At 43.8% G+C, this 115,343-nt stretch carries 116 protein-coding genes, 2 tRNA genes and 1 pseudogene (2 of these 119 cut by a window edge); 49 read left to right on the forward strand and 70 right to left on the reverse strand.

Going from position 1 to position 115,343, the window contains the following annotated elements; all coding sequences use genetic code 11:
- The 6 genes from LI82_RS11440 to LI82_RS11465 form a co-directional block, all read left to right on the forward strand.
- Window positions 1-566, forward strand: the 3' end of a protein-coding gene (locus LI82_RS11440) for an ATP-binding protein (RefSeq protein ID WP_048195862.1). Its footprint begins 718 nt before the window's first position; only the last 566 of its 1,284 coding nucleotides appear in the window; the start codon falls outside the window, past its left edge; its stop codon occupies window positions 564-566.
- A 5-nt stretch (window positions 567-571) separates the two neighbouring features.
- Window positions 572-1,513, forward strand: coding sequence for an aminopeptidase (locus tag LI82_RS11445; protein WP_048195864.1), 942 nt, complete (start codon window positions 572-574; stop codon window positions 1,511-1,513).
- Window positions 1,514-1,645: 132 nt separating this feature from the next.
- On the forward strand, window positions 1,646-2,128 hold the full coding sequence (locus tag LI82_RS11450) for a 3-isopropylmalate dehydratase small subunit (protein WP_048195866.1): 483 nt from the start codon (window positions 1,646-1,648) through the stop codon (window positions 2,126-2,128).
- Window positions 2,129-2,230: 102 nt separating this feature from the next.
- Complete coding sequence (locus LI82_RS11455) at window positions 2,231-3,358, forward strand: isocitrate/isopropylmalate dehydrogenase family protein (RefSeq protein WP_048195868.1); 1,128 nt, start codon at window positions 2,231-2,233, stop codon at window positions 3,356-3,358.
- Window positions 3,359-3,660: 302 nt separating this feature from the next.
- Complete coding sequence (locus LI82_RS11460; RefSeq protein WP_048195870.1) at window positions 3,661-5,016, forward strand: AAA family ATPase; 1,356 nt, start codon at window positions 3,661-3,663, stop codon at window positions 5,014-5,016.
- Window positions 4,949-5,842, forward strand: a complete 894-nt coding sequence (locus LI82_RS11465) for a DUF4435 domain-containing protein (RefSeq protein WP_160174981.1) — start codon at window positions 4,949-4,951, stop codon at window positions 5,840-5,842. The genes LI82_RS11460 and LI82_RS11465 overlap by 68 nt, the downstream gene beginning before the upstream one ends.
- 60 nt (window positions 5,843-5,902) lie before the next feature.
- On the opposite strand, the gene LI82_RS11470 is transcribed toward LI82_RS11465, so the two are convergent.
- The 10 genes from LI82_RS11470 to LI82_RS11515 form a co-directional block, all read right to left on the reverse strand.
- Window positions 5,903-6,877, reverse strand: coding sequence for a DUF128 domain-containing protein (locus tag LI82_RS11470; RefSeq protein ID WP_048195875.1), 975 nt, complete (start codon window positions 6,875-6,877; stop codon window positions 5,903-5,905).
- A 112-nt stretch (window positions 6,878-6,989) separates the two neighbouring features.
- Complete coding sequence (locus LI82_RS11475; RefSeq protein WP_048195877.1) at window positions 6,990-8,669, reverse strand: ABC1 kinase family protein; 1,680 nt, start codon at window positions 8,667-8,669, stop codon at window positions 6,990-6,992.
- Window positions 8,670-8,767: 98 nt separating this feature from the next.
- A complete protein-coding gene (locus LI82_RS11480) occupies window positions 8,768-9,079 on the reverse strand; it encodes a phasin family protein (RefSeq protein WP_048195879.1) in 312 nt (103 codons plus the stop codon).
- A 108-nt stretch (window positions 9,080-9,187) separates the two neighbouring features.
- On the reverse strand, window positions 9,188-10,915 hold the full coding sequence (locus tag LI82_RS11485; RefSeq protein ID WP_048195882.1) for an ATP-binding cassette domain-containing protein: 1,728 nt from the start codon (window positions 10,913-10,915) through the stop codon (window positions 9,188-9,190).
- A 27-nt stretch (window positions 10,916-10,942) separates the two neighbouring features.
- Window positions 10,943-11,686, reverse strand: coding sequence for a geranylgeranylglyceryl/heptaprenylglyceryl phosphate synthase (locus tag LI82_RS11490; protein WP_048195884.1), 744 nt, complete (start codon window positions 11,684-11,686; stop codon window positions 10,943-10,945).
- Window positions 11,687-11,693: 7 nt separating this feature from the next.
- Window positions 11,694-11,843 (reverse strand): 50S ribosomal protein L40e, encoded by a 150-nt coding sequence (locus LI82_RS11495; RefSeq protein ID WP_048195887.1) that lies wholly within the window; start codon window positions 11,841-11,843, stop codon window positions 11,694-11,696.
- Window positions 11,844-12,405: 562 nt separating this feature from the next.
- Window positions 12,406-13,827, reverse strand: coding sequence for an Asp-tRNA(Asn)/Glu-tRNA(Gln) amidotransferase subunit GatB (gene gatB / locus LI82_RS11500; protein WP_048195892.1), 1,422 nt, complete (start codon window positions 13,825-13,827; stop codon window positions 12,406-12,408).
- Window positions 13,828-15,255: an Asp-tRNA(Asn)/Glu-tRNA(Gln) amidotransferase subunit GatA gene (gatA, locus tag LI82_RS11505; protein ID WP_048195894.1), complete on the reverse strand. Its 1,428-nt coding sequence runs from the start codon at window positions 15,253-15,255 to the stop codon at window positions 13,828-13,830.
- Window positions 15,256-15,265: 10 nt separating this feature from the next.
- On the reverse strand, window positions 15,266-15,547 hold the full coding sequence (gene gatC / locus LI82_RS11510) for an Asp-tRNA(Asn)/Glu-tRNA(Gln) amidotransferase subunit GatC (protein ID WP_048195898.1): 282 nt from the start codon (window positions 15,545-15,547) through the stop codon (window positions 15,266-15,268).
- A gap of 227 nt (window positions 15,548-15,774) precedes the next feature.
- Window positions 15,775-16,179, reverse strand: a complete 405-nt coding sequence (locus tag LI82_RS11515) for a pyridoxamine 5'-phosphate oxidase family protein (protein ID WP_048195902.1) — start codon at window positions 16,177-16,179, stop codon at window positions 15,775-15,777.
- Between the two features lie 129 nt (window positions 16,180-16,308).
- Between LI82_RS11515 and LI82_RS11520 the strand changes: the two genes are divergently transcribed.
- Window positions 16,309-17,070 carry a winged helix-turn-helix domain-containing protein gene (locus LI82_RS11520; protein WP_048195903.1) on the forward strand — a complete coding sequence of 254 codons (762 nt, stop codon included), beginning with the start codon at window positions 16,309-16,311 and terminating at the stop codon, window positions 17,068-17,070.
- A gap of 671 nt (window positions 17,071-17,741) precedes the next feature.
- Here the strand turns inward: LI82_RS11520 and LI82_RS13165 are convergent.
- The 4 genes from LI82_RS13165 to LI82_RS11530 all read right to left on the reverse strand — a co-directional run bounded on the left by LI82_RS13165 (window position 17,742) and on the right by LI82_RS11530 (window position 19,206).
- Window positions 17,742-17,885, reverse strand: a complete 144-nt coding sequence (locus LI82_RS13165) for a hypothetical protein (RefSeq protein WP_160174982.1) — start codon at window positions 17,883-17,885, stop codon at window positions 17,742-17,744.
- Between the two features lie 54 nt (window positions 17,886-17,939).
- Window positions 17,940-18,134, reverse strand: a complete 195-nt coding sequence (locus tag LI82_RS11525; protein ID WP_048195905.1) for a hypothetical protein — start codon at window positions 18,132-18,134, stop codon at window positions 17,940-17,942.
- Between the two features lie 226 nt (window positions 18,135-18,360).
- On the reverse strand, window positions 18,361-18,489 hold the full coding sequence (locus LI82_RS13485) for an EamA family transporter (RefSeq protein WP_236622741.1): 129 nt from the start codon (window positions 18,487-18,489) through the stop codon (window positions 18,361-18,363).
- 24 nt (window positions 18,490-18,513) lie between these two features.
- A complete protein-coding gene (locus LI82_RS11530) occupies window positions 18,514-19,206 on the reverse strand; it encodes an EamA/RhaT family transporter (RefSeq protein ID WP_236622742.1) in 693 nt (230 codons plus the stop codon).
- Window positions 19,207-19,425: 219 nt separating this feature from the next.
- Between LI82_RS11530 and hcp the strand changes: the two genes are divergently transcribed.
- The 5 genes from hcp to LI82_RS11555 all read left to right on the forward strand — a co-directional run bounded on the left by hcp (window position 19,426) and on the right by LI82_RS11555 (window position 23,356).
- A complete protein-coding gene (gene hcp, locus LI82_RS11535) occupies window positions 19,426-21,114 on the forward strand; it encodes a hydroxylamine reductase (RefSeq protein WP_048195906.1) in 1,689 nt (562 codons plus the stop codon).
- A 162-nt stretch (window positions 21,115-21,276) separates the two neighbouring features.
- Window positions 21,277-21,627: a hypothetical protein gene (locus LI82_RS11540; RefSeq protein ID WP_048195908.1), complete on the forward strand. Its 351-nt coding sequence runs from the start codon at window positions 21,277-21,279 to the stop codon at window positions 21,625-21,627.
- Between the two features lie 122 nt (window positions 21,628-21,749).
- A complete protein-coding gene (locus tag LI82_RS11545) occupies window positions 21,750-22,739 on the forward strand; it encodes a radical SAM protein (protein ID WP_201770319.1) in 990 nt (329 codons plus the stop codon).
- Window positions 22,740-22,764: 25 nt separating this feature from the next.
- Complete coding sequence (locus LI82_RS11550) at window positions 22,765-23,094, forward strand: hypothetical protein (RefSeq protein ID WP_048196321.1); 330 nt, start codon at window positions 22,765-22,767, stop codon at window positions 23,092-23,094.
- Between the two features lie 52 nt (window positions 23,095-23,146).
- The gene (locus LI82_RS11555) at window positions 23,147-23,356 is read left to right on the forward strand and encodes a hypothetical protein (RefSeq protein WP_048195916.1); all 210 of its coding nucleotides are present in this window, start codon (window positions 23,147-23,149) and stop codon (window positions 23,354-23,356) included.
- A 36-nt stretch (window positions 23,357-23,392) separates the two neighbouring features.
- Here LI82_RS11555 and LI82_RS11560 read toward each other — a convergent pair whose 3' ends face one another.
- Window positions 23,393-24,412 (reverse strand): restriction endonuclease, encoded by a 1,020-nt coding sequence (locus tag LI82_RS11560; protein WP_048195918.1) that lies wholly within the window; start codon window positions 24,410-24,412, stop codon window positions 23,393-23,395.
- Complete coding sequence (locus LI82_RS13170; protein ID WP_160174983.1) at window positions 24,409-24,573, reverse strand: hypothetical protein; 165 nt, start codon at window positions 24,571-24,573, stop codon at window positions 24,409-24,411. The genes LI82_RS11560 and LI82_RS13170 overlap by 4 nt, the downstream gene beginning before the upstream one ends.
- Window positions 24,574-24,795: 222 nt before the next feature.
- Here LI82_RS13170 and trxA point away from each other — a divergent pair, with 222 nt between their 5' ends.
- Both trxA and LI82_RS11570 read left to right on the forward strand, forming a co-directional pair.
- Window positions 24,796-25,188 carry a thioredoxin gene (gene trxA, locus LI82_RS11565; protein ID WP_048195919.1) on the forward strand — a complete coding sequence of 131 codons (393 nt, stop codon included), beginning with the start codon at window positions 24,796-24,798 and terminating at the stop codon, window positions 25,186-25,188.
- A 21-nt stretch (window positions 25,189-25,209) separates the two neighbouring features.
- A complete protein-coding gene (locus LI82_RS11570) occupies window positions 25,210-26,646 on the forward strand; it encodes a methanogenesis marker 14 protein (protein ID WP_048195921.1) in 1,437 nt (478 codons plus the stop codon).
- A gap of 106 nt (window positions 26,647-26,752) precedes the next feature.
- On the opposite strand, the gene LI82_RS11575 is transcribed toward LI82_RS11570, so the two are convergent.
- Window positions 26,753-27,430 carry a DUF166 domain-containing protein gene (locus tag LI82_RS11575; RefSeq protein WP_048195925.1) on the reverse strand — a complete coding sequence of 226 codons (678 nt, stop codon included), beginning with the start codon at window positions 27,428-27,430 and terminating at the stop codon, window positions 26,753-26,755.
- A gap of 97 nt (window positions 27,431-27,527) precedes the next feature.
- Between LI82_RS11575 and LI82_RS13605 the strand changes: the two genes are divergently transcribed.
- Window positions 27,528-27,656 carry a hypothetical protein gene (locus tag LI82_RS13605; protein ID WP_269078530.1) on the forward strand — a complete coding sequence of 43 codons (129 nt, stop codon included), beginning with the start codon at window positions 27,528-27,530 and terminating at the stop codon, window positions 27,654-27,656.
- 91 nt (window positions 27,657-27,747) lie between these two features.
- Window positions 27,748-28,353 carry a dTMP kinase gene (gene tmk, locus LI82_RS11580; RefSeq protein WP_048196323.1) on the forward strand — a complete coding sequence of 202 codons (606 nt, stop codon included), beginning with the start codon at window positions 27,748-27,750 and terminating at the stop codon, window positions 28,351-28,353.
- On the opposite strand, the gene LI82_RS11585 is transcribed toward tmk, so the two are convergent.
- Window positions 28,350-28,598, reverse strand: a complete 249-nt coding sequence (locus tag LI82_RS11585; RefSeq protein ID WP_048195927.1) for a hypothetical protein — start codon at window positions 28,596-28,598, stop codon at window positions 28,350-28,352. The genes tmk and LI82_RS11585 overlap by 4 nt on opposite strands.
- Window positions 28,599-28,666: 68 nt before the next feature.
- Complete coding sequence (locus LI82_RS11590; protein WP_048195928.1) at window positions 28,667-29,374, reverse strand: HisA/HisF-related TIM barrel protein; 708 nt, start codon at window positions 29,372-29,374, stop codon at window positions 28,667-28,669.
- Between the two features lie 45 nt (window positions 29,375-29,419).
- Between LI82_RS11590 and LI82_RS11595 the strand changes: the two genes are divergently transcribed.
- From LI82_RS11595 to LI82_RS11605, 3 genes are all read left to right on the forward strand, one after another.
- A complete protein-coding gene (locus tag LI82_RS11595; RefSeq protein WP_048195929.1) occupies window positions 29,420-30,112 on the forward strand; it encodes a (5-formylfuran-3-yl)methyl phosphate synthase in 693 nt (230 codons plus the stop codon).
- Window positions 30,113-30,259: 147 nt separating this feature from the next.
- Window positions 30,260-32,458 carry a CDC48 family AAA ATPase gene (locus LI82_RS11600; protein WP_048195931.1) on the forward strand — a complete coding sequence of 733 codons (2,199 nt, stop codon included), beginning with the start codon at window positions 30,260-30,262 and terminating at the stop codon, window positions 32,456-32,458.
- Window positions 32,459-32,575: 117 nt separating this feature from the next.
- Window positions 32,576-33,211: an RNA ligase partner protein gene (locus tag LI82_RS11605; protein WP_048195932.1), complete on the forward strand. Its 636-nt coding sequence runs from the start codon at window positions 32,576-32,578 to the stop codon at window positions 33,209-33,211.
- A 3-nt stretch (window positions 33,212-33,214) separates the two neighbouring features.
- Here LI82_RS11605 and LI82_RS11610 read toward each other — a convergent pair whose 3' ends face one another.
- The 3 genes from LI82_RS11610 to LI82_RS11620 form a co-directional block, all read right to left on the reverse strand.
- Window positions 33,215-34,060, reverse strand: coding sequence for a geranylgeranylglycerol-phosphate geranylgeranyltransferase (locus LI82_RS11610; RefSeq protein WP_048195933.1), 846 nt, complete (start codon window positions 34,058-34,060; stop codon window positions 33,215-33,217).
- A gap of 23 nt (window positions 34,061-34,083) precedes the next feature.
- Window positions 34,084-35,025 carry a quinolinate synthase NadA gene (gene nadA, locus LI82_RS11615; RefSeq protein WP_269078539.1) on the reverse strand — a complete coding sequence of 314 codons (942 nt, stop codon included), beginning with the start codon at window positions 35,023-35,025 and terminating at the stop codon, window positions 34,084-34,086.
- A gap of 86 nt (window positions 35,026-35,111) precedes the next feature.
- A complete protein-coding gene (locus LI82_RS11620) occupies window positions 35,112-35,927 on the reverse strand; it encodes an aspartate dehydrogenase (RefSeq protein ID WP_048195938.1) in 816 nt (271 codons plus the stop codon).
- Window positions 35,928-36,062: 135 nt separating this feature from the next.
- Here LI82_RS11620 and nadC point away from each other — a divergent pair, with 135 nt between their 5' ends.
- The 5 genes from nadC to LI82_RS11645 all read left to right on the forward strand — a co-directional run bounded on the left by nadC (window position 36,063) and on the right by LI82_RS11645 (window position 40,765).
- Window positions 36,063-36,899 (forward strand): carboxylating nicotinate-nucleotide diphosphorylase, encoded by an 837-nt coding sequence (gene nadC, locus LI82_RS11625; RefSeq protein WP_048195940.1) that lies wholly within the window; start codon window positions 36,063-36,065, stop codon window positions 36,897-36,899.
- 109 nt (window positions 36,900-37,008) lie between these two features.
- A complete protein-coding gene (locus tag LI82_RS11630; RefSeq protein ID WP_081955832.1) occupies window positions 37,009-38,259 on the forward strand; it encodes a COG1361 family protein in 1,251 nt (416 codons plus the stop codon).
- Between the two features lie 56 nt (window positions 38,260-38,315).
- Window positions 38,316-39,422, forward strand: a complete 1,107-nt coding sequence (locus tag LI82_RS11635) for an FtsZ/tubulin family protein (RefSeq protein ID WP_048195944.1) — start codon at window positions 38,316-38,318, stop codon at window positions 39,420-39,422.
- A 197-nt stretch (window positions 39,423-39,619) separates the two neighbouring features.
- Complete coding sequence (locus tag LI82_RS11640) at window positions 39,620-40,303, forward strand: ABC transporter ATP-binding protein (protein ID WP_048195946.1); 684 nt, start codon at window positions 39,620-39,622, stop codon at window positions 40,301-40,303.
- A gap of 15 nt (window positions 40,304-40,318) precedes the next feature.
- Window positions 40,319-40,765, forward strand: coding sequence for a PPC domain-containing DNA-binding protein (locus LI82_RS11645; RefSeq protein ID WP_048195948.1), 447 nt, complete (start codon window positions 40,319-40,321; stop codon window positions 40,763-40,765).
- 27 nt (window positions 40,766-40,792) lie between these two features.
- Here the strand turns inward: LI82_RS11645 and LI82_RS11650 are convergent, their stop codons facing one another.
- On the reverse strand, window positions 40,793-41,146 hold the full coding sequence (locus LI82_RS11650; protein ID WP_048195949.1) for a MarR family transcriptional regulator: 354 nt from the start codon (window positions 41,144-41,146) through the stop codon (window positions 40,793-40,795).
- A gap of 177 nt (window positions 41,147-41,323) precedes the next feature.
- Here LI82_RS11650 and eno point away from each other — a divergent pair, with 177 nt between their 5' ends.
- Complete coding sequence (gene eno, locus LI82_RS11655) at window positions 41,324-42,601, forward strand: phosphopyruvate hydratase (protein WP_048195951.1); 1,278 nt, start codon at window positions 41,324-41,326, stop codon at window positions 42,599-42,601.
- A 97-nt stretch (window positions 42,602-42,698) separates the two neighbouring features.
- Here the strand turns inward: eno and LI82_RS11660 are convergent, their stop codons facing one another.
- The 4 genes from LI82_RS11660 to LI82_RS11675 all read right to left on the reverse strand — a co-directional run bounded on the left by LI82_RS11660 (window position 42,699) and on the right by LI82_RS11675 (window position 47,553).
- Window positions 42,699-45,434, reverse strand: coding sequence for a DNA-directed DNA polymerase (locus tag LI82_RS11660; protein WP_048195953.1), 2,736 nt, complete (start codon window positions 45,432-45,434; stop codon window positions 42,699-42,701).
- Between the two features lie 105 nt (window positions 45,435-45,539).
- Window positions 45,540-45,648, reverse strand: a tRNA-Met gene (locus LI82_RS11665).
- Window positions 45,649-45,732: 84 nt separating this feature from the next.
- A complete protein-coding gene (locus LI82_RS11670) occupies window positions 45,733-46,272 on the reverse strand; it encodes a hypothetical protein (RefSeq protein WP_048195955.1) in 540 nt (179 codons plus the stop codon).
- A 126-nt stretch (window positions 46,273-46,398) separates the two neighbouring features.
- On the reverse strand, window positions 46,399-47,553 hold the full coding sequence (locus LI82_RS11675) for an S-layer protein domain-containing protein (RefSeq protein WP_048195957.1): 1,155 nt from the start codon (window positions 47,551-47,553) through the stop codon (window positions 46,399-46,401).
- Between the two features lie 530 nt (window positions 47,554-48,083).
- Between LI82_RS11675 and LI82_RS11680 the strand changes: the two genes are divergently transcribed.
- Complete coding sequence (locus LI82_RS11680) at window positions 48,084-48,869, forward strand: ATPase domain-containing protein (RefSeq protein ID WP_048195960.1); 786 nt, start codon at window positions 48,084-48,086, stop codon at window positions 48,867-48,869.
- A gap of 89 nt (window positions 48,870-48,958) precedes the next feature.
- Here LI82_RS11680 and LI82_RS13175 read toward each other — a convergent pair whose 3' ends face one another.
- Window positions 48,959-49,102 carry a hypothetical protein gene (locus LI82_RS13175; RefSeq protein WP_160174984.1) on the reverse strand — a complete coding sequence of 48 codons (144 nt, stop codon included), beginning with the start codon at window positions 49,100-49,102 and terminating at the stop codon, window positions 48,959-48,961.
- Between the two features lie 83 nt (window positions 49,103-49,185).
- On the reverse strand, window positions 49,186-51,864 hold the full coding sequence (locus LI82_RS11685; protein ID WP_048195962.1) for a cation-translocating P-type ATPase: 2,679 nt from the start codon (window positions 51,862-51,864) through the stop codon (window positions 49,186-49,188).
- A 183-nt stretch (window positions 51,865-52,047) separates the two neighbouring features.
- On the opposite strand from LI82_RS11685, the gene LI82_RS11690 reads away from it, so the two are divergent.
- On the forward strand, window positions 52,048-52,500 hold the full coding sequence (locus LI82_RS11690; RefSeq protein ID WP_048195963.1) for a pyridoxamine 5'-phosphate oxidase family protein: 453 nt from the start codon (window positions 52,048-52,050) through the stop codon (window positions 52,498-52,500).
- A gap of 85 nt (window positions 52,501-52,585) precedes the next feature.
- Here LI82_RS11690 and LI82_RS11695 read toward each other — a convergent pair whose 3' ends face one another.
- The 11 genes from LI82_RS11695 to mutS form a co-directional block, all read right to left on the reverse strand.
- Window positions 52,586-53,881: a PAS domain-containing protein gene (locus tag LI82_RS11695; RefSeq protein WP_081955833.1), complete on the reverse strand. Its 1,296-nt coding sequence runs from the start codon at window positions 53,879-53,881 to the stop codon at window positions 52,586-52,588.
- 52 nt (window positions 53,882-53,933) lie between these two features.
- On the reverse strand, window positions 53,934-55,106 hold the full coding sequence (locus LI82_RS11705; RefSeq protein ID WP_048195965.1) for a cation:proton antiporter: 1,173 nt from the start codon (window positions 55,104-55,106) through the stop codon (window positions 53,934-53,936).
- Window positions 55,106-55,594 carry a CBS domain-containing protein gene (locus tag LI82_RS11710; RefSeq protein WP_236622743.1) on the reverse strand — a complete coding sequence of 163 codons (489 nt, stop codon included), beginning with the start codon at window positions 55,592-55,594 and terminating at the stop codon, window positions 55,106-55,108. The genes LI82_RS11705 and LI82_RS11710 overlap by 1 nt, the downstream gene beginning before the upstream one ends.
- 174 nt (window positions 55,595-55,768) lie before the next feature.
- Window positions 55,769-57,094: an energy-coupling factor ABC transporter ATP-binding protein gene (locus tag LI82_RS11715; RefSeq protein WP_048195969.1), complete on the reverse strand. Its 1,326-nt coding sequence runs from the start codon at window positions 57,092-57,094 to the stop codon at window positions 55,769-55,771.
- Between the two features lie 17 nt (window positions 57,095-57,111).
- Window positions 57,112-57,894 (reverse strand): cobalt ECF transporter T component CbiQ, encoded by a 783-nt coding sequence (gene cbiQ, locus LI82_RS11720; protein ID WP_048195971.1) that lies wholly within the window; start codon window positions 57,892-57,894, stop codon window positions 57,112-57,114.
- Window positions 57,895-58,011: 117 nt separating this feature from the next.
- Window positions 58,012-58,314: an energy-coupling factor ABC transporter substrate-binding protein gene (locus tag LI82_RS11725; protein WP_048195973.1), complete on the reverse strand. Its 303-nt coding sequence runs from the start codon at window positions 58,312-58,314 to the stop codon at window positions 58,012-58,014.
- Entirely contained in the window at window positions 58,311-59,006 is a 696-nt protein-coding gene (locus LI82_RS11730) for an energy-coupling factor ABC transporter permease (protein WP_048195975.1), read from the reverse strand. The genes LI82_RS11725 and LI82_RS11730 overlap by 4 nt, the downstream gene beginning before the upstream one ends.
- A 218-nt stretch (window positions 59,007-59,224) precedes the next feature.
- Window positions 59,225-59,806: a cobalt-precorrin-7 (C(5))-methyltransferase gene (locus LI82_RS11735; RefSeq protein WP_048195977.1), complete on the reverse strand. Its 582-nt coding sequence runs from the start codon at window positions 59,804-59,806 to the stop codon at window positions 59,225-59,227.
- A complete protein-coding gene (locus LI82_RS11740) occupies window positions 59,803-60,819 on the reverse strand; it encodes a cobalt-precorrin-5B (C(1))-methyltransferase (RefSeq protein ID WP_048196328.1) in 1,017 nt (338 codons plus the stop codon). The genes LI82_RS11735 and LI82_RS11740 overlap by 4 nt, the downstream gene beginning before the upstream one ends.
- A 59-nt stretch (window positions 60,820-60,878) precedes the next feature.
- A complete protein-coding gene (gene mutL, locus LI82_RS11745; protein ID WP_048195979.1) occupies window positions 60,879-62,762 on the reverse strand; it encodes a DNA mismatch repair endonuclease MutL in 1,884 nt (627 codons plus the stop codon).
- Window positions 62,763-65,423 carry a DNA mismatch repair protein MutS gene (mutS, locus tag LI82_RS11750; RefSeq protein WP_048195980.1) on the reverse strand — a complete coding sequence of 887 codons (2,661 nt, stop codon included), beginning with the start codon at window positions 65,421-65,423 and terminating at the stop codon, window positions 62,763-62,765.
- A 658-nt stretch (window positions 65,424-66,081) separates the two neighbouring features.
- On the opposite strand from mutS, the gene LI82_RS11755 reads away from it, so the two are divergent.
- Window positions 66,082-66,648 (forward strand): matrixin family metalloprotease, encoded by a 567-nt coding sequence (locus LI82_RS11755; protein ID WP_048195981.1) that lies wholly within the window; start codon window positions 66,082-66,084, stop codon window positions 66,646-66,648.
- Between the two features lie 10 nt (window positions 66,649-66,658).
- Entirely contained in the window at window positions 66,659-67,270 is a 612-nt protein-coding gene (locus LI82_RS11760) for a hypothetical protein (protein WP_048196329.1), read from the forward strand.
- Window positions 67,271-67,437: 167 nt separating this feature from the next.
- Here LI82_RS11760 and LI82_RS12840 read toward each other — a convergent pair.
- The 4 genes and pseudogenes from LI82_RS12840 to LI82_RS11780 form a co-directional block, all read right to left on the reverse strand.
- Window positions 67,438-67,758: pseudogene (locus LI82_RS12840) on the reverse strand (IS5/IS1182 family transposase); the annotation flags it as partial.
- 393 nt (window positions 67,759-68,151) lie between these two features.
- On the reverse strand, window positions 68,152-68,376 hold the full coding sequence (locus LI82_RS11765) for a DUF5684 domain-containing protein (protein ID WP_048195983.1): 225 nt from the start codon (window positions 68,374-68,376) through the stop codon (window positions 68,152-68,154).
- A gap of 456 nt (window positions 68,377-68,832) precedes the next feature.
- On the reverse strand, window positions 68,833-73,044 hold the full coding sequence (locus LI82_RS11775; RefSeq protein ID WP_048195986.1) for an alpha-2-macroglobulin family protein: 4,212 nt from the start codon (window positions 73,042-73,044) through the stop codon (window positions 68,833-68,835).
- 268 nt (window positions 73,045-73,312) lie between these two features.
- A complete protein-coding gene (locus LI82_RS11780) occupies window positions 73,313-73,633 on the reverse strand; it encodes a hypothetical protein (protein WP_048195988.1) in 321 nt (106 codons plus the stop codon).
- Between the two features lie 120 nt (window positions 73,634-73,753).
- On the opposite strand from LI82_RS11780, the gene LI82_RS11785 reads away from it, so the two are divergent.
- Entirely contained in the window at window positions 73,754-74,590 is an 837-nt protein-coding gene (locus tag LI82_RS11785; RefSeq protein ID WP_048195989.1) for a hypothetical protein, read from the forward strand.
- A gap of 191 nt (window positions 74,591-74,781) precedes the next feature.
- Here LI82_RS11785 and LI82_RS11790 read toward each other — a convergent pair whose 3' ends face one another.
- Window positions 74,782-75,339, reverse strand: a complete 558-nt coding sequence (locus LI82_RS11790) for a flavodoxin family protein (protein ID WP_048195991.1) — start codon at window positions 75,337-75,339, stop codon at window positions 74,782-74,784.
- Between the two features lie 102 nt (window positions 75,340-75,441).
- On the opposite strand from LI82_RS11790, the gene LI82_RS11795 reads away from it, so the two are divergent.
- The gene (locus LI82_RS11795) at window positions 75,442-75,633 is read left to right on the forward strand and encodes a hypothetical protein (protein ID WP_048195993.1); all 192 of its coding nucleotides are present in this window, start codon (window positions 75,442-75,444) and stop codon (window positions 75,631-75,633) included.
- 38 nt (window positions 75,634-75,671) lie between these two features.
- Here LI82_RS11795 and LI82_RS11800 read toward each other — a convergent pair whose 3' ends face one another.
- From LI82_RS11800 to LI82_RS11840, 9 genes are all read right to left on the reverse strand, one after another.
- Complete coding sequence (locus LI82_RS11800; protein WP_048195996.1) at window positions 75,672-76,463, reverse strand: ABC transporter permease; 792 nt, start codon at window positions 76,461-76,463, stop codon at window positions 75,672-75,674.
- Between the two features lie 6 nt (window positions 76,464-76,469).
- Window positions 76,470-77,351, reverse strand: a complete 882-nt coding sequence (locus tag LI82_RS11805; RefSeq protein ID WP_236622744.1) for an ABC transporter ATP-binding protein — start codon at window positions 77,349-77,351, stop codon at window positions 76,470-76,472.
- 180 nt (window positions 77,352-77,531) lie between these two features.
- Window positions 77,532-77,729 (reverse strand): helix-turn-helix transcriptional regulator, encoded by a 198-nt coding sequence (locus LI82_RS11810; RefSeq protein ID WP_048196000.1) that lies wholly within the window; start codon window positions 77,727-77,729, stop codon window positions 77,532-77,534.
- Entirely contained in the window at window positions 77,726-78,118 is a 393-nt protein-coding gene (locus LI82_RS11815) for a DUF2178 domain-containing protein (RefSeq protein ID WP_048196002.1), read from the reverse strand. The genes LI82_RS11810 and LI82_RS11815 overlap by 4 nt, the downstream gene beginning before the upstream one ends.
- 11 nt (window positions 78,119-78,129) lie before the next feature.
- The gene (locus LI82_RS11820) at window positions 78,130-78,432 is read right to left on the reverse strand and encodes a DUF2178 domain-containing protein (protein ID WP_048196004.1); all 303 of its coding nucleotides are present in this window, start codon (window positions 78,430-78,432) and stop codon (window positions 78,130-78,132) included.
- A 184-nt stretch (window positions 78,433-78,616) separates the two neighbouring features.
- Window positions 78,617-79,168, reverse strand: a complete 552-nt coding sequence (locus LI82_RS11825) for a DUF2178 domain-containing protein (RefSeq protein ID WP_048196006.1) — start codon at window positions 79,166-79,168, stop codon at window positions 78,617-78,619.
- A gap of 404 nt (window positions 79,169-79,572) precedes the next feature.
- Window positions 79,573-79,647 (reverse strand) — tRNA-Pro (locus LI82_RS11830).
- An 80-nt stretch (window positions 79,648-79,727) separates the two neighbouring features.
- Entirely contained in the window at window positions 79,728-80,447 is a 720-nt protein-coding gene (gene ribB / locus LI82_RS11835; RefSeq protein WP_048196007.1) for a 3,4-dihydroxy-2-butanone-4-phosphate synthase, read from the reverse strand.
- A gap of 4 nt (window positions 80,448-80,451) precedes the next feature.
- Window positions 80,452-81,123 carry a winged helix-turn-helix domain-containing protein/riboflavin kinase gene (locus LI82_RS11840; protein ID WP_048196009.1) on the reverse strand — a complete coding sequence of 224 codons (672 nt, stop codon included), beginning with the start codon at window positions 81,121-81,123 and terminating at the stop codon, window positions 80,452-80,454.
- Between the two features lie 191 nt (window positions 81,124-81,314).
- On the opposite strand from LI82_RS11840, the gene LI82_RS11845 reads away from it, so the two are divergent.
- Both LI82_RS11845 and LI82_RS11850 read left to right on the forward strand, forming a co-directional pair.
- Window positions 81,315-82,193 (forward strand): ion transporter, encoded by an 879-nt coding sequence (locus tag LI82_RS11845; RefSeq protein WP_048196011.1) that lies wholly within the window; start codon window positions 81,315-81,317, stop codon window positions 82,191-82,193.
- Window positions 82,156-83,817: a hypothetical protein gene (locus LI82_RS11850; RefSeq protein ID WP_048196013.1), complete on the forward strand. Its 1,662-nt coding sequence runs from the start codon at window positions 82,156-82,158 to the stop codon at window positions 83,815-83,817. The genes LI82_RS11845 and LI82_RS11850 overlap by 38 nt, the downstream gene beginning before the upstream one ends.
- A gap of 75 nt (window positions 83,818-83,892) precedes the next feature.
- Here the strand turns inward: LI82_RS11850 and LI82_RS11855 are convergent, their stop codons facing one another.
- Complete coding sequence (locus LI82_RS11855; RefSeq protein WP_135607255.1) at window positions 83,893-84,489, reverse strand: hypothetical protein; 597 nt, start codon at window positions 84,487-84,489, stop codon at window positions 83,893-83,895.
- Between the two features lie 241 nt (window positions 84,490-84,730).
- On the opposite strand from LI82_RS11855, the gene LI82_RS11860 reads away from it, so the two are divergent.
- From LI82_RS11860 to LI82_RS11870, 3 genes are all read left to right on the forward strand, one after another.
- Window positions 84,731-85,132, forward strand: a complete 402-nt coding sequence (locus tag LI82_RS11860) for a DUF3795 domain-containing protein (protein ID WP_048196017.1) — start codon at window positions 84,731-84,733, stop codon at window positions 85,130-85,132.
- 125 nt (window positions 85,133-85,257) lie between these two features.
- A complete protein-coding gene (fhcD, locus tag LI82_RS11865) occupies window positions 85,258-86,151 on the forward strand; it encodes a formylmethanofuran--tetrahydromethanopterin N-formyltransferase (protein WP_048196020.1) in 894 nt (297 codons plus the stop codon).
- Between the two features lie 102 nt (window positions 86,152-86,253).
- A complete protein-coding gene (locus tag LI82_RS11870; RefSeq protein ID WP_048196021.1) occupies window positions 86,254-86,853 on the forward strand; it encodes a transglutaminase-like domain-containing protein in 600 nt (199 codons plus the stop codon).
- 13 nt (window positions 86,854-86,866) lie between these two features.
- On the opposite strand, the gene LI82_RS11875 is transcribed toward LI82_RS11870, so the two are convergent.
- From LI82_RS11875 to LI82_RS13180, 4 genes are all read right to left on the reverse strand, one after another.
- Entirely contained in the window at window positions 86,867-88,252 is a 1,386-nt protein-coding gene (locus LI82_RS11875) for a TraB/GumN family protein (RefSeq protein WP_394297414.1), read from the reverse strand.
- Between the two features lie 17 nt (window positions 88,253-88,269).
- Window positions 88,270-89,373 carry a CBS domain-containing protein gene (locus LI82_RS11880; RefSeq protein WP_048196024.1) on the reverse strand — a complete coding sequence of 368 codons (1,104 nt, stop codon included), beginning with the start codon at window positions 89,371-89,373 and terminating at the stop codon, window positions 88,270-88,272.
- Window positions 89,374-89,691: 318 nt separating this feature from the next.
- Window positions 89,692-90,828, reverse strand: a complete 1,137-nt coding sequence (mfnA, locus tag LI82_RS11885) for a tyrosine decarboxylase MfnA (RefSeq protein ID WP_048196026.1) — start codon at window positions 90,826-90,828, stop codon at window positions 89,692-89,694.
- 537 nt (window positions 90,829-91,365) lie between these two features.
- Complete coding sequence (locus tag LI82_RS13180) at window positions 91,366-91,575, reverse strand: hypothetical protein (RefSeq protein WP_160174985.1); 210 nt, start codon at window positions 91,573-91,575, stop codon at window positions 91,366-91,368.
- 186 nt (window positions 91,576-91,761) lie between these two features.
- On the opposite strand from LI82_RS13180, the gene LI82_RS11890 reads away from it, so the two are divergent.
- Window positions 91,762-92,997 (forward strand): ORC1-type DNA replication protein, encoded by a 1,236-nt coding sequence (locus LI82_RS11890; RefSeq protein ID WP_048196029.1) that lies wholly within the window; start codon window positions 91,762-91,764, stop codon window positions 92,995-92,997.
- A gap of 92 nt (window positions 92,998-93,089) precedes the next feature.
- Here LI82_RS11890 and LI82_RS11895 read toward each other — a convergent pair whose 3' ends face one another.
- Entirely contained in the window at window positions 93,090-93,644 is a 555-nt protein-coding gene (locus LI82_RS11895) for a signal peptidase I (RefSeq protein ID WP_048196030.1), read from the reverse strand.
- A 265-nt stretch (window positions 93,645-93,909) separates the two neighbouring features.
- Here LI82_RS11895 and LI82_RS11900 point away from each other — a divergent pair, with 265 nt between their 5' ends.
- From LI82_RS11900 to LI82_RS11920, 5 genes are all read left to right on the forward strand, one after another.
- Window positions 93,910-95,628 (forward strand): DNA-directed DNA polymerase II small subunit, encoded by a 1,719-nt coding sequence (locus tag LI82_RS11900; RefSeq protein ID WP_048196031.1) that lies wholly within the window; start codon window positions 93,910-93,912, stop codon window positions 95,626-95,628.
- 127 nt (window positions 95,629-95,755) lie between these two features.
- Window positions 95,756-96,706: a 4-demethylwyosine synthase TYW1 gene (twy1, locus tag LI82_RS11905; RefSeq protein WP_048196331.1), complete on the forward strand. Its 951-nt coding sequence runs from the start codon at window positions 95,756-95,758 to the stop codon at window positions 96,704-96,706.
- A gap of 179 nt (window positions 96,707-96,885) precedes the next feature.
- A complete protein-coding gene (gene prf1, locus LI82_RS11910) occupies window positions 96,886-98,130 on the forward strand; it encodes a peptide chain release factor aRF-1 (protein WP_048196033.1) in 1,245 nt (414 codons plus the stop codon).
- Between the two features lie 22 nt (window positions 98,131-98,152).
- On the forward strand, window positions 98,153-99,856 hold the full coding sequence (gene argS, locus LI82_RS11915; RefSeq protein WP_048196036.1) for an arginine--tRNA ligase: 1,704 nt from the start codon (window positions 98,153-98,155) through the stop codon (window positions 99,854-99,856).
- A 45-nt stretch (window positions 99,857-99,901) separates the two neighbouring features.
- The gene (locus LI82_RS11920; RefSeq protein WP_048196038.1) at window positions 99,902-100,183 is read left to right on the forward strand and encodes a DUF1294 domain-containing protein; all 282 of its coding nucleotides are present in this window, start codon (window positions 99,902-99,904) and stop codon (window positions 100,181-100,183) included.
- A 138-nt stretch (window positions 100,184-100,321) separates the two neighbouring features.
- Here the strand turns inward: LI82_RS11920 and LI82_RS11925 are convergent, their stop codons facing one another.
- Window positions 100,322-101,674 carry a serpin family protein gene (locus LI82_RS11925; protein ID WP_052402930.1) on the reverse strand — a complete coding sequence of 451 codons (1,353 nt, stop codon included), beginning with the start codon at window positions 101,672-101,674 and terminating at the stop codon, window positions 100,322-100,324.
- Between the two features lie 373 nt (window positions 101,675-102,047).
- Here LI82_RS11925 and LI82_RS11930 point away from each other — a divergent pair, with 373 nt between their 5' ends.
- From LI82_RS11930 to LI82_RS11945, 4 genes are all read left to right on the forward strand, one after another.
- Window positions 102,048-102,665 carry a hypothetical protein gene (locus LI82_RS11930; protein WP_048196040.1) on the forward strand — a complete coding sequence of 206 codons (618 nt, stop codon included), beginning with the start codon at window positions 102,048-102,050 and terminating at the stop codon, window positions 102,663-102,665.
- 391 nt (window positions 102,666-103,056) lie between these two features.
- A complete protein-coding gene (locus tag LI82_RS11935) occupies window positions 103,057-103,623 on the forward strand; it encodes a PepSY domain-containing protein (RefSeq protein ID WP_160174986.1) in 567 nt (188 codons plus the stop codon).
- The gene (locus tag LI82_RS11940) at window positions 103,624-104,118 is read left to right on the forward strand and encodes a hypothetical protein (RefSeq protein ID WP_048196044.1); all 495 of its coding nucleotides are present in this window, start codon (window positions 103,624-103,626) and stop codon (window positions 104,116-104,118) included.
- Between the two features lie 151 nt (window positions 104,119-104,269).
- Window positions 104,270-104,677, forward strand: a complete 408-nt coding sequence (locus tag LI82_RS11945; RefSeq protein ID WP_048196046.1) for an inorganic diphosphatase — start codon at window positions 104,270-104,272, stop codon at window positions 104,675-104,677.
- A 130-nt stretch (window positions 104,678-104,807) separates the two neighbouring features.
- Here the strand turns inward: LI82_RS11945 and LI82_RS11950 are convergent, their stop codons facing one another.
- Entirely contained in the window at window positions 104,808-105,833 is a 1,026-nt protein-coding gene (locus LI82_RS11950; RefSeq protein ID WP_236622753.1) for a CobW family GTP-binding protein, read from the reverse strand.
- A gap of 224 nt (window positions 105,834-106,057) precedes the next feature.
- Here LI82_RS11950 and LI82_RS11955 point away from each other — a divergent pair, with 224 nt between their 5' ends.
- Complete coding sequence (locus LI82_RS11955; RefSeq protein WP_048196050.1) at window positions 106,058-107,086, forward strand: methionine synthase; 1,029 nt, start codon at window positions 106,058-106,060, stop codon at window positions 107,084-107,086.
- Window positions 107,087-107,121: 35 nt separating this feature from the next.
- Here LI82_RS11955 and LI82_RS11960 read toward each other — a convergent pair whose 3' ends face one another.
- Window positions 107,122-108,192 (reverse strand): stage II sporulation protein M, encoded by a 1,071-nt coding sequence (locus LI82_RS11960; protein ID WP_081955835.1) that lies wholly within the window; start codon window positions 108,190-108,192, stop codon window positions 107,122-107,124.
- A gap of 174 nt (window positions 108,193-108,366) precedes the next feature.
- Here LI82_RS11960 and LI82_RS11965 point away from each other — a divergent pair, with 174 nt between their 5' ends.
- Together LI82_RS11965 and LI82_RS11970 are read left to right on the forward strand one after the other, a co-directional pair.
- A complete protein-coding gene (locus LI82_RS11965) occupies window positions 108,367-109,110 on the forward strand; it encodes an RAD55 family ATPase (protein ID WP_048196054.1) in 744 nt (247 codons plus the stop codon).
- Between the two features lie 13 nt (window positions 109,111-109,123).
- The gene (locus LI82_RS11970; RefSeq protein ID WP_048196056.1) at window positions 109,124-109,615 is read left to right on the forward strand and encodes a hypothetical protein; all 492 of its coding nucleotides are present in this window, start codon (window positions 109,124-109,126) and stop codon (window positions 109,613-109,615) included.
- A 24-nt stretch (window positions 109,616-109,639) separates the two neighbouring features.
- On the opposite strand, the gene LI82_RS11975 is transcribed toward LI82_RS11970, so the two are convergent.
- From LI82_RS11975 to LI82_RS12000, 7 genes are all read right to left on the reverse strand, one after another.
- Window positions 109,640-110,677 carry an EF-Tu/IF-2/RF-3 family GTPase gene (locus LI82_RS11975; RefSeq protein ID WP_048196058.1) on the reverse strand — a complete coding sequence of 346 codons (1,038 nt, stop codon included), beginning with the start codon at window positions 110,675-110,677 and terminating at the stop codon, window positions 109,640-109,642.
- Between the two features lie 57 nt (window positions 110,678-110,734).
- Window positions 110,735-111,694 (reverse strand): RNA ligase, encoded by a 960-nt coding sequence (locus LI82_RS11980; RefSeq protein ID WP_330217388.1) that lies wholly within the window; start codon window positions 111,692-111,694, stop codon window positions 110,735-110,737.
- A gap of 21 nt (window positions 111,695-111,715) precedes the next feature.
- Window positions 111,716-111,904: a hypothetical protein gene (locus LI82_RS13650; protein WP_330217385.1), complete on the reverse strand. Its 189-nt coding sequence runs from the start codon at window positions 111,902-111,904 to the stop codon at window positions 111,716-111,718.
- Between the two features lie 5 nt (window positions 111,905-111,909).
- A complete protein-coding gene (locus LI82_RS11985) occupies window positions 111,910-112,686 on the reverse strand; it encodes a CBS domain-containing protein (protein WP_048196060.1) in 777 nt (258 codons plus the stop codon).
- Window positions 112,687-112,742: 56 nt separating this feature from the next.
- A complete protein-coding gene (locus LI82_RS11990) occupies window positions 112,743-113,582 on the reverse strand; it encodes a CBS domain-containing protein (protein WP_048196062.1) in 840 nt (279 codons plus the stop codon).
- 43 nt (window positions 113,583-113,625) lie between these two features.
- Window positions 113,626-114,582 (reverse strand): CBS domain-containing protein, encoded by a 957-nt coding sequence (locus tag LI82_RS11995; protein ID WP_048196064.1) that lies wholly within the window; start codon window positions 114,580-114,582, stop codon window positions 113,626-113,628.
- A 149-nt stretch (window positions 114,583-114,731) separates the two neighbouring features.
- A protein-coding gene (locus tag LI82_RS12000; protein WP_048196066.1) for a CBS domain-containing protein crosses the window boundary here: on the reverse strand, window positions 114,732-115,343 show its 3' portion. 186 nt of this gene lie beyond the right edge of the window; 612 of the gene's 798 nt are visible here — the last part of the coding sequence; its start codon lies off the right edge, out of view; the stop codon is at window positions 114,732-114,734.

Genomic DNA, 115,343 nt, shown 5'->3' on the forward strand with positions numbered 1-115,343 from the left:
GCACATCAGTACTTGATGTGAGCGCTATCGAGAACAAGATAGTACGCTCTGCGGTTGTAGGCATAATTGCAAGAGACACCTATAACAGAAGGCTGCAGGAGAGGCGTTCTTATGAAAGAATGGTCATGGGCGATGAAGAGATCAAACAGAAGATGCCCATGGTCTGGATGTTCATCGACGAAGCTCACCTGTTCGTGCCTTCAAAAGGAGAGACACTGGCATCAGACGTCCTTATCAACGAGTGGGTGCGACAGGGAAGGCAACCGGGACTATCAATAATCTTTGCAACCCAGCGACCTGCGGCATTGCATCCGGACATTATATCCCAGTCCGACATTGTGATATGCCACAGGCTTACTGCAAGAGATGATATTGAGGCACTGGAAGCCATCCGTCCGACATACATGAAAGAGACCATAGGGGACGCTATCAGGAAGATGGGACTGGAAAGGGGCATAGCATTCGTTGTGGATGATACGTCAGAGAGCACACACCTTGTGAAGATCAGGCCAAGATACAGCTGGCACGGCGGGAACGAACCAAGTGCATTGAATGAAAGGAGATGAGAATAATGGATATTAAGAGAAGTGCAGACATGGTGATCAACACCTGCATGGGTGCAAAGAAAGGGGAAACTGTGCTTATCGTTACTGATACATGCACTGACGAGAAGATCACAAAGGCACTGTATGCCTCTGCGGTCGAAGCGGGATGCGAGGCCCTGATGTTGACAATGGAACCAAGGGAACAACACGGTGCGGAACCACCTGTAATTGTTGAAGAAGCAATGAAAAGCTCTGATGTACTGCTTGCTCCGGCATCAAAGTCACTTACACATACCCAGGCACGCAAGCATGCATCCGAAAACGGTACAAGAACCGCCACAATGCCGGGAATTACCATCGGCATGATGAAGGAAGGTGGCTTGAACGCTGATTATGAGAAGATCAACAACTTAGCCGGGGAATTGCTTGAAACTCTCAAGGGATCAAAGGAAGTCCGCATTACCACAGAACTGGGAACTGACCTTGTCATTGATGTGGATGGAGCAGAGTGGATGGCAGACACAGGCATGTGCCACGAGAAAGGTACGACTACAAACCTGCCTGCAGGAGAGATGTACATCGCTCCAAAAAATGTGAATGGCAAAGCTGTGATCGATGGGTCCATGGGAGGCATTGGATTGCTTGAAGAGCCACTGGTTATCAATATCAAAGACAGGAAGGCAGTAAGCTTTGAAGGCGAAGGTGCTGAAAAGCTTGAACGGATGGTGAACGATGTCGGGTCGGACGGGCGTAACATCGCAGAGCTGGGGATCGGCATCAATCCGGCTGCAATGCTTATCGGAGTCATCCTTGAGGATGAGAAGGTCGGTGGCACGATCCATATAGCACTGGGAGACAATTCCACTTTTGGAGGGGATGTTACCGTTGACCTCCATCTGGATGGCATTATCACGAAGCCGAAGGTGGTTGTTGACGGCATTGATCTGAATGTCGAACGTTTTGCATAAGATCCCCTAATATTGTGCTAAAGTTAGATGTTGACACGGAAATATTATTCCGGTAGAAAGTACTTAAATAACTGAAAGATATAATCAGAGCATAGATTTCACACTTACTTGAAAATATCACCGGTGATTATAATGAAAGGAAGAGTATGGAAATTCGGAGATGACGTTGACACTGATGCCGTCATCCCTGGAAGATACCTTATAATGAACACTCCTGAGGAACTGGCGCCGTATACTTTTATCGGAGTACGCCCGGATTTTGCTGAGAACGTTAAGGAAAACGACATTGTTGTTGCAGGCAACAATTTCGGATGTGGCTCATCAAGAGAACATGCACCAATCGCTCTTAAAGGCTCAAAGGTCGGATGCGTTATCGCAAAGTCATTTGCAAGGATCTTCTTCAGGAACGCTATCAACATTGGTGTTGCACTTCTGGAGTGCCCTGACACCGACAAGATCGATGATGGAGATGAGATCTCCGTAGACTTTGAATCCGGTACTATCGACAACCTCACAAAAGGTGAGAAGTACCAGGCTACACCTTTACCTGATTTTGTCCGCGGTATCGTAGATGCCGGCGGATTAAAGGAATACACAAGGAAGATCATTGATTGATCTTACCTTTCCTTTTTGTTCTTACGTTGATACATATCAACATTCATACTGACTGAATAAAATATGAAAATTTAACCTGGAATAACTATTGGAGGAAATTTTATGGCACAATATAAAGTACCAGTCCTGCCTGGTGACGGGATCGGCCCTGAGATCATAGCTGAGGGTAAGAAGGTCATCGATGCAGCTGGAGAAAAATTCGGATTCGATGTTGACTGGACAGAATACCCACACGGTGCAGACCACTATCTTGAAACAGGTGAGTTAATATCCGAAGATTCACTCAAAGAGCTTTCAGCCTACGAGGCAATCTACCTCGGTTCTATCGGAGATGACAGGATCGCACCTGGCGTACTTGAGAAAGGTATCCTGCTTGCCGCAAGGTTCTACTTTGACCAGTACATCAACCTGCGCCCTATCAAGCTTCTTGAAGGCGTATGGTGCCCCCTCAAGGACAAGACCCCTAAAGACATTGATTTCGTTGTTGTCAGGGAAAACACCGAGGACTTCTACATCGGTATCGGCGGACGTGCACAGACCGGCATGAGCAAGGACCTGCTTGAGGTCAACAGGACACTCTACAACGCAAAGTTCGGACTTGACATCGAGACCGACAGCGAGGAGATCGCATACCAGATAGGAATGATCTCAAAGGAAGGTACACAGAGGGTCATGAACTACTCCTTCGACCTTGCTGAGACCAGGAACAAGCACGTTTCATCAGTCGACAAGGCAAACGTCCTTTCAGACATCTACGGATTCTGGAGAGAGGAATTCAACACAATTGCAGCAAACCACCCTGATGTTAAGACCGACTTCAACTTCGTTGACGCTATCACCATGTGGTTCGTCAAGAACCCTGAGTGGTTCGATGTGGTCGTTACCCCTAACATGTTCGGTGACATCATCACTGACCTTGGAGCAATGGTACAGGGCGGTCTCGGACTCGCTCCTGGTGGAAACATCAACCCTAACGGTACAAGCATGTTCGAGCCTATCCACGGTTCAGCACCAAAGTACAAGGGCCAGAACAAGGTCAACCCTATCGCAACCATCTGGGCAGGCGCAATGCTCATCGAACAGCTCGGTGAGAAGGAAGCTGCAGACTCCATCGTCTCCGCTATCGAGAAGAACATCCTCGAAGCAAAGGTCCAGACCTACGACATGGGCGGCAGCAACACCACATCCGATGTTGGTGACGACATCGCAAGGATCCTGCTCGAGATGTAATTCAGGACCTAACTTTTTCTTTTTTACCTTCACGTCTGAAAAGGCGTGGAGGAACTTTGAATTTTGAGATTTCATATTATTGATTGTATCCGGTTAGCTGCAAGTTTAATCTCATCTACCAATTAGTACAACATCAATGTGCAACCATAATACGACCAATATAGCATCTGCCACCATCCTTATTTAAATCCCATATCCCAAAAAAGGAAACTATATATGAGCAGGAACAAGATATATTATAATGGGCACAATTCGTGTGCCATTAATACAAATTGACAAAAGGGACTATCGCGGGGAAGAACATGAAGATCAAGAGAATAGTAGTAAACAACCTTTTTGGGACGTTCGACCATGATATCCCGCTGAACATCGATGAACACATAACAATTCTTCATGGACCCAATGGTATCGGTAAGACCGTGCTGCTCCAGATGCTCAATTCCCTTTTCCGTTCTAACTACTTCGAACTTTATCGCATTCCTTTCAGCAAACTGACAGTTGAATTCAGCGACAGGAGCAAGCTTATTGTGAAGAAAAAGCTGCATCTTGAGGAAAATACCCCGCATAGCCCGGAAGATAGCACCTATCGGGAACTGGCATTTGAATTATTAAGACCAGGCAAGAAAAAACAGCGCTACACTGTCAAACCCATTGACATAGAGGAAGTGTTCTCATCTTTTAAGGTCGAGCACATGATACCTGAGCTTGAGAGGATCGATGACAACACGTGGGTCCATTTCACAACACAGGAAAAACTAACATCTGAAGAAGTGATGAACCTATTCAGCGACCGTTTGCCACAGAAAAGGAAAGACGAACCTGCATGGCTTAAGAATGCACTGGATTCGATCAATATCTGCTTCATTAAAACGCAGCGCCTTTTGAGCATCTCATACTCACAACCTGTAGAAACAGAGAGAAAGACATCAGTAACCCCTTCAGTGATCAGTTATTCCGAAGAGCTGGCAAACCTGATGCAGCATAAACTTGCAGAGTATGCAACACTTTCACAATCCCTTGACCGTACATTCCCAGGTCGAATGCTAAAGAATGGAGAACACCCTGAAACATCCATAGAAGACCTGAAAGAGGAATTAAAGAACCTGGAGCAGAAACGCAAATGCCTCATCGATGCAGGATTCATTGATACTGAAGAAGGAATTGACGTTGGTGAGGTCAAGGAAATAGATGAGAAGAACAAGAACTTCCTGCAGCTATACATTAAGGATGTTGAACAAAAGCTCAGTGTCTTTGATGAGCTTACCCGGAGGATAGACCTTCTTATCAAGATCATAAATTGCAGATTTTTATACAAGAAATTGTCCGTGAACAAAAAAGACGGTTTCATATTCACGACATCAGAGGATATGCGCCTTTCTCCCACCAAACTATCATCCGGAGAACAACAGGAACTTGTATTATTCTATGAGCTGTTGTTCCATGTTGATCCTGAATCCCTGATACTCATTGATGAACCTGAGATCTCACTGCATGTTCTCTGGCAGCAGCAATTCCTCAGGGACCTGCAAGCTATCACACAACTGGCAGGCTTCGATATTCTCATTGCTACACATTCGCCACAGATCATACATGACCGCTGGGACCTCACCGTCGAACTTCGAGGACGTGACGATGAAGAAATACCTGACAGCCGATGATATAGCCAACAGCGCCAGAATGATGCGTACCCAGTATCGCGGTAGCATCATGGTAATCGAAGGCAGCACTGACATGAGGCTTTACAAGCGTTTTGTAGATGACAGGAAATGCAGACTTATCCCTGCCAATGGGAAGGAAAACGCCATAAAGGTCGTCGAAATACTCGAAAGGTCTGATTTTGAAGGCATACTAACGATCGTTGATGCTGACTTCTGGCGCCTTGATGGCATCGATTTCGAAGAGAGAAATGTGCTCGTCACCGATACACATGATCTTGAAACAATGCTTATAGCATCAGAAGCTCTCGACAGGCTTCTGGAAGAGTTCGCAGCACCTTTCAAGCTGCAAAAAATGAGGACACCAGTACGTGAATTGCTTCTTGATGCTGCCATGCCCATAGGACTTTTCAGATGGCTTTCATCGTCCTCAAAGGACAAACTCTCACTCAGGTTCAAGGACATGCATTTCGATAATTTCATGCAAAAATTTCCATTATCAGTCAATATCAAACACCTGATAAGGGAAGTCAAGGATAACTCGAACGAACACTCCCTGAGTGAAAAGACCATAAAGAGAAAAATGATCACTCTCCTGAAAGAAGAGCATGATCCCTGGCAGACATGCTCAGGTCACGACATCGTAGAAATACTGGCATTTGGACTGCGTGAGGTTTTCGGGAATTCAGATTCCCGATATGTTACCGAAGGCATCATTGACAGAAGTTTAAGGCTTGCTTATGACATCACAATGTTCAGGGAAACCGACCTTTATACTTCGATACAGGAATGGGAAGACAGAAACCCAACCTTTGTAGTGCTCCAATAAAAATATAGAGATGAAATGTAAGCTGAAATACAGTATGAAATGAAAGCATAAATGGAAAGATCAAAGTTTCGACATTTCACTATAATCAAGCACCATCGAAACAGGAGATGTGTCAACCGGAATACCTGCTTCCTCGACTGCAGCTACAAGATTCACACCTACGGCCACCAGAATGCCGGCCATTCCTTCTTCTACAGGAGCGCCGACCATAGCATCTGAAGAGTCACCAATACTCAATACCCCGCCAATACCCGAATCTTCCAGATATTTCAGCACTTCTTTTGTCTTTTCAACTGCTGAAGAGGGTATGTTTCGCATGTTGGCAAGGATACGGCCATTGCCTGTGTCCAGGACGTCCAGGACCGATGTCTCATTGCGCATCATGAATATCTTGACAGGGTCTATCGAGGTTCCCGAATATGATATCATATCAAGGAACTGTACCGGATCATTGTGTTCCATCTCTATGATGCCGCCATAAGCAGGTTTGATAGGAATACCGCTTTTGAGAAGAAGACCATCGAATGTGATACTGCAAACAGTTGCTATATTAACACACCCAGGAGGCACATATATACGTGGATCCGAGTCCTCTTCGAATACCTTTATGTTAGGACTTATGCTGATGTCCCCTGATGATGCGTATTTCATAACATCTATGGCATTATCAAAATCATCCTTGTCCACAGTGGAAAGGTTCACAATGACATTGCCTTTCTTTGAGAACGGATCGTAGTCGGTCTTATAGATAAGTTCCTCGATCCTCGTAATAACAAAGTCAAGTCTGTCCCCTATCAGGGCATCGTCCAGTTCCTTCCTGCCGGAAGTGGTAATGGTACGACCGTTGTAGCCGTGTTTTTCAGTAAATCCCCTCTCATCAAGGATCCTGAGGTGATAACGAACAGCACGCTCCCCCAGATTGTAACCGCGATTCTGCAACTCATCTGCAATATTCCTCGCACCTATGGGCTTATCGCTTTCGCTGATAACACGCATTATTTCAATGAGCTTACGTTCTATCTGGGGATCGGTCATCTCTCAGCACCTGATATTATCAAAAAATTAATGGTTTAATTTGGAAATACTGCCTATTCGGAATAAGCAACGTATGTACACCGGATATAAATTTATAATTTGCTATTGCCGGTTATATCTTTCCTGTTTTTAGTATATAAAGCATAAGCCATATTCCCATGAATGCAGCTATGACGAATCCCGCAACTCCAAAAAGAGGAACATCGCCAATATAAGGCTGCATCCCAGTCTGGATGATAAGAGAAGAACCTAAAATGATAGAAGAGATAATTAAACTGAATGCTAACCGGTTGCTCGCCGCATTGATCTCAGCAACAATACGATCCATTCCATGATGTTCGAACTTTAAGTTCAGGTAACCTTTCTCTGCTACTCCCAGTATATGCGAGATCTGCAACGGTGCCTTATGCAACATCCGTGCCGTATACCACATGTCTGTGTAAAAAGTATCTGCAATATTGCGAGGCTTGAGGCGGTTATGCATGATACCTCTGGCATAAGGCTCAGCAACTACGGTCACATTGAAATCCGGCACCATCTGAAGGGCGAAACCACTTACGGTCATTACACCCTTAAAGAGCAATGCGATGTTTGGAGGTATCCTTATCTTGAACTTCCTTAGCAGTGTCATCATTTCTGCTATCATTAGCGGAGTATCAAGCTGCTTTAATGACCTGCCATAATATTTGTTCAAAATGTGTTCGTAATCGATCTTAAAAGCATGCACATCAATTTCTGCAGGCACCATTCCGAAGTCTTTCAATACTTCAAGGTACTGGTTCACGTCACCTCTGGTAATAGCGATCAGTGCATCGATCAACAGGTTCCTTATCTCTTTGGATATATGTCCGACCATACCGAAATCAAGGAGGGCGATCCTGCCATCTTCCAGGATCAGGACATTTCCGGAATGCATATCCGCATGGAAGAATCCATCCTCGAATATCTGCTTCATGAAGGCCTCTGTGCCGTATTCTGCGATCTTGTTCCGATTCAGTCCAAGCTCATCGATCTTTTTGAAATTATCACTCTTGATACCATCGATATAATCAAGGGTCAGGACCCTCCGACTGCTGTATTGCCAATAAACACCTGGAATGATGATATTCGGATCGTCCTTGAGATTGGTCTGGAAACGCTCGATATTGCGAGCCTCCTGAGTATAATCCATCTCCGCGTATATGGACCTTTGAAGTTCGTCCACTACCTCCACAGGACTGTAAAGCTTTGCTTCCTCCACGTGCTCTTCCGCAAACCCGGCTATACTATAAAGAATATCGAGATCGGAATCAATAACTTTCCTTATACCGGGCCTCTGGACCTTTACAACAACATCCGCCCCTCCGTGAAGCTTTGCCCGGTGTACCTGTCCAATAGATGCCGCAGCAATAGGTTCTTTGTCAAATGACAGGAACAGGCTCTCCACCTTAGCACCCAACTCTTCTTCAATGACCCTTTCAACTTCCGAGCACTCGAATGGCGGTACATCGTTCTGGAGTTTGACAAACTCTTCGGCATACTCTTTTGGGATAAGGTCCTGGCGCATGCTCATGAGCTGGCCGAACTTAACGTAGGTGGGACCAAGCTCTTCAAGTACCATACGTGCCCTTGCAGGACCAGTTCTGGGCTGGTTCCCTTTGCCTAAGCGATCCTTGAACCTGGACCTGAAGGACCCAAGGGACCTTATACCCATCTGGTCCACAAAATACCCGAAGCCATACTTGATGAGCGTATCAATGATTACCCCATAGCGTTTCACCATGGAATACCTGCGTACTATATTGGAAGCCATCCAAAATTCTGCCTGCCATTAAATTCTATATGGCAACCCATGCAACAAATAAAACAACTAAGGTATTACAAAAATAAATAGAAGGAAAGATCAAAAGATCATTCTTCTTTGTTCTTTTCCTTTAGCAGCTCTTCCAGATCTTCGATCTTTTTTTGAAGGGATTCTATTTCTTCCTTGGTAGCAAGATCAGACTTGCCAAAGACTTCCTGAACCTTTGAAGATATCTTATCGTCCAGATCTTCCTGCTGTTGCTTTCGCTTTTCGATCATGTCCTCTACAAACTTCTTGCCTTCTTCCTTGTTGAAATCACCATTCTCAACAAGTTCTTTTACATACTCATCGATCTTCTCTTCTGTAATAGCGTACATGCCCAGGCCAAAAAGTCCTAACTTCTTCATAGTGTCTATCATCAAAATTAAACCTCCCGTAATAGAAGTTAACTTTTTTAGGATATATACTTTATGAGAAATCATTTCAAAAAAGAATAGCGGAACGGTCTTCATGACCCCCGGTCGAGATCAGTTCACTGATTCTGCGATCTCTTCGAGAGTATGCTCAAGGTATCTTGCATCACTCATCTCAATGAATTTCTGACAGACATCACGTGCATCGCCATCCATGATAATGGATCCATTATCGAAAAGAACAGCCCTGTGTGCTACTTCCTTGACGAAGTCCATGTGATGGCTCACAAGCACGATCGTTGTGCCGAAAGTTGCATTGATCCTCTTCAGGGAATTTGTCACATCCCTTAATGTTACAGGATCAAGATCACCAAACGGCTCATCCAGCATGAGGATCTCAGGGGATGTTGAGAGTGCAAGTGCTATGTAAGCCCTGACATGTTCACCACCGCTTATCTGGTCGGGCTTCTTGTCAAGAATGTCCAATGGAAGGTCAAGTGCCTCAAAGATCGGTATTGCGTATTTGTCCACATCAGTGCTCAGCACAGATGGGAACAGCTGCGGAAAGATATCCATTGAAAGACGCATTTGGTTAAGTGCCCGTGACCTCTCATCCTCGCCCATATCAGGAAGCTTGTAAATGATATCCAGCATCTCGTAGGAGATATCCATTTCCTCTGCTTTCTTTCTTGCATGTTCAATTGCGCCATGCATCTTCATGCTTAACCTGAAACCTATCTGCTGACGTATGGTAGAGTGAGGGGAAAGGGAGAACTCCTGATGCATTATACTGATCTTTCTCCACAGTTCCAGACGCTGTTTGGTAAAATTGGACATGTCGACCCATTCACCTTCATGATGGAAGGTAACATAACCCTCTTTTGGAATAGTCAGGCCTTCCATTATTTTCAAAAATGTGGTCTTACCTGCACCTGATGAACCGATGAAACTTATGATCTCTCCTTTGTTGATCTCAAGGGATTGGTCTTTGATGTTAAGGACCTCACCTACACGCATCAGGACCAGCCTTTTTGAGATATTGGTTGCCCTTATACAAGGCACCTTTTCCTTTAGTTCGGTCAGGTCTACTCTTGGATTCAGGTCTTTGAGGAAGTTCTTCAGAACCACTCTGGGTTCACCATCTTCAACTACCTTGGCATCCTCGATATAGATGACACGGTCTGCAAGGTATGCATGGACCTCAGGAAGATGGGATACTACGATGATAGGTATGTTTAGCCGGTCCTTAAGCTTCAGGATGACATCCATGACCTCCTGCTTGGTATCAGGACCCGTCATGGTAACAGGCTCATCAAGAAGTAAAAGACGTGGCTGGGCTGCAAGCTGGCGGGCAACGATCAAACGCTGTTTTTCGCCACCGCTCAGAAGGTTAGATGAATGAAGCGCTTTTTTTTCAAGACCCACAAGACGCATATATGCCATGGACCTCTCGTAAAGTTCGTCATAATTAGGAGCATCCGGCTCAGGAAGAGCTTCATAACCGGTATAATGACTGTTCAGCCTGCGTATAATGTTCTCGATCGCCGGACCGTTCCACAGACCGAAATTACGCTGAAGATGAATAGCAGTGCCCCTGCCAAGAATTTTTGAGCCATCAATGCCGGAATCACTGGTGATCAGTGAACCGTCCAGCTCGATACTACCGCCATTGAAAGGTTCAACCCCCCTTAATATCTTGAGAAGGGTAGTTTTTCCACTACCACTTTTACCCGTGATACCGAGGATCTCACCATCGGCTACTTCAAAACTTACACCATCCAGAACACGTAAATTGCCTGAACCTGTCTCGTAATCTTTTACAATATCGGAAACCCTGAGCATAACTAAACCCCCAACAGTATCCACGTATTATTTCTTGATAGCTGATACAAGTTCTTCTATCTTATTCCTGACATCATCGGTCTCTTCGACGATCGTACCTGTCACGATCATATCAGCACCGGCATCTGCACAGATCTTTGCAGTCTTGCCATCGCGGATACCACCACCGACAATTAGCTTATTGTCTCCGAGAACGTGTTTTACCGCACCGATCGTAGCGGGAGTCACCGGCTGGTCTGCACCTGAACCGGCTTCAAGATAAGTGTAATGCATTCCCATATATTTTCCCGCAAGGGAATATGCCACTGCTAGCTCCGGTTTGTTGCGTGGGATAAGTTTTGCATCGCCTACCCATCCAACAGTACCTCCGGGCTCAGTTATGATATATGCCATGGAAATTGGTTCGATCCCGTACTTGTAAACAAGTGGAGCCCCCATTGCCTGATTCGTTGTGACATAATTGATGTCACGTGAATTCAGAAGGCTCATAAAAAGGACAGCGTCAGCATAAATGCTTAAACCGCCAGCATTTCCCGGGAAAAGAATAGTAGGAACATCGATATGCTCCTTTATCTTTAACAAGGTCTGATCTAATGCCAGACCTCCGGCTCCAGTGGAACCACCGATCATGATAGCATCTGTACCCCCATCCACTGCAGCTTTTGCAATATCTGCAGCAGCTTCGGGGGGCTGGGATGCCGGATCGATTAGGGTTAAGTGAACTGTACCTTCGCGTTCTGCGATCCCGTTGAGGTACTCTTCCACTTTCATATATAGATCAGCTATTCCTAGCTTCCTTGGATTTTACACGCAGGTTGCTGTAACCGCACTTTCTGCACCTTGTTGCTCTGATAGCATTTCGTGCACTGCATTTCATACAGATCTTTTTATTAAGGATCCTTTCCTCTGCTTCTGGGAATCTTGCCATGTTCTCACCTGATTGATTAATAGTATAATATAATGTGTTATTTGGAACTGATAGTCATCAGTAATACAGGCTGGCTACATGCATTTCAAAACATATAACTGTTTTGGGATAGGAAATCCACATTTAAAAACGGTTCTAAAAAAGTTAGAACCCCGCTAAAGCAAAAATAAAGCCGTTGCTTGTCTAAAGTAAATCAAAATGAATAATCGGACAAATAGTAGAACAGTAATTTAAAGGCAGTGATCAGGGATCGATCTGCCGACCTTATTGGACGACATCTCTTTGGGCGACCCTTACCCCCGATGTCCTCCCCATCTCAGGTCGACCTAAAGGATTTACGAATGCCAGACAAACCTTGAATGGTTATGGGTTTTTACACCCAATGGCGTTCTACCTTCTGATTCACTACCACACCGTACCATTTATGATACGGTAATAGAGAATATGTTTTAAAACTATTAGTGAATTTTGATATACAATCTGGTAACAAAAAAGAAGTTCGAAATTTAAAAAGAAAAGTAAGAAAGATAATAAAAAACGAAAAAGGACAAGATCGATGATCTTAGTCCTTAAGAGCAGCAATAAGCAGCTCACGGGCCTGACGTGCATCTGCACGGCCCTTTGTTTTCTTCATGACCTGGCCTACAAGGAAATTGAGAGATTTCTCAGTTCCTCCAAGGTAGTCCTGAACTGCTTCCTCGTTCTCCGCAATGGTCTCGGAGACTGCCTGTGTCACAATATCCCCTTCGACCTTCAGAAGACCTTTCTCCTTTACGATATCCATAGGACTTCCACCGACATCAAGGATAGTCCTGATAACATCCACTGCACTCTTTTCGGTGATCTTCTCTTCTACTACAAGACCGATGATCTCAATGATGTCCTCGGTGGCAAAGGAAGTGATAGACAGATCCCTGTAATTCAACTCACCCCTGAGCACATCGGAAACCCAGGTCCCTGCTGCATGAGGATCGACCTTGGAAGCAACGACCTCGAAGAAGTCCGCCACGCGGATATCCGAGGTGAGTGCCTTTGCGTGCATCTCCGTAATGCCGTATTGTGAAATAAAGCGCTCACGTTTCGTATCAGGCAGTTCCGGCAACGTTGCTGCAACAGCAGGCACTCGGTCTGCGACCCTCATTGGCATAAGATCAGGTTCCGGGAAATAACGATAGTCATTCTCAGTTTCCTTTGTACGCATAGAAAGAGTAACTCCCCTTGCCTCGTCAAAATGCCGGGTTTCCAGAGTGATCTCTCCACCACGGCGGATCAGATTTTTCTGCCTCATTATTTCATAGAGAAGAGCTCGCTCAGCTCCCTTAAAAGAGGAAATGTTCTTGACCTCAACGCGCTCACCCATAAAGACAGAAACATTAGCATCCACCCTCATAGCGCCCTCAAGATCACCATTAAAAACATCAAGGTAATCAAGAATACTCCTGAGCTTGTCCAGATATCTCCTTGCTTCCTTTGGACTTCTCATATCCGGTTCACTGACAATTTCGATAAGTGTCATGCCTGAACGGTTGTAATTGATAAGTGTACCCTTTGATTTCTCAATGGTTCCCATGTGCATCAGACGACCAGGGTCCTCTTCCATATGCGCACGAGTGATCCTTACCACATGCTCCCCATCCTCGCCCTCAATAACGACCTTTCCTTCACCAGCTATTGGAAAATCGTACTGTGTGGTCTGGAACCCCTTTGGAAGATCAGGATAATAGTAATTCTTCCTGTGGAACTGGGTCTGTTCAACAATGTCACAGCCAAGTGCAAGACCGATCTTCATTGCATACTCCACAGCCTTTTCATTGATAACGGGCAATGCGCCGGGCAACCCCAGACACACAGGACACACGTGAGTGTTCGGTTCAGAATCATGGTAATCCGTGGAACATCCACAGAAAAGCTTTGTGTTGAGCCTGTTCAACTGAACGTGGACCTCAAGTCCGATCCTTACACCATCAGGATTTTCATATACCATTTAAGCCACCTCCCCTGGACGTGCTTTATTATGATCGGTATTTTGTTCGAATGCATATGCTGAACGAATGATTGTAGCCTCATCGAAATGATTTCCTATTATCTGTAAGCCTACCGGCAGACCATCAGAAGAGCCACATGGAACCGAGATACACGGAACTCCTGCAAGATTCATTGGGACAGTGTTCACATCGGCCAGGTATTGGGACAATGGGTCCTCGATCTTCTCACCGATCTTAAATGCAGGCATTGGCATTGTCGGACCCATCAGGACATCCACATTGGATAATGCTTTCTCAAAGTCCTGCTTGACAAGGGTGCGCACTTTCAGTGCCTTGAGATAGTACTTGTCCTGGTATCCGGCAGAGAGAGCGTATGTTCCAAGGAGGATCCTGCGCTGAACTTCTTTTCCGAAATATTCAGCACGTGTCCTTGATGCCATCACATGCCAGTTCTCACCATCGTTCCTTGGACCATAGCGTGTACCATCAAACCTCGCAAGGTTGGATGATGCTTCGCTCATGGCAATAGTATAGTAAGCTGCAAGAGCGTATTTCGTATTGGGCATGGAAACCTTCTCCCATGTTGCACCCATCTCCTCGTATTTGCTGATAGCATCCCAGACGGATTTCTCAACTCCGCTGTCAACACCTTCCCCGAAGTACTCATCAGGAACACCGATCTTCAGACCCTTGACATCGTCAACAAGTGCATCGCGATAGCCGATCTCCCTGTTAATGGAAGTACTGTCACGAGGATCGTATCCGCCTATTACATCCATGACAGTAGCAATATCCTCAACAGATGTTGCCATTGGGCCGATCTGCTCAAGGGAATTTGCATAGGAAATAAGACCGTAACGTGAGACAGCGCCGTATGTTGGCTTGAGTCCCACAACACCGCAGAATGCGGCAGGGCAGCGAACTGAACCACCTGTGTCAGAACCAAGTGAGATAGGAGCCTCACCTGCTGCCACAACAGCAGCACTGCCGCCGGATGAACCTCCGGGCACCCTTTCAAGGTCCCATGGGTTCATTGTGATGCCATAGCAGCTTGACTCAGTTGACGTGCCCATTGCGAACTCATCCATGTTCGTCTTACCGAGTATGACAGCACCTTCTGCCTTCAACCGCTCGATGACATGTGCATCATAAGGTGGCACATAGCCTTCCAGTATCTTTGAGCTGCATGTCGTTGCAAGCCCCTTTGTAGAAATGTTATCCTTGATAGCAATAGGTACACCGGCAAGCAGTCCTTCGCCCTCACCCTTATCGGCCATCTTTGCCATCTCAAGTGCACCGTCATAGGTGCATGTGTAACCATTTATCCTGCTCTTTCCGATCGTTTCAAGATATGAAGCTGTAACCTCTTCTGCAGAACTCTCGGAGATCTTCCTTTTAACATCTGATATGCTCAACCATTCAGCCATTCATTCCACCTCAAATGATCCTCGGTGCCTTGATGTAACCATCTTTCTCGGCTGCAGTGTTCTTAAGCACATCCTTCTGGTCAAGGGACGGTGTGACAACATCTTCCCTGAAGACGTTCATGATATCTGCCACATGATAGGTAGGCTCGACACCTTCAGTGTCCACCTCATCCAGCTGACCGAAATAATCCAATACAGAGCTTAACTTCACAGCGTAGTCCTCGGCGTCCGCATCATCGATCTCGATGCGAGCAAGCCACCCTACGTGTTCTACCTCGTCTTTAGTGATCATTATAGGTTCCTCAGATAATTGGGATAATAACATAGTGTATTCTAATATGACTGATAGAAATCAAGTACTTAATATTAATATGTTGGGTTGTCCGGGCAGCTCAATATGTGCTGGTTGTGGAAAGACAAAGTTAAAGGTAAAAAAGAGAGGGAACTCCACAAGAGATAGGAACTGAAGTAGAGGGAATGATGGCACCCTTGTGGAGACAGAAAGGAGGAAAATTTGATTTAAAGCAGCTTTTCTCCTGCATTTGGACCCGGGGAGCAGTCATAGACATCTGTGATCTTCATAACAAGAAGACTTTTTGCCGGAGCCTGTGCCATTTTGGAATGAACGATCTCCTGCATCTTCTCAAACTCCGGTCCGCTTGTCTTTAATTCGACATCGCCTTTGATCTGGAAAGAGCCTTTTGTCTTTGGGCCCCAGATATATATAGAGACCTTTGGATTCTCCATGACATTTGAAAGTGATTTTTTCATGAAGTTGTCTGCGATCCAAATAGTACTGTCATCGACCAAGGAGACAAAACCGATCGGAACAACGTTTGGAACTCCCTCTTTTGAGGCAGTGGCAACAGGAAATACCTGTATTGTGCTGATTGCTTCTTTCATGTCTTCTGTAAGTGTTACCATGTTGATCACCACAGGTACTTAATACATGCACGTTAATATAGAAGACCGTTATAAAACTATACTAACATTCATCGAAGTACACATTTCTAACCAGCCACAGAACAGATCCATCCTGGAGAGCATGAAATAATGAGCGAGCAAAAATTGATAGCAGAAGAGATTACCCTGCTCCATGAAGAAATTGCAGGGCTTCGCAGTGAACTGAGCCGTTTCAGAGGCGAAGTTGCGGGAAGTCAGACCAATTCACTGTTCAATGAGTTCAGGAACCAATGCGCTGTGGAGATGATCAACGGTTCTTTGGAGAACGCCTACGAGCTCATCGGGAACGAAGAGAAGGAATGCCCCATGCAGACAAAATGCATTCCACATTTAGTTCATTTTTTTGAGGATCTGTCGGACTATACAAGAAACGGACAGTTGACTGATGACAATATCGAAAAGATGCGCAGTAACTTTGATAAAGTGAAGGAACTTGCACCATTCGATCACTGTTCCAACTGTATAGAGAAGGCTGAAGGATACTTCGACCAGCAGATAGGGATGCTCCAGACAATAGGGGTATACAAAAATGAGAGCGAAATGCAGTTGCAGGTGCGGGACCTCCATGAAGAACAAGTATCCAACCTGATCGGTGATCCGTTAAGCAGCGCAGTACGTGTCAGGATCTTAAAGTCATTATATAAAGAAGGAAGATCATTCACCGAGCTTTCAAAGCTCACCGAACTCCGCGGCGGAAATCTCCTTTTCCATCTGGAAAAACTGCAGAGTAAGGGGATGATCAGGCAACGCGGTGAACGGGGCGAATACCAGATCAGTGTACAGGGTTATGAGGCACTCAATGCAATGGCTGAACTTGTGGGAAAATTAGGTGTCAACTATAGCAAGATATAATCTGGCTGACCATCTATCAACAAGAGAATTTTTGTGTCAGGGCAAATTTCACAATTAAAAGGAGAAAAGGGAAAAGAATTGGACCATAATACGTTTTTACAGCAAATATCCTGTCAGTATCCAGATAACACCCTGCTTTTTAGCTACCTTTTTTGAGATTATCCGGACTTTCATATCCTGTAAAAATCGAGCCCATGAAATACAAATTATACTTGTGCAAATTAAATATAAAGATAAATATACATTATGAGCGAACGTATTTCTTTTTTATTGCGGGTCATATATAAATACAATAATGACCAATTTGTAATTGGGAATAAAAGAAGGTGGTACAAATGAGACGAAGTTCAAACTTCAGGTTGGAACTCTCAAGCTCACCATGGGGAACGATATCAATGGACTTTGTGGAGATTGATGATGATCCCGAAAAGCCCCCATAACGAATAGTTGTTTTGAAAAGGTCAGCCCGATCAGCAGGTTGGCTAAAGATTTACTCTTTTTCCGCCTCCTTCATTAGATTTTCACGCCATAGCATCTTAAATTGGTAAAGCTGAAGCTATTCAATATTTACTATAAAATTAAAGATCTAACAAAAAACAGCAAATATATCCATTCAGGGGAGTTCCTGAATGGATGGTTTCACAGGATGAATTTTAAAAAGTAATGGAGGTTCAGGAATCATCCTGTTTGTTCATACCTAGTGTTAAAAGTTTACTGCTGTCGATCTTGCCATCAGCACCAATGCTGATAGAAAATGCAATTGCAGAGGAATCCTCAGCATTTGGCTGTACATAGAGCAAAGTTGTATCTTCCATTTTTATACCTCATTTATTCCAAATTTTATCTTTTAAGCCATCTATCCTGAAATATCAGTTAGCTCGGTTATACCCGTGTCCGGAATATATCCGATAAAGACGCCTTCGTTTGATAGTTCCATCATCATTCACTATCGAAGAGAAAACGACAGCAGGGTCATTTCCCTTCTGTGGTTTGAATAAAACCACGTTGTTCAAAAGATATTGATACTTATACGCATCTACCAGATTTTCAGGTGTATCTGCCATATTCTTAGTCCCCAAATATTACACATTATATTCTTTAAGTCAGACCGATGCATGCCAGCAAATGGAAATCGTTAGTTGAGAAAAACCAACCGGATCCCACCTGCAACCCCCATACATTGCCCTTGCTACTATGTTGTTATTTTAAGTATAAATAATATTGCATATAGCTAATTTATGTAATCATTGTAGCTAACTATAGTTGTTCAGACATTGAAAGCATCAAAGCTCACAAAGAGATCAATATAATAGCAGTCAAAGCAAGTAGAACTCCTACCCACTGCATTGATGAGAGACGTTCTTTCAGGATGATCCATGCAAGTAGAACTGTGCTTCCAGGATACAAAGATGCGATCACTGTCGCAATATCAAGTCGGCCTACCTAAGAAGCCAGTGCAAAGAAAAGGTTCCCTGCAGCATCAAGAATTCCTGCAAGTATTATTAAAGGGAGGACTGCCTTCGAAGGCAAAGTTGCTGATTTTCTGAGCATGGCAAATCCCAGGATAACCACAACAGCAGAGATCTTTGCAACCGTAAGAGGCCAGAAAACTGCCGATTCACTGAAAAGGTCGACAGATATGAAGAAGATACCAAATCCAACACCTGCCAGCAACGGATAGAACAGGTCCTGTCTTTTGACCTCACCTTTCTCGCCGGTACTGCCGATAAGCCACATGGCTGCAATAGCCAACACAAAACCTGCGATCTGGTGCCCTGCAGGCAAACCTTCATTGATAGCACCATAGATCACGGGTAAAGCAACGGTCACCACGGCAGATACCGGGGCTGCGACTCCCATCTTACCCATGGAAAGTGCATGATAGAGTGCCAGAAGACCAAAACTGCCGGCAACACCTGCAACAAATCCCCAGAACATGCCATTCATTGGCGGGAACTCTTCTGAGAAAAATAATGCAAGAAATGGCAAAAGAACAAGACCTACTGCCTGTGTTATTATTACAACAGAATAGACACTGGCACGTTTTGTCGCAAAACCACCACCAAAATCCGCAGCACCCCAGGTTGCAGCTGCTGCAAGGCTGAAGAAGACGACAAGGATCTCAGGAGATATCATATTGTTTGCTCCGAAACAAAAATAGGATCATTTTCGGGTAGATTTGTTCATTTCTATAAATAGGTTCTCACGAGGATGAAAACATCACTTCATGAAAACTTTTTTGATAGCAAGTATCCAACAAGAAACCGGGGATATATATACAAGTATCTTTAATGTACTTAATATCCTAAAGATACCAACCATCCAATCATTACAACAAAAAGGAGAGATCAAAAAATGTATTGCTATCAATGTGAAGAAACCGTAGGCGTACAGGCATGCACCAAAGCAGGAGCATGTGGTAAGAAACCGGAAGTTGCAGACCTCCAGGACCAGCTAACCTACATCCTCAAAGGTATTGCATACTACAATGCAAAGGCACGTGACAACGGAATCACCGATGAGAAAGTAGATCAGTTCATTATGAACGGGCTTTTCTCAACCATCACTAACGTGAACTTCAGCTCAAAGGACTTCCAGAAATACATCAGGGAAGGACTTGAGATCAGGGATGGCGTCAAGCGCAACCTTGTTACAAGGAACATCGACCTTGGGGAAGCAAAGGATCTTTCATTCGGCGACAAGGTCAAAGCCACACTCGGCATGTCCGATCCGGAGACCAGATTTGAGATCCCAGGTGCTGCGATCGTCACCCCCGAAGTTCTCAGGACCACGAACACAGGCATTCTTGCAACCCAGAACGAAGATATCAGGTCACTCCGGGAACTGCTCACCTACGGACTTAAAGGTCTTGCAGCCTATGCACACCATGCTAACGTCCTTGGGTACAGCGATGACAAGATATTTGCATTCACAGAAAGAGCACTTGCTGCAACCCTTGACGATACACTTTCAGTTGATGACCTTGTAGGACTGGTCTTGGAATGTGGAGAATACGGTGTAAAGGTCATGGCATTGCTGGATGAGGCTAACACAACAACCTACGGCAACCCTGAACCAACTGAGGTTTATCTTGGCGTCAAGGACAATCCGGCAATCCTCATCAGTGGACATGACCTCAAGGATATGGAACAGCTCCTCAAGCAGACCAAGGGAACAGGCGTTGATGTCTACACCCATGGTGAGATGCTGCCTGCAAACTACTATCCGGCATTTAAGAAATATGATAACTTCGTCGGAAACTATGGCGGTTCATGGTGGGCACAGAAGAGCGAGTTCGAAAAGTTCAACGGTCCCATACTGATGACGACAAACTGTATCGTTCCTCCAAAAGAAAGCTACATTGACAGGATCTATACCACAAGCATTGTCGGTTTTGATGGTGTAAAACACATCGATGCAGATGAGAACGGTGCAAAGGACTTCTCTGCCCTGATCGAGCAGGCAAAGAAGTGCAAGTCTCCGGAACAACTGGAAGATGGTACCCTGATCGGAGGATTTGCCCACAGTGCAGCTCTATCTGTCGCAGACAAGATCGTAGAAGCTGTAAAGGGAGGAAAGATCACGCGTTTCGTAGTTATGGCAGGTTGTGACGGAAGGCACAAAGAAAGGGATTACTACACCAAATTCGCAGAAGCTCTTCCTGAAAGTGCGGTCATCCTGACAGCAGGTTGTGCAAAATACCGCTACAACAAGCTCGACCTTGGAGATATCGATGGAATTCCAAGAGTACTCGATGCAGGACAGTGTAATGACTCATACTCCCTTGTTGTCATCGCACAGAAGCTTGCCGAAGCTTTCGGACTTGAGGACATCAATGAACTGCCGGTCTCATACAACATCGCATGGTATGAACAAAAAGCAGTCCTGGTATTGCTCGCACTGCTGCACCTTGGTGTCAAGAACATAACACTTGGACCAACGCTTCCGGCATTCGTCTCTCCGAATGTCCTGAACGTCCTTGTTGAGAACTTCAACATAGCACCAAATACAACCGTCGACGAGGATCTTGAAAGGCTGCTCTAAAGCCTTTCCTTCCCCTCCCCTCATCCCCCTTTTTTCCCCACATTTCATCCCCATTCGTTTCATCCATGTGAAACCATTTTTTTTTCTTTTTCCGGTCTGGATTCTGACAATAGAACAAGTTGCTAAAAATTCTTTTATAGCATCATCGAACAACATATTATTGTGGAATATACAAGGAATGGGGCCAAAGGCGATCAGAACAAGGTTTGGAAGATACTGCTTCCAGTTGTAGCAACCATTTTTCTGACAATTGCCGTTTCAATGATAATCTTTTATCAGAATTACTACACCGGGATACTATATCTGATCACTTCGATATTGTACTTCAGCTCTGCATATCTTATTACCACTGGCAGGGTCAACATGATGAAAAGCTCATTAAATGAGAAGGGAACTCTGGCACTGGGTTTTATCCTGCTCGCAATAGCATTGGCCCTGAACGGACTTTTTTGGGGATTGGGATTCGTCCTGTTCCTGGCAGGCATACTCTCGATCCACAGGAATAGTAATTGATCGATCACTGCGAAAGTGGCAAAATATACCGGAAAGAAGCATATATAATAGGCAAATGGTAATTTGTCATCTATACATAATTTAAGATCCAAATTGATATCCGGAAAAAGATGGAGATACTGATGAGACCAGAAACAAAAGCCGAGCTTATAGCCGTGGGCAGCCTTGATATAGAACCATCCCTGCTGGGGAAGATCACAGTTCCGACTGCAGGACCAGGTGCAGGTAAAACAGCGTTCTTCTTCCGCTCCGGCAAACAGAGGGTCAGGCTTGCCCTGAACAAGGACTCACCTCTAAAAGCAATTGCAGATGGGGATGAGATCGTCATAATGAGAGATGGCAGGGAGATAGTAAGAGGACAGATCGAGGAAGAGCTTATCCATTGTCCTGAGCAGGCTTACATAAACATGACAGAGAAGTGTATCTTCGACTGCAAGTTCTGTCCTGTTCCAAAGCTCAACGGCAAGGTCAAGACCATTGAAGAGGTCCTGGAACTCATAGAAGAAGCAAATGCCACCGGCAAGATGAAGGCCATATCCATTACATCCGGCGTTGATGAATCAGTGGAAAAGGAATTTGAGAGGGCTATGGAGGTCATCAATGCTGTGAAGAAGTATGGTGTCCCCATCGGTGTTGCAGTTTACCCGACCGCTGACTCCAACAAGCGCATGAAAGAAGCAGGTGTTGACGAGATCAAGTACAACGTTGAAACAATGGACAGGGAGCTCTACGGGAAGGTCTGTGCCGGGCAGGATATGGAAGAGATATTGAAGGCTCTCAAAGAAGCTGTTGAGATCTTCGGCAAGAACAAAGTGTGTTCCAACTTCATCATCGGCCTTGGTGAAACGGACGAAGCTGTTGAAAAAGGTATCAGAGAACTGGTATCCCTGGGAGTGGTACCGATTCTCCGACCTGCAAGCAAGCATCCACTGCGTGAAGGGGAGGTTTTCATTGAAAGGCCTTCAAAAGAAAGGCTGCTTAAGCTTACAAGATTGCTTCGCAAGATCCTGGACGAAAACGGACTGCGTGCAGATGTCTTCAAGACAATGTGCCTCCCATGTACAGGGTGTGACATAAATCCCCACACTGACCTCTGTGAGGATGAAAAGTAAAAAGGCAAAAATATACGGGAAACAAATGTCTGGAACAGGAACTGAACCTGCATTCGAAGCTTCCATCGAGATGAACGAAGAGGACTTCGAATTTGCAACACCTCCAATGTCAAAAGAGTTCGTAATCCAGACTTTTGAGAAATACGACCTGAGACATATTGTTCTTTTTGGGGAAGATATGTTCTATGTCTCACAGCAGGATATGGAACCTTTCCACCCGCTATATGTTAAAAGCTCATATCCTGATGATATTGAGCTTATATTCGATTTCATGACCATCGAAAGGATACATAAGATCGAATATATCGAAGGCGTTCTAAAACGAAGTCCTATAGAAGAGCATCCGGACATATGACCATGGACAACAATAAAATAGGATATCATAGAATACGAAGTGGCGAAGAAATATGATTGAAAAACTTTACAGATCCCCAATTGCCTACGTTGTACTGGGAGGCATATTGATCAGTGCTTTCCTTTTCAACAGCATGTTGAAATTTGCAGATGAAGGAAATGCGGTTATGGTTATCCTGATAGGAATTTCCATTGGCATCGTTGCACTATTCATCACAAAAGCTATAGTCTACCAAAAACATAGCGGCCTTTTTCCAAAATGATACATTTTATAAGCAAAAATAATATTATATGCCCGATCAGGCTGAACGCACAGCCTCATCGATCTGATTTTTCCATCCTTTTGCGTCATTTACTTCAAATACATGTTTTGTGACAGCCTCACGAACTTCTGAAATAATGAGCTTCTGCCTGCTAAACATCCCGGATCCCGCTACTTCCGACCCAACAATATTCTTCAACTTAAGTTCCAGACTCTCTTCCCCCCCGAGTGCAATGGTGGCAAGCCTGCGGTTTGTCAGGATAACGAAATTATTTTTTGCCTGCTCCAGCCGGAGAAGTGACTCACCCCTCATGTAATCGGTCTTTAATTGCTCAAGCACATTCAACACCTTCAAGATATCCTTTGGCTGGATACGGATCACTTCGAACTTCTTTTTCCCCACTACAAGAAGGATCTCCTTTTTTAGATTTGAAAACCCAACAAGGTCCCTGACCTCTATGCGACGTGATATCTCCGGCTTTTTTGAGAACAGACCACCTGAATTCTGTTCAAAATAGATGTTCCTGTTAGTAATGACCAATGTGAGTCGTGTGCCCTCAACGGTCGCAGGCTCCCTTAGGTGAACAGATTCACCGGTTTTAAGGACAGCACCGCCTGATGCGATACTGTTCTTTTCAACTCCATCTGAAACGTTCTTAGCTGCATCCCCGCAATAATGATTGAGCATCGAGACCAATAGCTGACCCTCAATAAGCTTTACATTGTGTTCTGTGGCTTCCCGGTATGCATCTTCAGTGAACGTGGAAGTCGTGACTATTATGACCCCATCGACTTTTTCCCTATAACGCAGGCTGCTGTATTCCCTGACCTCTTTTACACCTACAGGATTAAGGTAACGTTTTACCTGGACAAGCCAGCGATGTGAAAGACCAAAATGCTCAAGCTTTACCTCCACATCCACCCCACCATCCTTTGATCGTGAAGTTACATTTGCCTTATATCCCATTTTCCTGAAAAGAAAAGCTACAAGATTTTCAAGATCGAAAGGATCTATTTCAAGAAGCTGATCCAAAGACCAATTTGTGATAGCATTCATTTATCGACCGTATATGTAAGACCACATTCCGGGCAGGAATATGTGATAGTTGTAATTTCATTGGCTTTCTTTTCAGTACTTGCCATCCATGTACCACAGGTTATGCATTTCTGGTCAAAGAGTGACCGATCCATCTTTTTATTCTCACCCTTGTCTTTCATGAAAACACCATATTCGATCTTTGAATAAAGATTATAAAAAGGCTATTCTGAACACAATAAGTGGTTGTGTGTGTTTTGTGAATAACCATACAAAACTTTAAATCATTTCACAACATTAATCTGCAAACGTGTGAAAGTACATGGTAGATTATAATACCATATCAAATATTAATGTTATTACAAAATTTAGAACTGTTCTCACAGGCAGATCAGGTGAGCACAATGGATGATTTAGAAAAGATCAGACAACAACGATTGGAACAGATCAAAAATAACCTTGAAACAAGGTTATTCCCGGAAAGCCCCATCCATGCCACGGATGCAAACTTTGATGAACTCATATCAAAATATCCAGTTGTAGTTATCGATTGCTGGGCAGAATGGTGTGGACCATGCCGAAAACTGGTACCTGTTATTGATGCCCTCGCAAGAGAGATGCAAGGCAAGATCGTTTTCGGGAAACTGAACACTGATGAGAACCAGATGAGTGCAAGAAAGTTCAATATCACAGCTATTCCCACACTTCTGGTATTCAAAGATGGAAACCCGGCCGGACAGATAGTGGGTGCATTCCAGAAAGAACAGCTTGTTGAAAGATTGAACAAACTTATATGATAATTACCGGAAGATGATATAATGTCCCATAAACCAAGATTCGCAGCAAATCCAGGGGTCAGGCTCCTTGACCTTAAATCAAGTTCAAAGCCTTTCTTCATCGTAGCTTCCGTGGAGGTAGGGAACACCACCACCAAGTGTATTCTGACAGCCACCAATATGGATGAAGGAAAGACATACCATGTTACAAAGACGGTTAAAATGACGAGGGACGTCAGACCACCAAAAGCTAATGAAACTGTTTTCGGAAAGACCCTGAACGGAGTGGAACTTACCCGGGAATCAGTTTCTGAGCTTGTCAGTGAAACATTGCTGGAAGCTGTGAAAAGTGCTCACCTTGACATCGAAACAGACATCAGTTTCGTTGTACGCTCAACAGGAGTTGTTGCAGGATTCGATGCCCCCGAGGAAGTAGGGGAATTCATCAAAGCCCTTGCAGATGGATGTTTGATCGCAGGAGTGCCACCAAAGCACATGACACCACCTATGAGTGTGGATAACCTCCCTGAAAAGTTCCAGAAACACAGTAAACTGGACAAAGTGTTCTTCGATGGAGCTGTTGCCAGTGTGCTACCGCCTACCGGCGCCACAGGTGTTGAGATAGTTGCCAATGAGATGGAAGGAGAACTCGCTACCGCAGGTATCAAGGAAGGTGCCAAATGGGTGGATGTGGACTTCCGCAACCCATGCATGTCCATGGACTTTGGAACGACCCTTGATGGCAGGATCATCAGTCCTGATGAACCATATGCAAAGACCATCGGTAACTTCTGCGGATATGCAGGAGCAATACCCGATGCACTGATAAAAGGTACGGAAACTGTTGACAGCAGGGTTGGCACTGCACTGGACGTCTTCACTGACATCCATACGGATAAACTTACAATGCTGCTTAAGGGAAAGAACATCAAGGAATACGCAAAGAAAGTTCTCGATCACATTATCATAGAAAAGGTACCAGAAAGCCGGAATAGATATGGCAGCGTACCTGTAAACCCAAAAGCTGCAAAGGATATCGGAGTTGTGCTTATAGGATGCGATGTAGGAGATAATGGGTCCGACATGGATAAGCTTTCGATGTTGGGCGGTGAGATCTACAACAAGTACGGCCTCAAAGTCCTCTTTGCAGTGATAGATGAGGTCATGGCACAGGTCATCTACCGGCTGGTCAAAGTCGCAAAGGAAGAAGGACTCGTGTATCCTGAGACAAGCATAGGAATTACAGGACGTGCCGGCATCAGTGGCGAGAAGGCAAAGCTTACCTTGAAATACCTGGAAGAGCTCGGACTTCACGACAAGATCGAAGAGAACGTTGTCTTCGTGGATGACGGTCTTGCAAGAGGAGCTGCGGTCATGGCAAGGTGCATGAACTCCCTGGGAACCACGTTCAATCCCCTTGGCGGGCATCGCGGTGGGAAATGCATCCTTGGACAGCGTATGAAACTTCAGAACAAATGATATGAAGGGCAGGGGAACGATCCTGCCAGTATTTATTTCTATTTTTTTTATTTTTATTTTTGGCTTTACTTTCAGGTATCTGTTTCAGCTTCTGCTTTTTCGTCCTTCAATCTTTAGCTGAAGCCAGTTTCCGTTTTATGGCAGCCTCTATTTCCTGCTTGTGCATCTCCGAAGATTCATGTATGCCTCCCATGTTTCCCCTGACAGCGCGGCAGGGATACTGGGAAACGATAAGACCGGCCTTTGGACCAGCGTCTTCTACCGGAGTGCCTACAAGAGCCTCAGCCAGGTGCCAGGTGCTGCCGCAGGGGGCACCTCGTATCACATTCACTTTTGCGATCTTCCCGTCCTTTACCTCAACATCAAGTACAGGGTTTCCAAAGAAACAAGTGAAATCATCGGTAGCCGGGTCGGATGCCACATTGCAGCAGATCTCATCGACCTCTATGAAGATACCGTACTCTTTTGATATAGCTTCCAGTTCCTTAACAGGTGCCTTTGAAGCACCTCCCGGGACTATCAGGGCACGCACACCGGCCTTGCCTGCCATGCGGGCTATCTGGGGCGTAATATCAGGATGCAGGGAATAAGTGATTATGATGTCAGCATCGAATACCTTCGTATCAAAGTCCAGCCCGGAAAAGAATTCCTCGGGCTCATCTATGAAATCCGGAAGATAAGCGGGAAGCTCTGCCACTATGACTTCCATATCGGTCTTCGAACGCACAGTCTCGACAAGCCTTGACCCATATTTTCCGCGAAGTATAACTCCTATTATTGTCATTTTCAATACCTGTCTGTGATATTATTGAAATAGCGATATATTAATATTGTTTACTGTTCAATCTTAGTATTACTTCTAAAATATTAAGGTGATATAAATGGAAGATATCGACCAGTCAATGGTATATTTCAGATGTAATATGTGTGATTTTGTATTTCAGGCAGATCCTAACTTCTTTCCAATAAAATGTCCCCAGTGCGGTAGTGAAGATACTTCCAGGACATAAGGTCAAAGAATACCAGATCTATGAACATACAGTTAAAGGAAATAAGGTCGAAGGATATAAAGTTAATAGGACCGAAGGACATTTGACACTCATGAAAGGAAAGCTCATAACACTGGAAGGTATCGATGGGTCGGGTAAATCCACCATCACACGTTTTTTGAACTCACATCCTTCCTTTTCCAATGCCGTGTTTACAAGGGAACCTACCACAAGCTGGATAGGAGATGCTGTCTACAAAGCCATTGAATCCAATACAGACCACCTTGCAGAACTGATGCTTTTCACCGCAGACCATGCAAACCATATTGCAACTCTGATACGTCCGGCACTTGAAGAAGGAAAGATAATAATTTCAGACAGGTATTCGGACAGCAGATATGCATACCAGGGCGTTACACTCAGGGAAAAGTTCGATGAGCCCATGGAATGGGTTCAGCAGATCCATGAAGGATGGACAGTGGTCCCTGACCTTACAATCCTTTTTGACATTGATCCGGAAATTGCAGTCCGTCGCTGTGGTAAAAGAGGGGAACAGACAAAGTTCGAGAAGATCGAGCTCTTAAATGGAGTCAGAAAGAATTATCTTCGGCTTGCAGAGAAAGAACCTGAAAGGTTCGTCATAATAGATACCGACAGAGACCTTAAAGAAATAGAGAACGATGTGTTGCAGGCAATCACATCGATCATGGAAAGTTAAAGACCGTTCGCATCTGCGAACTTTATGAGTGTCTCACCAAGTTCACGTGCGTATTTCGGATTTATGTTAAAGCGGCTCCTTTTCTGACCGCTTCTTTCCTTTGCGACCTCAACATATTCACTGTCATACTTCTCGCTTTTTGCAAGGGTCATAGTAAGATACCAGCCACCTGCCATCTTGATCTCCATGTACTCTTCGCCTTCAGCAACATTCGTATTATCTTCTACCGTATTATCTTCTGCCATATTATCACCAGATATGTAATTTTCAGTTTTTATCTGTTTATTGTAAGTTTAGTTATAAGTTTGTAATTTTATTGTAACATTGTAACAGGGATAGAGCCATTGTGTAAAGCTGTAGCCACCAATGCGCCTTTGATACCTATATCCTCAAGCTGTCCGATGTCTTCTAAGCCCCTTACGCCTCCGCCCAGAAGGACATCGTGTTCACAAACATCTGCTATCAGACTTAAAAATTGTGCATCAAAACCCGCTGACGTTCCCACCATATCCATGTCAAGGAATATGACATCATTGATATCAAGACCATTAAGCATCTCAACGATCTCAAGTGGATCTTTGGGCATAGAAGGGTCTGAAGAGAGTATCACACCATCCTTTTTGTCGATACTGACATTTACCCTGGAAGGGTATTGTGAAGCTACCTTCGATATCGTGTCAAGTGAAGCTGTCTCTGTCCCCAGTACGGGGTGGTCTGCAAGGTCTATTACGGACATGATATCCTCAAAAGAAGAGACCCCCGCATCCAGCATGACATTTGTCTGGTCTGAAACAGCCCTGATAACATCGAAGTTGATATCCGGTGCCCCCTGACCCTGAAGGCGGTTAAGGTCTGCAATATACACTTCTTCCGGCCTGAGACTGCGAACGATCTCCACAGGATCCGATGTTGTGCATAGCGTACTGGACTCATGTACCGGCCGGTACCTGCGACGGTCTCCGCCCTGTGCATGAACAGCATTATGATTATATACATCAAATACAAAGACGATTCGAAACATATTTAATCGATACTTTAGTTCATCCTATAAAAAAGAGGCCAATATATGAAATTACTCGTAAGTCCCATTAACACTGAAGAAGCGATGTCTGCACTAAATGGCGGAGCAGATGTAATTGATATCAAGAACCCAAAGGAAGGCTCATTAGGTGCAAATTTCCCATGGGTCATCAGAGATGTGAAGGAGGCAATTGAGGGTAAAAGACCTATCAGTGCCGCACTCGGTGACTTTAATTTCAAGCCCGGCACCGCAGCACTTGCCGCATATGGGGCTGCATCTGCAGGTGCAGACTATGTGAAGATCGGTCTCTATGACGTAAAGACCGAAGACCAGGCACTTGAAATGATGACCGGTATCGCTGAATCCGTAAAAGGAATGGATATCAAGGTCGTTGCCTGTGGATATTCCGACTATGAGCGTATCGACTCCATCGATCCGAAGTTACTCCCTGCCATTGGAGAGAAAGCAGGTGTAGACCTAGTTATGGTCGACACTGGTGTCAAGGACGGTCGCTCCACCTTCGAGTTCATGAACGAAGAGGACCTTGTTGAGTTCGTTAACGATGCACACGCACGCGGACTTGAGACCGCAATTGCAGGAACCATCAAGTTCGATGACATACCTGCATTAAAGCGCATCCAGCCTACCATCATTGGTGTGCGCGGCATTGTCTGTGGCGGAGACCGCAGCACTACCATCAAGCAGGAGCTTGTTGAGAAATTAAAGAGTGAGATCTGATAGGTCTCATACTATTTTTCTTTTGCAGAAGCTCTTCTGCATCATCTTTTATTTATACTATTACTGTAGAATTTACTTTGTAGTGGGTTTTGTATTCATCGCCCCTGGCACTGCCTTTCCTTCAATGCTCCACTACAGGTGATCGATATGTCAGAAGACCTTATTGTTCGTGTTGCAGAAGCAAACCACCGTGATGCAGGCAGAGGCATCGCCAGACTTTCCAATGCGCTTATGCAAAGAATTGGTGCAGTAAGTGGGGACATCATCGAGATAAAGAGTAAAAAGAAGACCTATGCAAGGGTCCTGCCGGCAAACCTTGATGATGATGGGAAAGATATCATCCGCATCGACGGCAACCTGAGAAGTAATGCAAGTGTTGGCATCGACGATCAGGTAACTGTAAGGAGAATTATTGAAAAGGAAGCTGAAAGAATAACTCTTGCACCTACCAGGCCCTTCGCCCAGGAAAGGCTTTCACGCTCAATACACCGAAATCTGGAAGGGCGACCCCTGGAAAGAGGACAGCGTGTCAGGATAGAGACCGTTAACAACCCTCTTACCTTTATTGTCAAGTCAACAGTACCCCCGGGCCCCGTTGTTGTAGGTCGTACAACCCACATCATAATGGACAAGCCAATTGCTGAAACAGATATCAATGAAGGGGTGTCCTATGAGGATATCGGCGGCTTGAAACGTGAACTGGGGCTGATGCGCGAGATGATAGAACTTCCTCTGCGCCATCCGGAACTTTTTGACAAACTTGGTGTCGACCCTCCAAAAGGAGTACTGCTCTACGGCCCTCCCGGCACAGGCAAGACAATGATAGCAAAAGCGGTTGCCAGTGAAAGTGAAGCGAACTTCATACCGATCAGCGGCCCTGAGATCATATCCAAATACTACGGCGAGAGTGAGCAGAAGCTCCGTGAGATATTTGAAAACGCGGAAAAGGAAGGACCATCCATCATCTTCATCGACGAGATCGATTCCATCGCACCAAAGCGTGACGACGTTGTCGGAGAAGTGGAAAGAAGGGTTGTCGCCCAGTTGCTCTCACTTATGGACGGATTGAAGAGCAGAGGAAAAGTGATAGTTATAGCAGCCACGAACCGCCCGAACTCCATTGACCAGGCATTGCGCCGAGGTGGCCGTTTCGATCGTGAGATCGAGATAGGAATACCTGACAGGGGCGGACGGCTGCAGATACTCTACGTCCATACCCGAGGAATGCCGATAGAAAAAAGCATGCGTCTTGATATGATCGCCGATATGACTCACGGTTTCGTAGGAGCCGACATGTCATCCTTATGCAAGGAAGCAGCAATGCATGCCCTTCGCAGGATGCTCCCTCTGATTAGTATAGAGGAGGAGATCCCACCCGAGATAATGGAACAGCTGGAGGTCACTGAAGCTGATTTTATCGAAGCGCACCGGAACATCGAACCATCTGCGCTCAGGGAAGTGTTCGTTGAGGTCCCGCATGTCATGTGGGATGACATCGGTGGACTGGAGCAGGCAAAGCAGGAACTGATCGAAGCTGTGGAATGGCCTCTGAAGTACCCGGACATGTTCGAAAGTCTGAACACCAGTCCTCCAAGAGGCATACTGCTTTTCGGACCACCTGGAACGGGAAAGACACTTCTTGCAAAAGCTGTTGCAAACGAAAGTGAGGCTAATTTTATCAGTATAAAGGGACCAGAACTTCTCAGCAAGTACGTTGGAGAATCCGAGAAAGCGGTCCGTGAAACATTCAGAAAAGCCAAACAGGCAGCTCCAACGGTTATTTTCTTTGATGAGCTTGACTCCATGGTCCCAAAACGGGGAATGGGGCTTGAATCACAGGCAACTGAACGTGTTGTTAGCCAGATACTTACTGAGATCGATGGTATAGAGGAGATGAAGGACATTGTGGTCGTTGCTGCAACCAACCGTCCGGACATTATCGATCCTGCACTTTTAAGACCCGGTCGTTTTGACAGGCTCATCTATGTAAAAGCACCTGAAAGGGAAGAACGTGTCAAGATCTTCAACATCCATCTTGCCGGTAAACCTCTTTCAGATGATATCAGCCCTTCCGAACTTGCTGATATGACACAAGGTTATGTTGGTGCAGATATCGAAGCGGTTTGCAGGGAAGCTGCAATGATGGCATTGAGAGAGAACATCAAACCGAAAATGACAAAGGAAGAAATTTATGAAGCAGCCAGAAGGATAGTGCTTCAGACATCACATTTCAGGAAAGCAATATCGCGCGTCAAGCCCTCTACATCAAATCGTGAGATGGAGATGTATGTCGAAACTGCCTGTATGTTCTCAAGATCATCAGAATCGGAAGAGAATGAAGACTGAGGGAAAAGAGAATAAGAGTCTAAATACAGATATTGTATCACTCAAGGGGGAGTAACAACGTTAAGACAAAGATTTGTAATAGATACTACCGCTCTGACCGACCTTCAGACTCGGGAAATGATGGGAATTGAGGATCTTTGTGAGGGGATGCGCACAATACTGGAACTAATAGCAGAATCAAGGCTTCATCTACAGATAAGCTGTTATGTTCCATTCCCGTCCGTATACAAGGAACTTCATGAGTTTGCAAAGAACAACGATTGTGACGATGAGGTCATTGCAAAGATAGATACATGGCTTGTCAAAAAAGCACCGGACAGGCATGATGTGAAGATACCATCCCATATTTTCCACGAGTATGTTGCATATATGCGCGAGCGCATCAACAAAGGTATGAACGTAGCAGAAGAAGCCATCAGGGAAGCATCTGTACAATGCCTTTCTGTCAATCCCGAAACTGATACCGGCTATGATATGGACAATGTGATCGATCGCGAGCTTATTGGTGGCATTGTAGGTAAGTTCAGGAACAAGTACCGTTCAGCACTTCGCTATGGCATTCTTGACAGCGCACCTGATATTGATGTGCTGCTTCTTGCAAAGGAGCTGGATGCAGCAGTTGTTGCAAGTGATTATGGTATCCAGAAATGGGCAGAACAGCTTGGTGTCAGGTTCGTACCCGCAACAACATTTCCCATGATGCTTCAGGAATACCTTAAGCACACGCCTTCTAACGGGAACGATAAAAAGTGAGCTTTACGCACCAACGATGAACGAGACCAATGCGAAAAGCATTGCGAACTTGAATAGTTTTGAAGAGCGTGCAGCATCATTCTTTCCAAGTATCTGATAGACCGCTATGAGGAAGAAGATGTCTGCAATTGCCACAACGAAAAGGTATCTTTCGTTCAGTATTGATTGAAGATAGGGCACAGGGCTTGCCAGCATGGCTATAAGACCAAAAACTGCTGCCACATAGGATGCTTTCTTTGAACCGATAAGGATCGGTAATGTTCTTGCACCTTCTTTTTTGTCGCCTTCCACATCCTCGATATCCTTTACGATCTCACGAGCGATGGTAGCAAGCGTTGCCAGCAGGAAAAGAACAACTACTGCCTGAAGACCTTCCATACCGAAAACTGCACCGCCAAAAAGAAAGGTGGAACCTGTAAGATAACCTACCGAAGCATTGCCGAAGAAGGGAGTTCGTTTCAGGCTCTTTGCGTAGAGTATCAGAACCAGTGAATTGAGCATGGCAATGATGCCACAAAGCACATTGACAAGAAATGCCATTGCGATCCCTACACCAAAAAGTATGAGAGAGAAATAAAGGGCACTCTTTAATGAAACCCTACCAGAGGGGATCGGCCTTGAAGGCTTGTTCACGGTATCTATGTCGATATCAAAATAATCGTTAAGCCCGTTTCCGGCACCTGTGACGAAAAAGACAATGAAAAAGACAAGCGATGCATCATAAAATGAAAGTGAGGCAGCTGAACCTGCTGATGAGAGAATGTTGTATGCTATCAGGACACCAACCAGTGCAGCAAAAGCCGCCATTGCACAATTGCCGGCACGCATCAGTTCAAGGTAGGATCGCATATTTATAGCCCCATTAAATGAAGTTACCTGCTGCGCTTGACCTCTAACATGCGGTCAAGGGAACGTTTTGCACCCAGACGGATATCTTCCGATACTGTCACAACATGTTCCATGTTCTCCAGTGAACGCAGTACTGCTTCCAGGTTGATCATCTTCATGTCAGAGCAAAAGGCAAATCTGGAAACTGGATAGAATCTTTTTTCGGGGTTCTCAAGTTCCAGCTGGTGCATTATTCCCTGCTCTGTGGAAATGATAAAATCATTGCATGAAGAATCCTTTGCATACTTCAACATACCTGTGGTACTGAACACATGATCTGCCTCCTCAAGTACCTGGGAACGGCATTCGGGATGTGCCATCATTTCTGCATCCGGATGATCGTGCATTGCCATCAGAGCATCTTCTTCAAGGATCTGGTTGTGCACAGGGCAGTAACCGTTCCACGGAATTATCTTCTTTTCAGTGTGTTTTGCAACATAAGCTGCAAGGTTCTTGTCCGGAACAAAGATGATCTCATCGGCATCCAATGAGTTCACAACTTCCACCGCATTGGCCGAGGTACAGCAGATATCACTTTCAGCCTTGACATCGGCCCTCGTGTTAACATAGCAGACCACCATTGCATCAGGATGCTTTTTCTTCATCTCACGAAGAGATGGTACATCCACCATTGCCGCCATGGGACAATTCGCATCTGCATCAGGCATAAGAACCATCTTTTCAGGAGAGAGGACAGCAGCGCTTTCAGCCATGAAGCTTACACCACAAAACACGATCACATCGGCATCCTGATCGACTGCTTCCTGACTCAATCCAAGAGAGTCGCCTACAAAATCTGCAATATCCTGAACTTCATCACGTGCATAGCAATGAGCCAGGATAACGGCATTGCGCTCTTTTTTTAACGATCTGATCTTATTAATGATGGTTTGCCTGTCCTGCATATGATCACTTGATTTTTCAATTTTGTAGCGGTTACGACATGTTAATGTATGTTAATGGACCGAGCTACAATAACTAAGGATTAAACATTTTTGCCCCAAGGGACCTATTATGTACCTACCTGAAGCGGAGATGCGATCTTCTTTAACGTAGATATTGCTGACAAGGCAGCCAGGTAACTTGTTTTAGGGTTTGTCGGGGCCGGGACGTTCTCCACTCGGCTTGTGAACATTCCGAACTCCCCTTCCACGGTAATTTCATGGATGTTCCTTGAAAGCGCAGGATTTGCAACGATCCTGACCTTCGTTCTATCAAAACCGATGCCTGCAATGCTCAGGGAAGCTGCAACGTTAACGTTGGCAGGAAAAGCTTTGACAGCTTCTGATGCCATACCATCAAATATCACGGTCTTTCCTGTGATAGCATCAAGGTCTATGTTGTTCTGGATAACATAGGGCGCTCCGGCAAGGCTTCTGGGATGCTTCTCCGTAGTCAGTGTCACCGAATAGATCGTTTTTGCAGATGCGGATTTTAAGCCATCCAGACCTGCAATTGCTCCTGAGGGCAGGTATATCTTGCAGTCATACTCCTTTGCAAGGTCAGTGGTAGTTTTAAGGAGATTCTGATCAGCAAAAGCTCCTACACTTATAGACATTACATCACATTTCGCATGAAGGGCAGTAGGAACTACTTCGTAGACTGCCTGCTGGGAGGCACATTCTACCACAAGGTCAACGTGCTTTACCATCTCTACGATCTCAAGAACTTTCGGATCCACGTTCCTGAGCTGTTCTTTCAAATCAATTGTTGCCTGTTCGTGTCTGTCATACACTGCATACAGTTCGACATCTATGTGGCCGGAATCGATAGCTTTGCAAAGTTCGGTACCGATAGCTCCACATCCGAACACTCCGATCTTTAGCATTCTGGACTCCTTATGAATATTTTATTAATTAGATAATGGTTAGTTGAATATCGGCCGACCCATAGGTTCGACCATGGTATTCCAAAATACTCTAAAAGCATATAAACCTCTTGAGGCATTAATATATGTGGTAATATGATACTGAACTGTGAGATAGAACGATTCATCAGTGAAGATCTTGGGGCTAACGATATTTCCTGCACCCTTGTTCCTGAAACAAAGATCAATGCGATAATTTTTGCAAAAGAGGATTGTGTTGTCGCAGGGATCGAAGTTGCACAAAAGATAATGGAATACTTTGGTATCCAGACACATACTGAACTTGTGGAAGGGAATGAGATCAAAGCAGGGGATACGATATTTAAAGTAACTGGAAACTCCGTAGCAATATTACGTGCCGAACGCCTTGTCCTGAACTTCCTGGGACATCTGACCGGAATTGCAACACTGACCCACAGATATGTACAGACCGTCAGGCAGTATTCGGATACAAAGGTGGCCGGGACCAGGAAAACAACCCCAGGGATCAGAAAGTTCGAAAAGCTTGCCATTATTGCAGGTGGAGGAGATCCTCACAGGTTCGATCTCTCAGATGCCATTATGATCAAGGACAACCACAGGAACGCCATGGGTCTTGAGAACGCGATCATTTCCGCCAAAGAACTGGCAGGATTCACACAGAAGATAGATGTGGAGGTCGAAACCGCAGAAGATGCCATCACAGCGGCACGACTGGGTGTAGACATTATAATGTTCGACAACATGTTACCCGGACAGGTGATCCATACGCTGGAAGAATTGAAGCGTAAAGGGGTCAGGGACGATGTCATCATTGAGGTTTCAGGAGGTATAAACCTGGACAACATTTCAGAATATGCCAAGACAGGCGTTGATGTGATATCTGTGGGTTCACTGGTGCATAAAGCAGAGTGGACGGATATCAGTCTTGAATTGGTAGAAACTGATATGTGATGCCATTATCACAAACTATTTATTGGATTCTTATATTGTATTGATGCTGGTGGAGTATATACTCTAAAAAAACTAATAAATAGCAATTTACTTCTGCGTCGAGGGAATTATGTTTCGGTCTAAAAATTTGTTTGTGACGATAGTGGCGATAGCATTGATAGCTTTGATTTTCACATCGAGTGCATCTGCCAAAGAGGTCTTGTTCAACGGAAGCATAGAGGAAGGAGACGGATACCAGATCAATAATATAGTGATCGATGTTGCCGAGGTGTTCGTAGATGCTGGCACCTGTGTTTTCAAAGTATATGACCAGGATGAACTGATACATGACAAAATGCTTAACGAGGAAGACTCGTTCTCTTTTGACGTGGAAGAAGGAACTATAGAATTCACACTGGACGCCGTGATCGGAGGAATGGTGCCACGTGCAACAATGTCAATTACCATAGATGATGACGATGCAGTTTACCTGGATAAGATAGTTGATGGTGGCCAGGATAAGGCAGAATTCTCAGGTACACCTGAACTGAAGATCACAAAGGAAGTAAGTTCCTATAGCGTAGAACAGGGCGATGTTGTCACAATCAAAGTAGTGGTCAGGAACGACGGAGATGGAAGAGCTACTGAGGTTCGTTTTACTGATCCGAAGCCTGCCGGATTCATCTTGCAGGAGATTACCCTTGAAGAAGCAGGTCCAATGTCAATAGACAAATATGAAGAAAGGACCATTTTCCTGTATAAACTCCAGGCAAATGAACCAGGTACATTTGAACTTAAACCCACTGTTGCAACATTCTCCAATGAAGCAGATCTGGACTTCCCGCAGGCTACCTCGAACAGACCTGTTGTTACGGTCACTGGCGAAGAAAAGGTCGCAGAACTTGAGTTCTCTACTTCAATGAACACCAGAAGCGTGCAAAGAGGTGATGATGTAGAGGTCACGATAAATATAAGGAACATCGGTGAAGCATCTGCAAATGGTGTCTTATTGAACATCCAGATCCCCGAAGGACTTGATTTTGAAGGCAGCAGCGATAACATTGAAATGATCAATAATGTACCAAAAGTATATATTGAGAACTTTGGCCTGAATCAGGAAAAAGAGATCAAATACAATATCAAGCCAACTGAAGTGGGAACTTATACAATTACAACAGAATATTCATACCAGTATGACAGTGGCAGTTCCAAAGGACCAGAGGTTGTCAGCGGAGAGCTAACTACAAACGCACTCACTGTGGTAAAAGGTGAATATGATGTGCTTTTCGAACAGCCTTTGTATGTGTATGCCATCCCATTAGTGTTCATTCTTGCAATCGGAGGATGGGTCTTCTACCGTTCCAGGCAATACAAATACTAATCACCGACTAACTTCATAATTAACATTTCAAGAGAGATAAAATCTGGAGGAATTATTTGCTCAATATACTTGTCATAGGAAATGGTCAATGTGGTAACCGTATCCTTGATGCGATAAACAAAGAGGCTTTTGGTGGTAAAAGCAAATTTGCAAAGTTCTACTCACAGCAGAAATACAAGAGCAATGTTGAGACAATCGCGATCAACACTGCAATGAACGACCTGAAAGAAATGAGGTTCACCAAAGCAAAGGACAGATTGCATATCCCTCACCTTCACGGAGTCGGTGCAAACCGCAATGTTGGCAAGCATGTCTTTGAAGATAACAAAGCAAACATCATGCGCCAGATCGAGGAAAGGGGAAACTTCGATATCGGCTTTGTGCTCACGTCTGCATCAGGCGGAACAGGATCATCCTTTACACCTCCGCTTATCGAGGAACTGAAGAAGAACTATGATTTCCCGATCTATGCGGTCGTCGTCCTCCCTTTCAGGGAAGAGGGCACGCTCTACCTTCAGAATGCGGCATTCTGCCTGAAGGATATACGTGATAGCGGAGTTGACGGTATTATACTTGCTGACAACCAGTTCCTAAAACAAATGGGAGGAGATGTACAGTCAGCATACAACACCATCAATGATATGATCGCAAAGCGCATCCTATTCCTTCTCGATGCACTGGATAGCGAAATGATGATGGTGACCGATCTTGGTGACTTCAAGACTGTTATGAGTGGTGGTGCAGGGCTTGCAACCATCGGATTCTATGAAGCAGATAAGGGAATGCCGATCAAGTCAACGATACAGAAAGCACTTTCACCTTCAGGACTTCTGTTCTCCACTGATGTGTACAAGGAAGGCAGCAGGGCAATGGTCATCATAAAGGGTGACAAGTCATACCTGAGCATTGACGAGATATCCACAGAAGTTGAAAAATTGTCATCATCTGTAGGTCATGTTTTCAAAGGTATCATTGTCAGGAAAGGAGAAAGTCCCCAAGTACTTGCTGTGCTGACACTGGAAGTTGCAGAAGAACTTGAGAACCTTTATTCTGTTGCCGTAGATGCGATCCATCAGGAACGCGAAAAGAAAACAAGGGTTACCGAGCAGAAAGGAGTCGATCGGGCATTCTCCCAGATCGATGGGCTTGAGCCTGATTATTAAACATTCTAAAATATCCCTTTAAGGGATATTTCATACTATTATTACTTTTTTTAACTGCATATCGACTGTTCATAGTCAGCTATTACAGGAATTGAGAATCCATCAAAAGCTATTTGCTCATGAGAGAGCACCATTCATTATAAATAATCCCGGAAAGAAAAAAGGAATGGCAAGACCTAAAACAAAGCAGGCATAGCATGAGCAGTGAACCCAACATAATCGAGATACGAGACCTTACCAAGATATATACCGATGGGCTTGGGGTCAAAGCACTTGACGGACTGAACATGACCGTTAAACGCGGAGAGTTCCTTTCAATAATCGGCCCTTCCGGGTCAGGAAAGAGCACTTTACTTCATATGATAGGCATACTGGATACCCCTACCAGCGGGATCATCCTGATAGACGGGGAAAATGTAACTACGATGTCTGACAAGGAACGTTCCAGTGCACGCAACGAGATGCTTGGCTTTATTTTCCAGTACCATCACCTGCTGCCTGACTTTTCTGCACTTGAAAATGTCATGATGCCCCTTTTGATAGCAGGTAAAAGTAAGCGTGAAGCTGAAAAGATAGCAAGCGATATTCTGAAAGAGGTCGGTCTTGAAGAAAGGATGGATCACAGGCCCAACCAACTCTCAGGAGGCCAGAACCAGAGGGTTGCAGTAGCCCGTGCACTGGCAAATGATCCAAAGATAGTAATAGGTGATGAACCTACGGGCAATCTGGACAGCCATTCCAGTGATAAGATATATGAGCTTCTAAGAAAGCTTAACAAAGAGCATGATCAGACCTTCATTCTTGTGACACATGACGAGAGCATGGCCGCAAAGACTGACCGTATCGTGCGGATAGTAGATGGGAAAATAGTCAATGAATGAACTAATGGTGAAAATATGGAATATAGTAAAGGAAATATAGGACGTGTCTTTACCGTAAGGATAGACACTGGAGAAGACCTGCTAAAGGAACTCGAAGGACTTGCTGAAAAAGAAAGTATCGGATCTGCATTTTTTATCCTGCTGGGTGCTGTGGCTAAAGGGAACCTTGTCATCGGTCCAAAAGAAAATGCAATCCCACCTGAGCCTATGTGGGTTAATTACACCGACCCGAATGAAGTGATAGGGGTCGGAAATATCTTTTCAGAGGAAGGAAGACCAAAGATACATCTTCACACTGCTGCCGGTCGTGGCGATAGTGTGAATGTTGGATGCATGCGTGGAGAAAGTGAAGCTTTCATGGTGCTGGAAGTATTTATATTGGAAATATCCGGCATGGACGCTAATCGCGTTTTTGATACTGCAAAAGGATTTGCCCCAATTATATTTGAAGCAACAAAATAAGAAAAGATAAGACCCTGAGATTCGATATTAAGTGGTCATTTTCAGAAGATCCTGAATGACCAACATCTTTTCTTTGTTCATTTTCAGTATCTTTTCCTCATATACCTTGATTATATCTGCAAAATCCACTTTCAGAGAATAGTATTTTGCAGGCCTACCCCTGCACTTTGTTCTTTTATCATCTCTTTCATCTATCCATCCACGTTCGTGAAGCACCCGCATGGCAACGCTTACCTCCGGTTGCCTCAGCCCGGTAGCTCTCTCGATTTCCTGTGAGCTCAATTCTTCTACATTGAAAAGACAGGCGATCGAAAGTGCTTCGATCCTCGGAACATCAATGCTTTGTAAAAGTGATGATACCTCATACGCTTCATCATCCATTAAAATAATATTCTCACTCCCTACTTACAATATTAATACTACAACAATATAAATTTATGCTGTGAGAATATTGAGCATACAAGGAAATTATAATATTAAAACCCTGAAACAACAAATGCGGTAACGATATATACTGTAATGTACGATTGGTCAATAGAACGTTCTAATGGTGGAAACATGAGCTATATTGGCGAAGAAGCAAAGTATACAATTGAAAAAGTACATGCCAGAGAAATCCTCGATTCCAGAGGAAATCCTACTGTTGAAGTCGATATCTACACTGGCCGCGGATTTGGAAGGGCAAGTGTACCTTCAGGAGCATCGACCGGAAGTAATGAAGCACTCGAACTAAGGGATAAAGATGCTGACCGTTACAACGGGAAAGGCGTACTTGATGCAGTTGAAAATGTGAACGCAACCTTTGCAAAGGAACTGCTTGGAATGGACGTTCGCAACCAGCGTGAGATCGACGAGTTGATGATCGCACTGGATGGAACCGATAACAAGATGACATTTGGTGCCAATGCGATCCTGGGTGTTTCCATGGCCGTTGCAAAAGCAGCTGCTGATTCACTTAACATGTCACTTTACCGCTACCTTGGCGGAACCAACGCATTCGCAATGCCTGTACCGACCATGAACGTGCTCAACGGTGGAAAGCACGCCGGCAACGAGCTCTCAATTCAGGAGTTCATGATACAGCCAAAGGGAGCAGATACTTATTCCAATGCTTTGAGAATGGGAACCGAGACCTACCACGCACTTGGCAAGGTACTTGAAGATAAATACGGAGCATCCGCAACCAACGTCGGGTATGAAGGAGGATATGCACCACCGATCTCAATGACATCCGATGCACTGGATGCCCTTGTATCTGCCATTGATGAAGCAGGATATACCGAATCCGAGATCACAATCGGCCTTGATGCTGCTGCATCAGAGTTCTTTGAAGATGGCAAATATTCCATCGATGGAAATATGCTCACACCTGCTGAACTTGTTGATTATTACCTTGAACTTGTCGACACCTATCCGATACTTTCCATTGAAGACCCATTCCATGAGGAATCATTCGAGGACTTTGCAACACTTACCAGTGAAGCATGGGATACCATCATCGTAGGCGATGACCTGTTCGTGACAAACGTGGAACGTCTTGCAAAAGGTGTTGAAATGGATGCTGCTAACGCACTCCTGCTCAAGATCAACCAGATAGGTACGATCTCCGAGTCATTTGATGCCGCAAACCTTGCACTGCGCAATGGATACAGCGTTGTGGTAAGCCACCGTTCCGCTGAGACCGAAGATCCAATGATCGCAGACATTTCCGTTGCAATCGGTGCTGACCTTATCAAGACGGGAGCACCTGCAAGAAGTGAGCGCACTGCAAAATACAACCAGTTACTCAGAATAGAAGAAGATCTCGGAGATTCTGCACGTTACGTGCAGCTCTGATCTTTTTTACTTTACTTAAGATTTATTTTTACTTTATTTTAAGAATTAAATCGTTTCTGAATTGATCTTAAATTCTTTTTGGCTTAATTTTCTAAATTTAAAAATCAAAGAGGGAACTCTGCGTTTTCTGATCCACCTGTTGAGCAGATGCTTCAGTTCCCCTACAGGTCCTTCTTACAGTTTCGACCTTTTCTTCAGGAGAGGTGTCGAAATCAAAGAGACCTTTTTGTTTTGAATCATGATTCAGGGTAGCCATATCGACCCCAAAGACACCAAGAATACGCTCTACAGGAGGCAGCATCTGCTTCTGTATGTAATAATCCACATCCAGGGTTATATTGTGCTCACGCACATATTCGGGATCCTCTGCCCGGTCTACGAAAAGACCTTTCCCTGCAGTAATAACAAATGGTATCCTCTCACCAATCGGCGGGCGAATGCCTGTACGTCTCTCTATGTTCTCCACCACGGTAAGGTGGGGTTGTTTGTTCTTGTAGCTTGAAGGAGACTTGGAGAAACTCTTTGTAAGCACAAGGTCCTCAACAATATCAGCGTCCTTTTGCACATCCAGATTGCGCACCCTGTCGACAAGTTCCCTTACATGGCTCACAGAACCGTCAATGTCACCTTCTTTTAGCACAAGTTCCAGCACCCTGTTAAGCATCTTGGATGTTAGCTCACACCAGTCCCTGCGCACAGTTTCAAGTCCCTTTACCTTTATCGAATCTTTCCAGCCATCATTCGTTGGCTCAAAGATCCACTGTGCATATCTTTTCTTGGCTATCAGAAGAACACGCTTTGCAGCTGCCTCAAATTCAAGTTCCATGGGATCTGGCAATGATGCTGTAACAATGCTTGCAACCTTTCTACCCACCAATGCAGAGTCTTCAAGTGAGAACTCGCCTTCTGGGAACTCTTCGTCACAATCGTTCTTACAATGAACAAAAACACTGTCCGTATCACCGTAAGCTACAGAGAGTTTTACGACCTTATCATCCTCTCCGATATCACCGGCCTCATCTGTCAGATAAGCTATATTGTCCCTGAGAATTATCCTGCCGATCTTGTTGCAGACGATGTCCTCGGTCCTTGCTATGTTACCCCTGCCTATACTCGTCACAGAATTGGCCATCTGGAGGCTGTAGAGCCTTGCACGGGCATAGCCTGAATAACCATAGAAACTGTTGAGAAGTATCTTCAGAGCAAGCTGTGTTGCATCAAGAACACGGTATTCACCTTCATCGCTCGCCTTTTTCATTAATTGCTTTGTTTTGGTCCTCTGGTCAAGCAAATGTTCCAGAACTGAAGGAACGACACCTTTAAAGATATCAGGCTTAACGAACTCACCCTTTGAAGGAGACCTGATGATGTCTTCTTCAGGATATGTCCCGGGTTTTACAACAGTTGTATAGCAGAGGTTGTGAGCCATCATAATGGTAGGATAAAGAGATTTGTAGTCCAGAACGATAACATTCTCATGCAACCCTTTCTCCGGCTCAAGAACCGCACCACCTTTAAGGTTCTCATTCTGCTTGCGCCTGAAAGCTGAAGTTTCATCATCCGGTTTTGTGGACATTACCCTACCCTGTTTACCAAACTCGGTCATCAGGATATGTTCCACCATATTGGTCTGTCCGCCACTGACCGTATCCTGAAGCAGAATACCACTGACCCTTGATAAAGCAATATATTTGTCCAGAAGCTTAAGCTCAAGCAAAAGCTCGAGGGCAAGCTCGGAGTCACGCCTGGAATAATCTATGAACTTCAGGAGTTTCTCACCGGAATCATTCCAGTGCTCTTCCATATCAGCCGGTGCAACGTCCAGTTTTTCCCTGTCAAGCAGTTCCTTTGAAACATTACGCAGAGTATACCTTTTCAGGCTGAACTGTTGCCTGATAAGAGGAAGCGCATCCACGACCACCCTTCCGGGTATCGATACCATTGTACGGCTTATGATCTTGCGATAGCTTAACTGCCTTGAATCCCTTCCCACAACCGGTTTTATACCGGCACCGGATTCGTTCAGGGTGTTCACCCTGTCCACGATATAGGGAACATCAAAATCATTGATGTTATAGCCAGTGATCACATCAGGATCATATTCCGTGATGATCTCAAAGAACCGGTTAAGAAGGTCAGCTTCTTCCACGAACATCTCCACATCATCGTCAACACCTTCTACTTCTTTCTTGACCAGTATAATGGTACTGTGGCCCTTGTAAGCCGGCTCAAAGGCAAAACTTACCATAATAATAGGAGAAACATCCGGTGTAGGCATACCACCGTCATGAGGCAGGCATTCAATGTCAAAGGCCATATACTTCAATGGTGCGTTAGCGATCCTGTCAACTTCGGTCAACTCTGAAGCCCTCATGACATGGTCGCAGAGCAGATCATTTTTAGATACATCGGCACCATTTCCTGCGGACACCCATCCCATGCCTTTGAAACCCTTGTCTATAAGGAACCTGTTCCTGAACAGAATATCCGTTTCATAGATCTCATTCACACCCAGCATTCCTGCTACTTCATCCCTTATCTCAGGAACATTGCGCGGGTCGAATGTGGTGACCTTTAGCATGGGTTGTTTTGTTTCCTGGTAGCCTATAGGCTCGAACCTCTCGACCACTTCAATGTCCTTTACGACATCGAACCTTTCCTTTATTGTCTGCCCCAGCTTCTGGAGATCCCCTGATGCACTAAGATAAAAATAAGGCTCAAATCCCGGAACAAGACAGCAGACGCTCTCCCCATCGTCAGACCTGCCAAAAAGACGTACTACAGGTCGATCATCTTCACGGAAATAATCTGCATCCAGGATCTGGAAATTCATGGAACTACTTAATGTGAAGACATAATATATGCTTTGTTGTCAAGAGCAAAACAAAAAATAATACTGAAGCAAAAACAAATAAAATAAGATCAATGAAAGGCAAAGTGCCCGGAGCGTGACTCGAACACGCGACCTCCAGATTTCTCAGGAGATTTGGACGCTCGGTTAAAAGTCCCTATGAGTCTGGCGCCCCAACCAACTAGGCTATCCGGGCATTGCAGCACCTAAATGGACATAGTGGTATTAAAGTGTATCGATTGATTGCGTTATCTCTTAAACTTTTTAAAAAAGGACCGGATCAGAATCCGGTCGCTTCAGCAAGACCTAATACTTTCGTGTTGTCATCAGTATTACCTTTGACAAGATACACGAAGTTCTCATTTGTCCATACATAGTGATAACGCGGGACCTGTTCACCATTTGATGTAATGTATTTTGTGATAAGCGTTGCATTATGATCATTGAATGATTCTTCTACGAACCTCTCAACTATAAGATCCGGGAAACCAGCCTTGTAGGTAGTTGTAAACTGTTCTGCAGCATCATTACTTTCAAGCTCAATAGCTGTAATGAAATAGTCCACAGAATCAAGCTGATATATACCTTCAGAAGCCTGAACGATACCAGATACATCCGCATAGTCTGATTTTAGATCTTCGACTTCAAGGGAGCGAGCACCAAGGTATTCGAAACCTTCAGGAATATTTTCCAGCACTACCCCATCAACACTAAGATTAGCAGTTGTTACGGGATCTTCCGGCTCAGCCGGTTCTGTACATCCTGACATTGCAACAAGTAGCAACGCAATGAGAGAAATCATCAATACCTTCATTTTCATCTTAAATACCTCATTTTTGTAAATTGAATGAGATACAATAAGCTTATAGGTATTTTAATTTATCGAAAAGTCTGACAAAAAAAAGAAAAGTTAGAAGGGTTTGCACCCTTCTTAGATTTTAGTTATTTAGTTCCTTCTGACGAAGTATGCTACTGCAAGGAGACCTGCAATTGCGAAGACTGCTTCGAAACCAGGTACTGTCTCGTCGCCTTCATCATCTTCAACAGGCTCTTCGACTACTGGCTCTTCGACAACAGGCTCTTCGACTGTTTCGTTGTCAACTGTTTCGTTGTCAGCTGGCTCTACAGGCTCTACAGGCTCTACAGGCTCTACAGGCTCTACAGGCTCTTCACCATCGATTGTTACCTCGGTGAAGAGGAACCATCTTACGGTGTCCTCAGCTGCCCTGATGCTAATTCCATCAGTGAGGTCAAGGGTGTCGTCATCTGGCATGTCAAGTTCGTTATCTTCGTTGCTCAGATCGATTTGGTCAACAATGGTGGTTACTTCAAGCTCACCGAACTCATCGCCATCTTCAACGATCACTGGGTCATCAGAGATCTGGAAGATACCTTCGATGACACAGAGACTGTCTACCTGTCCCTGGAATACCTCATCGACGTGGATCATGATTACAGGAACATCATCGATATCGTTGAGGTCCATCTCATAGTACCAGGTCTTAGGACCTGCATCTTCGCCCACAACATCTGTGCTGATGATCTTGTCTTCTACGAAGTCGCCGTCCTTGGTGATCTCGAGCCATACCTTGTTACCGTCAACATCGATCTGCTTTGGTGTAACTGCATAGCCGTCTGCAAGCTCAAGGGACTCGCCGGTTCTCATGGTGTAACTCTCGTCATCGTCCATAAGGACCTTGGAGAGTGTGTCGACATTGTTTGTCAATGCAGCTGTGTCATATCCAACTACAAAGAACTCTTCTGCAAGGAAGCCGATCTTTGCAAACTCATATGGGTCAGCGTCATCTTCTGCAACATCAAAATCAAATTCTGGTGTCTGGAAAGGCTGTGGAATTGCAGTGTATGCGACACCTGTGTCCTCAAGGATTGTACCATCAGCTTCGACGGTAAGTGTTAAGGTTTCAGAAGTGTCACCTTCATCAAGGTCATACCAGAAGCCTGCGAAGTTGTTAGCATCCCATGTAAAGACTGGGAGATCTGTTACTTCACCGCGGACTTCATAAGAGTCTACTGCGCTAGCTACTGATACAAAGCTCAGTACCATAAGAGCAGCAAGTGCGATTGCTGTAAATCTTTTCATTATTTTCCTCCATTATTTTAAATATATTAAAGAGTGAGAATCAAGATAAACGTATTAACGTGTATCAGTCCCCCAAACAACGCACGAAGTTTCGTTCATTGCCGAAGGAGATATAATCACCCTCTTAATCCCGTCATATTGGATTACAACTGTCTAATAAGTTAATTGCCTATTAAATCTTTTGTGGTCTCATTTAAGACATTTATCGCAATGCAAAGGTAAATATCGATGCAAATAACGGTAAATGTCGATGATTATCCAGGGGATTTAATATAAAATGCTCAAAAATCACCTACTATAATTCGTAGATTGTCGATTTTATCAAAATTAACATTTTTGTTGTTATGTCCAATGTTGCAATACGTGGCTATCCTCAATAAATTTATATGTACAGCGTGTTAATTATTATTATAATAACAGTGAAACCTGTTGTGTCATATAATTACTATAATAATTCAAATGTGCCTCATAGTTGGCAGATAATGGTCTCAAACTAAGTGCACACTAATATAATGAGGAGTGAAAATATAATGTTCGAAGGGTCAGCCTCTGAAGAGATATCAATGGAAGATGAAATGAACAGGGTCAAGACCGGCATTCCCGGATTTGATGAACTTTGTGGAGGAGGAATTATCCGCGATCGTACATACCTTATATCAGGTACATCAGGTGCGGGAAAAACAAACTTTTCCGTCCAGTACATATATAATGGCATTACAAAATACGGTGAGAACGGTATTATCGTCGCAACAGAAGAGAGACCGGAACAGATCAGGGAGAATGTACTCAAATTCGGATGGGACCTTCAGGCACTGGAAGATGAAGGTAAACTTATCATCATAGATGCATGTTCCACCAAGATCGGCATTCCATCACAGGAAAAATATGTCGATGTCAGGCCCTTTGACACTCGCTCAATGATGGACCAGATTATTGCAGCTCAGGAAGAGATCAATGCAAAAAGAGCTCTTGTTGACTCTACAACTTCCATCAGTTTCTACCTGCACGATCCTGGAAAGATCCGTGTGGAACTTCTCAAGCTCAGTACGACCCTGGAAGTTATAGGACTTACCTCACTGATGACATGTGAGATAGTAAATGAAAAAGAGCCTTCGAGGTTCGGTGTGGAGACTTTCGTAACAGATGGCACCTTCGTGCTTCATTACGACATGCGTGAAACGGTCCGCACCCGCACTATTGAGGTATTCAAGATGCGTGGTTCAGACCATAGCAAAAAGCTACATCCATATGATATTACTTCAGAAGGTTTTGTTATACACCCACACGAAGAAGTATATGCCCCATCCTCATTCTGATAACTATCCGGGCACCATAGTAGTATAAAAGAAAGACACGGGCATCTTGAAAGATATTTAAAAGATGCCTGAAAATACATACGGAAAGATCAGAGATCAGGGTAGGTCTCTTCGTTACCACAGTCTATACACTTGTAGATCACAAGCTGGCGACCAAAATTGTCGTGTCTTTTGATCGTAGGAAATCTCCAGCGATTCATCCTTCCTTGACATACGGAACATCTGTAGTTCATTTTATTTCACCAATTGAAATTCTAAATGCCTTTTATAAGCATGTTTTACATTGATCAGCGACATATATTAGGTTTACTCTAATTCATATTCCACTACTTGCCAGTATTTTCTTTATTGCTTCAGCAATAAAAAGTGTTGCAAACGCTGCGGAGATAGGAACGATCCATTCAGCCGGTCCAAGAGCTGCGAGCTCAAATAGATTTCCAAGATATGGAACATACATTACTGTCAATGTCAGCAGGAATGTGCTGGCAACACCTACAAGCATCAATTTGTTAGTGAAAAGACCAACACTAAAAGCTGATCTTGTCAGTGACCTGAACACGAATGGAATGAAAAGTATCATACTGACGATGGTCGCAAAGGTCATGGTACGTGCTCTTTCGATGTTACCCACCGGATCGGAGAACAGGAATACAAGGAAGCATACCAGACCCATGACCAAAGCAATACTGACCACAAGCAATAGGTTTCTTTTCTTGAGTATCCTCTCCCCTGGCTTGCGGGGCTTTTCATACATCACTTCATCCCTTACCGGATCAAGACCGAGTGCAATTGCAGGCATGATCTCGTCGAACATATTGATGAACAATATCTGCAACGCCAGAAGTGGGATCAGGTCAAATCCCAGAAGCGTTATTCCCAGCAATATGAGGATTACCTCGGTAAAGTTCCTTGAGACCAGGTAAGTTGTGAACTTCTCGATGTTCTCATAAATACCACGACCGCGTTTTACAGCTTCCACTATTGTCTCGAAATTATCATCCTGCAAGACCATCAGGCTGGACTCTTTAGCAACATCAGTACCTTTAATTCCCATGGAGATCCCGATATCAGCTTTCTTCAGTGCCGGCGCATCGTTGACACCATCACCAGTCATTGCAACAACATGACCCCGGTTCTGCAGTGCCTGCACGATCCTGAGCTTTTGTTCAGGCATGACCCTTGCATAGACACTGACACCTTCAACCACAGAATTGAATTCCTCATCATCAAGGGACAGGAGCTCACTTCCTGTTATAGCACCATCATCTATAATGTGCCTGAGCTTACCGTCCATCTGATCCACAGTACCATCATAATCAGCAGACAGCCCGATCTTCTTCCCGATAGCCTTTGCGGTTTCCTCATTGTCCCCGGTTATCATCACGACCCTGATACCTGCCTGATTGCAAAGGGCTATCGCATCCTTCGCTTCTTTCCGTTCAGGATCGATTATGGCCACAAGCCCAAGGAATGTCAACTTGTTCTCGGAGTCCTCCACAGGCAAACCTTCAGGAAGTTTCCTGTATGATATTCCAAGCACACGGTATGCAGAACGTCCAAGCTCGGTGTTCTGATCTAATATCCTGGCCAGATCATCATCGTTCAGGTCATGGATACCATCATCCCTTTCAATGGATACACATTTTTCAAGAACAAATTCCGGTGCACCTTTACAGAAAGCTATCCTGCCTTCATCGGTCTTGTGAATGGTAGTCATGAGTTTTCTTTCAGATGTGAACATGATCTCATGCAGTTTTTCATACTCAGAATCCAGATCATCTTTCCAGATATCGGCTTTCGAAGCCGCAACGATCAATGAGATTTCAGTAGGGTCACCTACCACATCCCACCTGCCCTGCCGCTGCACCATGGAAGAATTGTTGCATAATGCTGCTGCCTTTAACAGCATACCAAGAGTGGGGTTCTTCTCAACCTCCACAGCCCCATCATCCTTTGACAGGGAACCCTCCGGGTCGTATCCCACACCGGTAAGATCAAAGAACTCACCACCAGCGAATATCTTCTGGACGGTCATCTCGTTCTTTGTCAGAGTTCCGGTCTTATCAGTACATATCACCGTTGTGGAACCAAGGGTCTCAACACCAAGCATCTTCCTGATTATTGCATTATGTTTTGCCATTCGATGCATGCCATATGCCAGTGTGATGGTCATGGTCAGAGGCAGACCTTCGGGAACCGCTGCCACTGCCAGTGCAAGAGCTATTATCAGCATCTCTTCGGTAGGTGCACCAGTAAAGTAACCAAACATAAAAGTGAGACCTGATGCAACAAGGGCAATAATAGCAAGACTTTTGGCAAGGTCAGCTATCTTTTCCTGAAGAGGTGTACGGGCTTCGTTCTCCTGTATCATGCCTGCGATCATTCCAAGCCTGCTCTGCATACCCACAGCAGTGACAACAGCCCTGCATTTTCCACGGACTATCTGTGTGCCTGAAAAGAGAAGATCACCCGGTCCTTTTTCTACAGACATGCTCTCCCCGGTAATGGCGGATTCATCCATCTTCAAACCCTGAACCTCAAACACAAAACCATCAGCTGCAATCTTGTCACCGGTTTCAAGGACCATTATGTCTCCCACAACAACGCTCCTTGTGGGAATCTCGATCACAACCCCACCCCTTACAACATGGGTTACCGACTGGACCATTTTCTTAAGAGCTTCCATGGCTTTCTCGGCCTTGAACTCCTGAACAAAACCAAGAACCACAACAAAAGCAATTATGATCACAATTACCCAGAAGTTCACAACCTCATCTATTGTTAATGAGATGATGGCTGCTGCCAGGAGTACCCAGACAATGAAATTCGCGAACTGCCTCATCAAAACCTTAAGAGGAGTTACTTTTGTTTTTTCTTCCAGTTCATTAAAACCATATTCAAGCAACCTGTTTGCAGCTTCTTCTTCTGAAAGGCCCTCTCTTGAAGTGTTCAGGTCTGCAAGAACAGAATCAATATCAGCATTTTCATAATCCATCAGTAAACCCACTCAGAATAAAATATGTTACAATAGTATTTCTTAATTTGCCACCGGAATTATCAGAAAGATCCGGACTTTTACATTCAAAATCCCTTTAGGTAAAATTAAATAACTTAACATACCATCTTTTTTTACCATTAATGAAATTTGATGAATCATTATACTATAGGAGAAAACAACATGCAATGCCAATGTAATCCAGAGATCAAAGAGCGTATTAGTGAATACCTGAAAAACCATCCATACCTGAATCTTGCTACCGTCAGCCCTGAAGGAAAACCAATGGTCCATAGCATGGGTTATGCTTCAGCAGGACCTGTTGTCTACATGGGAACAGGCAAGGACACAAGAAAATACCAGAATATAGAAAAGAACCCTTCAGTTGCATTCACCGTAGATGAAGACAGTCTCGATGTGTTCAACATAACAGGCGTGCAAATGGAAGGAAAGGCATCCTTTGTCACTGACGAAGATGAAATACAGACCTATTTCCAGTTAGTTATGGAAAAATATCCATTTGCAAAAGATATGCCAAAGAACCCTGATAACAGGATAATAAAGATCGAACCAACAAAAGCTTTCTTCCTTGACTACAGTGTAGAATTCGGATTCAGGTACGAAGTCGAGTACTGACTTCGCAACCCTTTTTACCGTTTATTATCTTTCCCCTACACTTTTTGTTTTTACTTTGATACCTGCTATCCTTTGGCCCTCTTAATTAACAGCCCTTTTCCTTTCGTTCCGTAATATCCTGGATAACACCCTGATAGTTGGTCACAACACCTTCGTCGTCACGCTGGACAAAGGTCCGCTCTTCCACCCATCGCTCTTCTCCTGACTTTGTTCTTATCCGATATTCCTTAACAAAGACCTTGCCACCCTCATTGCAGATGTCCGAAAGTTCCATCTGCACCTCAGGCAGGTCCTCAGGATTGATTATGTTACCATAAAGAAGATCACCGGATAGGAAATCATCAGCAGTATATCCGAACTGGGTTATGTTATCTGAAACAAATTCAACAGGCCAGAGCTCTTTTTCATCCTCAAGGCCGGTCTTCCAGAGGAAAGCGACCACAGGACTGTGGTTAACGATCGTCTCGAGTGCTCGCTTCCTGTCCAGCAGTTCAGCCTGCTTCTCCAGTGCAACTTTGAGTGCGATCTCACTTTCTTTCTGTTTTGTGATATCCTGGACAATTCCCTGGAAGTGAGTTGGATTCCCATGCTTGTCTCTGAGAATGAAGGTCTTCTCATCTACCCACAATAACTTCCCATCTTTTGTTACCACACGATATTCCTGGGCATAGTTATCGCTGCCATCCTCACACTTTTCCGCAAGTGTATCCTTTACCATCTCATAATCATCCGGATGGACAAGGTCACCATAAACAATACGACCAAGGACGAAATCCTCAGCTGAATAACCAAGCTTTGAAACGTTCTCAGAAGCATAATCAGCAGGCCAGAATTCCTCAGCTCTCCACAGGAACACCATGGTAGAGCTATTGTTAATGATATCTTCCAGGGACCTTTGTCTCCTCAGTACTTCCTCATAGGCCAGGTCATTGTACTTCTGTTCTGTTATATCAAAAATAGTACCCTGGTAATGGGTCACGTTACCAGCCTCATCACGCTGGATATAGGTCCTCTCATCGACCCAGCGCACATCCCCGGATTTCAAAATGATCCTGTATTCCTGGTCAAAGAAATCTGCACCCTGCCTGCAACGCTGTTTCAGAGCTTCTTCCACCATCTTCAGGTCATCCGGATGAACTATATCACCATAAAGAAGACGACCGGAAACGAAGTCCTCTACTGTGTAACCAAGAAGACTTACGTTGCCTGAAACATATTCCACAGGCCATTTTTCCTCGGGAGCGTCGTTCGCCGTCCATAGAAAAGCAATGACTGGACTGTTATCTATTATTTTTTCAAGTGTTTCTTTTCTGTCAAGAACCTTACCCAATGCACTTTTAGAACCACTGATTTCATTTTTGCCTGATATATTAGATTCCATGTACTATCCCCATTAAATTAACACTTTATAATTTATTATTAGTTTAGTGAGTTTAAGTATTGATCGATTTTGTTCTCTCCTTAGACTTAATCGCTATTTTCAAAAGTACAGGTGATACGAAAATAGATACTGCAACCATTAGGACAATGGCTGAAAAGATATCATCACCTATGATGCCCATTTCCTTTCCGATAGATATCAAAACCAGCTCCACTCCCGCCCTTGGCATTACACCTACCCCGAATATCAGGCTGTCATAATTGTCAAATCCGATAAGTCGGCCCCCTGCAAACCCACCAACCAGCTTGCCGGCAAGAGCCAGAAAGACCACAGCTACAGAGAACAGACCAACCGTTTGTAAAGTGGCAATATTTACGGACAGTCCTATGAAGGCGAAAAAGATCGGTACAAAAATACCGTATGCAATCCCTGTAACCTTACTTTGCACATGCTCGATCTTCGCATGGGAGATATCCGATATCATTACCCCGCCAATGAAGGCACCTATCACAGCATGAAGACCAAAGACCTCCGCAAGATAGGCGGAAAAGAGAGCCACCATTATCACAAATGCAAAGATGGACTCCTTAATGTGCATTTTATGTACGTAGGCAAAAAGCACAGGGAAGAACTTTACCCTGAAAATGAGCATTATTGCCACAAAAGTAACTATCTTCAATAAAATGAACAATATTTGCACAGCTGAAGGGAACTGGTCATATGTTGCCATTGTGACTACAATAGAAAGAAGAAATATGCCTATGATATCATCGAATATTGATGAGCTCAGCATCATGGAACCGGGTTTACTTGACAGGTAATCCATATCTATCAACGTCCTGACAACTACCCCAATGCTGGTAGGACTGAATGCCACTCCCATAAAGACACTTGTCAGAGTGCTGAACTGGAAATACATTCCAAGCAGGAAGCCGGCAGAAAAGGCCACCAATATCTGAGAGATACTTGCTATTGATGCTTTTTTGGATGATTCCCTCAGGTCGCGAAGATGAACTTCCTTATAACCTGCAGTGAACAAAAGGAAAATAGCCCCCATTTCAGCAAGGAATGTGATGATCTCTGATTCCTGATGTATCAGAAATGTTCCAAGAACCACACCGGAAAGCAATTCGCCAAGAATGGAAGGAAAGCCAACTCTTTCGAACAGTTCACCAAAGACCTTTGCCAGAAGAAGTATCATCAGTATATAGAAGAGAACTTCCATTACCCAGACCCTCTTAACTTGTATACCTCTTTAAGGATATCGGGTTTGCATATGATACCTACAAGCTTCCCATCTTCAACAACACAAACACGGTCCATCTTGTGTTTGAGCATCATGTCAGCTGCCTCACAAAGAGGCTCATTTGAAGACATCGATACCGGATGAGGGATCATTATGTCCTTTGCTGTCCCACCCTGGGCTACCACTGCAGCATGATGTGTGTGATCCAGTCTTGGAGTTCTCTCCACAAGAAGGATACGAAGCATTACATCCTGATCGATTATGCCCACAAGTTCATAATTGTCATTCACCACAGGATATGTATGAAAATGATGTTTGCTAAAAATATTCAGGATCTCATCTAACGGATAATCCTCATGGATCGTTACAACATCTTTTGTCATAACCTGTTCTATCAATTTCTCGTTACAACTTTCAGAAAAAGACCGAACACATTGTGTACAATCTTCATTTCCAGCATCTTTCACAGCTTTCCTCCCCTTGAAGCTATAATGCATGGGAAATACCCATGTAAATTATTCATTTCATCCTACAAATATTAGTTGTATTATTAAGTATATCCAGAAAGCTACCGCTACAACCAGGCCAAAATAAAAAAATAGAAAATAAAAAAGAAATGAAATAGTAGAAAGAGGGGGACATTAAAGGTCCAGTTCATCCCTTTCAATATTTGCAAGAGACATTTGAATAGCTATTCCACTGTTCTCGGCGTATTCGTCGATACGTTTCACAGCATGTTCTACCATTCCGCCTGAGGTCATTATCAGGGATCTCTTACCACAAAGTGCCATAAGTATGGACTTATCGATAACACCGGAAGTTATCTGAAGGTCGATCATCTTGTTTTCAGCAAGTGTCTTGCTCTTTTTACCCATTGCACCGATACTGTCAATATCTTCTTCAGCAACAACTTTACGGAAAGATTCCTCGTCATAGATATCCGTGTTATAGATGACAATACCACCGGACTTTATTCCATGCCTTGTCATTTCTGCAATAGCATGCCCTTCAGGATGGATATGCAGGACCTTTGCATTGACTGCCTCATAAGGACTGCTGATAGCATATTCACCGTGCATGACACCGAGATTGATAATGTCACCTTCCTTTACATCAGGTGATACTTCTATCCACATCAACTCAGGAGGCTTGAAGGAATTTACCAGTTCAGGAACACTTGTAGGGAACCTGTTACGAATTGCAAGGTTCCTTCTTTCAAGTTCGCTATAGATCTCCAGTGTGCGAGGCTGTCTTAGATAGGATTTCCTCAGAAGGTCAGCATCCCTGAAAACATCTTCAGGTAGACCTTCGCCTATTATGTTCCCCTCTGTCATGAAATATACGTAATCTGCCCAGCTATAGGCAAGTTCCACATCATGAGTTGAAATTATCATGGTGGTACCGTTGTGATTAAGTTCATTCAGAAGATCAAGGATCTCATCCGCACCAACAGGATCAAGGTTCGCTAATGGTTCATCAAGGATCATCACTTCGGGGTCCATCGAGCAAACACCTGCAATAGCAACCCTTTTTTTCTGTCCTCCGCTCAAATGGTGGGGAGGTTTATCCTTGAATTCGGTTATACCGATATATTCGAGGGTATGATTGACCTTCTCTTCAACTTCCTCTTTTGAATAACCGAGGTTCGTTGGCCCAAAACCTACATCCTGATAGACTGTAGGAGCAAATATCTGGTCATCCGAGTTCTGGAAAACGATGCCCACACTTTTCCGCACCTCACGCAGGGACTTTGCATCGTATTCCATGGGTTTTCCATGGAAATATACCGCGCCTTCTTTAGGTTTGAGGGTACCGTTCAACAGCATGAAAAGAGTTGATTTACCGGAACCGTTCTTTCCGACAAAAGCTATTTTCTTACCTTTTTTTATCTTTACATCAACGCCTTTTATAGCCTGGGTCCCATCGTGGTAGGAATACTTCAAGCCTTTTGTTTCCAATATCATCAGTTTTACCTCCGAGACCTTTAGAATATAGAAATATCATCAGTCAAATACCACAACACCAGAATCGCGGAAAAGTAGATGCCTGTGAGCATCAATTCTGTTGCCCTGACAGGCCTTTTTTCCTCAAAGAAGAGGATTCTTCCATCATAACAACGTGCACTCATGGAAATGAAGATCTTCTCTCCCTGCTCCCATGACCTTATGAAAAGAGTTGTTGCAAGCATGGCAAGTGAATTAAGACCAGTTCTCCAGTCCTTGTATCCAAGCCTTACGGACTGTGCATACCTGATACCCCATGCAACCTCCAGGAAAACAAAGATGTAACGATACATCATCATGGATAATTCAATTAAAGAATCAGGCAACTTTGTAGCCTTCAGGACTGAGAACAACTCTACCATAGGTGTTGTCAGTGCAAGGAAGAAAAGGCATGACATACCACTGAGTGTCCTTGAAAATACCAGCAATGCCATATCAAGTCCACCTGTATTTACACCAAGTCGATAATTAAAAATATCAAATCCGAAAAGCTCAGTTCCGGAACCAAAGAAAAATGCTATGATGATAACACTTAAGATAACAAAAACAGCAGGAGCAGACAGGAGTTTCAGGTAAAATCCGGCAGGGATCTTCGCAAAATAAACCGTTGCAAAACTCATGCATAAAGCTACAGTAAAAGGTAGAATGAAGGATTGTGAAGAAACCCCCATTAAAAGACCAAAAGTAATGATAGCGAGTTTAAGCCAGTTGTTTCGATACCTTAACGGACTTACCAAAGCATAGTCATCAAGAATATTTGTCATATCATGTTCACGCCGTTAATTTCGTTTTATTTAGCAATTATTAATGTGATTTAGTACATAGGAAAAAGAATAGAAAAAGGTGATCCTTAACGAGGACCACCATAGAGATAAACAGTCTTATTCAGACTGTTGCTTGCCTTTGTAATATCCGAAGAAGTAACCAAGGACAATTGCGCCGATAGCAGCCTGAAGTGCAAAGAGAAGACTCTCGGTTTCTCCTCCAGGAGGTTCGAACTTTACAGAGTTGACCCATGAATCGCCTGTCCACTCTTCGTATTCGCCGTCTGTTATCTCAGCGATGACATCTTCTGCCTGACCGTCAGCACCACCAAACTCGGAGTCCGGGTTTGCTGCCATTCCATAGAAGAATGATGCTACGAACAAAATAGCTATTACTGCAAATATTGCTTCACCTTTCATTGGCTAGCCCCCTTGATCTTATCAAGGACTGATTCTGAAATAACATTGAGCTGTAAAAGTGCGTCGCTCTTTACCTGTATAACGTACTTGAAGATAAGAGCTGTCAGTGCACCTTCCATGATAGCCAGAGGAACCTGGGTTGTTGCGAATACCAGCATGAACGCTTTAAGTGACGCTGCAACTCCACCAACCTCTGCCGGGAAAGCTAAAGCAAGCTCAACAGAAGTTACTACATAAGTGATCCAGTCTGCAAATGTGGCAGCAAGGAAAACGACAACATAGAAGTTGATGTTAGCTTTCATACCTGCCTTGTAGATGACATATGCTGCAACCGGGCCAATGATACCCATTGATGCGACATTTGCACCGAGTGTTGTAAGACCACCGTGTGCCAGGAAAATTGCCTGGTAAAGCAGTACTATTGTACTCAGGACCGCTGCAATTGCAGGACCGAAAAGAATAGCTGCCATTCCTGTTCCTGTTGGATGTGAAGAACTACCCGTAACAGATGGCATTTTCAAAGATGAAAGTACAAAGACGAATGCTCCCGCTACTGCCAGTAAAGGCAATAGTTCGCGCTTTTCAGCTACAAGTTTGTTCAACCTGTAGATACCAAAGAAAATTACTGGTATAGAGAACACAAACCATAGTTGCCACCATGGTGATGGTAAAAATCCCTCGAATATATGCATTTTAACACTCCATTCCTGATTTATAATGAATTATTATATCTAGCTAGATGAATTTATCTAAATCAATATAACTTGATTTGGATATTCCTACAAGGAAAACTTTATATAAATACCTTGAGCTAAATTGTATGAGTTTTTTAGATAATACAGTTTACAAATATTACCATTATTACTACTAAAATAAGAAAAAAATCAAAAAAAGTAAGAATTTGTAAGTATTACCTTACAACTACAACACAATGAAGAACTGATTCCGCTTTTGGCGGCTCATCCACAGTTCCGCCTGCAATACGTTCCTCAGGATAACCGAAGTTCTCGCATACATAAAGTTTTGCATCCACACCCATTTCTTTCAGCACTTCAGCAACCTCTGCAACACCAAAAGTGTCAGCAGGAAGCATGAAAATATCCTTCCCCAGTTCGATCTCCTGGATAAATGCCTTCTTTGCAGGTGCAGGGTCACGTCCATGTGCCGTTATTGCAGTTATGTTCGAGAGGCTGACACCCAATCGGGAACATGCGACCTGAATGGAAGAAATTCCCGGAATGATCCGATCCCCTTCAGTGGCAAACTTACCAAGTCCGGAGAACATGGGATCGCCTGTGGAAAGCACTACCGCGTCATCAGGCAGCTCGTGCAAGGCCTTGTAATTCTTGATTATCTTTGCCTCACATTCAATGTAAGGTTCAGCGATCTCAAGGGACCGCTTCGAACCATAGACCACCGATGCGTTGCGTATGGCTTCGATGGCTTCCAATGTCAACATGTTCGGCCCGACGCCGACCCCTGCGATTATCATTTCTTCTCACCGCTGTCCATAAGGACGGTGCCGTCCCTGTCCACCACAACAATGCGTGCACCTTTGCCTTTCTCAACCGTCCTGGCAAACGCACGTTTAATGTGTTCTCCTTCAGGTTCCACCTCGATCATCTCAGAGACCGTTGCAAAACCGCTGTCCTTGAGCATATCAGGATCTCCCCATTTCAGGACCAGGCCAGGCAGGCCACAAATGGCTACCTCACCGGTGGTGGAATCCAGGAATTCGGAGATACGGCTTCCGGCAAGAACCACCGTATAGTCAGGGAACAGCATTGTAGAATAACGGATACCTATGCGACCGGTGGTAAGAACGACCTTTGAAGCTTCACGTACAAGATCACTCTTCATTTCACCAAGGTGATCGTTCCAGGGCTCAACAAAACCTGTGGTCCCGAGAATTGAGATGCCACCCTCGACACCTATACGGCTGTTCAGGGTCTGCTTTGCGATCTCAGCACCTCTCGGAAGGGATAGCTCCACTTCAACACCTTTGATACCGATCTCTTCCACAGCCTCTGCAACTGCATCTTTTATCTGCTGCATTGGTTTCGGGTTGATGGCAGGATAGCCTTTTTTGGACTGCAGGCCGCCTCTTGTGACGATCCCTATGCCCTCGCCGGCAGTTATATTGATCTTGTCAGATTCAACCGCCCTTGCCTCGAACTCAAGGCCACGGGTGATATCAGACTCATGGTCGTTTTTCAGTTTAACAGCAACAGCATGGCCATCTTTTGCCTTGACATCCATGACAGCACGAAGTCCTACAGGTGTGGGAACTGAGACCTTGTCCACATCCTTCCTGAGTGACAGAACAGCTGCTTTGGCCGCAACGGTAGCAGTGGTTCCTGTGGTATAGCCCCTCTGGAGCACTGAACCATCACTAAGCACCACCAGCATCCCGCTCTTTATACCCTCTTCAAGCTCAGCGCGGGGCATTGTTGATTTATTGATCCACTCTTCCGGGATCTTTGATTTGTTAACAGGATCGATAATTGACATTGTCAGTTATTCAATATCTTATAGTTATAAAAGTTACCGACAAACCAGCAAACTTATCCTGTCCTTTTGAACAGTTTATCAAGTTCTGCCCGGCTAAAAGATATCATGGTCGGTCGACCATGCGGACATGTGTATGGATTATCTGCCATATCCAACTGCTTCAGAAGGCTCTCCATTTGCCCCATACTGCAACCAGCCCCCGCTTTTATAGCTGCACGGCATGCCATGGTCTTGCAGAGGTTATCGAACATCCCGGTATCATTCTTCACCCTGCCTGTGGAAAGCAGGTCTATTATAATATCATGGATCAGCTCAGCACTCTCCATCTTTCCAAGAAGAGCCGGAACAGTGGTGACCACATAGCTGTTCGGACCAAATTCCGATATTGCAAAGCCCATTTCCTCGAGATACGGTATGTACTCCTCAAGCAGAACCTTTTCCTTTGATGTGAGGTCAAGCGTTACCGGTGTTATAAGCTCCTGCCAGCCGGAACTGCTGATGTTGCATATCTGCTCGTACATCACCCTCTCATGCGCAGCATGCTGGTCAACTATGACAAGACCATCTTCCAGCTCCACTATAATATATAGCTCGTTGACCTGACCTACTATTCTTGCCTTATCAAGACCTGTAGGTGCTCTTTCAGGTTTCTTTGGGGTCTTTGAAAGCACCCTTTCAGAATGCTTCAGGCGCTTTTCCGTATCCCTGGCAGTGAAATGATAGGTTTCTTCCTCTTCCTTTATCAACGGAGAGATCTTTTTCTCAGGAACAGGAACCTCCAGTTCAAACTTCTCTTGAGGAATTTGAACTTCAGCCTCAGCTTTAGATATATCTTCCAGTTTTTCTTCCGGTATCTCTCTGGCCTTTTCCACAAAAACGGCCTGTACCGGCTTTTTCTCCGGCAAACTGATTTCAGGCACCAGCTGCTCGACCTTCAATGCATTTTCCACAGCAAGAGTGACTGCATCGCAGACCTCACGCTCATGGCTCATCCTCACATATCTTTTGGCAGGATGGACATTGACATCCACCTCACTGAGGTCGAGTTCAAGATCAAGGACAGATGCCGGGAAACGGCCCTTTGGCATAAGATTGTAATAACCAAGCCTCACCGCATTGCTGATGCTCTTTGAGGATATGCCCCTGCCGTTTATGAAAAAGTATTGCAGGTCTGTCCCGCTGCGGCTGAGTTCAGGTTTTGAGATGTAACCGGATATTTTCACTATATCCGACTTGAATTCAACAGGAATCAGCTTCTTTGCAGATTCACTTCCAAGCAAGTAGACGATGCTGTCAAAAATGTCACCCGATGTAGGGGAGCGTACCAGCACCTTGCCGTCGCTTATGAGAGTGAATGAGATCTCAGGATGACCAAAGGCATGCCTTGTGACAACATCAGTGATGTGTGCAAGCTCGGTACGCATGCTTTTCAGGTACTTCTTCCTGGCCGGTGTATTATAAAACAATGATTCCACAGCTATCGTGGTCCCGGGTGCTGCACCAACCTCCAACACGTTCTCTATTGAGCCACCACTAACAACCACCTTTGTTCCGGAAATACTGTCCTTTTGCCGGGTTGTCAGGTAAACCTTTGCGACCGCTGCAATGGAAGAGAGAGCCTCGCCCCTGAAACCCAGAGTGAGCACCTTTTCGAGATCATCGATATGCAAGATCTTGCTGGTGGCATGCTTCGTGAACGCAAGGGTGGAGTCCTCCCGGGACATGCCTTTCCCGTTATCGGTAACCATGATGAGGTCCGTTCCAGCCCCCTTCACTTCCACTCGAATTTCAGTAGCACCCGCGTCAATGGAATTGTCCAGAAGCTCTTTCACAACCGATGCCGGTCGCTCTACGACCTCGCCTGCAGCTATCTTGTTGATGGTAGCCTCATCCAGCACATGGATCCTACTGCTTGATTGTGAGCCCTCTTCTGTCATTTATTCCTCCGCGTTCTTTCCCGCTCGCTTCTGAAGTTCACAGAGCTTGTTCAAAGCATCCATGGGTGTCATATTGTTGACATCAAGCTCTTTAATTTCCTCGACCATAGGATCCTTTTCAACAGGTGTTGATCCTTCAGGATCGAAAAGCATGAGCTGTGTATATTGTGCCGACCTTCTTTTTTTGCCACCCTTTGAGCTGCTCTCCTTGCTGATGGAACTTTCATCCTCAATATCCTGCAGTATTTCCCTTGCCCTCTGGGTAACCTTGTGAGGTACACCTGCAAGCCGGGCGACATGTATTCCGTAGCTCTTGTCCGTGGCCCCGGGTACGATCTTGCGCAGGAACACGAGGTCATCGCCATCTTCTTTCACTGCAATATGATAATTCTTCACCCTTTTCAGGTCGGACGAGATGTTGGTAAGCTGGTGGTAATGCGTGGCAAAAAGTGAGCGTACACCGACTCGCCCTTTGTTGTGAATATACTCAACCACGGCCTTCGCTATGCTGTAGCCGTCATAGGTACTGGTTCCTCTTCCGATCTCATCAAGAAGTACAAGGCTTTTCGGGGTGGCGTTGTTCAGGATATTGGCAAGCTCCACCATCTCCACCATGAAAGTACTCTGCCCACTCGCAAGGTCATCAAAAGCCCCGACCCTTGTGAACACCCTGTCCACGATACCAATGGAAGCATGGGAGGCAGGTACGAATGAACCTGCCTGTGCCATTATAACTATAAGTGAGACCTGACGCATGAAAGTGGATTTTCCTGCCATGTTTGGTCCTGTTATCAGCAGGAACTGGTTTTCCACACAGTCCATTTCCGCATCATTGGGAACGAATCCACCGGGCACCGATCTCTCTACCACAGGATGCCTGCCCTCGCGTATCAGTAACTTACAATCAGAACTGATGTTAGGCCTGACGAAATTATTGTTCACCGAGACCTCTGCAAGGCTTGCAACACAATCCAGCTGCCCTATCAGGCCTGCGATGGTCTGCAACTGTGATGAATAGGAGGCAACATTGGAAGTTATATCTGAGAATATCTCGTACTCCAGCGCCGTGATCTTCTCATCCGCAGAGAGGATGACATTCTCCCATTCCTTGAGTTCCGGGGTGTAGAATCTTTCCGCATTCCTCATGGTCTGCTTGCGTATGTAATCATCAGGGACCTGCGAGATGTTCGCTTTTGTGACCTCGATGTAATATCCGAATACCTTGTTGTAACCAACCTTGAGCGACTTGATACCGGTTCTGTCACGCTCTTTCTGCTGGAATGAGGCTATCCATGACTTACCACCTTTGGACATTTCCTTGAGCTCATCCAGAGCCTCGTCATAGCCCGCTTTGATCATTCCTCCTTCCCTGACACTTACCGGTGGCTCCTCCACTATGGAACTGTCTATCAGCTCCACGAGGCTGTCAAGCTGGGCAAATCCCAGAAGGCCACCCCTGATGCTTTGAAGCATCTCGCAGAGGTCATCTTCCCCAAGGCTTTCCACTAGCAAAGGCACTGACTCAAGGGACCGTTTTAGTGCAATAAGGTCACGTGCATTGGAATTACCATACATGATCCTTCCAATAAGGCGCTCAATATCCTTTACAAAGGTAAGATGGGACCTGATATCGAACCGGATCATGGTACCGTTTGCCAGCGCCTCCACTGCATCGAGACGGTAGTTGATGGCATCCACATCGATAAGCGGCTTTAAGAGCCATTTCTGAAGCAGCCTGCCTCCCATTGGTGTTTTGGTATCATCCAGCACTTTCAGTATGGAAGTATCGCTTCCTTCCCCGCGCACGTTCTTCACGATCTCAAGATTACGCAAAGTGATGGAGTCCAGAACCATGAACTCAGAATCTGAATACGTCTTCAGCTCACTAACATGCCCGAGTTCCCTCATCTGTGTGATCAATGCATACTCAAGGGCAGCCCCTGCAGAGGATATTGCGTAGGGCAGGCCATCACAGCCCATACCCTCAAGGGTTGAGACCTTGAAGTGCTCCTTAAGCTTCTTCTCAGAGGTCCCGATATCAAATGCCTCTTCCTCGAACTCATGAACCACGATCTTGAGCTCGCTGAGCCTGTCAGCGATATGTTTGTCAGAATACATTTCTGGAGGGAGGATACATTCCGATGGCCTCATCCTTGCGGCCTCGCTGGCTATCCTGTCATACGGAGGTGCATCAGCAAACTGGGTTGTCAGGAACTCTCCTGTGGATACATCAAGAAATGAGACCCCATAGTTCCCTTCCCCGCCTGAGACAGACATGAGATAATTATTGGATGAATCCGTGAACATTGAACTGTCAATGGCAGTGCCCGGTGTTACAACTCTGACGACACCACGCTTGACAACACCCTTTGCCTTCTTCGGATCCTCAAGCTGCTCACAGATAGCTACCTTGTAGCCCTTTTTTATCAGACGCGGGAGATAGTTATCGATAGCATGATAGGGAATACCTGCAAGAGGCATCCTTTCACCATCCTTGTCCTTGCCCCGCGTGGTAAGCGTTATTTCAAGTTCCTGCGCAATTGTCTTTGCATCTTCCCCGAAGGACTCATAGAAATCCCCCATCCTGAAGAAGATCAGTGCATCGCTATGTTGCTGCTTGGCCTCATAGTACTGTTTCATTGCAGGTGTTAATTTATTCATTCTTGCTCCACGCTGAATTGGTCTGGTGAATTTATCAGTTTGTTGGTATTTTTGTTTTTGCATTGCAGATGTATCCCCGAGCCACTTCGACCTGCGAAAAATGTCTGCAATCTAGCCCCCGATGTACATCAATTCCTGCACATAAGGATCATTTTAAAGATAGGTATCAATGCATTCTTCGAAAACGGAAATAATCTTTTCTATAAACGAGTCAATTTTATCGTTATCAGAATGGCCAAAATTAATCAAAAAATTGCTCACCTGTTATCTGGAGCTGGAAGCTTGAAATGAGATATGGAGGCGTTTTAGCCACATATAGATATCAAATGACATAATTTCACTATGAAGCTAAAATTAGCGAAGTACTGAAGTAGGATGTTATTTTGGTTTCCTGATTTCTGCCACAATTTTACTGTAAAAATAGGATGTTCTTGTGTTTTCAACTGTTCTCTTTCAGTTGGATGATGTGGACAGAATATATTTATAATGTGATATCGCTAGGAATATAATGCGACATCTTAAAGATGTTAGCGGGGTTCAGCCAGTCTTGACGGAATAACTGAATCTCCGTGCCCGAAAGGCAGGGTTAGTCTTGTTGTTTGTACTATATAAGCGTAGCTTTGCCTTTGGAGCAAAAATAAACAAATGAGGTAAAGACATGAAGAACAAAACAAAAGCTAAGAAACTTATATTTGGAAGTATTTTTATATGTTTGGTGGTGTTAATTAGCATATCACCAGTTTCTGCATACACTTTGAATAACTTATGGTGGCAATATGAGAACGCTGCATTTACAACAGATTCTTCAGTTCCAAGTTCGTGGTCATATTCTATAACACAAAGTCTAAGTGAGTGGAATGATGCTGATTCTGATTTTTACTTCTACCAGTTAGGTGGACAGAATAACAAATTCTTATATGATTCCCTTGGATCAACAACGACTACTTTAGCAACAACAAAGAAGTGGAAATACACCGACACTTCCTACTTATCGAGATGTGAAATAACCTTTAATAGTGATAAGAGTTGGTCGACTACGGGAGAATCAACCAAATTTGATGTACAGAGCGCGGCTACTCATGAATTGGGACACTGTCTGAGTCTGGGCCATTCGGGTGTTACTGATGCTACGATGTACGACACCATGGCAAAAGGTGAGACTAAGAAAAGAACTCTTCACGCAGACGATGAATGTGGAATAATAGCTATTTATGGAAACGCATGAGGGGATTATAATGAACAATAAAAATACAGGAAGATATGTAATAATTGTAATTGGAATATTTTCCTTGGTGGTTATCGGCGCTTTGTTATTAGATAATACTTCTCAAACTGAATTGCCAAACAATGATGGGGCTGTAACTATTGAGTCTAGTGGATTACAAGAAGAAATAAGTTATGAAGAAATGGCAGAGAGATCGAATCTCATTATCATAGGTACAGTCAAAGAGATAGAGCCAAGTAAATGGAATACTCCCGATGGCAAAAGACCAGGTGAATTGATAGAAGATTTCAAATCCAGTGATGAGATTTATACAGATGTAATTGTAACAGTAGATGACACTCTCAAAAATTCACATAATTCAAAAGAAATTGTTGTAAGATTACGTGGTGGAACTGTTGGCGAGGATACTATGATTATAGAGGATATACCTTCCTTCAAATCCGGTGAAAAAGTATTACTCTATTTGATCGAAGATACTTATCCACACACCAAAGCCATTGGTCCTGAACACTATGTGGTCATAGGATATGGTAAATTTACACTGACCGATGATGGTAAAGCCATTGGAGTACGTAAGTCTGTGGATTTGGAGGAACTGTTGAGCACAATTAATGTCACTTAACTAAATTTGGGGTGACATTGCTCACCTTTGTTTCTTTTTTTGAAATAGTGGTATGCAAAGTAGCTCAAGGTTCCATAAAATACAGGTATTGATGATCAGGGCAGTACATATCAATCTCAAGCTTGATTCGCTGGATAAAATTATAGTAACACTTTCCGTGGCAAACATTCTTTATTTTTAAATAGATCCAATGTTCTCTTGAAAATTCGATCAATTATTGCTGAATAGATTCGAGTAACAAATTTTTGAAGTGTAGTAAAATGAGGCACTTTGGTTAATCCAAGTTTAGTCTGGATAGAACTCATCAATTCAACAAGATCAACAAAATCCCTGTAATCTTCTCCTAAATATTCCTTAAACAAAACCAACGTCAATAGCTGATGTTGTGTGTATGTTTGTTTGGAATATTTGCAGCTGTAGAGTGGCAGGTGTGAATACCGTGTTACTTGCAATCCTATATCAATAAAATTTAAGCACTTGTTAGACAAAACACAATCATCCCCTTGTGTTTTTGGTTGCAAACAATCACAGGGGACTTATTCTTACAAAAAATGCAATGAATCAGTAGGATTTAGAAATAGGATTTCTACAGAGCTGAAAGATCAAAACATTAAACCTTAGCAAAATACCAATGCTGCCAATCCAAATAGTACACACCCAGCTCGATCTTCATTTTCTGGATCAGATCACAACATCACTTGCAGCTACTCCAAATGTTTTTTCAGTAACTTAACTAAAGCGTCTGAACATCCTATATTTGAGTGTTGATTTGAAAGGTCCCTGAAGAGAGAAGGGGGTCAGTGGAGAAATATTGGTCCTGAAAAAAGACTAATGCAAGAGTAATGCGGAGAGGGGAATCCACACTACCCTTTTAAAATGTGTCACTCCGAGAAAGCAAGGTATCCCGGAACTACAAGGTTTGCTACCGGTACGATCATCAGGACGCCTATCCATTTTGACCTGCCAAGATTGCCTGCCATTTCACCCCAGATGTACATCAATACAAGGACATTGACGTATGGGATCAGCATACCAAGGAAATACCACAGGGACTTCCTTGCGATCCTGCACATGAGTACGACGTTAAGGATAGGTAACCATGCCATCCAGCTATTCTCCGTATTGGTTTTTATTGCAATCATTTGCAGCGAATAGGAATAGTATACATATAGTCCAAAAACTAACACAATAAAAATTAAAATCAAAGTTTCATCAAACATTTATTATCAGTCCATTACTTATTTTGCAAACATCTCAAATATGGTCACAAAAATATCACAGATTGTTCTCAAAAATTCAGCTGCTGCAGTACTAATTCCCTTCATTCAATTTCCTCAGCTTCTTGTGAGTCATAGATGATATTCACAATATAGACGAATCCGTCTATTTTTCGACGCGCTGAATACATGATAACTGTATATAAATTTTAGCTCCAAAATACAACGCTTTCAATGTGTCCTCAATAAAAGCAGTAGCACTTGTAATGCTCAAAAAAGAGAAAAGAAAAAGAAAACAGCAGGAAAACAACATAGCCTGCTGCTTTTTAAAAAATAAGGGAAGGATCATGTCACATTAATATCCATTCCCTTTGCCTCGGCCTTCACATCCGGGTTGTAGTATGAGTAGGCACTGCTCTCCTGCACCATTGCCTTGACCGGGAACATGGCCCTCATCTGCAATGAGAAGTTCATTTCCTCACCGGCCATCATCTCATCGATATAGAGCACGACCTTGCGGCCTGCGATCTCATAGCGCGTGATGGTGCCATCCTCCTTGAGCGCTTCAAGGCTTGCAGGTACCGGTGTGAATCCTGTTGGTACCGCAATATCAACTATCATCATACCGCTGGACTCGACAACTCCCCGGATACCCGGCATTCCGTTGTACTTCAGGCGTACATCGACGTTCACGATGTCATCCACAACCACATCGGTTGAATCGTATTCAACATCCAGCTCGATCTCCTCATGCTCGATGACTTCCGGAAGGATCACATTGAACTTCCTGACAAGCTGGTAGTTGAGCTCTCCGCTTCCCTCCAGAGTCATGTTGACACTTTCCACACCTTCAGGGACCTCGATGATGTTGACCACATCGTAGTTCTCGGATGTGACCCTGAGGCTCTTGAGCTCCTCACCATCTCCGGTCACGGTTATGGTAGCATCCACGTCCCTTCCTGCAGTTGCTGCAGCAGTCATCAGTGCCCTGAACGCCATGACGGTATCCTGGGTGCTTGAGAATCCTCCGTTGGAATTACGCTGTGCTGCGATCCATTTGAGGGATGAGCTTGCTGCAGGGTCATTGACCTCTATCAGGGCAAGGGTTGCATAGGCTGTGGTCTCAACGTTCTTGCTTGAAACAGGATAGATGCCATAGCCACCGTATTCGTAAGGTTCCGGAACCACGTCATCATAACCCCAGTACATGCCGTTCTCATCTTCCTTTGCCATTGCAAGAAGCTTGGTTCTTGCCTCGTCTGCCCTCTCGCTCTCAAGCTTTTCAAGGGCAAGCGTTCCAATTGCAAGAGTGTATGGATCATCCTGGGCATCGAGGTTTTCTTCCAGATAACTCAGAGCACCGTTCATGACCTCATCAGTGGCATAGCCGTACTCATCCAGTGCAAGGGTGACGTATGCTGTCAGGGCATAGGTACCACTGAGACCACCCATCATGTCCTGGTGAATAACGAATCCCACGGATTCCCAGGAACCGTCCTCCTTCTGGTGTGAGATGATCCAGTCCGCTGCTTCACTGAGAATGTTCTCGTCAATGGTGGTAACATCCCTGGCACCGCTGAACTGTGAGAGTACGAACGCTGTAAGCCACAGGCTGCCTTCAGGATCGCTTTCACCGAATGCGGAGAAGGCACCGTCCGAATGCCTGAAGGTCAGCTCCCTCTGGTAGCCGGTGATTATGTAGGTCTGTGCCTTGGCCTCGATCTCCGGGTTCTGCTGTCCGGTAGCCTTGAGGTATCTCAGCACTTCCACATCGGTTGAGAACAGCATCATGTTCTGCTCACCACAGCCGTATGGCATGCCCAGAAGGTCATCCACACCGGTAATGGTCTGTGCCACAATGCTTGGTGTAAAGCTCACCAGCACCTTTTCGGAATCAGGCACGATGTCCACAGGCAGAGTGGTATCCAGTTCAACGGAACCCTCTTTGAGGATGCCATTGTCCACGATCTCCCTTGTGACACCTTCAGCCTCGACGATGACTGTCTTGCGAACAGCATCGGCCTTCTCTGTGGTCTGTCCTGTCAGCTCCACCTCCTGGACACCTACTTCCGTGGGCCTGATTGTAAAGCTTGCATGGGTCACACTGTTGGCGTCCACACTGACCTTTACCACATCCTCGCCCACCAGATCGAACCAGTCCGCACCGGAAAGTGTCAGCTGTACGTCCTGAGGTTTGTCAAGATAGTTGTAGACCTGCACCTGTACAGGGAACTCTTCGCCACGAATTACGGCATATGGAAGGTCAGGGTCTATGAAGAAGTCCTGGAAAACTGTCAGGCCTGCTTCGGATATTCCAATACCTTCCGGACTGGAGGACACTGCATGCAGCCTCCAGGTGGTGATGGAATCCGGTGCGTTCAGGTCAAGGGAAGCCAGTCCGCTCTCATCCGTCATGATATCAGGCATCCAGATCCATGTTTCAGGGAAGAACTGCCTTACCCTTTCCGGCTCTGCAAGTGGAGTTCCTGCACCTGAATCAGTTGGCTCCATAGGGGCTGCTGCAGGTTCTTCCATCATAACTTCTTCCTCAACCATTTCCATGTCATCCATTGCGAACATGCGGTCGACAAAGCCGCCGTCTTCCACTTCGGCCTGACCTTTAGGAACATCAAGTCCGCCGGATGCCAGGACTATCAGTCCTGCATCATCAATCACATCACCTGCGGTCTCTTGATACCAGTAATAATTTGGATGAGCCTCTACCTGTGGCTCCATGAACCTGATCTCAAGCTCATCGAAGACCTGCTTCAGGTTGAGCCTGCCCTCGCTCAGTGCATAGACCGATTCATCGACTATGGAAAGGCCGATCATGGACTGAGTACCTGCATCCAGTTCCACTGAGACATTATCTCCGGGAGCTACCGTGTCCTTATCGAATCCCGATGACAGGTCCACTTGAGTGCTGAACTGCACATCGAATGGCAGGCTGTCGGCGGAAACCTCACTGTTCGGATTAATCATGTAGGCGACCACTTTTGCAGTGGGGCTCATCTGCGGTGTTACCGGGATGCTGATCTGTGGTTCATCGCTGGTAGCAGAATATACGGTCCTGCCGTTTGCGAACACATCATAGAACACCGTTCCCTTGTTGGTGGAATATACCTTGAAGACGATGTTCTCTCCAACCTCAGGTGTGCCCTCACTCACCTGGCTCAGGTGAAGGAAGCTCGCACTCGGGGAGTATACGGAATTCAGATGATCGGAAACGTCGACGCCTTCCGAGCTGGCAGAGATGTCCACCTCAAGAGTATCCTCAGGTACTTCCAGTGCCACAAGAGCAACACCGTTCTCAGTGCTGACAATCTGCTTCTGCTCGTCCCGGTCATAGTTATCATCAAGGAAGCTCACAACAAGACTTACGTCCTTCTCCAGTGGTTCTCCTCCGGGGTCCTTTGTGACTATCAGGACCTGAAGCGGCATACCCGGCTTGATGGAATCGGACTCAGGTATCATCTGGAGAACAAGCTCTTCCTGCGCGATGGTAAGCAGTTCAGTGGTTTCCTCGCTATGCCCACCGGTGTCTGTTACGGTAACATTGAGCATAACACTGCCCTGTCCACCGGAACCAAAGGTACCTGCAACATACTCTGTGGGTGGAAGCTCGAACTCCACAGAGCCTTCCTCAAGTGAGCCGCTGAAGGTAGCATACTCCTCCCACACACCCACATACTTCATGGCCTCGATCTCGACGTCACCTTCGACATCCTTTCCAAAGAAGTACTGTGCAGAGACCGTTCCTGTGATGGGGTCATCCACAAGGAACCAGCTCTTCTCGGTTGAAGCTTCCACATCGAACTTCGGAAGCACATATTTCTCCACCCTGATGTCCACCTGTGACATGGATGAGCCTGAAGTTGCCTTTATTTTCCAGGTACCAAGGTTCAGCTCGGAGGCCAGCGGCAGGTCAAAATAGGCAACACCGTACTCGTTGGTGGTAAGATCATCCTTGAAGACCTTCACTCCCTTGGCATCCGATATCTCCACGGTGGTGTTCTGGACAACAGGAACAAGGTTGTTGTTCAAAGAAAGAAGCCTCACATGGATGGTCTGCCCGGGCTTGTAGATCGGCTTATCGGTCTCTATGAAGATAGGATTATTCTGCACGACCTTTATGGTCGTCTCAAAGCCGGATTCCGCACCCACCGGAGTTGCAGTAAGCGTGTAACTGCCTTCCTCGACCTCCGGGACATCGAACTTCGCAACCGAGTTACCGGAATCTGATGTAGCGGCCTTTACCAGCGGGACCACCTCACCTGAAGCACTGGTAAGCGTGTACTCAACACAACGGCTCACAGGAGCATCACCAAGGAAGGACGACATGGTGACAGAGGTCTCCCCACCCGAGAAGAATGCCTTCGGGACAAGTATCAGGTACTCATCCTCTGAGGAATAGGTACCTCCTTCTTCACAGGACAAAGCCTCGTTGGCTGGTGGATAATCCACATCCTCATCCTGGCCTATACAGCCTGCCATCACAATACATGACAGCAGGAACAATACGATGAACGATTTTTGCACAATTGCTACAGATCTCATTTTAGCACTCCCGTAAATTCGATTATTATTATCTAAAGAGAAAATTGGAGCCTATACGGTATATACTTAGCTTAAACTTCGAAACTGTTCGAAGTTATAGGAGAGATGAATAGGGGAGAGGGGAAGCAATCGTATTCTCTCGTCCCTCGATCGCAATGTCGAGTACCAAGCGGATATTCGTAGAAATGGTAATTCCTGGAAGGGTACCCTGACGGTGCATTTTGCGAAGAAGTACTGGTGGATTTTTTTTGGCAAATGTCCTCCTACCTCATTTCTTTTTCAAAGACTCTATATATGCCTGCTTTCTTTCCTTCTTGCCAAACTTAAAACATACGCACTCGTCATCAAATCGATTTCGGAGTATGTTCAACCGTTCTTGTAATTTGTTGATGTCTTCTTTTCCGTACAGTTTGTATTCTTCAATCAGTCTCAATTGATCAACTAGGTGCACATAAGTGTCCAACACTTTGTTTGAACATGTACTAATTTGGCACTCGAAGTCTTTAAAGAGCCAATCTTCGAATTCTTCAAATGTCATGGTCTCGGTTCTGGATCTTAATATGGAATCCACGTATTCTTCTGTTGTCATACCATTACATTCTGTTTTCACTTTGATAAATAGTTTTTAGGGCTGAAACTATTGCATGCAAGTTAAATATTTATACCAAGTCGATTTTTATTAACTGTTTACTTTTTACAGGTGTTTGATTTGGAGCTTTTGGGGCTGGAACCTAGTGATTTAATTTATCCTTTGGCAGCGATTGCTACATTGCTAATAAAAAATGTGTACCTTGGTATATGGCACGAGCGTAAAGTCAAAAAAGAACGACGTGAATTGTGGATTGATACATTATGTGTCGATGAAACAATTGCTACATGTCTAGAAGATTTCGAGAATTTGATGCGTTCTCACGGCAAAGGTTCATCTCTTGTCAAATGGATTGCAGTAATCGCTGGGTTCGTGATTCCAATCTTGATTATTAAGCCTCCGAGTGTATCAATGGACGAAGTCCTCACTTTACTTACTATCAATTGGTATTTGCTTGTGCCAGCAATTTTGCTAATGTTTTTCACAAATTCATTAGTATTATACGACCGTAATCTCATTCGAAATTCGAAATATGTTGCAACTGGATATCATAGTCTATATCAGTTTGCATTCGCTAGCAATGTGTTTATTTTTTGGTTAGGTGTATTAATTATAGTAGAGTTCCCTCAAGAATTTATCATCGATACTGAATTGCATATATCTTTCCTTGCATCTTACTTGTTTCTTATATTCAGTTATCTTCTTTCCAAAAGCAGTTTGAATTATTATGGACAACATTTAGCCGGTCAACTGAATTATAAATATGTTGACGATTACCCTGCAATCACAATTAAAACCAAAGAGAACAGGCTCCACGGTGTGATACAGGACATATTTGATGAAGACTTAGTATTTTTGTCGACGGGAACTTGCCATGAAGTTGTCGAATGGGAAAATGTGTCAATTCTGAGAATACATGAGAAGAATTGGATTGATACAACCCTATCTGATTTTTGAAATCTTGTATCATCAGAGAATAATTCCTGAACTCTTATTTTGTTTTATTATTTTTTAAACAAGTATTTAAACCCTGTCTCAATTCGATATTGGTATCGATTCTTGCTTCACAGCCCTTCCACATGGCTATATCATGCAGAAGGTGATGTCCGCTACGACTACGAGCGTGTAGCGTGGTTCAAAAAGAAAGCTCAGTCCAGCAGATGCACACCTGCTGACTTTGCCTCCTCCAGAAGTTTAGTATCTTTCACAACGTCGCGTGGAAGATCAAATCCTGCGACGACCAGCCCATCCTTGATCTCCATTCCGAAGAAGGTCTTCAGGGTTTCAGCGAACTCATCGGTCACACTCTCATAGGATGACTTATCAGGATCTCCCTGGGACCTTACGATCATAGCCTTCTTTTCTTTAGGGATCCTCGGGTTCAAATCAGCATCAACAAGTGCATAACAGCGGTCAAGGAAAAGCCTCATCTGGCCTGAGAACTGCAGGAAATAGATCGGGGCACCGAAGACGAAACCATCTGCTTCCTCTATCTTGGTGTAGACCCCTGTCATTTCATCCTTGAGCTTGCATTCCGGCATCACATTACAGAAACCACATCCCTGACAGCCCTTGAAGTTCAGGTCATTGATGTAGATCGTTTCCGTCTCAGCGCCGCTCTCTGCAACGCCTTCAAGCACTTTCTGTACTACCGTGTCCGTGGTCCCGTTCTTACGGGGACTTCCTATAATACCCAATACTTTCATGATTCCACATCCTGAGATAATAATACATATGTAGATTTTTTATGCATAAAGTTATCTAAGGATTTCAGCATCTATTTCACAGGACGCAAAAGTGAGAACAAAATGACAGACGAAAAGCACAGGGGCCAAAAGCAGAAAGAGAAGCAAGATCAAGAGCTGCTTGATGATGAAGATCTCGATGAACTCATGGTAAAGACAGCACGATCACAGATCCGATCGGACTACAGGCGCAGCCTCGGATGCGAGAACTCCCGAAGGTGCATGGACCTGAAGAAAACAAAAAAAGATGAATGAACCTGCTCATTCTATCTCAAAATAGAAAAAACCGGTTTTCAGACAACCAGTCTTTTCTTCATCATATTGACCGAGACCACGAAACCTATTGCACAGACAACTATTATCCACAGGAGATTTCCCAGCAGGAACCATCCCGGTGCTCCAAAGGTCAGTGCCCTTATTATGATCACAACGTGGGTCAGTGGCAATATTGCCAGTGCGATGTACTGGATGATCTCAGGCAGTACGTTCAGGGGGAAGAACGTTCCACTGAAGAGGAACATCGGCGTAATGAAAAGCAGTATGGGATAATTGATGGACATTATGTTCGGGGTGACCGCTGCAATGGTCATTCCAAGGCATGCGAAGAGCAGGCCCGCAAGGAAAGCGAACGGTATGACCAGCAGTGAATGTGGAAAACTGATGAGCCCGAACAATGCAATCACAGGAAGCATCAAAGTTGCACTTATCGTGCTTCGGGTAGCTCCCCAAAGAAGTTCTCCGATTATAACGTCCTCGATGCTCAAAGGTGTTGCAATGATGGAATCGAAGGTCTTCTGGTAATACATCCTCACATAGGACCCATAGCTGCATTCGAAGAAAGCACCATACATCACAGAAACAGAGATCAACGCCGGAGCTATGAACTTCGCATAGGGCACACCGTCTATCTCCTCTATGAACAGCCCAAGCCCGAACCCCATGGCAAACAGGTAGAGCAGAGGCTCAATGAACGGCGGCAAAAAATTGAGCTTGACGTTCTTCATGAAAACGTCCTTGTTACGTCGCCAGACCTTGATCGCACCCGGTGTCAACTCCGGGATCTTGAAATACATACCTATGTCCATCCAATCTCACTCCCTCAGTTTCCTGCCAGTAAGCTTCAGGAACACATCCTCAAGCGTCGATGCCCTTGCAGTGACACTGGTAAGCTTACACTCCGATAGCAAATGGTCCGTCACTTCTTGGGGTTTATCAGTATAAATCTGTACTTCATCCCCGAGGATCTCATAGTTCGCCTGATGCTTATCAAGACATGAAATAACATTAGGATCAGCTTCGGTTTCCACTATGGCAGGACCTATGTTCTCACTGATCATTTCTTCAGGACTGCCTTCCACCAGTATCTTGCCATTATCCATGATCACGAGCCGATCACACAGCTGGGAAGCTTCCTCAAGGTAATGCGTGGTAAGCACAATGGTCACCCCTTCCTTCTTAAGCCCCTTGAGCTTATCCCACATCAAATGCCTTGACTGCGGGTCCAGCCCCACCGTAGGCTCATCCAGTATCAGCATCCTGGGTCTGTTAATCAATGCTCGTGCAAGCACCAGCCGCCTCTTCATACCACCCGACAGGGATTCGGTCATAGTATCGCGCTTCTCCTCCAGATGCACGAACTCAAGAAGCTCGTCCACTCTCCTTCTGGCCTCACTTTCAGGAATGTCAAAATATCGTGAAAAAACAAGGAGATTCTCATAAACAGTAAAATCAGGATCAAGATTGTTCTCCTGCGGAACAACACCCATATTGAACTTGATCTCACGCTGGTGATCGTTCACATCCATCCCGAAAACCTCCAGCTTACCTGAGGTCATCGGAGAGATGCACTGTATCATACGCATGGTAGTGGTCTTGCCCGCACCATTGGGTCCCAGGAAACCGAACACTTCTCCCTCTTCCACAGAAAAGGCCACAGAATCCACGGCCAGAAAGTCTCCGAATACCTTCTTCAAATCCTCAGCTACGATAACAGCAGTAATGATACATCACCAATCCTTATTCTTAATAAATAATTGTGATGAGACTTGATATAGGTTTCTCGGATATGTAAAATCCTCAAACAAAATAAACTGATAATTTTATCGTGCCTGTCAGGGTTGTATTTTTAGTTCATTTAAAGACTTCTACAGAGCTCATTCTTCATCAAAAATAAATACATCCTCTATCTTTGAATCAAAAACCTTTGCAATGGTATAGGCTAATTTCAGAGAAGGGTTGTACTTTCCCTTTTCCAGAAACAGGATCGTTTCTCTCCTGACCCCGACCCTTTTCGCAAGCTCGTCCTGCGTAAGATTATATCTGGCCCGGAGTTCTTTGATTCTGGTTTTCATGGATCTGTCTCATAGCCTTTCTTATCATAATACCATCTCAGAATATTCCATGAACCCAACGCGATAATGGCCAAAGGCCCACTCACATCCTTGTAAAGTATTTCGGTGGACCAGTTTGCCATTGTCAGGATTCCCAGACACATTACAAGTATCAAGAAGGCATGGTACCCTGCTTTTTCATTAGTTCTTACAGTCCTTTCATCACGGATAAAGTATTCCCGGGGTTTTGTAGCGGTGTACAGGAATATTACCGTGAGCATTAAACCCATAAAAATCAATGATGCACCGGCCCCGTAGAACTGGAATTGCCACAGAACCAGACCCAACAGCAGCATTCCCAGAATTGTAGCCAAACCCCGCAGAGTGTGTTTGTCTTTTCTTATTTTCATAGAACTTACCCTCAAATTTCTTTTGAACTGTAGTGGCGACGGAAAGTTATCAGCGATATCATTAAGGTAAAAAATAATATTGATATAGATTGACCTGTTTCTATTTTGAACAACTCAAAAAGATCTCCCCAGAGAATCACAGCCATTGCCAATAGTAGCACAATAATCGAGCTATTTGCAGCTTTTCCTGCCACCTTCTCTGTTCTTTCATCCTGTTCAGGTTCTCCAGATTTTTTACGCCCCCGGTTAACAATTAAAAATCCTATCGTAACTCCAACGATTACTCCTATAAAGCTGATTATATCCACTGCCATTATATTTTCTCCATATGTTTTAGGCAATTCAAATTTAGTATCAGAGAGATTTTACAAAACAGAAGTGCATTCATATTTTTATAAAGTCCTTTGGTGAATCGATCTATTTTTGTTAGGATTGGAAGGCACATTGCCAGCTCCGGAAAGTATGCTTTGATTCCCTGATCTGCATCCAGATCTCTCCTTAAAATTCCTTTGAATTGTAGTAGGTGACAAAGCCCAGCATTGATAGCATCAAAACCGGAAACAGTATTGCCAGCGTTTCGCGTGTTTCCAGTTTGAACAAACCAAAAATATCGCCCCAGAGAATTATAGCACATGCAGCCATCAGCACAACAATCGTGGATTTTGCAGCTTTTCCTGTCACTTTTTCTGTACGCTCATCATGTTCAGGCTCTCCGGTTTTTTTTAGCCTGAAATCGTAAATAGAGGACATTAAAGCTCCAGTAATCAGTAAAACCGGAAATATTATTGCCAGCGCTTCATGTGTTTCTGATTTGAACAAACCTAAAGTGTCTCCAGAGATTATCATATCCCAGAGAATCAAAGCAGATAGCATCATTAACACAGCAATCGTACATATTACGACTATTCCTCTCACTTTTTCTGTCCTTGTCCTTCCACCATGCTCATAATATCCGGTTCTTTTACGCCAGATGCTGTATATGGAGTGAACCATAATTCCTATTGAAATTCCAATAATTCCCGGCACAAAGCTGACTATATCCGCTTCCATTTGTCCATCTCCATGAAAGTTATCTAATTCAAACTATATATTAGATATATACAACATCTGTCATTTATAGTTAATGCCATCTCGTTTTTTTAAGATGAAATGAGAGAAAGTAAAGAAGAAGCTGTGGAAGAAGAGATTCCTGCAATACCCCTCAGGAATCTGGTATCACCTCTTGCAATGCTAGCTGTATTTGGATAGCGTCACTAAATTGGAATAGCCAACAAAAGCTGCATTGAGACCATAAAGAAACCGGTAGTTAGAATGATGGAAAACAATAAAAGAAAAAGTACATCAACAAATTTTCGGAATCAAACAAAAACAGAATGTATCAAATGAAAATTAACCAAAGTCCGCTTGAGCGGAGCGAAAAGGACGCGGACTGCCGAGTCGCAATTCGGGTTTGATGGGGCCGCTGAGATTTGAACTCAAGTCGCAAGACCCCCAGCCTTGCAGGATGGACCAGGCTACCCTACGGCCCCACGGGGTCGAACTATAATAAGACTTTTCAGTATATCATTCTTTCTGAAAAAAAGCTAAAAAAGAATGCGAAAGTGAAGCTTTAAGCTTTCTCCCACTGCTCATACGCATCCACAATCTCCTGTCCTTCAAGGAACACGAGGTCATGCAGACGGGCATATTCCATTGCATCTTCTCTGGAAAGGGCCTTGCCGCTGGCATCATCAAGCATCTCACAGACCACCATTGCAGGTGTGACATCCGCCATCTTTGCGATCGCAATGGAGAGTTCGGTCTGTCCCCTGCGCTCATGGACCAGCCTGTCAGCTGCACGCAGAAGTGCAACGTGGCCAGGTGTACGGAACTCAGAGCCGAAATCGATATTTTCGCCATCAAGGACCTTTTCGGTGATATTTGAAAGCTCGTTTATGGTCAGTGCCCTGTCATTGTCAGGGATTCCTGTTCGTGTTCTCCTGTGGTTCACCCATATGGAGAATGAAGAGCGGCTGTCGTAGGCAAGATCTCCGCCCCTTTCAACGGTAGTGCCAAGGGCAGGGTAGTTCTCGACCTCATCGCGCAGAATATCGGAAATGAATGGAAGTCCAAGCTTTTCAGAAGATTCACTGTCAAGCGCTACACAGATCAGTCCGCCACCGTCCCTGCGCATCCAGCGCACGTCATCAGGAGTGACAGCTCCTGCAGCGATCACAAAATCAGTCTCTCCTTCACGGCTGTCGGAATCGAAGATGAAGAACATCTCGCCGTTCTGCGCGGCCTTCAATGCTTTATTGATGTTATCAGTGTAATTTTCATTGGAACTCATAGGATCACTCACATGCACTTCGGTCTTCTATTGTAATCTTTACTTCATCCCCGTCCTTGAGATTAAGTGTCTCCCTGAGATGGACAGGGGATATGATCTCCAGCAGGTCATGGGGGTAATGTGAACGTTCAGGTGTCACCACTGCACCGGGGATGCCTTCAACCTCCACAAAATAGCAATTGCAGCTTCCAAAAGTACGCTGACCGTTGGTAAAACCGGAAATTTGTATCATATCCTTCCGGCCGGTGTTCTTCTGTACGTCTGCACTATGATCGGTAAGTCTCACATTAAGCGTACCCGGATAAGGTACGAAATCCAGCTTTTCCTCGAACTGGGAGCGGTAACCTTCCTGAGCGATGTAGTACTGGCCTTCACCAAGCCCTGTTATCACATTTCCGTACAGCTCCACCTTCTTTTCATCTCCACAGAAGATGTGTCTGTAATCACTGTATTCCCTCTCAAGCCATGTACGACCTTCATCGGTTATGGAGATCATCTGGCCTTCAGGGATGATGCTGCGTTTGATCAGGCCTTCCTCCTCAAGCTGTTTTAACGTTCTTGCAGCTGTCTTGGAACTGGTGGAAGTGTATTTGGTAAACTCACTGGACGAGATCTTCACAGGTCTCTTGAGTGCGCCCAAAAGGGCCAGGTGTTTCAAGGAATTTATGCGATGCATTTTCAGGACCTTTGTTGGCTCAAATATGAGATGCATCTCAAATATGAGATGAAAGGAAATAAATGTTTTGTTGAACCAGCTGTAATTCAGAATGCTTTATAATACAATAAAGATATATTTGGTTACAGATTCCGAATGCTATACGCATAGCGGAATACAAAGTAATCGCCTTGTTCCTGAGGAGAAGGATAATGGTATACAGATTGTGCAAAGAGGGGGAGAACAGACCGGATTCCAATGGCTGGCGTTTGAAGCTCTACAAATTGATATTTGAATCCTATTCACCTTATGGAAAATATTTTGATGTTGCCTTGATCGCAGCGATCGTTCTGAGTGTTATCGTAGTAATGCTCGACAGTGTCCACTCGATCAGCAGTGTTCACCATGAGAAGCTCTACATGGCAGAACTGATATTCACTGCCCTGTTTACCATTGAGTATTTCCTGAGGATCATTAGTGTCAAAAGCAAAGTACGTTATGCAACCAGTTTTTTTGGTGTCATCGATCTTCTTGCCATAATTCCAACTTATTTTAGCATGCTTCTGCCAGGAAGCCAGTATCTGCTAATAATAAGAGTATTGCGATTGCTAAGGATATTCAGGGTGCTCAAACTTGTCCAGTACCTCTCAGAGGCCGAAATACTGGTACAGGCCCTTAAAGACAGCAGTAAAAAAATAACTGTTTTCACATTTACTGTCATGAACCTTGTAATAATACTAGGTTCCATTATGTATGTCATTGAAGGAGAGCAAAACGGATTTACAAGCATCCCACGAAGCATCTTCTGGGCTGTAACAACACTGACAACTGTGGGATACGGGGATCTGGTACCTGTTACTCCACTTGGGCAGGCAATGGCATCCGTTGTAATGTTACTCGGTTATTCCATAATAGCGGTTCCCACAGGCATCATTACCCATTCTATTATTAACAGGAGCATGGATGCCATGCCTGTAGAGATAGCAGAAGAGATGAAGGATGTTGCAGTGAACATCGTATGCCACAACTGTGGCTTGCTGGGTCACGATACTGATGCTTATTACTGTAAATACTGCGGAGCCAAACTTTGAAAAATACCTTAAGATAAAGGATAGTGTTAATATGGAGATCCTACTCACCACAATTATCGATACCGCCATGGTAATAGGTCTGACAGCAGCTTTCCTTTTCGCTGACATGATGATACGCCACAACCTGAAAATGGACCTGTCAGGTATTGGTTCAGATCTTGCGATAGGAGCCTTTTCAGTTCAGATATCAGTAATAGCAGCATTGCTGACAGCTGAGGTTACGCCAGAGATCGCCACCGACGGTATGCTTCTAGCTCTCTTTGGTTCCCTGTGGGCAACTACCCTGTGGCAAAGTTCGAAAAGGAAAAAGATCAATTACACGGTATCATTCCTGATAGGCACCGCCATATTTTCTATTTCTGTGGCCCATCTGCTGGAGCTTCATGACCCTTCATTACTAGGACTTGTAGTTGCAGTTGCTGTGATCCTGGGTTATATCGGATCAACCATAACAAAGAATCTCTATAACGAATCCATCGTGAAAGAGTTCGATGGAATTCTGGGGAAAGTTACCTCTTACGACCTGATAGAGATCTCAGCAAAACAAACAGCAAGAGATGTAGATGATCCATTGTCTCCGGTTGTTGATAGCATTAGATGCGCTATCAGGAACAATGATGAAGATAAGTTTAGAACAGGATTTCAAAAGATCACCACCGTTACAAAGAATCTCATGACGGGTGTAAAGGAAACCACGGAAATTACCAGACACGTGAATTTACATTTGCTTGAAATGGGACTCATTGCATTAGAAAAGGATAGCGAGGCAACAAAACATATTGTCAATTCCATAGGTACTATCGGAGCTTCAGCCTCAAACCACGGAAGTCAGGCAGGTGCTATCGAATCCCTGGCAGCAATACTGTCTCTTTTCGGAGCGGCAAAAAGAAAACACAAACAAGGTATACAACACCAGTTTGCAGAATCTGCAGGAGACATCGTAAGTACAGCTGCAAAAATGAAACATGAAAGTGCAGTGGAAAAAGGTCTGCTAATGTTCAGGGAGATAGGGGACAACGCTGTGTTTTCAGGGGACACATCCACAATGACAGCAGTAAATGAAGAAATGCTGGAAATTGCAAGGATAGCAGCAAGCAAGGAATATACGACCTATGCCAGATCGATCGTAATCACAATGCGCGATATCGGTACTAAGGCCCTGAGACTGGAAAGCAACGAAAGACAGGATGCTTTCAAAAAACTGATGGACTCCTTCAGGAAAATGGGTAAAATCATGTCCCACAGGGATGTACTGGAAGTGGTCTGGGCAATGCGTGATCTTGGAATTGCAGCCTCACACGAGCATCTTGGAGATGAAACCTCGAGGACCATAACAGAACTCGAAGAAGTTGGAGCTACAGCTCTTAAGGACGAATCGTATGAAAAGGCTGATGAAATGGTCCAGCAGGTCATTATTTCACTTCAGGAGATATGCATATCTTCAATGCGTTCAGAACTCACAGTGCCTGTCAGTGCAGTTGGAACTGCTTTTTCAAGAATAGAAAAATACGATGAAGCTGCAAGCATGATACAGGATTCTGTAATGGATATTGCAGAATACAAAACAGGCGATGATAAGTTTTATCAGATCTTTTTAGAGAAATATGACGGGGAAGTTTACTAAATCCTGCCTTACTTTTTTAAGGCCAATGGAATGTCTGGACGTCGAAGAGTATAATTTTGTACAAATATTATGCGATCAACTATGTTCAGTAATAACTTTTTCAAATTCATCCGGTTTCTCAGGATAAAATACAAAACTTCGATTCTTTGTATTTACTTTGAGTAAAGTGGAATGTTTGAGCCTTCTCTCCAGATTAAAAAATAGTGCGATGAATAAAGAAATTAACATCGATTGTGAGAGGATTAAGCGAATTAATGCATCCATTGGAGCATGCTGTATCTGATACATTTGGATATCAGAAAATACACCATAGAAAAGATAGACCGACATACCTACCATAATCAGGTACCATATATATCTAAACGTAAAATGATAGTTACGTTTGATCAAGGTTTCTGTTATGTCTTTCTTATTCAGGATTGTGGAACCAAAAAAGGGACGGTGAATTTTTACCATATCGTTTGTCAACTCCACAGTAGTGCGATCCCATAGAATTAAGGCCACAACTCCCAGATACCATGTAACATAGGCTAAGATTTCAAAACCATCGATGAAGATACCCAGAACAAAAAAGAAAAATGCTATCATTAGAAGACTTATCATCTTCACAAGACTGTGATCTCTGGCTATATCCACGCGAATTATATTCCCCGGACCGGGTTGCACATCCATTTTGAATCTCCGCATTTTATTAACAATGCCTCTTTGTTCTTCAACTGCTTTATTATTATACAAAAAATACCAGAACTTCACAGAATTATTTTAGCTTATTATATTAAAATCAAGAAACTATATAAATTTTAGGACGGAGAACAAAACTAGAGATTTATGATTTTTTTATTTTGCCTTAAATAAGCTATTCTCAGCCATGGAAACTATATGTATAGTTTGAAAAATAAAATAGTATAATACCATGGAAACCTCGGACGAACTTTTACTTATAGCCCCGTGCGGGATGAACTGCGGCATCTGCACGGCTTACCTGAGAGAGAAAAATAAGTGCCCAGGCTGTAGAAGATTAGATGTTACTAGCTCCAAATGCAAACAGATCAAGCACTGTCCTACTTTTAAAAATGGCAGGGCACAATTCTGTTTTGAGTGTGAAAAGTTCCCCTGCAGCAGATTGAAACAGTTAGATGAAAGGTATCGAACCAAATACCATATGAGCATGATCGAAAATCTCGAGAATATCAGAGAATTTGGTTTAAAGCAATTCGTGAAAAATGAAAAGACAAGATGGACCTGTCCTGAATGTGGAGGAACTATTTGTGTACATGGGGGAGCCTGTTCCAGCTGTGGAAAAAGGAAAGAATGAGTTCTTTGAAATACGCAGATCTGACATTCGACCCTAAGAATATGTTAATCGCTATGGACATAACATATATGTATTGTAATAGTCTTCTAATCCATACTAAATAATCAATTATATAGGTGTTTTTAATGGAACTTAACGGAGTAGAGATCGAAGATACATTCGCAGAGGCCTTTCCAATCAAGATGGCCCGTGTACTGATCACAGCCGCAACAATGCGCTGGGCAACAGTTGCAGCTCAGGAAGCAACCGGGTTTGGAACATCCGTCATTGGATGCCCTGCTGAAGCCGGCATCGAGATGTTCGTAGACGGTAGTGAGACACCAGACGGCAGACCAGGTGTTTATATCCAGATCTACACTTTCGGATACAAGTCACTTGAAGGTCAGCTCCTTGAGCGCATTGGCCAGTGTGTCCTCACAGCACCAACAACCGCAGTGTTCAACGGTTTCCCTGATGCAGAGAAGCAGTTCGACACCGGAAACAAGCTCAGGTACTTCGCAGACGGAACAGAGTCCCAGACAGAGGTCGGCGACCGCAAGATGCACGTAATCCCAATGATGGAGGGTGACTTCCTTGTAGAAGATTCCATTGGTGGAATAGAAGCTATTGCAGGTGGAAACTTCTTCATCTTCGCAGACTCACAGATGAACGCTCTTACCGCAGCAGAGAATGCAGTTGATTCTATCCAGGCTGTCGAGGGTGTAGTCACACCATTCCCAGGCGGAATAGTTGCAAGCGGTTCCAAAGCAGGAGCAAACAAGTACAAATTCCTCAAAGCAACAGCTAATGAGAAATTCTGCCCAAGCATCAAGGACAAGGTAGAAGGTTCAGAGATCCCTGCAGACGTCAACTGTGTCTATGAGATCGTCATCAACGGTGTGGACGCAGACGCTATCAACGAAGCAATGGCAGCAGGTATCGAAGCAGCTGTAACAGTCCCAGGTGTCAAGAAGATCACCGCAGGTAACTACGGCGGAAACCTCGGACCACACAAGTTCAACCTTCACGACCTTCTATAAGGTCGTTCTTTTTTCTCTTTTCTTTTTTGGTTTCTTTTAGGATTTCTGCTCAGACTTTACCAAACCCATACATTTAAGTCTTAGAATTTCAGAGGTGAAACCATGCAGGAATACCTACGTTCTACTGAGATAATCGACTGGGACCATCCAAAAGTCGAAAAACTGGCAAAGGAACTTGCTTTAGGGCTGGATGACCCTATCGAAATAACAAGGAACTGTTTTGAGTGGGTAAGGGATGAGATATATCACAGTCATGACCACTGCATGAACCCCATCACACTGAAAGCTTCAGAGGTTCTGGAAGCAGGTACCGGTTACTGTTATGCAAAAAGCCATCTGCTTGCAGCTTTATTGAGAGCAAGTTCCATTCCCACAGGGTTTTGCTACCAGCGTCTGAGCAGGGATGAAAATGGTGAACCTTTCTGTCTCCACGGATTAAATGCTGTCTACCTAGCTGAGACAGGCTGGTATCGCATCGATGCAAGAGGTAATAAGAAAAGTATTGATGCACAGTTCAACCCTCCTGAAGAGGTGCTTGCATATGAAATAAAGGTAGGAGGTGAAGCTGACCTGCCGGAAATATGGCCAGACCCATTACCTGTCATCGTCGATGTGCTGACAAAATACGATAATTATGAAGATGTCTGGGAAAATCTTCCTGACATCCCATTGATACAAAAACCATCATTCAAAAAACAATGAGCAATAGGTCAATTCAAAGACCTATCGCCGTAAGACCTGCACTGATCAAGTCTATTGGATTATGCCCTGTTACCTGGACCATAACATAAACACCAAGGAACGTACCAATGGTGCTTCCAATATTGGCAAATGCAGCTACCATGATCACACGGAAGAAATTGTTTTGCTGAAGCTCTTTGAAACTTTCAAGCTTGACAACTTCCTTAAGGTCTTCAGTAGTAGGTTTCCTCTGTTTAGCTTCCATCAGTCCTGCAAACCATCCTGCAGCCATCATCGGGTTCAGGGATGTGAGCCATGCCACAAGGAAAGCAGTGATGATCGAATACGGATGTCCTTTTGCAAGGGCAGCTCCGATGGAACTTAAGATCCCGTTTATGATGAACCACCAGCCAAAGGCCAGGAGCAACAGCTCAATCGGTGTACCTGACATTATCAGCAACGCGAAGGTTGCAATAGCCAGAGCCACGATTCCAATCCCGAGAACCTTCATGAAACTGAAGCGCTTCTGGGGAAGCTCGGTAAGTGAGGACATTGGAGGTATGGACTTTGGATCCTTGAGATATTTCTCGACCCCTGTCTTATGTCCGGCACCAAGAACTGTAACTATCTTCTTGTTGCCGCCTTTGGCGATCTTGACGAGATTCCCTGCAATGTAAGCATCTCTCTCATCTATCAGAACAGCAGCAGCATTCGGAGATGCAGCACGCAGCTCATCTGTGAGCATGGTAACCATGTCCTGATTGGTGATGTTATCAATATCAATGTTCTTTGATGAACCGATCCCTAAAGCAGAAGCAACGAGGGTTACAACAATATTCAGTTTTTCAAAGAAACCCATCTTGCTCCAGAAACGCTGGAGGGTCAGCTGGATATCACGATCAACAAGCGCTATTTTTGCTCCACTGGCTTCTGCAGCATCAATGGCAGTGATCATCTCAGCACCAGGCTGGACACCCATTTCATCTCCGATCTTCTTCTGCACATAGGCAAGCAACAGATGTACAAGGAAATAGTAGATCTTACCACCGCTTAGAATATCCTTGATGGGTATCTCTGAATCCTTAACTTCACCTTTCAGCGAATCATATCTGCTTTTGCAAAGCTCTACAGCCACTATATCAGGTTTCTCGCGCTCAATAGTGTCTTTTACCTCATTGACACTCTTCTCCGAAACATGTGCGGTTCCCACGATGATAATCTGGGAAGGCTGGGGAGCAGTCTGAAGAGCATCCGGTTGCTTTACCATGGGAGCAAGAGAAGACGTCTGTGAAAAAGTTACATCGCCCTGGCCTGAATAGATCGAACCCGATACCGTATCGTAATTATAATTAGAAGCAGCTTTCTGAGAATCCGTGATGATCTGTTCATCTGATTTCTCTTCTGCTGTTTTGTAGGTCATACTGTCCATTTTCTACATCACTCGTTCAATAACATCATTGTATGCATCAGGTCGGTCCTGGAAAGGATACCAGACACAGAACCATTTTCATCGACCACCAATACCCTGCCGATGTTGTTAGAGACCATCAGCTTAAAAGCATCTGCGGCAGTCGCCTCTTTTGGTATCGTTACAATATCTTTTGTCATAACATCGGACACCAATACACTGTAACGGTCCAGAGGCATTACCTTGCGCACATCTGTAAATGTGATAATACCTTTTAAAGTGTTGTGTTCTATCACAGGATATCCCATATGCTTTTTTTCGAACATGAACTGGGTCAGATCATCGATTGTCAATGAAGGCTCTACCGAGACAATATCCTTTGTCATAACTTCACTGACAGGTACTTTCTCAAGGGTCACTGTAACAGCTGTGGAACGGTCCTCACCTGATGCTCCCATGTAAACAAAGACAGCAATGAGGATAAGCCAGGGATTCCAGGGATTTGATAACAGACCCAGCATTCCCAGCAGGAATGCGAACATCTTACCGACACCTGCTGCTGCATGAGTTGCCTGTATGTAGGGCATCTTCCTTGCAAACCATGCACGAAGTATGCGTCCGCCGTCCATAGGAAAAGCAGGGAGCAGGTTGAACATACCAAGGACAATATTGATGGAACCTAGCATCTGTACCAGCCTGAATATGACCGAATCCGCAAACGAAGAAACAGCACCAGCTACTGCAAAATTGAGCAGTAGCAACGAGCCTCCGATAATAAAACTGACCAAAGGACCTGCAAAGGCCATCTTTGCTTCCTGACCCGGATCCCTCGGAATCTCCTCCATTGAAGAGACACCACCTATCAGGAACAAAGTTATATCTGTGATCTTAACACCGTACTTCTTCGCAAGATAAGAATGCCCAAGTTCATGAAGCAGAACACAACCAAAGAGAAGTATAGTTGTCAAAAAAGATAAGGCATATCCCAGTGATGCTGGAACTACATCATTGAATCCATAGGGTGCCGGATTCATGGCAAAAATAATTGCAAAGAATGGAAGAACTAAAAGAAATGTTATGTGTATCTTAATAGGAATACCGATAATTGTTCCAATTTTGAAAGAATTTGCCATAGATATAAATTTTAGCTTTATTGTATTTAGCATTATCTGGTAAACACTTTTAGTGGTCTCATTTAAGCTAATCTAGTCAACAAGTTAGCATGATTTTTAAAAATAATACTTTCACCCCGCTTGGCTTAAGAGTATATATACTCACGTCATAGGTAGTATTAGTCACGGATTCGATGGACACACGCCTTTACAAGTTTCAAGGCTAGGTGCCATCGAACCATCCCCTCAATCCGTGCATTTTTAAAACTTAGATCGAAGTTAGAACAAAACTCAATAGAATGAACTGAAAAACTGATCAAAAATAAAAAGATCTGTTCATCAGATCAGTTTTTCAAGATCATTCAGGAAAAGTTCGATCGTACTATTATTAATGTGAGGCATGATCACCAGACGCAGAGCTCGGGGTTTTCGTGTTATTGAAACATGCCAGCCGAATTCATCAAGTAATCTCTTCCTTATGTTATCGGCATCTGGAACCTGTAGAGCTACAACATTCATGACAGGATCAATAACAGGTTCGATTCCAAGTGCTTTAGCACCTTCAACAATTTTCTCTGTTTGTTCCATGCATTGATCTATCACCTGCCTGTAACCTTCTCTTCCAAGATGCTTCATAACAGCATATGTTGAAGCTACTGCTGCCCCACTTCTGGTACCTGTGAGAGAATATTGTTTATTGATGCTCAAATAAGGAGTGTGTATCTCAAGATCATTCAAATATTCAGTTTCACGGAACAGCAATCCGCCTGAAGGAATGGTGCTCAATCCCATCTTATGAGGATCAATTGTCATTGAAGTTACACCTTCAACTTCAAAATCATAATGATAATCCAGATCCATAAATGGAAGGACAAAACCACCAAATGCAGCATCAACATGCAAAAAAAGATTTTTCTCAAGAGCGATCTCTGATAGCTGTTCAATAGGATCTATCTGACCAAATTCTGTTGTTCCTGCTATACCAACAAGACCTATTGTATTCTCATCGATCAATGACCTCACTAATCCGAGGTCAACTTTCAGAAAATGATCAAGTGAAGCTTTCCTTATTTCTATTCCTGAAAGGTCTGCAACCTTGTCAAAAGAAAAATGTGCAGATTCCGGCATTACAACATTTGGTTTTTTAATATCACGACGATAATTTACCATGGATCTTATTGCCTGTATATTAGATTCAGTTCCACCAGTTGTTAAATAACCACATTCTTCAGGATCATTGTTATGGTGTAAAAGAGAACCGAACATTTTTAGCACTTTTTTTTCCAGATCATAAGTTCCAGGGAAAAGACCAGGATCTCCCATATTAGCTTCAATGAATTGTGTATGTGCTAAAACTGCAATTTCATGTGGATAAGTACACATAGAACTTAGAACACGATCATAACTAGTATCTGCTGATTTCGCGTTTTTTAAAATAGAGAGGATCTCATCTCTGGGTATTCCGCTTTCTTCCATGAATTCTCGTTTAATACAACATGTAACCTCCTTAAAACTATTTTGTTCAAAATGAGATATTATTGATGATTAATTTTTTTACACTTCTTTGCTGATATTTTAGGATGAAAATATTTAGTTTCAAAAAAGTAAAATTAAAAATTTCAGCTTCAAATTTTAAATGAATTCAATTTTGCGAAAACTCAAAATTTGAAAAGGTTTAAATTTTTTAATATTTTAAATTCTAAATTTATTTAAATGCAAACTTCATTTTACCTGCTTTTTTAGTATATTATATCTCTATACTTTTTTGTTATTCTCCTTTTTTGTTTTTGTTGTTACAAGGGGGTCACCCCATCATTTCGACTGGAATATTTTAGTTAATTTTCGTAATTTTATCTTTTTCTTGAGAAACCTTTATTACCTATTAATCTTATATTTGGAGCACCCTGTTTTTTTAACATTATAAAAAATATGTTCTCTTATTTTTTTTCTGCACTCCAGTCGAAACCATAGGGTCACCCCTCTTTATATAATTTCCAAACGAAATAGAGGGGTCTATTTCCAAAGGAAAGCTTCTAAAATAGAATACATATAAACTGAAATTGAATTTAAAATATAAGTTTGGTCATTAGAACCTGTTTCTTTTATTATTAGCCTTAATTTATTTAAAACTGGAATGGAAACAGAGGGGTTATAACCATAAGGGTTAATAAGGTACACTTCCATTGGATCGTGTGGAAAATTGAAGGGTTCATATGTTGACATATTCATGTAGCATTCTGTTTGCTTATGAATCATTCAAATGTGAATTTGTAGCATTTCATAGATTATCATAATTAATCAATAAAGGTTTTAGATCAATTAGCATGACGTTTCTCATTTGAGAGCAACATTTTGTATTTGATGTATTTCCTATCCAATCTTATCACAATAATATATGGAAGGTTAAAAATGGAGAACAAATCATTAGATGGATTATTTGAGGACTTATTACAAAATGAATCTCTTTTTAAGAACAAAGAAGTTTTAAGACCTTCATATACACCAGCATCCCTTCCTCACAGAACTGAACAGGTCAACACTCTTGCTACCATTCTTGTTTCAGCACTTAGGGGAGATACACCATCAAACATTCTTATCTATGGAAAAACCGGTACTGGTAAAACAGCTGTTGCTCGTTATGTTGGTATTGAACTTGAAAGAAAAAGTGACGATATAAGTATTGATTGTTCAGTACTGTATCTAAACTGTGAGGTCATTGATACCCAGTACAGGCTCCTGGCAAATCTTGCAAAGCATTTTGGTGAAGACATCCCTATGACCGGCTGGCCTACTGACCAGGTGTTCACAAAATTCAAAGAAGCTATTGATTCAAAAAAGCAGGTTATCATAATTATTCTTGATGAGATCGATAAACTTGTCAAGAAAGGTGATGATGTTTTGTACAATCTTTCTCGTATCAATACTGACCTAAAAAATGCAAAGGTCAGTATGATCGGTATTTCAAATGACCTGAAATTTACGGAATTCCTTGATCCAAGGGTCAAAAGTTCTCTTGGAGAAGAAGAGATCATCTTCCCTCCTTATGATGCTGAACAGATCAGTGATATCCTGAGGCAAAGAGCATCCATTGCATACAAAGAAGAGGTGCTTGATGAAATGGTAATTCCTCTGTGTTCTGCCTTTGCAGCCCAGGAACATGGTGATGCAAGGCGTGCACTTGACCTTCTGAGAGTTGCCGGCGAACTTGCTGAGCGTGAGAACGAAGCAAATGTTGGTGAAGTTCACGTTAGAATGGCTCAGGAAAAGATCGAGATCGATCGTATTGTTGAAGTTGTCAGGACTTTACCCACACAGTCAAAGTTAGCTCTCTATAGTGTCATGCTTTTGAGGAATAACGGACACAGGAACGTCACTACAGGTGAAGTGTACAACGTTTATCGTCAGTTATGCGTGAATGTTGATATGGATATCCTGACACAGCGAAGGGTCACTGACCTAATCTCAGAATTAGATATGCTGGGTATTCTTAATGCAGTGGTCGTAAGCAAGGGACGCTATGGAAGAACAAAAGAGATCGTTCTGAGCGTACCTATAGAAAGCACACGCCGTGTCCTGCTTGAGGATTACAGACTGGGAATGCTTGCAGGTTTCAAACCGGTGATAACAGCACAGATGCATCTTTGATGCATCAAACAGTTTTTGTTAAAAAGAGAAGAAAAAAGGAAATGAGATCATATTTGTCAAAAGGTATTAACAATATATCAACAACAGGAAGATCATGAAAGCAAAAGCCTTAGATGGCCTGCATATGGTATCCTGTATCTTGCAATTCCAATGACCCATTCTTCCTTTACAGGTTGAAGATAACTTATCTGGCCCTGCTGGTCATAGTACATGTTCGTCCTTTCGTTATCACCTTTAGTGATGTAACCACTATGTGGTGCAATTGGACCGCCTTCCCACATACTTTCCCCGGCTTCAACAAAGTACATGGCCCGGTGTATGATCGGGGTGACACCTTCCTGTCCGTAAGGGCGGTAAAGTATAACGTCACCTTCTTTTTCGAAGGATATGTAATTTGGACCAGCATCCTGATTGGTTATTATCTGTGTCCTGTCTATGTTTTCGATGAAAATTATATCCCCGATCTTCATATGAGGTTCCATACTTCCGGATTCAACAGCAACCATAGGTGTCCACATCCCAAATAACGCCTGGGAAATGACTGCAAATGCCAGAACGGCAAAAATTACAGAAACAATGTCCCTTGAAAGGGATATCCAGAATTTATCACTCGTTCTGAATGTATGGAATGAGGCTTTTATGTCCATATTATCTTTGAAACAATAGAAGCTGATTAGTTAAAAAATTTGGTATTGAAGCATCCAGTACGTAGCCTATTTATTTTATAGGAATGCTTTTGTTTGATACAAGAGTTTGACACATTAATTAGCAACTTAGTTCCTAAAAATTAAATTGTCAAAGACGAAGAGATATTGAAAAACAAATCAGAATTCAAATTGTTTGTCATTATAAGAATCGAATGTAATTTTTGCAGAAAACTGCTAAATTCCACTGCTAATTTCAGGTCCAACAATGAAAGAGATCAATGTTCAGGAAGCTTTTTTAGAAGCCGGGTATCAGATCAGCCCTGAAGCTGTAAATCTGATAGTATCTCACAGTTCACCAAAGAATCTGGTTTGCTATATTCTTGAACATATCGATGAGTCGGTCTTTGTTATTGAGACCGAACACATTGACCTTTCATCCTTTGAATCCGAATATCCGAGCAGCGTGAAAGGTAACTCAGGAACAACTTCAGATGTTGCTTCAAAGGTTGTTTCAGATGTTAGTTCACAGGTCTCACAGAATTCGGAGGTCATTTCGGGAGAAACACCTTCCCATTCGGAGATATCGCTTTCATTTGCTACATCTGAAACTGTATCTAAAGTTACATCTGAAGTATCTTCACCCTCAAAAAAATATTCTTCCTCATTTCCATCCGGTTATGGAAGTAAGGGATTACCAGATGCCGGTCTTAATGTAAATTCCAATGCTAATGGCAGTAACATCAATATCATGTCCGATATCACGGACATGTCGACCTGTGTTGGCGAATATATGGAATTCGTCCAATATTTCAGGAACAGGTATAGTAAGCTCAGTGATATGATCCGTGGAAGGATAACTGCCAGACCAATTGAGAGCCTTAATAAGAACCGCAAGCAGGGGAGCGGCTTAAAGCGGAGTGGAGGCGGTGATTACAGTGAAGTTTCTATTATTGGAATGGTATCCGAGGTAAGGAGTACTGCAAATGGGCATAAGATGTTGCAGCTGGAAGATCCCACAGGTTCTTTTCTGGTGCTTGTGCATCAGGCGGAGAAAGATCTTTTTGAAGAGGCCAGCAAGATAATTCTGGATGAGGTTATCGGTATCACAGGTTCCCTGACCAATGATGGCAGTCTGATCGTAGCAAAGAAGATAATACTCCCTGACCTTCCGAATATTTCACACAGGAGGGAAGGTACCTGGGGTAAAGCGGTGTTCACATCTGATGTCCATATCGGAAGCTCGACCTTCCTTGAAGAAGAATGGTGTGGCTTCCTTGACTTTCTTAACGGGAAGTGTGATAATGACCAAATGAAAGAGCTTTCCAAAGATATCCGGTACCTTGTGATAGCAGGCGATCTGGTTGATGGGATCGGAATTTTCCCGGGGCAGGAACATGAGCTGGATATTCTTGACATCTATGATCAGTATGCAAAGGCGGCTGAATACTTTAGTCAGGTACCGGAACACATTCAGATAATAATATCACCCGGAAACCACGATGCAGTCCGTCAGGCAGAGCCACAGCCCCGTTTTCCGGAGCGTATAACTTCCCTTTTTGAGGACAGGATAACTTTTGTGGGAAATCCTGCATTAGTGGACCTCGATGGTGTCCGGGTACTGATGTATCATGGACGCTCAATTGACGATCTTGTTGCTTCGGTCCCGGGAGTTTCATATCAGGAGCCTGAAAAGGCCATGATAGAGATGTTAAAACGCAGGCATCTTTCCCCTATATATGGAAGCAGGGTTTCCATTGCACCGGAGAAACAGGACCATTTTGTAATTGACCAGATACCCGATATTCTCCATTGTGGTCATGTGCATACCATAGGTATTGGAAGATACAAGAATGTCCTTGCGATAAATTCCGGTACATGGCAGTCACAAACAGAGTTCCAGAAGAGAGTAAATTTAATGCCAACACCTGCACAGGTTCCTATCGTGGATCTTTCCACTCTCAGGACAACCCTTCTGCACTTCTGAAACCTGTAGGACCTATGGTATTGATAGATTTATGGAAGTTGATCTTTTTCCTTTTCCATGTTAAAATGTGACACTTCTTTTCCAATTCCGATCACTATATATAGTGCAACAGGAAAGTATGCACCAGATGTCCTCGAAAGATAAGGAAGAACTTATAACAATTCCTGAAATACCTGACTTTGAGGCCTTGCTGAAAAAGCAGGGATATAGCCTTGCAGGTACTCATTCTGCTGTAAAGACATGCCTCTGGCTTGGTCGTTCCATGAAAGGAGAAGGTGAGTGTTATAAGTCCAGGTTCTATGGTATTACTTCACATTGTTGTCTGCAGATGACACCTACTTTGAGGTGCAACCAACGCTGTCTCTTTTGCTGGAGGCCTACAGAAGCGGAGGTATCCTTCCCGAAAGATTGGGATTCTCCAGTGGAAATTGTGGGGTCATCAATCAAAGCACAGCAAAAATTGATATCCGGATTTGGTGGTTCAGCACCAAGGGAGCGGTGGGAGGAAGCAAACCAGCCCAAACACGTTGCTATATCACTTTCAGGGGAGCCGACCTTGTATCCGCATCTGCCTGAACTTGTGGAAGAGTACGAAAAACAGGGCTTTACCACTTTTATCGTAAGTAACGGTACTGTTCCTGATATGATGGAGAGAATCGAACCTTCCCAGTTATACATGAGCCTTGATGCTCCTGATAGGGAAACATATGAAAAGGTCTGCAATCCGAAATCTCCTGAACTATGGGACAATATCAACAGGTCTCTGGAAATACTTGGAAAGAAGAATAACCGCAAAGCAATACGCATAACCCTTGTAAAGGGTATGAATATGATCGATCCGGCAGGTTATGCACGTCTTATTGAGATAGCAAATCCGGATTTCATTGAGGTCAAGGCATATATGCACCTTGGTTTTTCCAGAAGCCGTCTTCCTCGTGAAGCGATGCCTTCACATGAGGAGGTTGTCAGTTTTGCAAAAGAACTTGCCGAGCATCTTGGATATGCCATTGCAGATGAAGTGGAAGTAAGCCGCATCGCTCTGCTTTCAAAGGACGGTAAAGTCACTTATCTTGACTGAGGCCGGGTATAGATTCCTTGGCATTTATCGTCTCAGTCACAATCTATATTTATATCCTTGTTTACATAGGATACATCCATTTAGCTAATAGCATCCATGTTCTGTATGCAGAACATGATCATCAAGGTGTTCAACGCATCTACAATCCCAATTGATCCTTATTATGGAGTATTCCCACAATGGTTGACCAATCTTCACATCAAAAATACGAGTTTAAAAAGAAACTTGAATCGTTAAGGGGCAAGCGAGGTCGTGGTACTGAGCTTATCTCATTGTACATTCCACCTGACAAGCAGCTCTCAGATGTAGTTGCACAGCTCAAGACAGAGCACGGTCAGGCCTCCAACATTAAATCCAAGCTTACCAAGACGAATGTGCAGGGTGCTATCGAGTCCATCATGTCCAGACTCAGGTATGTGACTGTTCCTGAGAATGGGATCGTCTATTTCACAGGTGCTGTTGATGTCGGAGCTAACAAGACTAACATGGAGTCAACCATCATTGAGCCTCCACAGCCAATTATAACATACAGGTATCACTGTGATTCATCATTCTACCTTGATCCTCTAGAGGAGATGTTAAGGGAAGCAAAGACCTATGGTCTGCTTGTTCTTGACAGGCGTGAAGCCTCAATTGGTCTTCTTGTGGGCAAGCACATAGAACCATATCGGAACCTGACCTCAACTGTACCTGGGAAACAGAGGAAAGGAGGACAGAGTGCCCATAGGTTCCAGCAACTTAGACTCATTGCCATACATGATTTCTACAAGCGTATCGGTGATGCAGCAAGTGAGGTATTCCTCACAGTTGACCAGAAGGACTTTGAAGGTGTGCTTGTTGGTGGTCCTTCACCAACAAAAGAGGAGTTCGAATCCGGTCATTTCCTACACCATGAGATAGAGAAAAAAATGCTCGGGCTTTTCGATGTAGCGTATACAGATGAGTCCGGTCTTTCAGAACTTGTGAACGCAGCAAGTGAAAGGCTTGAGGACCTTGATCTCATGGTAGAGAAGAAACTGATGCAGCAGTTCTTCAGGGAACTGGTGTCTGATTCAGGCAAAGCGACCTATGGTGAGGACAATGTCCGAGAGAATCTCATTATCGGTGCTGTCGATATAATGCTCGTATCAGAAGACCTGAGGGCTGAAAGGATGACCGTCAGGTGTACTTCTTGCGATTATGAGAAAAAGACAACCAGTGAGTTCAAGCCTGGTGATTCGAAGACAAGTCTTGGTAACTGCCCGAAATGTGGTTCCTATCTTGAGGTCGTGGAAAAGGTCGATGTTGTTGATGAGCTATCCGAAATGTGTGACCAGATGAGTACCACGGTAGAATTCATTTCCACTGACTTTGAAGAGGGTGCACAGCTTCTGAACGCTTTTGGTGGTATCGTCGCTATCCTGCGTTTCAACACAGGCATCTGAGGTTAATTAACAGGTGATCATTTTGTTTTTAGATTTTATAGAACAGGTTACATCCGTACTGAACGATGCTGTCAGCTCCGCAGGGTTTGAAGCAAACGATCTGGAGCTTGGACCGTCCCAGCATGCAGACCTTTCATCAAGGGTCGCATTCAGGCTGGCATCTGTTGCAAAACAGAGTCCAAAGGACGTTGCTGACAGGATCGCTTCTGAGATAGTAATACCAGAGGGTTCCTATATTGGTAAGATAGAGGCATTGGGCCCATATCTGAATATAAGTGCCAGTCGCGATTTCATTGATGATGTTGTGTCAGGTATCAGGGAGAAGAAGGAGTCTTTCGGAGGTAATTTCTGTGAAGGCAGGATACTGCTTGAGCACACTTCTGCTAATCCTAACGGTCCTCTTCATGTGGGACACATAAGAAATTCCATTATCGGAGATACCCTCGGTCGCATCCTGAAACGTGCAGGATATGATGTCGAGTTGCACTACTATGTAAATGACATGGGTCGCCAGATAGCTATAGTTTCCTGGGCTCTTGAACACTTCGAATTCGATGAAAGTTCTAAGCCGGACCATGCTATTGCAGATGTTTACATAAAGGCGAATGCAGAGCTTGAATCACACCCGGAAAAGGTTGCTGAGATAGACAAGCTCATGCAGCTTGTTGAGAGTGGTGATGAGGAGACAATTGAGCGTTTCGATAAGGCTGTAGGGCTTGCAGTTGAAGGTATCAAGGAAACCCTTGGAAAGATGAATGTCTCCCACGATGAGTTCCCTAAGGAATCAAGTTTCATCAGGTCCGGTGATGTTTCAAGGATAGTGGATGAGATCAAGGCTACAGGACGTACTGAGATAGACAATGGCGCGCTTGTTGTTGACCTTAAGGATTACGGATTTGAAAAGACGCTCGTTATCCAGCGCTCTGATGGTACTTCACTTTATACAACACGTGATCTTGCATACCATGAATGGAAGGGCGAGCGTGCTGACAGGATCATCGATATCTTCGGAGCAGATCATAAACTGATCTCCGGTCAGCTCAAGGCAACGTTGAATGCCATAGGCAAAAAAGAACCGGAGTTTGTTATCTTTGAGTTCGTTTCATTGCCTGAAGGTTCAATGAGCACAAGACGCGGCAAGTTCATCAGTGCTGACGAACTGTTCGACCAGGTCAAGGTTCGGGCACTGGAAGAGGTGGACAAACGCCGCCCTGAGATGCCTGACGATTTCAAGAAAGAGGTTGCTGACATGGTCGGTATCGGTGCTGTCAGATACGATATCGTGAAGGTCACACCTGAGAAATCCACGGTCTTCGACTGGAAAGAGGCCCTTGATTTCGAGAAACAGGGCGGTCCTTTCATACAGTACTCACATGCACGTTCCTGCAGTATCCTGCGAAAGGCAAAGGATGAAGGCCTGTGGGATAGTGAAGCGATCATTGCCCCTTCACTTCTTGTGGAAGATAGTGAAATAGCTCTTATCAAGAAGATGGGAATGTTCGACAATGTGTTGGACCAGTGTACGAAGGAACTGAAACCACATATGCTTGCTATCTACGGAAGGGAACTTGCAGATGCATTTAACCAGTTCTATCGTTTCGTGTCCGTCCTCAATGCCGAGGAAGATGATGTCCGTGCAAGCCGTCTGGCTCTTGTGGACTGTGCAAGGATAGTGCTTGCCAACACACTGGATACCCTTGGAATGGGTGCACCGGATTCGATGTAAGTCAGGCATGAAGAACATATCAACACAGATCAGGGAGAATGGAATATGGAATTATACATGTACTTTCTCCTGTATCTTTTTTTAGTGAATGCTTATGCTTTCTGGCTGATGTACTCTGACAAAAAGAAGGCCATCAAGAACCAGTACCGTATACCTGAAAAGACCCTTTTCACCTGGGCATTGCTGGGCGGGAGCATTGGTTCCATAACCGGCATGCAGAAGTTCAGGCATAAGACCAGACATCCGAAATTCAGGATCGGTATGCCTCTGATATTTATCGTGGAAGGCTATCTCTTCTTTGAATATGTTCTGCCGGTATTGATTTGAGTTCTTTGGAGCCTGAAGCGGTCCCTTTCCGTGATTTTTTCGTTTTGTTTATACTCAGTTTATCTCAAATAACCGGTCTCAAACATCATCCAGACAATGAAAAACTAAAAAGTAATGATGAATACCGCTGGCATTTCATCAATACTCAGGATCTTTGACCTTTCCCATGAAAAGGATACATCCCGTTCTTCTGTCTTCGATAAAGAACATGAAAGGATGGTCTGCCTTGAATTCCACTACCTGTCCGGGTAGCGGTTCACAGCAGTCAACCGCTTCGATGGCCGTTGCCGCTGTTGCCTCAGTGCCTTTTTCCCCGACATCGATAAAGGCTTGGTGGACCACATCGTCTAGCCATAAAGCGTAATCTTCCGGAACTTTCCGGATGTCATAAATACCTGAGAAATTTGCATCGTCCGTAAAGGCTTCCGTAATCCCCATGCTTTTCAATGTAGCCGGTAGTTCAACTTTAGTATCAAAACTGAATTTAGGCAGCCAGATTTTGACTTCATTTCCGGATTCCATAGAGGACTTGAGTTTGTTGTAATCTGAAAGTTTAAACTTACTTTCAAAATCTTCAATGTTATTTTCTTCAGGAAGGATGACGTACATGCACAGGTCATTGCCCTTGTAAGGTATTTCAACGATTTTTGCGTTTTTGCTTTCGCCGTAACTGAAGTACTGCTTTGTGTACATCATATCTACGGCATTTCCTACCTTATTTGAAGAAGAATTGTAGAAAAGTTCCTTCCTGGTCTCTTCTACGTCAAATTCATTAAGCCATTTTCCTTTAAAGTAAACTGCATTTGTAATGATCATGGCCGTATCGGGATCGATCAGTTCATCCGGGATCAGGTCTTTGATTTTTTCGTTGGTCTGTGTTGCAACCCACTTATTGATGATATCCCTGGATTTTTCCGGTTCATTTCTAAAATCAAGGTTTGTTACTTTCCCACCATAATATATCTTTGAGTTATCTGCATATCTTTCATTCAACGGATAATTTTCCCGTACCCAGAGGGCATTTGCAGTTTTCAGGTCGTAGTTGTCATCATCTGAATTTATTGTATTCATCATCTCTTTTGAATTTTTTTCAAGCACGGACTTGCTAAGAGGATAGTAGAACACATAGGCTATCTCTTCCTGTGTGGTAGTTTCAGCGCCATCATAACAAATAGCCATTGCAGTAAATATGCTGTATGGCGAGAAGACAATATTGTCATCCGTGGTTAGATTAGTGTACATATCAAAGGAAAAGGCGTTGTTTGCAGTGGCAATGTCATAGTCATCAGAAGAATATGCATACATCAGGGAGCTTTTGTCTACAGTTTCTGATTCCACGTTTATCGGAGAGGAGCTTTTGTTTCCAATTTCTGATCCTGTGGAATTTGCGTTTAATTCACTATCCGGGCTTGTGCCGGTGTCTATGCATCCAATACATGAGAAAAGAAGAGCACAGATCATAACTGTACAAATAATATTTTTTAGTTTCATACAATATGCTTGAAGTGACTCTATTTAAATTTTATGTCCAAAGTATCGAACTGATTCCGAATGCGACAGATAGTTCCAGTGAAATGCAAGGATATCGTTTTAGTTCGATGATATGTCCATAAAAATTATATATATTGTTCTATAAGGATTTTACAGGGTTCAGTTGAGATTGGCAAAGTGAGTTGAACCCCGGAATTGCCTAAACGCAGAGTAAGGTTGGCTTTGAGGATACTTAAAGCTTATCTGATCCTGCCTTTTGGGACAAAACAAAAAGTGAAATGGTGAAAACAAATGCAACTGGTGGGGTGCAATGGCAACATGGGTGAGACCTTAATCACCCACTTCATTTTTACAGAACTTAAAGGGATAAAAAATGAACAAAAAAGCAATTCTGCTTATACTTATTATAACTGCTGTTGGAGTATGGTTTATTCTTGACTTCATTACGATTGGCCCTGGTCTACCTCCTTCAGAAGCTATGCCAGATTGGTATGTCCCAAAATCAATCACTGATAGTAAACAAGAATGTACTCCGTTCTTTCCAAAAATCTCAAAGTACTGCAGTTATGGGAATTATACACGAAGAACGATGTTAGTTGTATGGTACTTTGATGATGATAAAAAATTCCTGCAATCAGAGAATGAATTGAACGAATATTTGTCAGAACGTGGGAAAGTTTCCACTGTGCAATTAGATATAAGTGAAGAAATAGGTGAAGAAATCAAAAGACTTGAAAGTAAGAATACTTGGCGGCCAACTCTGGGTCCAAAACGTTTCGATGCCACCAAATATGAAAGTGAAATTACATCCGGATATTTTTTGGTTTATAAAAAACCATTCCTTGAAAGCAGAGAAGACCAGTTTATAGTTTACTATGGAACCAAAGGATCTGTTAATCTCTCAGAACAAACTCCAGCATTAAAAAAGCTGATTGCAAAGTCATATTATATGGCTAATGAAGATGGAACAGTAGAAGGTTTAAAAAGATGATTGGAAAGCTACTGAGATAAATGAAAATTGAATAGTATCCAGAAGGTGGTTCAATCCACCTTTTTATTTTTTCAGAGGTAATGTTATGAAACAGATAACGTCTCTTCTTATCATTTTTCTCCTTTTTTCATGTTTACTCACTCCGGCAGTTGCAATGCCCCCTCCCCCGGGAAACGACAGGTTTGGTCAATTCTTTCTACGCCACCTGAATATGAAGCAAAATCCCGAGATAATGGATTTCATAAATACCTAGGGGCTTAAGGACTTTCAGGAAGTTCACATCAACAGGACCCATACATACGTGTATCTTATTCCCAAAGAAAACTGCTCAAAAAAGATGGTATTTTTTGACCGGTCAGGTGAGGAGATTCTATGGGCCAGGGTAATAGATATGAATGAGACGATCCCCTTTGAACCTCCAGGTCCACTGGATGATTTTTTCGCCGCTTATCCTGAGGCTGAAAAGAATGACACGATAATCTCCTTTATCAACTCCTATGATCCGAGGAAATGGAAAGAAGTATCTACAGACCTGAACCGGACTTCTTCACTGGTTTATCTGGTAGCCGACAGGGATGTTTTCAGGGAACTTATGTTCATGGAACAAAAAGGCAATATCAGCTGGGTGAAGACATTCAATGAATTGCAGGTAGCTGTGGATAAGGAGCAGGCGCTCCGGATAGCTGCAAAGGAGATGAACTCGTCGGTATCTCCAGTGGATGTTCATATCGTTTTCCGGGATTCACAGCCTTTCTGGGTTGTGACCTACATAACGGGCCCTGCTGCCACTACATTTTATATCGATACCGGAAACGGTAAAGTATACTATTACCTGATGGATGCAGGGGTTGACGGATCCGGGGAACCTTCGTATAACGTCCCCGGTTTTGGCGGAATGCTTACTTTGGTTGCATTTGCAGTGTCTTTGAGGATGACCAGGAAGACAGGTGGGAAATGAATGAAAATAAAGATCAGGCTTTTACTATTCTTAATACTCACAATAGTTTTCCTGTTGTTCCTTTATTATGTGATACCTGTTGAGGTGGAAGGCGTGGTTGAACACAAAGCAATCAACGGCAGGATGAGTGGAAATAATGTAGCTGGAATTTTGGATAACATGCAACATCCGGAAAGACCATGGATACTTGTAGAAGACAAAGACTTTGAGCAGTTTTTCTCTCCTGAGGATAAGGATGTCTTCATTAATGATTCAATGCATGAACGGATGGATGGGAAATATGTCAGCGTTGACTACATTGTTGCCATACAGGTGACTTCTGAAGATCCTGTCAATAATGTAAGAAAAGGGCAAACTCTTGCTTACTATGCCAGCAGGGAGGATTTCAATAAGGCAAAAATAGGAGATACTGTAAGATACAGGGTTTCAAGGCTTGAAGACGGTAGAATTGGAGAAATACTGGAATTGTCCAACCGAAGCCAGACATTTGTATGATGGTTTTGATTCGCAGGATTAACTAAAAAATGCATAATAAGAGCCATTTATGTCATGCTTTGAAAATAATTCATGATCTCCCGGTTGATGCGAGTGACAACAGGTATCCTCTCGAAAAGCGTTTTATAAAAAAGGAGTTGATTACTCCATAATGAAGATACGGATCGAAACTCCCAAGTTCAGCTTTTTCAAGTATCAGAAAGTGGATGAAGGGTACGAAAGAGTCCTTTTTTCCCCGATACCCACAATATTCAACTATGGTTTCATTGAGGAAACCCTGGGAGACGACGGGATGGAGGAGGATGCTATTGTACTGGGACCCCGGCTTGCTCAGGGAACCCTTGTAAACCTAACCAGTCCCGGCGGAGTGGTTAGGTTTGTGGATGACTCGGTTCAGGACGATAAAAAAGTGTTCTATCTCGGGGACAGGTATTCTGAAAGGCTGTTCGGATTATATTTCAGGATGTATGCACTGTTCAAGCGTTTTCGTTATCTGGCATTTGAAAGAAGAATTGCGGAATGCAGGTTCGAAGGCATTGAACTATTCGAGGAAAACTGAGAATCGGTCAGTATATAGATCAGTGTAACTGCAAACTAAATTGATAACTTAAATCCAAATCTGTTCTACAAAAAAAGAGATAAGGAAAGTGATGTTCTTTCCCGAAGAAATTCCTTTGATATTTCTTATCTTAAAAAATGTCGATGGTCTGTATGTTCTTGACCTTATTGCTGAAAGGTATGCCTTCCTGCTCCAGATGCTCTTTTATCGTACCCTCAACGATCTTCACAAGCTCTTCCTTTTCCACATTTGTAACTGCTGATAGGAACTTCACGCTGCAGTCCTTGCCTTTTGTTTCAAAGAACTCGATGTTAGGTATGCTCTCGGAAGATGTGATACTTGCCTTCATGAGGGTTCCGGGGTATTCCAGAGCCATTTTGATGTGACCTACGAAATCCGGATTGAGCTTTTTGACCTGCTCGCTGATGGAAGTAAGGACATCGGTTGCATACTTTTCTGCCTTTTGTTCTTCCAGTTTGCAGTCCTTGATGGTAAGCTCGCCGGAATAGGAGCTGACCTCGGAGGCCTCGATGGAGTTGATGGCTTTCCTTGTTTCCCTTTCCTTGCTTTTGCCTGCCAGCAGGTCGATGAGCTTCTGGAATTTCTCATCGGCTTCCTTTGCGGAGAACTCAATGACCTCTGCTTCAGGATTGATCTCCTCCAGGAAATTTCTGACCTCTGCGACCTTTTCATCCTCTGCGATATCGACCTTGTTGATACAGAGGATCTCAGCATCTTCTATCTGTGTCAGAATGAACTTTGGTGTCTGCTTTATCTCGGTGTTGAATCTTGTTCCGTCAATAATGTTAACGATAGGTGAAAAGCTCAGGTCATCTATCTTCATAAGACCTATGTCTTCTTTGATCTGCCTTGGGAAGGCAATACCTGTAGGTTCGATAATAATAACGTCAGGGTGGAAGTCATCTGAAAGTTTGGAAAGGGTGTATTCCATGCTGATCTTGAGAGTACAGCAGATACATCCGCTCGTAAGTTCTTCGGTGACGATCCCGGTGCTTGAAAGTGTGTCACCGTCAAGTCCGATCTCACCGATCTCGTTCACAATTATCGCGATCTTGTGGCCTGTTTCACTCAAATGCTTACCGAGCCTTAACAATGTAGTGGTCTTGCCGCTTCCGAGAAAGCCGCCTATGATCATTATTTTCAATTATCTCACCAGTGGTAGAATGATATTATTTAAGAAAATTAATTTCTTTTAAGCTTCTTTTCAACTTGGAAGTCTTTACTTATAAAACTTGCAGGTTAATATCTGGATGGATATTTGCGGTCTGATATGTGTGATCTGATGTTTGTCCCATTTTCCGGTCTCCAGAAGAAAATAATTCGCTAACATTATAAATGATACTCGCACATACGGTAGTTATGAGCGAGCTGATCTTTGACGACATTGGAAGTTATCCGCTACCGGAAGGCGTAACAAAGGAGTGGATGGAAAGCGCATTTTCGAAAAGGGACAGTGATGAGAAGCTTTTTTCTGTCATACGTTCAGCCTTTAGCCAGAAGCTTGACGCCGGTGTGGGAGTAGCTACATATCCCCAGTTCCAGGACATGAACCAGCAGTTCCTGTCAATTATCAATGATCCGGAATGTGTGGAAGAGCCTTTCAAGGTCAAAGAAGACAGCGCACGTATCCTTGAGCTTGATGTTATAGAAGAAGCTGCTGCAGAGTACAGGGATAAGACCGGTGAAAGACCGGATGTCCGCATCTGTGTGACCGGTCCGCTTGAACTTTATCTCAAGGACTTCGGGGGAACACAGTACACCGACATCCTGAACCTGTTGGCAGTAAGTATCGACCGTTTCATAAGCAATTCCATCAAGTCCGCAAAGAACTTCAACATCAGGACTGTTTCCATCGATGAGCCAAGTATCGGTATCAACCCCCAGATAATGTTCGAGGATACCGAACTGGTGGAAGCACTGAGCACTGCCACTTCCTATGCAGGCAAACAGGATGTTGATGTGGAGATCCATCTGCACTCCCCGCTTCATTACAGGATAGCTTGTGATACACCGAGTATCAATGTAATAGGAGTGGAGTCTGCAGCAAATCCTTCCTATCTCGATCTCATCGACAGGAAGGTCCTGGAAGATACCGATTCTTTCCTGCGTGTGGGTGTTGCAAGGACCGATATCTTTAACCTTGCATCTGTGCTCAACGAGAAGTACAACACCAATGTCTGGAAGGACACCCAGTATCTGCCGGAGATAGTAACGGAAATGGAAACTCCGGATGTTATCTCAAAGCGCCTTGAAAAAGCAGATTCCATATTCGGAGATCGCATTAAGTATGTTGGCCCCGATTGTGGTCTTGGTTCCTGGCCGACACAGGAGATCGCAGGACAATTGCTCAGGAATGTTGCTAAGGGAATCGCCAAGTTCTCTAAATAAGACAATTCAGGTTCCTAAAAGGACAATTTTTGAGATCATATCAGGAGATTGCTGATCAACAGACCCATGAGGTCGATCACATTTCCTGCTATTTTTGGTGTTAACTGTATTTCTATATATGCAGCAACAAGGAGCATAAAGATCGCAATTGAGAATATTCTCCACAGATATCCGGATCTCAGATAAGATTCCGTGATATTCTCGATCCTTCTAATGTCTTCTTTTAGGTCCTCTTCTTTCTCAGCTTCGAATAAACGCCCTTCTGTAATCTCTTCTGAATGTACTCTTGCAAACCTGTATGCAATAGATGTTGCTATGAAAATTGCCGGCAGTTCAATTATTCCATGAGGGAGTATTGAAGCAAAGTAATATATGAAGGCAAAGTCAGCCCCTACAAGAATACCACCAAATCCTAATGTTTGACTTCCCCACAGTATTCCATTGAACACAAAAAATGCAAGTACTGTTCCTGCTATAAAAGAATTAAGGAATAATGTCAACACAGGAAATATGAGTGGGAGTACTGATGCGATTGCTCTGTAATCCTCGCCGGTGTAACCACAATGTTTCCAGATGGAATTTGGGCTGTCATTTTTCTCATCCAGACCATTTTTCTTTATATCAGGATAGATGTGCAGGGCGACCTTCTGTACAAATGAAAAAAAGGGTGAAGATAATTTTTCCATATTACAGGAAATCATAGAATAGAACGGGTGCCTTGACCGCAACAGTAACTCTTTGAAAACTATTCTGTGACTGTATGTTATGGCTGCGGCACCTATAGATGTGACAAATATTGCTATTATATTGAAGAAAAAAACAGAATATAGCGGACCGATATATCTGGCACCGAAGTCCACTTTTGAAGTAGCGGCATCTGAGGTTGAAATAATTGCCTCGTTGACGACATCAACTTCTGAAGTAGCAGCCTGTGCAGTTGAGATCAGGACAGCATTTACAAATTCAGGTTGTGAAAACAAGAAAGCAACTGTGTAAATAGAGATGCTGAATACAAAGGACAGTATCGTAAATAGTGTGAATAGTTTCACTGACCATATTACATCTGTCCGTTTTATTTTGAATTGGCTGCTCTCTTTATTTCTCATTTTCGTTTGTTTATTAGTTATGTTTATCAGGATTTCACTTAACTTTAACTGTTTTAAATTTCATGATCTCTGGCTAATAAATATAAAATTTAAGACTTCATCGATGACTTAAAATATATCTCCATACAAATATATCTAAAAGATTCATGGTTCGGTACTAAAAAGAGGTTTAATATGAGGATACAATCTGGAATTGAAGGTTTCGATGAACTTGTTCAGGGTGGACTTGTTCCGGAACGTGTTTATCTTTTAAGTGGTCCCCCGGGAAGTGGAAAAACTACTTTTGGCATGCAGTTCCTTGCGCAAGGTGCTACTTTTGGGGAAGTTGGTCTCTACGTTAGCCTTCTTGAAAGTCCCCAGAACATCATCAATGACATGTCTAATTACTCGTTGAACGTGGTGACCTTAATAAAGATGAAGAAGCTTCTTTTTGCAGATCTAGGTCCCAGAATGGAATATGGTTATATGGATGATCTTCATGAGGTCATAAGTTCAGATTATGATGTAAGTCATTCATCTGTAGAAGGCGAAGCTCCGTCCCCTGCAATGGTATTCAAGGAGATATCTGCATATGTTCAGGAATACAATGTAAAAAGGCTTGTTATAGACTCTGTATCTGCTATCCGTTTTACCACAAAGGACCGCATTTCAGAAGAAAAAGAGATGGGTAGGTTCATCAGGAATCTGAAACAGCTTGGATGCACTACTATACTTCTCTCTGAGATGACAGACCCGAATGCATATTCAACAGAACAATTCGCATCACATGGGGTAATGTTCCTTCATAACTTCCTCTATGGTAAGAAGATGACCCGTGCATTGCAGATCATAAAGATGCGTGGAACAAAACATGATTGTAATATGATGGGACTTGAGTTCACTGAGAAAGGTCTGAAAGTATCTTCCTACCTTGAATAATGGTAGTGTGGAAATGGATCTGTTCAAGAAGAATAAAGACAAGCCTACTCTTGCTGAAATGAAAAGGGTAGAAATTGAAAAGAAGGCTTTTGAACTTGGTTTAGAAGTAGGTTACCATAAGCACTCGGAGATCGGCTGGGTCAAAGAGAATATTGTGAAGCTGGAAACCCTTGCTAACAGTCTCGGTCTTGGTGACATTGTTTCTGAAAAGTATATTCAGGGCAAAGGCGAAGGTGGTCTTGCGAGGGAAAAGGGACTTAATATCGGTTCTGTGACATCTGCACTAAAAAAAGAAGAAGGCTACTCTTCGGCAGACGAACCAGCTTTCAAGAAGCCAGAAGAAAAGACTCCCGAGGGATACAAGGATTATGCAGGAAATGATGCTATATTTGCTCCTGTGGACCGCCCGGAACTTCTCACTAGCCCCTCATGTATTTCTCTTACCAAAGCTGTTGAACGCCCTGCAAATCTTGATGGGTTCAAACCATTAATGCCAAAGAAATAAATATAAAATGTGGGATATTGGGCTTTAAGCCTTGTAACCATATCCCGCAAATCTCTGTTTATCATCCAGATTGCAGATCACAAATCTGTCTGATTCATTATAAGCCAGCAACTTCGATCCTAATAGTGTTACAATACATTCAGCGTCTGTTGTTGTTCTCTCAACTTCTTCACCGTTTACAACTATCTTTTCCACTCTCATCGGGGATGACTGAAGGCCGACGAATATATGTGGAACATCTCCGATCGCAAAGCCCTTTGAGAATGGTGAGAACTTACATTTGAGTGTAAGGTCTTCAGTTACATCTTCTTTTTCCGAGAGTATGAAACCTCTCTCGACATCCTTTGATTGGACGTTCTTAAGCGCAAGTCCGACCCGGGCACCTGCGGGTGCGCTTTTTGCATCCACATCATGCAGCTGTATCGAGCGGACCTCGATGGTCTTGTCTGTTGGGAAAGCTACAAGTTTATCCTTTGCTTTCAGGGTGCCCTGCATCACAATTCCAAGTACCACACAACCAATGCCTGTTACATTGAAGGACTGGTCGATAACAACACGTGTTGGGAGGTCATTCAGTTCCTCCTGCTCCTGTGCAACTACATCCCCCATATCGAATATCATTTCCTTCAATTCTTCCATTCCTTCGAATGAGGTTGTGGAAATTGAGATATATTCCCAGTTCTCAAGAGAGGTACCTGTTGTCACTTTTTTAAGTTTCTCTTTCAGTTCATCTAGTGCAAAGGGGTAGCTAGTGTCTGCTTTTGTAAGGACGATGATACCATGCTTGTATCCCAGGAGGTCAAGTGCAATGATACATTCTCCTGTATGTGCATCAAGACCTTCAGGAGGTACGCACAAAAGGACAATGTCCGAAAGATTGAAGGCGGTCACCATAGGTTTGATGGAAGTTGGATAACCGACTGCATCTATGGTCGTCAGGACCTTGTCGTTCTTGGAAAAATCGTACATCGTAATGTCTGCTGTGTTTCCTTTTTTCCCAAGTTTTGAAGCAAGGGTGGTTTTGCCGCTTTTTTCGCTTCCGATAATAGTTATTTTTGTCATATATGATCACACTTTTAGTGTACAGAAATACCTTTTGTCATATATGCTTTTTTGAGATCACCAGAGTTCTCCTTTGAACATGGAAAGGGTCTTATCATTAGTGCTCTTGTTCAGCTTCTTTATCTTTATGAGGAAATCATGACCGATTTTTTCCGGTTCATCGAACATTGCATCTATTCCCTGTCGCCGGAGATATTCCTTGAACTCTGTTAGAGTATCAAGGCTTTTAACCCTGATCTGCACCTCTTCAGCCACTTTTTCGCCTTTTTCCATATCAGTGATAGCTTCTATCATTGGATTGAGTATGCTTTCCCCAAGCTGAAGGCACCGCTTTTTGAGATCTTCTTCACTTTCTCCCCATTCAAAGGCCTGGAAGCCTTCCCGCACTACCCTTGAAAAAAGATAGTCACGCCCCACATCATTGTAGAACCTGAATGCATGTCTCAGATCTGCACAATTGCTCTGTGAACAGGTATATTTTATGGGGGGGATGTTCATATTTGGGTCTTTGATAACAACACCTTCATGCTCGATCTTTCCGAGTTCCTTGATAATGGCATGTATCTTCCCAGTAGCTTCTTCTTTTGTAAATTCCCCGAAAAGCCTGACCTGTGTGAAACCATATTCTTCTGCCATCTTCCTTCTTTCATTTACAGGCAGAGGTTCACCACTGCCCTTATGCCTTATATCGAAGATAGAGAAATCAAGAGAATCGATATCATAGATATTCTTGGGTACATAAGGATTGTCGGGCCCGACCATTTCCCCGTGAAGGACAAGATCCGGATGGTCATTAAAAAAATCAATGTTCAGAAGGTCCCTCGCTTTTTCGGTGGAATAGGGACAGACATATCCACCGCGTGTGATGGCGGCTATTTTCCCGTCAATAGCTATGGCTCGTACATTAAAGCCATTCATTTTCTCTTCCACACAGATGGTATCAATATCAGAAAATTGGGAATTGATGGCAGGTTCAAGAAGCATGGCCCGCTTTATCTTTGGAAAACCCTTGATCAGCTCAAAACAGCCATCCTTTTGCTAGACAACAGTTCCACTTTCGATCTGTGAAAAAGTGGTCTTAAAACGAAAAAGATGCTGGTACTCTCCCCAGTTCTGCACAAGCTCACGCTTATCCAGCAGTTTCTGGAGTCTGGAAATGGGTATGTCAAGATATTCTGCCATACCCTCTATGTCCAGCTCAATATCTTTACCAGCATCCTGTTGCATAGTTTTCACTTTGCAATGGTGTTCACAAGCGTCCTTCTTGTGATGAGCCCGACCAGATATCCTTCGAGGTTAATAACAGGCACACCACCAATGTTCTCCTCAAGCATCATGTCCTTTACTTCTGATACCGGAGTGTTGGTCTGTACGGTTTTGACCCCCCTCTTCATGATATCCTCTATAATGAGGTTCTTGATACGGGAATCCTGCTTGCTTCCTGAAACCACATCCCTGAAAGCACGCATTGACTTTGCAATATCCTTCTCTGTAACGATCCCCACAAGCTTGTCATCCTCAATAACAGGGAATCTTCCAACATCCTCATCAAGCATTTGATGCCTGACATGGCTTACCCTGTCTCCGGGATGTATAGTTATCGGGTTACTGTTCATAACCTCAGCAGCATACCCGTCGAATGTTACATTTTGAAGAAGTTCAGCAGGTGTGACCCATCCAAGAACGTTCTCATTGTCGCTTACAATGATAACACCGCTTTTTTTAGCCATTAATACGACCGCATCATTGAGATCCATATCAGGCAGAACCTTCACATAGTTGTCTGATACAGCAGTAGCAACATGAAGTGAAGAAGCTGGTTTCGCACCTTTCTTTCGTGTTCCCAGTTGTTCGGTAAGTCCCCTCATGGTGAGAACACCGACCAGATCATTATCATGTGTCACTAATAGGCGACGTGTACTTTTCTTCTCCATCACATCAAGTGCATGTGAGATCGTGTCTGATTTGTCAATTGATGTTGGTTGTACCATTATGTCCTTTACTTGCATGTCTGTCACCTCTTTAACTCATGTTCTTAGTCTATACTTCCTTGCTACACCTTTTATCAGGCTGCCTTCATCACATCTGTTCTGCTGACAATACCAACGATCTCATCGTTCTCAGCAATGGGGATGCCTGTGACGTTCTTATCGATCATGACCTTTGCAGCTTCCGTGATCGGATCACCAACTTCCAGTATTTTTGCGATATTGGCCATTATATCCTCTGCAACAAGTGGAACTGCTTTGACATATCTGTATACCTTTTCACCACCTGATTTTGGTTTTCTTGCCATCTTGATGCTCTTGGATGGGAGTTCTCCCTCATTGTTCGCAAGAACATGGAGTGCAAGTTCCCTTGTGGTGATTATTCCTACGGCTTCACCTGTATCGTCTGTAACAATAAGTTTGCTTACCTTGTTACTTTCCATTTCATCGACCACGTGATTTACTGTGTGGTGCCTGTGCACAAATATAGGGTCAAGTGTCATTATTTCACCAACTTTCTTATCGCTGGGAAGTTCTGACATGTGGCGTACCACGTCAACTCTCGTTACAATTCCAAGAAGTCTTCCGTTGTTGACCACAGGGATATTATTGATATCATTATCGATCATCACCTCAGTGGCCTGGGAAATAGATGCTTCAGGGTAGATCGTGACAGGGTCTTCTGTCATTATCATTTTCACAGGTACCTTGTCGATAGGTCTTCTTCTCCACATGGGTTCTGCCTGTGCAAGACGTCTTCCCAGATCGGACTTCGTGACTATGCCCACCATTTCGTCGCGATCTACAACAACAATAGTGCTTATCTTGTGCCTTAGCATAAGGTTTCTTGCATGTGATACAGGCTCATCCGGTCCCATTACATGGACAGGTGATGTCATAATGTCTGATACTTTCATATCTTATCCTCCTTGTTCCTTTGTTATCCTTGTGGATTCTCATTCATTCAGCCATTGCTCTGAGTATGTCCCTTTCTGTGATTATACCGCAGAGCTTTCCGTTGTCAATTACAGGCAGTGCCCCAACATTATTTTGAACCATAAGCTCGCTTGCTTTCCCAAGATCTGCATCTGATGATACCCAGATAACATCTTTTGAGATCAGTGAGCTGATAGGAGCATCCATTGCTTCATGGATGTTACCGGTGGTGAGCTTTTCAAATGCCTCCCCATTTCCCAGGAAGTGCATTATAGAAGATGCATTGACAACGCCAATTAGAATATCTCCTTTGACCACAGGAAGCCTGCGGAAACGATTCATCACCATTATCTTTGCAGCATCACTAATGGTCATGTTTGCAGGTGCTTTCTCAACCCTTTTGCTCATGTATTCAGCGATAGTTTTGTTGGTAACTATTCCAGCTGTAAATGTCAGAAAATCCTTCTCTGTGCAGATGGCATGTACATGATTTGTACTATCTACGATCGGAAGGCTTCCGATATTGTTCTTGAGCATAAGATCGAAGGCTTCCTTGATATTCCCATCACTGCGGATCGTTGTTACATCATGCTGCATTATTGTGCTGACATCTGTATTGATGGCTGCAAGTAGGTTGCCTTTATGTCTCTTTTCAACAAGTTGGTTCTTATCTCCTCCTCCGAGGAAATCAATAACATCAAAAGAGGTAACGATACCCTCGATCCTATTTGTACCAGCATCAGTAAGGGGGATATGCCTGAAGTTGTTTTTTGTCATGATCTTTATGGCATCGATGATCCGTGTTGTAGGTGGAGCCGTGATAACTTTCCTGGTGGCCACCGACATAATATCTCCTTCATGCTCTGAGATCTTTGTATGAAAATCAAAAGCCCCACGATCCATTGTACCGGAAGTGGTGATCAACACATGATCCTTTTTTTGAACTCTGCTTTTCGTAGGGCTATGTGCTTCAAGTTTCATTTTATCCTCCATATTTTTCGTTCATTTTAATGATGTTCGACTGGCGATACGGGTTCGGGAGTGATCTTAGATTACCCGGAATGATCTCTGGGATTTAGGATACAGACCCGGATTTGACTACTTTATAAATTTGAGTGGAATTTCCTCCATTATTGAACAGGACCAGTTCCCATTACAAATGCCCGTAAGATATCAGTGCGATCCACGATACCTACGATACTACCTTTATCAAGAACTGTCATTCTGCCAACATCGTAATGGAGCATCTTATCTAGACATTCCTTTACCGATGTATCGGAAGACACGGTGTAAACAGGCGTGGACATTATCTTTTCAACTACCGTGGTGTCCTTTGGTTGAGTGCCGTGTCCATCGTTCAGGGCTGTCCTGACGAATCCGGAACGTATTATGTCCATTCTTGTTACCATTCCAATGGGTTCTCTTTTGTCAGAGATCACAGGAAGACCCGAAAAGTTTGATTCTAGCAAAACAGGCCAGACCTTTGTGAGATTTTCCTGTGGTGTACAGGTTATCACATCTGCAGTCATGATGTCAGCTACCGCTGCATCCAGTTTCCTGTCACTGCCAATGTTTCCGAGTATGTCTGAATTACTCAGAATTCCGGTTATCATCCTGTCTTCTGTGGAAACAATGACAGGGCATCGGCCTACTTCCGAATCGAGAAGATGCTTTGCAGCATCCATAATATCTGTTTCCGGAGTTATCAACGGACAATCGTGCATGTACCCTTCAACTGTGAC

The organism is Methanococcoides methylutens (assembly GCF_000765475.1).
Taxonomy (GTDB): domain Archaea; phylum Halobacteriota; class Methanosarcinia; order Methanosarcinales; family Methanosarcinaceae; genus Methanococcoides; species Methanococcoides methylutens.

Excerpts from the sequence above, each read along its gene's own strand:
- LI82_RS11640 (WP_048195946.1), top strand. The coding sequence starts at position 39,620 with ATGAGCAGTGAACCCAACATAATCGAGATACGAGACCTTACCAAGATA.
- gatC (WP_048195898.1), bottom strand. The coding sequence starts at position 15,547 with ATGATCACTAAAGACGAGGTAGAACACGTAGGGTGGCTTGCTCGCATC.
- mutL (WP_048195979.1), bottom strand. The coding sequence starts at position 62,762 with ATGACAGAAGAGGGCTCACAATCAAGCAGTAGGATCCATGTGCTGGAT.
- LI82_RS11690 (WP_048195963.1), top strand. The coding sequence starts at position 52,048 with ATGCAATGCCAATGTAATCCAGAGATCAAAGAGCGTATTAGTGAATAC.
- LI82_RS11545 (WP_201770319.1), top strand. The coding sequence starts at position 21,750 with ATGAGACCAGAAACAAAAGCCGAGCTTATAGCCGTGGGCAGCCTTGAT.
- LI82_RS11900 (WP_048196031.1), top strand. The coding sequence starts at position 93,910 with ATGAAAGAGATCAATGTTCAGGAAGCTTTTTTAGAAGCCGGGTATCAG.
- fhcD (WP_048196020.1), top strand. The coding sequence starts at position 85,258 with ATGGAACTTAACGGAGTAGAGATCGAAGATACATTCGCAGAGGCCTTT.
- LI82_RS11970 (WP_048196056.1), top strand. The coding sequence starts at position 109,124 with ATGGATCTGTTCAAGAAGAATAAAGACAAGCCTACTCTTGCTGAAATG.
- LI82_RS11455 (WP_048195868.1), top strand. The coding sequence starts at position 2,231 with ATGGCACAATATAAAGTACCAGTCCTGCCTGGTGACGGGATCGGCCCT.
- LI82_RS11760 (WP_048196329.1), top strand. The coding sequence starts at position 66,659 with ATGAACAATAAAAATACAGGAAGATATGTAATAATTGTAATTGGAATA.
- LI82_RS11610 (WP_048195933.1), bottom strand. The coding sequence starts at position 34,060 with ATGCGATCCTACCTTGAACTGATGCGTGCCGGCAATTGTGCAATGGCG.
- LI82_RS11950 (WP_236622753.1), bottom strand. The coding sequence starts at position 105,833 with ATGATCATAGGCGGCTTTCTCGGAAGCGGCAAGACCACTACATTGTTA.
- cbiQ (WP_048195971.1), bottom strand. The coding sequence starts at position 57,894 with ATGACAAATATTCTTGATGACTATGCTTTGGTAAGTCCGTTAAGGTAT.
- LI82_RS11570 (WP_048195921.1), top strand. The coding sequence starts at position 25,210 with ATGTCCCATAAACCAAGATTCGCAGCAAATCCAGGGGTCAGGCTCCTT.
- LI82_RS11590 (WP_048195928.1), bottom strand. The coding sequence starts at position 29,374 with ATGTTTCGAATCGTCTTTGTATTTGATGTATATAATCATAATGCTGTT.
- LI82_RS11810 (WP_048196000.1), bottom strand. The coding sequence starts at position 77,729 with ATGAAAACCAGAATCAAAGAACTCCGGGCCAGATATAATCTTACGCAG.
- LI82_RS11935 (WP_160174986.1), top strand. The coding sequence starts at position 103,057 with ATGAATGAGACGATCCCCTTTGAACCTCCAGGTCCACTGGATGATTTT.
- LI82_RS11630 (WP_081955832.1), top strand. The coding sequence starts at position 37,009 with ATGTTTCGGTCTAAAAATTTGTTTGTGACGATAGTGGCGATAGCATTG.
- LI82_RS11815 (WP_048196002.1), bottom strand. The coding sequence starts at position 78,118 with ATGAAAATAAGAAAAGACAAACACACTCTGCGGGGTTTGGCTACAATT.
- gatA (WP_048195894.1), bottom strand. The coding sequence starts at position 15,255 with ATGGCTGAATGGTTGAGCATATCAGATGTTAAAAGGAAGATCTCCGAG.
- LI82_RS11730 (WP_048195975.1), bottom strand. The coding sequence starts at position 59,006 with ATGCATATATTCGAGGGATTTTTACCATCACCATGGTGGCAACTATGG.
- twy1 (WP_048196331.1), top strand. The coding sequence starts at position 95,756 with ATGTCCTCGAAAGATAAGGAAGAACTTATAACAATTCCTGAAATACCT.
- LI82_RS11520 (WP_048195903.1), top strand. The coding sequence starts at position 16,309 with ATGAGCGAGCAAAAATTGATAGCAGAAGAGATTACCCTGCTCCATGAA.
- LI82_RS11975 (WP_048196058.1), bottom strand. The coding sequence starts at position 110,677 with ATGACAAAAATAACTATTATCGGAAGCGAAAAAAGCGGCAAAACCACC.
- LI82_RS11725 (WP_048195973.1), bottom strand. The coding sequence starts at position 58,314 with ATGAAAGGTGAAGCAATATTTGCAGTAATAGCTATTTTGTTCGTAGCA.
- LI82_RS11850 (WP_048196013.1), top strand. The coding sequence starts at position 82,156 with ATGCTTATTACTGTAAATACTGCGGAGCCAAACTTTGAAAAATACCTT.
- LI82_RS11960 (WP_081955835.1), bottom strand. The coding sequence starts at position 108,192 with ATGAGAAATAAAGAGAGCAGCCAATTCAAAATAAAACGGACAGATGTA.
- LI82_RS11990 (WP_048196062.1), bottom strand. The coding sequence starts at position 113,582 with ATGAAAGTATCAGACATTATGACATCACCTGTCCATGTAATGGGACCG.
- LI82_RS11825 (WP_048196006.1), bottom strand. The coding sequence starts at position 79,168 with ATGGAAGCGGATATAGTCAGCTTTGTGCCGGGAATTATTGGAATTTCA.
- LI82_RS13605 (WP_269078530.1), top strand. The coding sequence starts at position 27,528 with ATGGAAGATATCGACCAGTCAATGGTATATTTCAGATGTAATATGTGT.
- LI82_RS11880 (WP_048196024.1), bottom strand. The coding sequence starts at position 89,373 with ATGGCAAATTCTTTCAAAATTGGAACAATTATCGGTATTCCTATTAAG.
- LI82_RS11515 (WP_048195902.1), bottom strand. The coding sequence starts at position 16,179 with ATGGTAACACTTACAGAAGACATGAAAGAAGCAATCAGCACAATACAG.
- LI82_RS11895 (WP_048196030.1), bottom strand. The coding sequence starts at position 93,644 with ATGGACATAAAAGCCTCATTCCATACATTCAGAACGAGTGATAAATTC.
- trxA (WP_048195919.1), top strand. The coding sequence starts at position 24,796 with ATGGATGATTTAGAAAAGATCAGACAACAACGATTGGAACAGATCAAA.
- LI82_RS11530 (WP_236622742.1), bottom strand. The coding sequence starts at position 19,206 with ATGATATCTCCTGAGATCCTTGTCGTCTTCTTCAGCCTTGCAGCAGCT.
- LI82_RS13170 (WP_160174983.1), bottom strand. The coding sequence starts at position 24,573 with ATGAAAGACAAGGGTGAGAATAAAAAGATGGATCGGTCACTCTTTGAC.
- LI82_RS11940 (WP_048196044.1), top strand. The coding sequence starts at position 103,624 with ATGAAAATAAAGATCAGGCTTTTACTATTCTTAATACTCACAATAGTT.
- eno (WP_048195951.1), top strand. The coding sequence starts at position 41,324 with ATGAGCTATATTGGCGAAGAAGCAAAGTATACAATTGAAAAAGTACAT.
- LI82_RS11860 (WP_048196017.1), top strand. The coding sequence starts at position 84,731 with ATGGAAACCTCGGACGAACTTTTACTTATAGCCCCGTGCGGGATGAAC.
- LI82_RS11755 (WP_048195981.1), top strand. The coding sequence starts at position 66,082 with ATGAAGAACAAAACAAAAGCTAAGAAACTTATATTTGGAAGTATTTTT.
- LI82_RS11600 (WP_048195931.1), top strand. The coding sequence starts at position 30,260 with ATGTCAGAAGACCTTATTGTTCGTGTTGCAGAAGCAAACCACCGTGAT.
- LI82_RS11465 (WP_160174981.1), top strand. The coding sequence starts at position 4,949 with ATGACCGCTGGGACCTCACCGTCGAACTTCGAGGACGTGACGATGAAG.
- LI82_RS11795 (WP_048195993.1), top strand. The coding sequence starts at position 75,442 with ATGACAGACGAAAAGCACAGGGGCCAAAAGCAGAAAGAGAAGCAAGAT.
- LI82_RS11680 (WP_048195960.1), top strand. The coding sequence starts at position 48,084 with ATGTTCGAAGGGTCAGCCTCTGAAGAGATATCAATGGAAGATGAAATG.
- LI82_RS11985 (WP_048196060.1), bottom strand. The coding sequence starts at position 112,686 with ATGCAAGTAAAGGACATAATGGTACAACCAACATCAATTGACAAATCA.
- LI82_RS11495 (WP_048195887.1), bottom strand. The coding sequence starts at position 11,843 with ATGGCAAGATTCCCAGAAGCAGAGGAAAGGATCCTTAATAAAAAGATC.
- LI82_RS11735 (WP_048195977.1), bottom strand. The coding sequence starts at position 59,806 with ATGATAATCGCAGGGGTCGGCGTCGGGCCGAACATGTTGACATTGGAA.
- LI82_RS13175 (WP_160174984.1), bottom strand. The coding sequence starts at position 49,102 with ATGAACTACAGATGTTCCGTATGTCAAGGAAGGATGAATCGCTGGAGA.
- LI82_RS11890 (WP_048196029.1), top strand. The coding sequence starts at position 91,762 with ATGGAGAACAAATCATTAGATGGATTATTTGAGGACTTATTACAAAAT.
- LI82_RS11595 (WP_048195929.1), top strand. The coding sequence starts at position 29,420 with ATGAAATTACTCGTAAGTCCCATTAACACTGAAGAAGCGATGTCTGCA.
- LI82_RS11875 (WP_394297414.1), bottom strand. The coding sequence starts at position 88,252 with ATGACCTACAAAACAGCAGAAGAGAAATCAGATGAACAGATCATCACG.
- nadC (WP_048195940.1), top strand. The coding sequence starts at position 36,063 with ATGATACTGAACTGTGAGATAGAACGATTCATCAGTGAAGATCTTGGG.
- LI82_RS11920 (WP_048196038.1), top strand. The coding sequence starts at position 99,902 with ATGGAATTATACATGTACTTTCTCCTGTATCTTTTTTTAGTGAATGCT.
- LI82_RS13650 (WP_330217385.1), bottom strand. The coding sequence starts at position 111,904 with ATGCAACAGGATGCTGGTAAAGATATTGAGCTGGACATAGAGGGTATG.
- LI82_RS11550 (WP_048196321.1), top strand. The coding sequence starts at position 22,765 with ATGTCTGGAACAGGAACTGAACCTGCATTCGAAGCTTCCATCGAGATG.
- LI82_RS11685 (WP_048195962.1), bottom strand. The coding sequence starts at position 51,864 with ATGGATTATGAAAATGCTGATATTGATTCTGTTCTTGCAGACCTGAAC.
- LI82_RS11620 (WP_048195938.1), bottom strand. The coding sequence starts at position 35,927 with ATGCTAAAGATCGGAGTGTTCGGATGTGGAGCTATCGGTACCGAACTT.
- LI82_RS11585 (WP_048195927.1), bottom strand. The coding sequence starts at position 28,598 with ATGGCAGAAGATAATACGGTAGAAGATAATACGAATGTTGCTGAAGGC.
- LI82_RS11490 (WP_048195884.1), bottom strand. The coding sequence starts at position 11,686 with ATGAAAGTGGAAGAGTACCTCAACGGGATCGCAGAACGCGAAGGTACA.
- LI82_RS11480 (WP_048195879.1), bottom strand. The coding sequence starts at position 9,079 with ATGATAGACACTATGAAGAAGTTAGGACTTTTTGGCCTGGGCATGTAC.
- LI82_RS11575 (WP_048195925.1), bottom strand. The coding sequence starts at position 27,430 with ATGACAATAATAGGAGTTATACTTCGCGGAAAATATGGGTCAAGGCTT.
- prf1 (WP_048196033.1), top strand. The coding sequence starts at position 96,886 with ATGGTTGACCAATCTTCACATCAAAAATACGAGTTTAAAAAGAAACTT.
- LI82_RS11475 (WP_048195877.1), bottom strand. The coding sequence starts at position 8,669 with ATGGCTTCCAATATAGTACGCAGGTATTCCATGGTGAAACGCTATGGG.
- LI82_RS11765 (WP_048195983.1), bottom strand. The coding sequence starts at position 68,376 with ATGGCATGGTTACCTATCCTTAACGTCGTACTCATGTGCAGGATCGCA.
- LI82_RS11925 (WP_052402930.1), bottom strand. The coding sequence starts at position 101,674 with ATGAAACTAAAAAATATTATTTGTACAGTTATGATCTGTGCTCTTCTT.
- LI82_RS11695 (WP_081955833.1), bottom strand. The coding sequence starts at position 53,881 with ATGGAATCTAATATATCAGGCAAAAATGAAATCAGTGGTTCTAAAAGT.
- LI82_RS11485 (WP_048195882.1), bottom strand. The coding sequence starts at position 10,915 with ATGCTCAGGGTTTCCGATATTGTAAAAGATTACGAGACAGGTTCAGGC.
- LI82_RS11460 (WP_048195870.1), top strand. The coding sequence starts at position 3,661 with ATGAAGATCAAGAGAATAGTAGTAAACAACCTTTTTGGGACGTTCGAC.
- LI82_RS11775 (WP_048195986.1), bottom strand. The coding sequence starts at position 73,044 with ATGAGATCTGTAGCAATTGTGCAAAAATCGTTCATCGTATTGTTCCTG.
- LI82_RS11820 (WP_048196004.1), bottom strand. The coding sequence starts at position 78,432 with ATGGCAGTGGATATAATCAGCTTTATAGGAGTAATCGTTGGAGTTACG.
- LI82_RS11660 (WP_048195953.1), bottom strand. The coding sequence starts at position 45,434 with ATGAATTTCCAGATCCTGGATGCAGATTATTTCCGTGAAGATGATCGA.
- LI82_RS11645 (WP_048195948.1), top strand. The coding sequence starts at position 40,319 with ATGGAATATAGTAAAGGAAATATAGGACGTGTCTTTACCGTAAGGATA.
- LI82_RS11930 (WP_048196040.1), top strand. The coding sequence starts at position 102,048 with ATGAACAAAAAAGCAATTCTGCTTATACTTATTATAACTGCTGTTGGA.
- LI82_RS11840 (WP_048196009.1), bottom strand. The coding sequence starts at position 81,123 with ATGCATCGCATAAATTCCTTGAAACACCTGGCCCTTTTGGGCGCACTC.
- LI82_RS11780 (WP_048195988.1), bottom strand. The coding sequence starts at position 73,633 with ATGACAACAGAAGAATACGTGGATTCCATATTAAGATCCAGAACCGAG.
- LI82_RS11870 (WP_048196021.1), top strand. The coding sequence starts at position 86,254 with ATGCAGGAATACCTACGTTCTACTGAGATAATCGACTGGGACCATCCA.
- LI82_RS11845 (WP_048196011.1), top strand. The coding sequence starts at position 81,315 with ATGGTATACAGATTGTGCAAAGAGGGGGAGAACAGACCGGATTCCAAT.
- ribB (WP_048196007.1), bottom strand. The coding sequence starts at position 80,447 with ATGAGTTCCAATGAAAATTACACTGATAACATCAATAAAGCATTGAAG.
- mutS (WP_048195980.1), bottom strand. The coding sequence starts at position 65,423 with ATGAATAAATTAACACCTGCAATGAAACAGTACTATGAGGCCAAGCAG.
- LI82_RS11555 (WP_048195916.1), top strand. The coding sequence starts at position 23,147 with ATGATTGAAAAACTTTACAGATCCCCAATTGCCTACGTTGTACTGGGA.
- mfnA (WP_048196026.1), bottom strand. The coding sequence starts at position 90,828 with ATGGAAGAAAGCGGAATACCCAGAGATGAGATCCTCTCTATTTTAAAA.
- LI82_RS13165 (WP_160174982.1), bottom strand. The coding sequence starts at position 17,885 with ATGGAAGATACAACTTTGCTCTATGTACAGCCAAATGCTGAGGATTCC.
- LI82_RS11650 (WP_048195949.1), bottom strand. The coding sequence starts at position 41,146 with ATGGATGATGAAGCGTATGAGGTATCATCACTTTTACAAAGCATTGAT.
- LI82_RS11525 (WP_048195905.1), bottom strand. The coding sequence starts at position 18,134 with ATGGCAGATACACCTGAAAATCTGGTAGATGCGTATAAGTATCAATAT.
- LI82_RS11605 (WP_048195932.1), top strand. The coding sequence starts at position 32,576 with ATGATGGGAATTGAGGATCTTTGTGAGGGGATGCGCACAATACTGGAA.
- LI82_RS13180 (WP_160174985.1), bottom strand. The coding sequence starts at position 91,575 with ATGTCAACATATGAACCCTTCAATTTTCCACACGATCCAATGGAAGTG.
- LI82_RS11450 (WP_048195866.1), top strand. The coding sequence starts at position 1,646 with ATGAAAGGAAGAGTATGGAAATTCGGAGATGACGTTGACACTGATGCC.
- tmk (WP_048196323.1), top strand. The coding sequence starts at position 27,748 with ATGAAAGGAAAGCTCATAACACTGGAAGGTATCGATGGGTCGGGTAAA.
- LI82_RS11800 (WP_048195996.1), bottom strand. The coding sequence starts at position 76,463 with ATGGACATAGGTATGTATTTCAAGATCCCGGAGTTGACACCGGGTGCG.
- LI82_RS11995 (WP_048196064.1), bottom strand. The coding sequence starts at position 114,582 with ATGAAACTTGAAGCACATAGCCCTACGAAAAGCAGAGTTCAAAAAAAG.
- LI82_RS11855 (WP_135607255.1), bottom strand. The coding sequence starts at position 84,489 with ATGGATGTGCAACCCGGTCCGGGGAATATAATTCGCGTGGATATAGCC.
- LI82_RS11790 (WP_048195991.1), bottom strand. The coding sequence starts at position 75,339 with ATGAAAGTATTGGGTATTATAGGAAGTCCCCGTAAGAACGGGACCACG.
- LI82_RS11955 (WP_048196050.1), top strand. The coding sequence starts at position 106,058 with ATGAGCGAGCTGATCTTTGACGACATTGGAAGTTATCCGCTACCGGAA.
- hcp (WP_048195906.1), top strand. The coding sequence starts at position 19,426 with ATGTATTGCTATCAATGTGAAGAAACCGTAGGCGTACAGGCATGCACC.
- LI82_RS11560 (WP_048195918.1), bottom strand. The coding sequence starts at position 24,412 with ATGAATGCTATCACAAATTGGTCTTTGGATCAGCTTCTTGAAATAGAT.
- LI82_RS11965 (WP_048196054.1), top strand. The coding sequence starts at position 108,367 with ATGAGGATACAATCTGGAATTGAAGGTTTCGATGAACTTGTTCAGGGT.
- LI82_RS11945 (WP_048196046.1), top strand. The coding sequence starts at position 104,270 with ATGAAGATACGGATCGAAACTCCCAAGTTCAGCTTTTTCAAGTATCAG.
- LI82_RS11675 (WP_048195957.1), bottom strand. The coding sequence starts at position 47,553 with ATGAAAAGATTTACAGCAATCGCACTTGCTGCTCTTATGGTACTGAGC.
- LI82_RS11470 (WP_048195875.1), bottom strand. The coding sequence starts at position 6,877 with ATGACCGATCCCCAGATAGAACGTAAGCTCATTGAAATAATGCGTGTT.
- LI82_RS11705 (WP_048195965.1), bottom strand. The coding sequence starts at position 55,106 with ATGGAAGTTCTCTTCTATATACTGATGATACTTCTTCTGGCAAAGGTC.
- LI82_RS11670 (WP_048195955.1), bottom strand. The coding sequence starts at position 46,272 with ATGAAAATGAAGGTATTGATGATTTCTCTCATTGCGTTGCTACTTGTT.
- gatB (WP_048195892.1), bottom strand. The coding sequence starts at position 13,827 with ATGGTATATGAAAATCCTGATGGTGTAAGGATCGGACTTGAGGTCCAC.
- LI82_RS11445 (WP_048195864.1), top strand. The coding sequence starts at position 572 with ATGGATATTAAGAGAAGTGCAGACATGGTGATCAACACCTGCATGGGT.